The sequence below is a fragment of the Planococcus sp. ISL-109 genome (assembly GCF_018613655.1).
Classification (GTDB): Bacteria; Bacillota; Bacilli; order Bacillales_A; family Planococcaceae; genus Planococcus.
This window is the reverse complement of the sequence record NZ_JAGGPW010000004.1, coordinates 784,977-900,319: the sequence shown is the minus strand read 5'-3', so window position 1 is coordinate 900,319 and position 115,343 is coordinate 784,977. Positions and strand designations below refer to the sequence as shown.

The following is a 115,343-nucleotide window of genomic DNA, read 5'->3' as shown; positions in this document are numbered from 1 at the left end:
TGAAGCGGAAAGCGAAGTGTCCATGGAAATTCGCGGCCGTGATCTGTTGACGGGCTTCCCGAAAACTTTGACGATCACCGCGACTGAAATGGCGCTGGCGCTGAAAGAACCCGTCACGAAAATCGTCGAAGGGCTCGGGGCTACGCTCGAGAAGACACCGCCGGAACTTGCCGCAGACATCATGGACCGCGGCATCTTTTTGACGGGCGGCGGAGCGTTATTAAAAAACCTCGACAAAATGATCGCGGAAGCCATCGGGATGCCGGTGTTTATTGCCGACCATCCACTTGATTCCGTCGCGCTCGGCACTGGGCGCGCTTTGGACAATTTCGAGCGCTACCGTACCGCGATCGAACGTCGCTGATATTTTTCAACCTACATTACATGAGCCAATCAATAAGGAGGATCGCCTCATATGCCACAGTTTTTAACGAATAAGCGGCTTATCCTGCTGTTGATCGGCGTTATCCTGCTCGTCGCACTCATTTCCTTGACGCTCCGGGACCGCGGCCAAGTGTCTCTGCCGGAACAAATCGTCAAAGAAGCGGTCGGTGCGGGGCAATCGGTATTTTCACGGCCGGCCCATTTCGTCACAGGGGTTTTTGACAATATCGACTCGCTGATCAACACGTTTGAAGAAAACCGCTTGTTGAAAGCTCGCCTCGAAGAATTTGCGGGCGTGCAAGCAGAAGTGACCGACTTGCGTTCGGAAAACGGAGAACTGCAAGAACTGCTCGATAAAGAAGAAAGTTTGCGTGAATACAACCCGATCCAAGCGGTAGTCATCGCGCGCAATCCTGATCAATGGGAGGAAAAAATCATTTTGAACCGCGGCACCTCCCATGGCATCCAGGAAAACATGGCCGTTATGACCGCCAGAGGCTTGATCGGCAAAGTCACCATCGCGACACCGACCACCTCGACCGTCGAATTGGTAACGACACAAAACCCGAACTACCGCGTATCCGCGATGGTGCTCGGGGAAGATGATGTGTTCGGCTTGATCGAAGGCTACGACGCTGAACGCCGTGAACTACTCTTGAAACGCGTCGACTTTTCGGTCGATCTGCAAGAAGGCGACCAAGTCGTCTCGAGCGGCCTCGGCGGGATTTTCCCGAAAGGCATCATCATCGGCGAAATCACGGAAGTGACGATCGATGAATTCGGCCTGACCAAGCTCGCTTACGTCAAACCGGCGGCTGACTTCTCGATGCTCAACCACGTCATCATTGCCGACCGGCTCATGCCCGAAGTGGACGGAGAAGACAACGGATTGACGGCGGAGGAGGATGAGGAATCATGATTCGATTTCTCGTCCCGATCGTCTGTCTCGTTTTATTTTTCGTTGAACCGATATTCGGTTTGTTTTCACCCCTTTCCATCGGCGGATCTTTGTATTACATCGTCCCGCGTTTTCTCATTTTATTCCTGATTTTTTTGAGCGTTTTCTACGAGTTGCGCCATGCCTTGTTTTACGGTTTGTTCTTCGGTCTCTTGTATGATGTCTTTTACATTGATATTATAGGATTATATTCTTTTCTGTATCCGGCTGTCTGCCTGATCGCCGCGTACGTTTTCAAAAAGATTCCGCAAAATCTGCTATCAGCGACGCTGCTGGCACTCGGTCTGCTGCTGGTGATGGAAGTGGCGCTTTATTTATTCTTCCTATTGATTGGTTTAACAGCGGCGCCGGCCGGTACGTTCCTGACTGCTAGATTGTGGCCGACTTTGATCGCCAACTCCCTGTACCTGGTGCTTGTCGGCTGGGTATTCAGGTCGATGATGGTGACGCAAGATCCACAGCGTGACAACAGGCTCGGGTTATATTAATGAAAGCGCAGGTGACAGGTTTTTTGAAAAATATCGTGAATATTAAAGGAACGAACAAAGGGCTTCTCATCCAGCTCAACGACATGACTTCATACACGGAGATGTTGGACGAGCTGAAGAAAAAAGTATCCGACCCTGCGCTTGAAGGGGATGCGGAAGTGCAGATCCAATTGGCCAACCGGCATTATAGCCAAGAGCAATTGGATGAAATCAAAAAAGCGATCCAAGATAATTCGAAACTGAAAGTGATCGGCACGAAATGCGATGTCGTCACCGTCGAAGAATGCAACCGCATGATCAGCGAGCGCCAGTCGGAAACATACGTCGGCATCGTCCGTTCAGGCCAAGTTGTGCGTGCCAAAGGCGACCTTGTCGTCATCGGCGACGTCAACCCGAATGGCCGCATCGAAGCGGGCGGCAACGTCTATGTGCTCGGGCGCCTAAAAGGCATTGCCCACGCTGGAGCTTCCGGCAACCGTGAAGCCGTCATCGCTGCCTCATGGCTCGAAGCGACGCATCTCATGATCGCCGATGAAATCGAGACCATGACCGATGAACTTGACAGCTTGTTGGAGCAACCCGAAATGGAATGCGCTTATTTACATACGAGCGGCAAAATCATCATCGACCGTTTGCAGGAACTGAGATTCCTGCGGCCGCAAATTTCTACGTTTAAAGGAGGAAGCTAGTGTGGGAGAAGCTATCGTAATTACATCAGGCAAGGGAGGCGTAGGCAAAACGACGTCTACTGCGAACCTCGGCACTGCATTGGCTCTTCAAGGCAAAAAAGTATGCTTGATCGATACCGATATCGGTTTGCGCAACCTGGATGTTATTTTAGGCCTCGAGAACCGCATCATCTACGATTTGATCGATGTGCTCGAAGGCCGCTGCAAAATTCACCAAGCGCTCGTCAAAGACAAGCGTTTTGAAGACAGATTGTTCCTGCTTCCGGCAGCACAGACGGCCGATAAAAACGACGTCAACCCGGAGCAGATGAAAGAACTGGTCGATAGCATGAAAGAGGATTATGATTTCATCCTCATCGACTGCCCGGCCGGCATCGAGCAAGGCTATAAAAATGCGGTGGCCGGTGCAGACCGCGCAATCGTCGTGACGACACCGGAAATTTCCGCTGTGCGCGACGCTGACCGCATCATCGGCTTGCTGGAGCTGGAAGAAAACTTGGATGCGCCGAAACTGATCATCAACCGGATCCGTCCGCATTTGATGGAAGCGGGCGATGCACTCGATGTCAACGAAATCACGACGCATTTGTCGATCGATCTACTCGGCATCGTGCCAGACGACGAGCGCGTCATTTCAAGTTCGAACAGAGGCGAACCGGTCGTCATGGATCCGTCCAACCCGGCAGCACTCGGCTACCGCAACATTGCGCGCCGCCTGCTCGGAGAATCGGTGCCACTGATGACGATGGACAAACCAAAAGCCGGCATGTTCGGCAAATTGAAATCCATCTTTACAAGTAAATAATCAGAAACACCACTGCGGATGCAGTGGTGTTTTTTTGTTTAAGATTTTTAGAGAAAGAGTATAGCAAAAAGCTTGCGCTCCGGGCGGATGCTTTCCGAGGGGTGGGAATCGAGCCTCCTCGCTCGCTGCGCTCCCTGCGGGGTCTCTCAAACCCACTTATCCCTCCGGAGTCACCGCCCTGCACTCCAGCTTTAGTTTTCATGCGAAACTAAATAGCATCGCTGTTCATCGAAGGTAAGTTTTTGAAGAAATTTATTCTCCAAAAGCTTCAGGTGTTGCCGCTATTAATAGTGAGTGTAAGTCCATGAAACAACATCCATATCTAAGAAGATTTCTTTCCACGGCAAATAGCATTGAGAGAGGGCTATCTAGGTCACTCACATTGCTCAGCGGAATCTCAGAGCAAGTCCGCGTCTAGGGGGTAGCCGAAGCTGGGAGACAGCTGCGCCCTTCAGCTGGCTTTCTGCGAGAGACATCCCCAAAGCGGCGCTTTCGTCTAGCCCACAGACGCTATCATCGTAAATGGACGAATTTAATAAATCACTTCTAGCTATTATTTAATACCTATAGGGTTACTGCTGACTTTTAATGCATACTCATCACTAAATATTTTTCTTTCCACTGCCGCAAGAAATTTTGAGAAATCATTATGATAATCTCTCTCTATTAACAATGAAATCTCCAAGCAAGTCCGCGCACACGGGGTGGCCGAAGTAAAGAGACGACCGTGAACTTTGGTCGGCTCTTTATGGGAGGCATCCCCAAAGCGGCGCTTGCGGCTAGTTCGCAGACGCTATCATCGTACCAAGACGAAACTTACTAAATCATTTATAACTATTATTTGAAATCACAATATCAGACGGGACTGCTATAGTAGACGATCTCCCTGACTATCTTTCTTTCCATTGCAAATAGCATTTCGAGAGGGCTATCCAAATCACTCGCATTTCTCAGCGAAATCTTTAAGCAAGTCCGCGCACACGGGATAGCCGAAGTAGGGAGACAGCTGCGCCCTTCAGCTGGCTTTCTGCGGGAGGCATCCCCAAAGCGGCGCTAGCGGCTAGCACTACGAAGCCATCATCAAAGGAGACACTTTATGCTCAATCCTTCTATATAAATATCGATTCCACATAATCAATGAGCAACATCACGAACTCTTTTCAGTTCTGTATTGACTCAAGACTCCCCACATGATATTATTTTAATGTTATGTTTGTAGCGCACCCGTGCTACAACCGCTCGAACCAGGTCTTAAAGTATCGACTGATCACCTGGATAGGCGAGTCTTAGTCTAAGAGGAGGTGCAAGGATATGTACGCAATTATTGAAACTGGTGGAAAACAAATCAAAGTGGTAGCTGGCCAAGAAATCTACGTTGAGAAAGTGAACGCAGAAGATGGGGACACAGTAACTTTTGACAAAGTTCTATTTGTAGGTGGAGACGATTCTAAAGTGGGTGTTCCTTTCGTAGAGGGCGCAACTGTTACAGCGAAAGTTGAAAAACATGGCCGCGCTAAGAAGATCACTGTCTTCAAATACAAAGCGAAAAAGAACTATCACAAAAAACAAGGTCATCGTCAGCCATACACAAAATTGACTGTTGACGCGATCAACCTGTAAAAATGATTCAGGTGACTATTCATCAAACCGACAGCCGCATTTCAGGCTTTGAAATGTCGGGGCATGCGGATTTTGCCGAATACGGTCAAGATTTGGTATGTGCCGGTGCTTCAGCTGTTTCCTTCGGGGCAGTGAACGCCATTATGGCGCTGACGGGAATTGAACCCGACATCGAACAGGCGGATAGCGGTTTTTTGAAGATTGGTTTTCCGGAGAACGTAGACCGCAAAACGGATGAGCAGGTTCAACTGCTCATGCGTGGAATGATCATTTCACTGGAAACGATTGAACACGATTATGCAGACTTTATAAAAATAACCTTCACAGCTTAGGAGGTGGGACATATGTTGAAATTAAATCTTCAGTTTTTTGCATCCAAAAAAGGTGTTGGTTCAACGAAGAACGGTCGTGATTCGGAATCAAAACGCCTTGGCGCAAAACGCGCTGACGGACAAATCGTATCTGGCGGATCGATTCTTTATCGCCAACGCGGTACAAAAATCTATCCAGGCGAGAACGTTGGACGTGGCGGGGATGACACACTTTTCGCGAAGATCGACGGAACAGTACGCTTCGAGCGCTACGGCCGCGATAAGAAGAAAGTGAGCGTCTACCCGGTTGCTCAGGAAGCTTAATAAAAAACGAAAAGGGCTGCTTTCGCAGTCCTTTTTCTTTTGAACAAGCGAATGTCCAGAAGCCGTATCGGGAATTTTCAGCCCGAACTTGGTATACTTGGACAAAGTGCAAAAAAGGAAGTGCGGTATGGACGATAAGCTATCAGTGGCACAATCGCTTCGGCATGCGCGCCATGATTTTTTGAATGAGCTGCAGCTAATCAAATTGAATCTTGATTTAGGTCGTGCGGAAAAAGCCCAGGCGCTCATTCGTACGTATGCCGAAGCGGCTATGCACAACAGCCGGCTGTCAGCACTTTCACTGCCGGAAACCGAAGAATGGCTGCTGACTTTGGCTTGGCGCTATCCGGAATTGCACGTCACCGTGATGTGCGAAGCGGAGCGGGCACCGGGAATTTCAGACGCCGTTCTTCGCGACTGGCTGGAGGCATTTGCAAAAAGCATCAAGCAGGCTTTTTCTGACGCGTGGCCGTATCCGGTGGACATGCGCTTACTGCAAGCGGATGGCCGGTTTTCCTTGGAATTGTCGGGACCAGGCGACTGGTCAGCATTGGATTTGGATTCACAGCAATTAGCAATTGGTAAAGCGTGCGGATCGGATCGCTCGAAAGTCGAGATCCACGCACAGATGGAGGGATAATATGTTTGTCGATCACGTAAAAGTATATGTAAGAGGTGGCGACGGCGGAGATGGTATGGTTGCATTCCGCCGCGAAAAATATGTGCCGAATGGCGGACCAGCTGGAGGCGACGGAGGAAAAGGCGCTGATATCGTCTTCCAAGTCGATGAAGGTTTGCGCACGCTGATGGATTTCCGTTTCAAACGGATCTTTAAAGCGGACCGCGGTACGCACGGCATGAGCAAAAACCAGCACGGTGCCAAAGCACAAGATACGATCATCAAAGTTCCGCCGGGCACTATTGTCCGAGATGTAGACACTGATGAGACGATTGCCGATTTGGTCGAACAAGGCCAAACGGCGGTCATCGCACGCGGAGGACGCGGAGGACGCGGTAATTCACGTTTTGCGACGCCGCAAAACCCGGCGCCGGAACTATCGGAAAAAGGCGAACCAGGCTATGAGCGCAATGTCGTCCTGGAACTGAAAGTATTGGCGGATGTCGGCCTTGTCGGTTTCCCAAGTGTAGGGAAATCCACGCTGTTGTCGGTCGTTTCAGCGGCAAAACCGAAAATCGGCGCATATCATTTCACGACGATCGTCCCGAATCTCGGCATGATCCAAACAGAAGACCACCGCAGCTTCGTCATGGCAGATCTGCCAGGGCTTATTGAAGGCGCACACGAAGGAATCGGCCTCGGCCATCAATTCCTGCGCCATATCGAACGGACACGTGTCATTGTCCACATCGTCGATATGTCGGGTATGGAAGGTCGCGATCCGTATGAGGATTACATGACTATTAATGATGAGTTGAAACAATACAATATGCGCTTGATGGAACGTCCGCAGCTGATTGTCGCAAACAAAATGGACATGCCGGATGCAGAAGAAAACTTGGAAGCGTTCCGCAAGAAGTTGCCGGAAGATGCAAAAGTGTTCCCGATTTCCGCGTTGTCGAGAAAAGGCTTGAACAATCTGATGTTCGCGATTGCCGACCTGATTGAAGTGACACCGGAATTCCCGATGGAAGACGAAGTGGATCCGGATGCATCGGGTACGGTTCTTTACAAACACGAAAAGCTAGGCGACGGTTTCGATATCGCACGCGATCCGGACGGCGCATTTATCCTTTCCGGTTATGCAATCGAGCGCATGTTCAAAATGACCGACTTCTCGCGTGAAGATTCGATTCGTCGATTTGCACGCCAAATGCGCGGCATGGGCATTGACGATGCACTGCGTGAGCGCGGGGCAGAAAACGGCGATACGGTGCGTTTGCTCGAATTTGAGTTTGAATTTAGCGACTGATGCGGGGGTAACTTGAATGAAAGACATTTCCGAACAACGCTATTATTTGGTGCGGGAAGATGTGCTGACCGAAGCGATGGTCAAGACGCTCGAAGTGAAAAAGCTGCTTCAGCGCGATCGGATGTCTATATTGGATGCGGTCGCACAGACCGGCTTGTCGCGTTCAGCATTTTACAAATACCGTGATGCGGTTTTCCCGTTCCATTCGATCGTGAAAGAACGGCTTCTGACGGTCTTTCTTCAGTTGGAAGACCGTTCGGGAACGCTTGCCACGTTGCTTCAGGCAGTGGCGAAAATGGGCTGTAATATTTTGACTATCCATCAGACCATCCCGATTCAGGGCCGGGCGAACGTTACGTTGTCGCTCGATGTCACGGCGATGGATGTGGAGTTGGAAATGTTTTTACAGCAATTGAAAAAGCTCGATTTTGTCGAGTCGGCCGATGTGGTATCCAGCGGTTCGTCATAATGTAGGGGGAATGAGTCGATGGCAGTGGAGAAAAAGAAAATTTCGTTTTTAGGTCCGGAAGCGTCGTTTACGCATTTGGCGGCTACCAAAGTCTTTCCGAAAGAGCAATTGGTGCCCTTTACAACCATTCCCGAATGCATCGAAGCGGTCGCAGAAGGAACGGTCGATTATGCGGTCGTGCCGCTCGAGAATGCACTAGAAGGCTCGGTGCCGTTGACGGTGGATTACCTGTTCCACGAAGCGGAGTTGTATGTGACGGCAGAAGTGCTGTCGCCGATCGAGCAGCATCTGCTGGTGCATCCCGACAACCGCGATGCGGACTCGTTCGAAGCGATTTATTCCCACCCGCATGCACTGGCGCAATGCCATAAGTTTCTGTATTACACGTACAAGCATACGCCGCTCGAGCAATACAGCTCGACGGCCGCTGCTGCTAAAATGGTGGCGGAATTGCCGGAGCGCAATATTGCGGCAATCGCCAACGATTATGCTGCGAGGAAATACGGTTTGGACATCGTGCAGCGCGACATCCACGATTTCCATTTCAACCATACGCGCTTTTTCGTCTTGTCGAGAAGCAACCATAAACTGACCAATCCGGGGCACGAGCCGCAAATCAAGACGACCTTGATGATCACACCGCCGAAAGATGACCGGTCGGGCGTGCTGCATCAAGTGCTGTCGGTTTTTGCATGGCGCCAGCTGAACTTGTCGAAAATCGAATCGCGGCCGTTGAAGACAGGCCTCGGCGACTATTTCTTCATCGCTGACATATTGGAAGATGAAAATGCGGCGATGATGCGCGGTGCGTTCGAGGAACTCGCTGCACTCGGCTGCGGCGTCAAAACGCTCGGTTCATATTATACGTATAAATCATAAATTGATGAGACTGTTATAAGTCTCTGAAATAAAACAGGGAGCGCAAAATCAATGATTTTGCGCTCCCTGTTTTTATGTTGAAAGAATAATTTTAACCCCCGAATGCTAATGTGCATTCGGGGGTTCGTAGCTTATTCGGATTCTTCGAGCAGGTAGCCGTGCTGTTTCATGGCATAGACTGCTTGTGCCAGCATTTCGGGAAGCTCGGCTGTAATCGTGTGGATGTGCGTACCTTCCGTCAGTTCAAGCAAATAGCTCGCACCGGTTTCGCGTATACGCTGCATAAACAGATCGACGTCGAGTGGTGTCGAGACGTGGATGCCTGCCGTCAATTCGCCGTAGACCGGATGCTCGATCGAGACGTCTTTGACGGTGACACCGCACTCGACCAACAGCCGCAGCTCCGCTTCGGTTTCTTCAGGTTTATGATTGCAGGCGATGCGCCGGCTGACTTTCTGGTTGCCGCTCGGATCCAAATACAAATAGCCTTGGCTCGTGGCGATGATCGGTTCGCCTTTTGCTTTCAAAAGCGTCATATCGCCGACAATGACTTGCCGGGACACTTGCGCGAGTTTCGCGAGCTCACTGCCGGTCATCGGACGGCGCGCTTGCTTCAGCTCATCTAATAACACTGTGCGGCGTTCTTCACCGTATAGCTTTTTCATAGAAACCCTCCGATACGTATTGATGCTTGCTTTCATTTTAGCATAAAGAGAAACTTCAATCAGTGGGGAAGTTTCTCATCCCTAGTGATTGTTAGTTGATCCAATCGGACTTTTACGGCCTGTTGATCTCCAACTGGCAGAAGTGGGAGTCTTACAGACCGCTAAAGCGGGATAAATGGAGTGGATAGGTTTCTTCGTAGGACCGGGCGGAATATGGTATAATCAATAGGTTGAAAATGAAAGGGCGAGTGCTATGTACGATTACATAAAAGGCCATGTCACCCGTGTGACGCCTGAATATTTAGTAGTGGAGCAGCAGGGAGTCGGCTGGCAGATTTTTGCGCCGAATCCGTATTCGTTCGGTTCGGACGAGCTGCAGATTTTTGTGCACCATCATGTGCGGGAAGACGCAGAGTTTCTGTTCGGCTTCCCGACACTTGAGCAGCGGGAATTGTTCCGCAAGCTCATCAGCGTGTCCGGCATCGGCCCTAAAGGTGCGCTTGCGATACTGGCATCCGGCCAGCCGCAATACGTCATCGAAGCGATCGAGCAGGAAGATGAAAATTACTTGGTGAAATTCCCTGGCGTCGGCAAAAAAACAGCCCGCCAGATGATTTTGGATTTGAAAGGCAAGCTGACGGAATTCTTCGGAGAATCGTACGCGGACGAAAACCAGCCGCAATTGTTCGGCGGGGACGAAGCGGAGCTCGAAGAAGCGATGCTGGCACTTTCTGCGCTTGGCTACTCGGAGCGCGAGATCACCAAAGTGAAGCCGCAGCTGAAAGGCCTCGAACTCAACACGGAAGGCTTTATGAAAAAAGCCTTGCAATTATTATTGAAACAGACGTAAGAAAAGGAGGCGAACGCCATGGAAGAACGGATCATCGACGGAGAAATTTCTGAATTTGATGAGCGCTTTGAACAATCATTGCGTCCACAGCGTTTGTCGCAATATATCGGCCAGCAGAAAGTGAAGCACAATTTGGAGATTTTCATCCAAGCGGCCAAGATGCGCAGCGAATCGCTTGATCATGTGCTTCTGCATGGACCGCCTGGCCTCGGGAAAACGACGCTCGCGACCGTTATCGCCAATGAAATGGAAGTCGGCGTCAAGATGACGTCAGGCCCTGCAATCGAACGCCCCGGCGATTTGGCGGCCATCGTGTCGTCACTCGAACCGGGCGATGTGCTGTTCATCGATGAGATCCACCGCCTTAACCGCTCGATCGAGGAAGTGCTGTACCCGGCGATGGAGGACTTTTGCCTCGACATCGTCGTCGGCAAAGGCCCGACCGCGCGTTCTGTGCGGCTGGACTTGCCGCCGTTCACTTTGATCGGTGCGACAACGCGTGCAGGCGCATTGTCTGCACCTTTGCGCGACCGTTTCGGCGTGTTGGCGCGGCTCGAATATTACGACACCGAAGCGCTGACGCAAATCGTCGAGCGCAGTGCTGAGCTGTTTGAAGCGGATATCGATCCGCTCGCAGCCATTGAAATCGCCCGCAGATCCCGTGGAACCCCGCGTATCGCCAACCGTCTCCTAAAACGGGTACGCGATTATGCGATGGTGCGCGGCAACGGATCGATCACGACCGATATGGCGGAACAAGCGCTCGAAATGCTGCAAGTCGACCCGCTCGGCCTTGACCATATCGACCATAAGCTGCTGGTTGGCATGATTACGCGCTTTCGCGGCGGGCCCGTCGGCGTGGATACGATCGCCGCGAGCATCGGCGAAGAATCGATGACGATTGAAGATGTCTACGAGCCGTATCTGCTGCAGATCGGTTTTATTCAACGGACACCAAGAGGCCGAACGGTTACGCAGCTAGCCTACGAACACTTTAAAATGGAGATGCCTGAATGACTAAACTAACCAACACACCGCAAATGAATGTAAATGATTTTGATTTCGAACTGCCGGAACGATTGATCGCACAAACCCCGCTTCTTGACCGGACATCGAGCCGTTTGCTCGTCATGGATAAGGAAACCGGTGATGTCGAACATAAGCACTTCCGCGACATTCTCGACCATCTGCACGCTGGGGATCTGCTCGTGTTGAACGATACCCGCGTACTTCCGGCACGGCTCATGGGAACAAAAGAAGAAACCGGCGCCAATATCGAAGTGCTGCTCCTCAAGCAGGCCGAAGAGGACGTCTGGGAAACGCTGGTCAAGCCAGCGAAAAAAGTGAAAGTCGGCACAGTTGTGTCGTTCGGCGATGGCTTGCTGCGTGCTGAATGCACAGGCGTCTTAGACCATGGCGGCCGCCATTTCAAGTTTATCTACGATGGCATTTTTTACGAGATTCTCGACCAGTTGGGTGAAATGCCTTTGCCGCCGTATATCCGCGAAAAACTGGAAGACCAGGAACGCTACCAGACGGTGTTCGCGAAAGAGCGGGGCAGTGCCGCAGCTCCGACCGCAGGGCTTCATTTCACCGATGAACTATTGGATGAAATCCGCGCGAAAGGTGTCAAGATTGCATTCATCACCTTGCATGTCGGGCTCGGAACATTCCGGCCGGTGTCGGTGGAATCGATCGAAGACCACGAAATGCATGCGGAATTTTACCGTATTACAAAAGAAACGGCCGACTTGATCAATGAAACAAAGCACACCGGCGGCAACGTTATTTCCGTCGGGACGACTTCGACACGCACGCTCGAGTCGGTGGCGAAGAAGTTCGACGGCCGGTTGCAAGAAGACAGCGGCTGGACCGATATCTTCATCTATCCGGGCTACCGCTTCCGAGCGGTGGACGGCTTGATCACCAATTTCCACTTGCCGAAATCGACACTCGTCATGCTCGTCAGCGCGATGTCGAACCGCGACGCGATTTTGAACGCCTACAAACAAGCTGTCAACGAACAATACCGCTTCTTCAGCTTCGGCGACGCCATGTTTATTGAACCGCAGAAAAAGGAGACCAACTCATGACCCAAGCAATTCGCTATGAACATATAAAAACTTGTAAACAAACGGGCGCGCGCCTCGGCATCGTCCACACGCCGCACGGCTCGTTCGATACGCCGGCCTTTATGCCGGTCGGAACGCAGGCGACCGTCAAAACGATGAGCCCAGAAGAATTGAAAGCGATGAACGCAGGCATCATCCTCAGCAATACGTACCACTTGTGGCTGCGCCCCGGCAATGACGTCATCAAAGAAGCGGGCGGCCTCCATAAATTCATGAACTGGGACCGTCCGATTTTGACCGATTCCGGCGGCTTTCAAGTGTTCTCGCTGAGCGAGTTCCGCAACATCAAAGAAGAGGGCGTTCATTTCCGCAACCATATGAACGGCGACAAATTGTTCTTGAGCCCGGAAAAGGCGATGGAAATCCAGAACGATCTCGGTGCGGACATCATGATGGCGTTTGATGAATGCCCGCCTTTCCCGGCGACACATGAATACATGAAATCGAGCGTTGAACGCACGTCGCGCTGGGCAGAACGCTGCCTGGGCGCGCACGCTCGTCCTGAGGACCAAGGCTTGTTCGGCATCATCCAAGGCGGCGAGTTTGAAGATCTGCGCAGACAAAGTGCGGAAGATCTCGTATCACTCGACTTTCCGGGTTATGCGATCGGCGGTTTGTCAGTCGGTGAACCGAAAGATGTTATGAACCGCGCACTCGAATTCACGACGCCGTTCATGCCATTCGACAAGCCGCGCTATTTGATGGGCGTCGGCTCACCGGATTCGTTGATCGATGGCTCGATCCGCGGCATTGATATGTTCGACTGCGTCTTGCCGACGCGCATTGCACGCAACGGCACGCTCATGACGAGCACCGGCCGTTTGAACTTGAAAAACGCGCAATTCAAGCGTGATTTTACGCCGATCGATGAAAAATGCACATGCTATACATGCACGAATTATACGCGTGCGTATGTACATCATTTATTGCGTGCAGATGAAACTTTCGGAATTCGCCTTACGAGTTATCATAACCTTCATTTTCTGTTAAACTTAATGGAGCAGGTGCGTCAAGCGATCCGTGAAGACCGCCTGGGAGATTTCCGCGAAGAATTTTTTGAAGCGTACGGATTCAACAAGCCGAATGCAAAAAATTTCTGAGGTCGAAAGCAATAGAGAAAGCGAAGGGGGGAAATTAAACAATGGAAACATTAATTGCGTTATCACCTTTACTATTGATGTTCGTGCTGATGTGGTTTTTCATCATCCGCCCAGCTCAAAAGCGCCAAAAGTCTACGGCCAACATGCAGTCTGAATTGAAGCGTGGGGACCGCGTTGTGACGATCGGCGGCTTGCACGGCCTAGTCGATGCTGTGGACGATGCGACAATCTACATCACGGTGGCAGATGGCACGCGCATGCAGTTTGAGCGCCAAGCAATCGCCCGTATCGTTGAATAAGAAAATGTGAAAAACCGTCTTCCTTTCGGGAGGCGTTTTTTTCGTCCAGGCGCAAATCCGCGCTATCACTTTCAGCTGTTTGCCCGAACAATAAATTAAACAATTTTCCAAAAATTTTAAAGCGATTGTTCTAAAATTTCCATTTGGAAGGTACAATGGAAAGAGAACTGCAGAAAGGAGAACTGCAGAAAGGAGAACCACCATGAACAGCTATCCGGAAAAATACGCGCAAGTGCTGCCGGCGCTGGAAAGCAAATGTAGTGAATTTACGTATTTGCAGTATGAAACCTTCACGCCGGAAGCGCTATGGGATTTTTGTCTGAAAAAAGCATGGAAAAAGAAGAACATCGAAGACATGCGCCTGCACGAGATGGTGTCGGATATCATGGACTTGACCGCTTCTGATTTTGTCGCGTATCATCAGGTCGAAGCCTTTAAGACGGTTAATTTTTTTGCGGAGGAAAACATGGAGGACCTGCAGCAGCTTCTGCGCCCAGCGCGCGGCAAATCTCGCGGGATTTGACACCTTTTAACACGTCACCGATAATGTAAGTGCTGTGTGCTATATTAAGGAGGAACTATACATATGAAAGCAAGGTCTCGCATCATCGCCTTTTTCCTGCTGGTATTTCTGCTTGTCGGTTTGATTGGCACGACTAGTTTGCCGATCGCCAAAGACATTAAGCTCGGCCTGGATCTGCAAGGTGGATTTGAAGTTCTGTATCAAGTCGAGCCGCTAGAAGACGGACAGGAAATTACGGATTCCGTTGTTTCCGATACGACAGATGCGCTCATGAACCGCATCAACGTGCTCGGGGTCAGTGAACCGAGCATTCAGATCGAAAGCGGCAACCGGATCCGTGTCCAGTTAGCGGGCGTGGAAGACCAATCGACTGCCCGCGAACTGCTGTCGACCGAAGCGAATTTATCGTTCCGCGATGCGGAAGATAATGTCATGCTGTCCGGAAACGACTTGACGCAAGGTGGTGCTACTGGAACATTTAACCAAGAAGGCCAGCCGATCGTGACGCTCGAATTGAATGATCCGGGGAAATTCGCTGAAATTACAGGCGAAATTGCCCAAATGCCTGCTCCAGATAACGTACTTGTCATCTGGTTGGACTTTGAAGAAGGCGTCGATTCCTACCAGGAAGAACGCTTAAAGCCGGATCCGAAATTCGTCTCCGACCCGCGCGTCTCCCAGCGCATCAATTCACCGTCCGTTGAGATTTCCGGTTCCTTTTCTGTAGAGGAAACGCAAAGTTTGGCCGGTATTTTGAATGCCGGGGCGCTGCCGGTAAAACTTGAAGAAATCTATTCGACTTCGGTCGGCGCACAATTCGGGGAACAGGCACTCGATCAAACGACAGTTGCTGCAGGAATCGGTATCACAGCGGTGTTGATCTTCATGCTGTTATTCTACCGCTTCCCAGGCGCGATTGCCGTCATCACCTTATCCGCTTACGTCTACCTGATCCTGTTGATCTTCGAATGGATCGGCGGGGTGCTGACATTGCCGGGTATTGCTGCAATCATGCTCGGTGTCGGGATGGCTGTCGATGCCAATATCATCACCTACGAGCGGATACGCGAAGAATTGCGTACCGGCCAATCGGTGCGAGATGCATTCCGTGCCGGGGCAAGATCTTCGTTCTCGGCAATCATCGATGCTAATATTACGACGCTTCTCGCTGCATCGGTATTGTTCTATTTCGGGACCAGTTCAGTAAAAGGTTTCGCCACGCTATTGATTATTTCCATTCTCGCCAGCTTCTTGACCGCAGTATGGGGATCAAGGCTATTGCTCGGTTTGTGGGTATGGAGCGGATTCTTAGATGGCAAGCCGCGCTGGTTCGGTTTAACGAAAAAACACATCCATACGAAAGAAGAAGACCTGCACATCACGGATCTGAAAACACCATATGACCGCTTTGATTTTGCCGGCAACCGCCGCAAATTCTTTGCCGCATCGCTCGCGCTGATCTTATCCGGTATGGTCGTATTGTCCATTTTCCAATTGAATTTGGGGATCGATTTCTCCAGTGGTACACGCGTTGAAGTGACCTCGGAATCCCCATTGACTGCAGATGAAGTGGAAAGTTTCCTTGAGCAAGCCGGTTATCCTTCTTCGAGCATTGTGATGTCTGGTGAAGGTTCTTCGATCGGGGTCGTCCGTTATAATGAAGAGTTCAGCCAGCAAGACATCGACAGCTTGAAATCAGCGGCCATTGAGGAATTCGGCATAGAGCCGAACGTCTCCACCGTGTCGGATACTGTCGGCCGTGAACTTGCGCAAAATGCGATGATGGCGCTCGCCATTGCCGCAGTCGGCATCATTATTTATGTTGCATTCCGCTTTGAATGGCGCATGGGTGTCGCAGCTGTTGCCGCATTGGTCCACGATACCTTCTTTATCATCGCCATATTCAGTCTGCTAAGGCTTGAAGTGGACATCACCTTTATCGCAGCGGTTCTGACGATCGTCGGTTACTCGATCAACGATACGATCGTGACGTTTGACCGGATCCGCGAGAACATGCGCCGAGTGAAAAAAGTGGAAACGGTGGAGCAATTGGAGAAAATCGTCAATACCTCACTGCGCCAAACATTAACGCGTTCGGTGAATACAGTGATGACTGTTCTCCTTGTCGTGCTCGCCTTGCTGATCTTCGGTGCACCATCAATTACGAACTTCTCGATCGCATTATTGATCGGATTGATCGCGGGGACATACTCCTCGATCTTCATTGCTGCCCAGCTATGGCTTGTCATGAAAAAAGGCGAGCTGAAAAAGAAAGGGCCGATCGATATCGAGAAGAAAGACCAAGAGTCCAAATGGGGCTCCGACGAACCGGTCGTTTAAGTTTAATAGTAGAAAGGGACAGGGTATAGAATAATGATACCTTGTCCCTTTTTGTTTGGATGGTGGCGGGTTGCACATATTCTGGAAAAAAGAAAGGATGGGTAAAATGAAAATGCAATGGCTCTTATTGCTCGGTCTGATTTTTGCAATCCTCATTGCGGTTTTTGCAGTATTTAATGTCGATAATGTGCCGGTCAATTATGGTTTCGGTGAATCCGAGTGGCCGCTTATTCTCGTCATTCTCGTATCGGCTTTTCTTGGATTCCTGCTATCAAGCATCCTCGCGATGACACGCAATTACCAGCTGAAACACAAAGTGAAGATGCTCCAAAAAGAAATGGCGATCAAGGAATCACTCATCGCCACACAGCAAAACGAAATCGCCGAATACCAGAAAGCGGGCGTAACGCCTGATGCGATGATCGTCACCGGAGAAAAACGGACGCATGATGCGGACGAGTCGCTTCGCTCGCAGCCAAGAAGAAATGAATTTGGCACGAACGACACTTCAGATCATCGTCCGGCTCCGCGCCGCGACGAACATTAAAAAATGAACCTTTCGGCTAAATGCCGAAAGGTTTTTGTCTGCTCCGCGATGTTGTATAATGAACGGGTGAGGAAGTGAGAATCTATGATTGAATCGAAAAAAAGATGGCAATTGACAACACCGGATGAACAAGCTGTCCAGGAACTAAGAGAGGCTTTATCGCTGTCTTCAGTACTGGCAAAGATTCTTGTCACGCGTGGAATTGATGATGTGAAAAAAGCACGGGAATTTCTGGATGATGAGTTGTCCGGCATACATAACCCGTTTTTGATGAAAGATATGGACGTGGCGGTAGCGCGTATCCAACAAGCGATCGAAGCGGAAGAAAAAATTCTCGTCTACGGTGATTATGATGCAGATGGCGTGACTAGTACGACGGTCATGATGACGGTGCTGCAGGATTTGGGTGCGGACGTGTCGTTCAAGATCCCGAACCGCTTCGACCATGGCTATGGCCCAAATGCAGAATTGTTTAAAGAAGCACACGAAGAAGGCGTGAAATTGATCGTCACCGTCGATAACGGCGTGTCCGGGATCGAACCGGTACGCTTGGCGAATGAACTCGGAATGGACGTCATCATCAGTGATCACCATGACATCGGTGAAGAACTGCCCGCAGCGCTCGCGATCATCCACCCGCGCCATCCCGAAGGCAAGTATCCATTCGGTGAACTTGCCGGCGTCGGTGTCGCATTCAAAATAGCACAGGCATTGTACGGGGACATTCCAGATCATTTAACGGAACTCGTCGCCATTGGGACCATTGCGGACTTGGTGCCGCTCCACGGAGAGAACCGCGTGCTCGTCAAAGAAGGCTTGCGCGCTTTGCAGGATTCCCCGATGCCGGCAATCGCGGCGCTCGCCGATGTTGCAGGCGTTAAGCAGCGAGACATCACGGAAGAAACGATCGGTTTTATGTTCGGGCCGCGCATCAATGCGATCGGCCGCTTGCAATCTGCTGACCCCGCAGTGCGGCTATTTTTGACGGATGACCCATCGGAAGCCCGTTCGCTCGCAGACGGCTTGGACGTTTTGAACAAAGAACGGCAGGCGATCGTCAAAGCGATTTCCGAGCAGGCGATCGAGCAAGTGGAAGCGCGCTACAGTGAGCAAATGCCGCGAGTTATCGTGGTCGCACAAGAAGGCTGGAACCCGGGCGTCGTCGGCATTGTCGCATCTAAACTGACGGAGAAATACTACCGTCCGTCGATCGTCTTGTCACTCGATATGGCGAACGGCAAAGCAATAGGTTCTGCCCGCAGCATCGAAGGGTTCCACTTGTATAATGAACTTGCCAAAAACCGCGACATCCTGCCGCATTTCGGCGGTCACCCGATGGCTGCAGGCATGACGCTGTCAGCGGATGATGTGGACGACTTGCGTGAGCGCCTCAACGACCAGGCTGAAACGTCCTTATCTGAAGAAGATTTAGTGCCGGTCGTTGCAATCGATATTCCGGTTACACTGGATGAAGTGGATATCGAGACGATCGAAGGCATGCGCAAACTGGCGCCGTTCGGCATGGGCTTTTCAAAACCGAAGTTTTATTTGCACGGCGTCAATGTCGCCGGTATCCGCAAAATCGGTGCAAGCCAAGCGCATTTGAAAATGGAATTGGCACAAAATGGGATGACACTCGATGCGGTTGGCTTCGGCATCGGCGACCTCGGCGATGAACTGACGCCTGACGTCAAGATTGATGTCATCGGGGATTTGCAGATCAATGAATGGAATGGCCGCAAAAAACCTCAGCTTCTGGTAGAAGACATCCGCACAGACGAATGGCAATTATTTGATATTCGCGGCATTCGCCAAGTGAGCCGCTGGTCGAAGCTTATTCCGAAAGAAAAGCACGTGTTTGTCGCCTTCCAACAAGAAACCGAGTCGGCGTTCCGCTCGCTTTTGGAAGGGCCGATTGTGTTGGCTCAGTCACTTGCGGACGTGGCGAATACGAAAGACCATCTCACTTTGCTGGATCTGCCGGATACGGAAGAGCAATTGGCTGCTGTATTGAAACAAATGCGCCCGAAACGCGTCTATGCGCATTTTTATGCACAGGAATCCCAATATTTCGAACGCATCCCGGACCGCGACCAATTCAAATGGCTTTTCGCGTTCGTCAAAAAGCGCGGCAGTTTTGACTTCGATAAAAACGGGGAAGAGCTGGCCAAGCATAAAGGCTGGAGCCGGGAGACATTATTTTTCATGCTTCAGGTGTTTTTTGAACTCGGGTTTGTTACACTTAACAATGGAATTACCGAGATTGCACAAGCTCCTGGGAAACGTGATTTGTCGGAGGCGCCGGCTTACCAAAAGCGCGAACGGCAGATCGCTTTGGAACATAAGCTATTGTATGCATCTTATCGGGATCTAAAAGAGTGGTTTGATGCCCAAGTGTCAGCCAAGGAGGAAGAAATATGGATTTAAAGCAATATGTGACCATCGTAGAAGATTGGCCGAAGCCAGGAATCAAGTTCAAGGATATTACCTCTTTGATGGACAATGGCGAAGCCTATAAATACGCAACCGACCAAATCGTCGAATACGCGAAAACGGTGGATGCAGAAATTATTGTCGGACCGGAAGCGCGCGGCTTTATCATCGGCTGCCCAGTCGCTTACGCACTCGGCATAGGCTTTGCACCAGTCCGTAAAGAAGGCAAATTGCCGCGTGAAGTAATTCGCGTACCATACGGCCTGGAGTACGGTTCTGACGTATTGACTATGCATAATGATGCCATCAAACCGGGACAGCGCGTCTTGATTACCGACGATTTGCTTGCGACGGGCGGGACGATCAATGCCACGATCAGCCTTGTCGAACAACTGGGCGGAATTGTCGTCGGCTGTGCATTTTTAATCGAGCTGACATATTTGGATGGCCGCAAAAATTTGGACGGTTACGATGTCACAACTTTGATGCAATATTAAGGAAATCACCTTGCCTTTTTTGGGCAAGGTGATTTTTTTTCTGATGGTAGGGTATGGAAGAAGAAAGTAAATTGCGAGAGAGGTGATTTTTATGATCGAGTTGGACAGACGGTATGACCCTGTACAGAACAACGAACTTATTGGGCGGGTGCTTAACGATGCGACTCCTCTTGAACAGACAACCAGGGAAACCGAAGCGATGTTCAATGACATCAAGAAAGAACTCTCAAGCGCCCGCATCAAACGACCGGTTCATTTTTTTGAGAAATTGTGGTCTGTTTTTGCCGATGAATACGAAGTGGCGGATGATAACGGCTATGGAACGATCGTTTTCGGCCAGGATCTGTTTCCTGAATGGAAAGGCAAGCTCGACCGCGAATACAAAAAACTCGACTCAACAATCAACCGGCGCGTCAATATCCGTGATTACGGTGCGGTGGGCGATGGCATCAGCGATTGTACGGAAGCGTTCAAAAAGGCGCTCGGCAACGGCCGCGTCGAAGTGACAGTGCCCCCGGGCATCTACATCGTCAAAGGAATCCGAGTGCCATCTTGGAGCCGGATCGTTGGAGCGGGGAAGACGGCTTCGGTCATTAAACTGCATCCGAGAGCACCAAGGCGCTCACGTTTGCTGACGAACAGCAATTATGCGGCGGGCAACCGCAATATCGCGATAGAAAGCTTGAGCCTCGACTGGAACGTCGAACGGCTCGGCCAGACCGAACGCACCAATTCGTGGGGCAATTATTCGAGCTGTGTAACATTTGCGCGCGTCACGTACGGCTGGGTGCGCGATGTGGAAGCGATCAACCCCGGCCTTCACTGCATTGACATCACGTCACCTCTTTATAATTACGCAGGGGACGGGATGCGCGGCAGGGGCGGCAGCAAATATATTTGGGTCGACAAAGTGAACGGCTTCGGCTTCGGGGATGATGGTTTGACGACCCACCATAGTGATTACGTCTTCGTATCCAACTGCCATTTTTCCGATCCGAGCGGTAAAGCGCATAAAAAAGGCTTTTCCAATTCCAATGGCATTGAAATCGATGACGGCTCGCGCCATGTTTGGCTGTTCAATAACTCCACGTCGCGCTGCTTCGCAGGCATCGAAGTGAAAGCGCACGCCAATTCATCCGCGGCTTCCGGTGTCTTCATCTCCGGGCATTTATCCGTCAACGACAACCGCTCCTTTAACTTCCGCCATATCGGCCACCACCTGAAAGACGATCCGGAGTCGCTGTCTGCATTCAATATTAAAGCACAGCGGCTCGTATCGCTGGCGCCGATTGAAACGCGTCTTTATCATGGATCATCTCCGCGCTCGCTCGTCATTTCGGGTTACCGCAATGTCGCGATCAACCGCTTTTTGTTCGAAGGCGATCCGCTTTATGATTATAAAGGGCGCCCGGCATCAGCGGTGCAATACAGGGCTGAGCATATTTCCTTATCGAACGGCGTCGTCCGCGGCTTCCGCACGGCGGGGTCAGACATTTCGATCATGGGTGGCAAGCAAAGCGCGCGCAATGTCCGCGTCAAGAACATCATGAGTATAGACTCTTCGAATAAGACGGTCGCAGTCGGCGATGACAGCAAATGGATTATGGTCGACGGTATCCGTAAGCAGAAAGCTGACCGGCTGTAGCCCCCGGGGTATTTCCGAAAGATAGATGAAAACACGCTAAAGCTTTACTTTTCAGCGGAAAGTTATCTATAATAAAGAAATACTCTTCTGGAAATAAATTAAACAAGGTGGGCAATTATGGGGAAAGATCAAGTGAGAACAGTTGAAGATGTATTCGAAATGGTTGCGTCCTATATGAATGCAGAACATGTAGAAACGGTTAAGAAGGCGTACCAGCTCGCCTATGAAGCCCATGATGGCCAATTCCGGAAATCCGGCGAACCGTATATTGTGCATCCGGTGCAGGTGGCCGGGATCCTTGCAGAACTGCAAATGGATCCGGCCACAGTAGCAGCGGGTTTTTGCATGACGTCGTAGAAGACACCGATGTCAGCCGTGAAGACATCGTCCGGGAATTCGACGAGGAAGTTGCACTATTAGTCGACGGCGTCACCAAGCTGAGCAAGATCAAATACATGTCAAAAGAAGAACAGCAAGCCGAGAATCACCGGAAAATGTTCGTCGCGATGGCTCAGGATATCCGCGTCATCCTCATCAAGCTTGCGGACCGCCTGCACAATTTGCGGACATTGAAATACCAATCCGTCGAAAAGCAGCGTATTAAAGCCAACGAAACGCTCGAAATTTTCGCACCGATTGCACACCGCCTTGGAATCAATACGATCAAATGGGAGCTCGAAGATACGGCTCTCCGCTATTTGAATCCCCAGCAATATTATCGCATCGTCAATTTGATGAAAAAAAAGCGCACCGAGCGGGAAGATTATTTGAACAATGTCATGGGCGAAATCCGCGTCCAGCTCGATGATGTCGACATTGAAGCCGATCTGTTTGGTCGCCCGAAGCACATTTACAGCATCTACAAGAAAATGGCGATGCAAAACAAGCAATTCAATGAAATTTACGATTTGCTGGCAGTCCGCATCACCGTCGACAGCATCAAAGACTGTTATGCGGTACTTGGCATCATTCATTCCACATGGAAGCCGATGCCCGGCCGCTTCAAAGATTATATCGCGATGCCGAAACAGAATTTATACCAATCGCTCCACACAACGGTCATCGGGCCGCAGGGCGATCCGCTGGAAGTGCAGATCCGCACCGAAGAAATGCACCGCATCGCGGAATACGGCGTAGCGGCGCACTGGGCATACAAAGAAGGTAAAGTGTCTGACAAGCCGGTCAGTTCGGTCGATTCCAGGTTGTCCTGGTTCCGGGAAATTTTGGATTTCCAAAACGAATCGGATAACGCGGAAGAATTCATGGAATCGCTGAAATTCGATTTGTTTTCGGACATGGTTTACGTCTTCTCGCCAAAAGGCGACGTCATCGAAATGCCTGCGGGCTCTTGCCCAATCGATTTTGCGTACCGCGTCCATAGTGAGATCGGCAATAAAACGATCGGCGCCAAAGTGAACGGCAAAATGGTGCCGCTCGATACCGAACTGAATACCGGCGATATCGTCGAAATTTTGACGTCCAAGCAATCGGTCGGACCAAGCCGCGACTGGCTCAAAATCGCCAAGTCGACGCAAGCGAAAAATAAAATCAGGCAGTTTTTCAAAAAGCAAGTGCGCGAGGAAAATGTCCATAAAGGCCGCGACCAAGTCGAAAAGGAAATTAAAGCACAGGAGTTTGCCGTTAAAGAAGTGCTGACATCTGAAAACATCAAACGGGTTATTGAAAAATACAATTTCGCCAGTGAAGATGACATGTACGCGGCTGTCGGCTTTAACGGCATCACCGCCCAGCAAGTCGTCAACCGCTTGGCGGAGCGTCAGCGCAAAAAGCGCGAACAAGAAGAAGCGATCGAAAAGATCACCGTGGAAATGAAATCCAGCCAGCCGAAAAAACAGACCGAGTCCGGTGTCATCGTGCGCGGCATCGACAATATGATGATCCGTCTGTCGAAATGCTGCAACCCGGTTCCGGGCGATGCGATTCTCGGTTTTATCACGAAAGGACGGGGTGTTTCGGTCCACCGTGCGGATTGCCCGAATATCCATGCAGACGAATCCGATCGCCTCATTTCGGTCGAATGGGAAAACGAAGGCTCGCCTGAAAACAAAGCCTATCAAATCGACATCGAAGTCCAAGCCTACGACAGAACCGGCCTCATCAACGAAGTGATGCATATGGTCAGCGAGACGAAAACGACCATAACAGCCGTCAGCGGACGGGCCGATAAAAATAAAATTGCAATCATCAACTTGTCGATCATGATTCCACACATCTCGCACTTGAATCGTGTAGTGGAGCGTATCAAGCAAATACCTGACGTTTATTCGGTCACCCGTGTAACGAATTAAGGAGGGCTTATGAAAGTCGTAGTGCAGCGTTCGAAACAAGCGTCCGTCACAGTCGGCGGAGAAATTACAGGCGCCATCGATTCCGGTTATGTGCTATTGGTCGGAATCACCCATAATGATACCGAAGCGGACGCCGTTTATGCCGCGAAAAAAATTGCCGGCCTTCGCTTGTTCGAGGACGAAGACGGCAAAATGAACCGCTCGATCGATGAAGCGGGCGGCGGCATTTTATCGATCTCCCAGTTTACTTTATACGGAGACGTGAAAAAAGGACGTCGACCGAGCTTTGTCGAAGCGGCACGGCCGGACCAGGCTGAGCCGTTATGGCTGAGGTTTAACGACGAATTGAGGCACCATGGCTTAACGGTCGAAACCGGCGTATTCGGCGCGATGATGGACGTCCAGCTCGTCAACGACGGCCCTGTGACCATCATCGTCGAATCGAACGGTTCAAAATAATATACTGAAGAGGAGACGAGCCCAGCTTGTCTCTTTTTTTGTATAGCTGCGTAATTTGAGGATTTCTCATCCTGGAATTTTCCACAAGAGTCGACTGATTTCTCTCGTCGAAATGAAAAAAATGCACCACTCCTTGTTGAGGAGCGGTGCATTTAATTTATTTTTCTCAATGGTAGATGAGGAACACACCGTTGATGAAGTTTCTCTTTACTGCGTAAGCTGTGCATCGAAATAGCTGATGATGCCGTTATAAAGCCCGAGTGATGCCTGTTCACGGAATTGGTCGCTCGACACGATGCGCTCTTCATTGAAGTTGCTCAAAAATCCTAGTTCGATGAGCACTGCGGCTTGGCGATTATCGCGCAAGATGAGGTAATTGCCGGGTCTAGCGCCGCGGTCTTCCAGTGTTATTTTACCGGCCAAGCCGCCGTTGATGTGCTCGGCCAGCTGTTGCTGATAAGGATGCTGATAATACGAAGTAAAGCCTGAGACGCTGCTGTCATCGGTCGCATCATAATGGATGCTGACAAAAGCATCCGCCGCCACCCTGTGGCTTTCCGCCACGCGTTTGCGGAGGTCGACGTAGACATCCGACTGGCGTGTCATGACGACTTCTGCACCGGCCGAGCGTAAATGATGGGAAAGGATTTCCGCGGTCTTCAGCGTCAAATCTTTTTCATTCGTATTACGGACACCGACCGCGCCGCCATCATTGCCGCCGTGGCCCGGATCGAGCACAATCGTCAACCCGTTTAACGTGCCGGCTTGCCGGACAGCTTCCGGTTGCTCGGAGGCGCTTGCCTCCGAAGTGGATTCCGTGCTGACGACCCAGTCGGCGATATAAGCTTGTTCATTGTTTTCTAGCGTTACTAAATACCATTCACCTTGTTTAGCCGATACCGACAGATGCGTGCCGGCATCAACTCTTGAGACCACTTCGGCCGATGTACTCGCTTGTGCCCGCAAGTTCGTGCCGCTGGTCAATACGGTGACCGTGTCTGTTTCGGCAGGTGTTTCGGTTGCAGTGTCTGCTTGCTGCGGGGCAGGCTGGTCGGAAAGTTCACCGTAAAAGGCGTAGACCCAGCCCGTCTCGTTTTCTGATAGTGCCAGTTCGACCCAATTGCCTTCCATTCCCTGGACAGCGAATACTTGCCCTTTTTTGACGGAACCTTGAATTTTGGCGTTCAAACTCGGTTCTGCGCGCACATTCAAGGCGTCGACTGCAATGCGGAAAGAAGACAGTTGTTCAAGAGCTTGTGCTTTTGTTTCTGTTTGGTCTTCTGTAGCGTTTGATTCTTGCTGCTGTTCGTTCATGCTTATGTATTGTGTCGATACAAAGCCCTGGACATTGCGGTACTGCACTTTTGTCCAGTCACCGTGGGTGGCGATGACTACCGCTTGTTCTCCGGCGTTCATTTTGGAAAGGACTGCTGCAGACAAGGAAGCTTGCGCGCGGATGTTCAAGCTGTCGACAGAAGATACGGCAATTTGAGCGGTGGAACTTGCGGCCTCGCCTGATGCGACGAGCCAGGAAGCGACCCATCCTTGTGTATTGCCTTGGCGGATTTCAATCCAGTCGCCGCTGCGTGAAATTTCTTGGGCTGTGTCGCCTTGTTTCATCGAGCCGATCACTTCAGAGCTTAATCCCGGACCGCTGCGGATATTGACGGTCGAACCTGTTGCGGACACTTCGCCGTTATCCGCTTGTGCGAAGTTTGAAACGGCCATAGGGGCGATGCCGGATAAAGCCAGTATGAAAATCAGCAAGGTGAGTAATAGTCGTTGTTGCATAGGGTGCCTCCTAAATAAAGTTTATCTTTAGTAATAATATCAAAAAAATCAGGCAATGTATGCAAAAGCTTGACAAGATTTCTTCAGCTGATTAAGATTGATTTATTCTACTTATATAATTTTGCTGACGACGGAGAAAGTAATTGCATGAATCGACTGAAAAGAGAGGGATAGCCCCAGGCTGAAAGCTTTCCCGCAGAGATCGGCGACGAACAACACTCTTGAAGCTCTTTACTGAACGGCGCTCGGCGCTTATTAGGCTAAGACGGTTCCGGCCGTTATCCGGACAGAGAGGGCGCAGAGTTTAGCGTCAACTAGGGTGGAACCGCGGAAGCTGATAATGAGCTCTCGTCCCTTGCGTATGCAAGGGACGGGGGCTTTTTTGTATGGAAAAGGAGAGAAGAAAATGGGCAATATTCAAGCACCACGCGGCACATACGATGTGCTGCCGGACCAATCTTCCAAATGGCAGGAAGTTGAAAGGACAATTAATGAACTATGCAATCTCTATCAGTACAAGGAAATCCGTACGCCGGTTTTCGAATCGACGGAATTATTCCAGCGGGGTGTCGGCGATACGACCGATATCGTCCAAAAGGAAATGTATACGTTCCAGGACCGCGGGGACCGCTCGCTGACATTGCGGCCGGAAGGAACGGCTTCGGTCGTGCGTTCGTACGTTGAACATAAATTGTTCGGCCAGCCTGATCAGCCGGTCAAGCTTTACTACACGGGCCCGATGTTCCGCTATGAGCGTCCGCAAGCAGGGCGCATGCGCCAGTTTGTCCAATTCGGCGTCGAAGCGATCGGCTCGAAAGACCCGGCCATCGATGCGGAAGTCATTGCGCTCGCGATGGACGTCTACAAATCCTGTGGTTTGAAGAGCTTGCGGTTGGTGATCAATTCGCTCGGCGATACGGAAAGCCGCGTAGCTCACAAAAAAGCACTGATCGAACATTTCACTCCGTCGATCGGAGAATTCTGCAGTGACTGCCAGAACCGCCTGGAGAAAAACCCGCTGCGCATACTCGATTGCAAGGTAGACCGGGAGCATCCGCTTATGGCGGCGGCACCGTCCATGACGGATTATTTGAACGACGAATCGCGCGCTTATTTCGAACAAGTGAAGAGTTATTTGGATGAACTCGGCATCGATTACGTCGTCGACCCGAATTTGGTGCGCGGACTTGATTATTATAACCACACCGCATTTGAAATCATGAGCGAAGCGGAAGGGTTCGGCGCAATCACGACGCTTGCCGGCGGCGGCCGCTATAACGGACTCGTCGAAGATCTCGGCGGTCCTGAATCGCCCGGCATCGGCTTTGCGATGAGCATCGAGCGCCTGCTGCTCGCACTCGAAATGGAAAAAGTGGAAATCGGTACAGACCAAACGCTTGATGCATATGTCATTGCGATGGATGCGCAGTCGAAAAAGAAAGCTGTCGCGACGGTGCGGGATTTGCGCGCAAGCGGCATTTCGGCTGATATGGATTTCTCAGACCGCAAAATGAAAGCACAAATGAAATCTGCTGACCGCAAACAGGCACGCTTCGTCATCGTCATCGGCGAATCGGAACTCGAAAGCGGCAAAGCGGCAGTAAAAGAAATGGCCACACGCGAACAACAGCAAGTGCCTTTTGAACAATTGGCTAACACCATCCAGAAATCAAAATCAATGGAGGAATAATTATGTCAAGAACACATTATTGTGGAGAAGTTAACGAAACGGTCATCGGCCAGCGCGTATCATTGAAAGGCTGGGTTCGTAAACGCCGTGACCTAGGAGGTTTGATCTTTGTCGATGTCCGCGACCGTTCCGGTATCGTCCAAGTGGTCTTCAATCCAGAGATCTCAGAACAAGCGTCGAAAATCGGCGAATCGCTGCGCAATGAATTTGTCGTCCATATCGATGGACTGGTAGTCGAACGGTCGGCGGGCCAAGTGAACGCGTCGATGAAAACAGGAAAAGTCGAAGTGCAGGTCGACAACGCCGAAATCATCAATGCTGCGAAAAACCCGCCGTTCGCAATCGAAGACCAAACTCACGTCAGCGAAGATTTACGCTTGAAATACCGTTATTTGGACTTGCGCCGTCCCACCATGTACGAAACCTTGAAAATGCGCTCGGATGTTACGAAGACTGTCCGCAATTTTCTCGATAACGAAGGGTTTTTGGACGTGGAAACACCGATTCTCACGAAATCCACACCGGAAGGCGCGCGTGACTATCTCGTGCCGAGCCGCGTGCATGATGGCGAATTTTATGCCTTGCCACAATCGCCGCAATTGTTCAAACAAATGCTCATGGTGTCCGGTGTCGATAAGTACTACCAAATCGCACGCTGTTTCCGCGATGAAGATTTGCGCGCTGACCGCCAGCCGGAATTTACGCAAATCGATATGGAGATGAGCTTCCAGACAATGGAAGACATCATCGAATTGAACGAGCGCCTGATGGCTAAAGTGATGAAAGACGTTAAGGGCATCGACATCGATGCAAACTTCGAGCGCATGAGCCATCAGGATGCGATAGACCGGTTCGGTTCCGATAAACCGGATGTGCGTTTCGGCATGGAGTTGATCGACGTCTCGGAGCTCGTTAAAGATTCGGCGTTTAAAGTCTTTACCGGAGCGGTAGAAGCCGGCGGTCAAGTCAAATTGATCAACGCCAAAGGGCAAGCCGCCAATTATTCACGCAAAGACATCGATGCGCTCGGCGAATACGCTGCGCGTTACGGAGCGAAAGGTTTGGCGTGGCTGAAAGTCGAACAAGGCGGCGTCAAAGGGCCGATTGCCAAGTTTTTCGAAGGACAAGCGGCTGATAGCTTGATCAGCACAGCCGGAGCGGAAGCGGGCGATTTGTTATTATTCGTCGCCGATTTGAAAACGGTTGTTGCAGATGCACTCGGTGCGTTGCGCTTGAAGCTCGGCAAAGACCTGGATTTGATCGACCAGTCGATTTTCAAATTCATGTGGATCACTGACTGGCCGCTGCTTGAATACGATGACAAAGACGGACGCTATTACGCAGCCCATCATCCGTTCACGATGCCGTTTGAGGAAGACCTCGACAAGCTGTCGAGTGAACCGCAAAACGTCCGTGCACAAGCGTATGATCTTGTTTTGAACGGTTATGAACTAGGTGGCGGTTCTGCGCGTATTTACCGCCGCGACATCCAGGAGAAAATGTTCGAAGTGCTCGGATTCTCAAAAGAAGAAGCGACCGAACAATTCGGCTTCTTGTTGGAGGCATTCGAATACGGCACGCCGCCGCACGGAGGAATTGCATTCGGCCTCGATCGACTCGTCATGATTCTCGCCGGGCGCACGAACTTGCGCGATACGATCGCATTCCCGAAAACCGCTTCCGCCAGCGATATGCTGACACAAGCGCCAAGTGCGGTATCTTCAGCACAATTGGAAGAATTGAACTTATCAGTGACTATTCAGAATAGTGAAAAATATTCAGAGTAAAAGGCTTGTGCATTATTTCAGGTTATGCTACTATACGTGTATAGAGAGTCCTGATGTGTTCGTTTTTAGCAATTCGATTTTGACCCAACATTTTGTCGTCGGGAGACCTATATATTGTCATGGCTAACATGCCTTAACGGGAAGTTATAAGTGACGATGCGGTCACCCACCTGCTATAAGCGGGTTCAAACGATGCGCACCACAAAAGACGGCACGATCGGGATTCTTCTTTTATAACGAATTCAATTCCCTCCGGCATTTGCCGGGGGGATTTTCTATGTGTATAATCCCTATTATCCACATCAACATTGAACCCGGAAAGGCAGTGTGAATATGTTACATCAATTTTCAAGAAATGAACTCGCCATCGGCAAAGAAGGAATGGAGCTGGTGAAAGGATCTTCAGTCGCCATACTGGGTGTCGGAGGAGTAGGCTCGTTTGCAGCTGAAGCTTGTGCGAGAAGCGGAGTCGGAAAAATCATTCTCGTCGATAAAGACGATGTCGATATCACCAATATCAACCGCCAATTAGTGGCGAACATCTCGACGATCGGCCAGTCTAAAGTCGAGGTGATGAAAAAACGCATCGCGGACGTCAATCCGGATTGTGAAGTCGTGACGCTCCATATGTTTTACACAGAAGAGACGTTTGAAGAGTTTTTCAGCCACCATCCGGATTACGTCATCGATGCATCCGATACCTTGATCTACAAAGTCCATTTGATCAAACAATGCTACAGCCGCCGCATTCCGATCATCTCCAGCATGGGGGCCGCCAACAAGACAGACCCGACGCGTTTCCAGATTGCGGATATTTCCAAGACGCATACCGATCCGCTGGCAAAAATGATCCGCAAGAAACTGAAACAAGCCGGAATACGCAAAGGCGTTCCGGTCATCTTTTCCGACGAAAGCCCGATCGTTGTCCGTGAGGATATCGTCGAGACCGTCGGCAAAAAAGACGCGCCGATCCGCAAAGCGCAAATGCCGCCATCGTCGAATGCCTTCGCGCCATCGACCGTCGGCTTGATCGCAGCGAGCTGGGTCGTCAACCAAATCACCAAATCGATCCACATCCAGCGCGTCAATCAATAATTGATAAAAAAGCGGACAGAGTGTTGAAGAAGTTGATCATCTTCTATATTTAGAATAAGCTCAGCTTTTCAATACAACAAAAAATCAAGTGAGATGTCTTAGTGGTTTGGAGAAGCGTCCGCTCGGCTCCTGTGGGATCAGCGGGTTTGAGAGACCCCGCAGGCCGCGAAGCGGATGAGGAGGCTCGATTCCCGCCCCACGGAAAGCGAGTGGTAAGCTTCGAAAAAACACGTTTAATAGGGTTTCTCGACAACCAAAAAAACGGACAGAGAATATTCGATTCTCTGTCCGTTTTTCATTGTTCAATTCTTGCCTGAAGCATATTGTTTTATTTCTGCTTACGGAATCCTTTAAGCTTTTCGTAGATTCCGGCAAATTTCTTTTCTTCTCCGGCAACGACCGGCTTGTAGAATTCCGCCTTTTTCAGTTCTTTCGGCAAGTAATCCTGGTCAGTCCAGCCGCCGAATGAACCGATCGGCGTGTCGTGCGGGTATTTGTATCCGCCGTGGCCTAGTTCAGCGCTGCCTGCGTAATGCGTATCGCGCAAATGAGGCGGAATTTCGCCGACTTGGCCTTTATTGATGGCGGCAGCAGCGGCATCGATCGCCCGGTATGCGGAATTGGATTTCTCTGACAAGCACATTTCCGCGACCGCCTGGGCGAGCGGGATGCGTGCTTCCGGAAGGCCGAGCCGGTCCGCGGCCTGGCACGCGGCCAGCACATGACCGCCGACTGCCGGGTTGGCGAGGCCGATATCTTCATAGGCCATCACGAGTAGGCGTCTCGTCACCGCTGTCAAATCGCCGTTCTCCAGCAAATGAGCCAAATAGTACATGGCGGCGTTGACGTCGCTGCCGCGCACGGATTTCTGCAAGGCCGACAACAGATTGAAAAAATGCGAGCCTTTTTTATCGCCGAACACACCGACGCGCTTGATCATCTGTTCGATGATGCCATCATCGACGATATATGTGTCGTCTTCCTCGTCGGACGCGATGACAATCGACTCGAGCATCGTTAAAGCTTTACGCGCATCTCCGTTCGTACCTTCTGCGATGCGTGTAATCTGTTCTTCGGAGATGCGGATTTTTTCGCGGCCGAGTCCGCGTTTGTCGTCCGACAAGGCGTTGTTCAACAGTTCCACGATGTCTTCTTGCGTCAGCCGCTTCAGCTGTTTGATTTCGCCGCAGCGTGAACGGATTGCCGGGTTGACGTCATGGAATGGATTTTCCGTCGTCGCGCCGATCAATACGATCGCGCCGGATTCGACGTGCGGCAAAAGTGCGTCCTGCTGCAATTTATTAAAGCGGTGGATCTCATCTAAAAACAGCAGCACTTTACCGGTCATGCGCGCTTCCGCGACAACCCCTTCGACATCTTTTTTGCCGGACGTCGTCGCATTGAGTGCGATGAACGGCAAATCGGACGTGCCGGCAATGGCGTGGGCGATCGACGTCTTGCCGATGCCGGGATCGCCGTAAAGCAGCATGGACGGCACGTGGCCGCTTTTGATCATTTTATAAAGTGCGGTAGAGGATCCGATGGCGTCTTTTTGGCCGACAACTTCGTCGATCGTCCGCGGACGCATACGGAAAGCAAGAGGTTCATTTTGCACGAGGAAAGCTCCTTCCGTCTATTCATTTCATCAGTATAGCGAATTGCGGCCCGGAAGTCATTGAAAGCCTATGGTCGGTGAGATATGCTATACTTATTTGAAGAATTGACGATTAGGTTTAGGGGAGTAGTTATATGAAAATATCAACAAAAGGCCGCTACGGCTTAACGATTATGATCGCACTAGGAAAGCAATACGGAGCAGGACCTGTGCCGTTGCGCAAGATTGCGGCGGACAATGATTTATCGGAAGCATATTTGGAGCAATTGGTGGCACCGCTGCGCAATTCCGGGCTTGTGAAAAGTGTGCGCGGCGCATACGGCGGCTATATGCTGACGCGCCATCCGAAAGAGATTTCTGCGGGAGATGTTATCCGTGTACTCGAAGGGCCGATCCAGCCGGTCGAAGGGATCGAAGACGAAAAGCAGCCCCAGCGTGAGTTGTGGGGACGGATTCGCGATGCGGTGAAAAATGTACTCGATACGACATCGATTGAAGACCTTGCCCAAACAGAAGATGACGAAACCGAGAATTATATGTTCTATATATAAGGAGTTAATCAAAAATGAAACAAATTTATTTGGACCATGCAGCGACTTCGCCGATGCATCCGCAAGCGGCAAAAGTTTTTGCTGAAGCTTTAGGTGCGCATTTCGGCAACCCGTCAAGCATCCACCAAACCGGGCGCAACGCACGCCGTGTGCTCGATGAATCACGGCGTGTACTCGCAAACAGTATACACGCCGATGATCCCGAAATCATTTTCACATCCGGCGGAACCGAAGCCGACAATTTGGCGATCTTCGGCACAGCTAACGCCAAAGAAGGCCGCCATATCATCACGACTCAAGCCGAGCATCACGCAGTTCTTCATGCATGCGAAGAACTGGAGAAAGCAGGCTATCAAGTGACGTATTTACCGGTCGATGAAACGGGACGCGTCCATCCGGAAGACGTCAAACAAGCACTCCGCGTTGACACCATTCTCGTGACGGTCATGCTCGCCAATAATGAAATCGGTTCGATCCAGCCAATCGCAGAAATCGGAGAGCTCCTCAAAGGAACAGGTGTCACGTTCCATACCGATGCGGTGCAGGCGTATGGCTTATTACCGATCGATGTCGATCGATTGAACGTCGACCTATTATCGGTTTCCGCCCATAAAGTGAACGGACCGAAAGGCATCGGGTTTTTATACCAGCGCAAAAACACACCGCTGAAGCCGCTCGTGTTCGGCGGTGAGCAAGAGCGCAAACGCCGTGCCGGCACTGAGAATGTGCCAGCCATCCAGGCGTTCGCAACCGCGGTGCAGATCGCACAGGAAACGATGGAAGATAAACGCCAGTCGTTCACGGAATATAAAGAGCTGTTCCGTTCCGCATTCGAGCAGCACGCAATCGATTTCAAAGAAAATGGCACAGACCAATTGCCGCATATATTCAATGTCAGCATACCGGGAATCGATATCGAATCATTCCTCGTCAACTTGGATTTGTCCGGAGTTTCCGCCTCAAGCGGATCCGCCTGCACAGCCGGTTCGATTGATCCGTCGCACGTCCTGGTGGCGATGTACGGAATTGATGCGCCGGAACTGCGCAATTCGATCCGTTTCAGCTTCGGGATCGGACTGACAGCTACGGACATTACACAAGCAGCCGACAAAACGGTTCAAATTACCAAGCGCCTTGCGCAAAAATAGAAAAGGTGAATAATTTATGGACACAAAAGCACCACAAGATACTCGCATAGTTGTCGGCATGTCCGGAGGAGTGGATTCTTCGGTGGCCGCACATTTATTGAAACAACAAGGCTATGACGTCATCGGCATTTTCATGAAAAACTGGGACGACACTGACGAAAACGGCGTCTGTACGGCAACCGAAGATTATGAGGACGTTATCCGCGTCTGCAACCAGATCGGCATCCCGTATTACGCGGTCAATTTCGAAAAGCAATACTGGGACAAAGTGTTCACGTATTTCCTCGAAGAATATAAAGCCGGCCGCACGCCGAACCCGGACGTTATGTGCAATAAGGAAATCAAATTCAAGGCATTCCTCGAACACGCCTTAAGCCTCGGCGCGGATTATCTCGCGACGGGCCATTATGCGCGTGCTGAAACGGATGCAGACGGCGTCACGCATATGCTGCGCGGTGTCGACAATAACAAAGACCAAACTTACTTCTTGAACCAGCTCAACCAGGAGCAATTGTCGAAAGTCATGTTCCCGCTCGGTGCAATCGAGAAGAAAAAAGTGCGTGAAATCGCACTAGAAGCCGGACTTGCCACGGCGACAAAGAAAGATTCGACAGGAATCTGCTTTATCGGCGAGCGCAATTTCAAGGAATTTTTAAGCCAATATCTTCCGGCTCAACCCGGTTCGATGGAAACGCTTGATGGCATCAAAAAAGGCCAGCATGACGGGCTTATGTATTACACAATCGGCCAGCGCCAAGGTCTCGGCATTGGCGGCGCAGGTGATCCATGGTTCGTCATCGGCAAAGACTTGGAAAAAAATGTGCTGTATGTCGGCCAGAACATCCACCACGATGCGTTGTTTTCCGACAGCCTGACCGCGGTCAACTTGAGCTTTACGACCGGCGATGCGCCTGCAGAAACGTTCCAGTGCACGGCGAAATTCCGCTACCGCCAGCAAGACATCGGCGTTACAGTCGACATGAAAGGTGGCGAAGCGGTTGTCACATTTGATGAGCCGGTGCGGGCAATCACACCAGGGCAAGCGGTCGTCTTTTATGACGGCGACGAATGCCTCGGCGGCGGTACGATCGACCGTGTATTCAAAAACGGCGAACGCTTGGAATATGTAGGATGACGGAGGAATCAGCGATGAACTATAATGAAATCGGCATTAAAGCGTTGCAGGAAGGCCGTGCAGAAGATGCCATACAGGCGTTCACGCAGGCGATCGAACAACACCCAGAAGATGCGCTCGGCTATATCAATTTCGGGCATGTACTGACATCGATGAGCGAAACAGATCGTGCGGAACGCTTTTTCCAAAAAGCGTTGACGCTCGATGAACAGTCGGCGACCGCTTTTTACGGTTTGGCGAATCTATATTTCAATGCAGAACGCTACGAGGAAGCGCTGAAATTGTACGAACAAGCGGTCCAAAACGGCATTGAAGGGTCAGATGCCCATTATATGATCGGCAAATGCTTCGAGCGCATCGACCAGCCGAAATTGGCTTTGCCGTATTTACAGCGGGCAGTCGAGCTGGACGGGAAAGACGTCTTGTCGCGGCTGAGCTATGGCATTGCACTCGCTTCATTGGAATTATTCGAAATGGCTGAGCAGCAGTTCGTCTGCGCCTTGGAGCTGGATGTTGATAATTCGGACGTCCATTACAATTTAGGAGTTTTATATGCCGTATCGAGCGACCGCACAGAAGACGCTATGTACCATTTGCAACGCGCGTATAAATTGGATGAAAACAACGAAATGGCGCGCTATGCCTACGATATGATCAACGAACGATTGAAATAAAGAAGAAGAGAGGAGACGGCCCTATGTCCGGACAGATTGATTTATTCCAAAAAGAAAGTGAATTTGTACTGGGGCATCCGGTCGTCTCGATTTTTCACAACCCCCAAAACCTTTTCTCCATCATAAAATTGAAAATCCAGCAAACCAATTCCTCTTATGCAGAAAAAGAAATCATCGTTTCCGGGTATTTTCCGAAACTGTCGATAGAAGAGCAATACCGCTTTACCGGCAGCGTTAAAAACCATCCGAAATACGGCGTGCAGTTCCAGGCGGAGACGTTCAAGAAAGAAGTGCCGGAAACCGAACAAGGCGTCGTCCATTATTTATCGAGCGATTTGTTTAACGGCATCGGCCGGAAAACCGCCGAGACGATTGTCAAAAAGCTCGGGACCAATGCCATTAAAAAGATTCTCGAAGACCCGGCAGCGCTCGACGATGTGCCGCGCCTGTCGGACGATAAGAAAGACACAATCCGTTCGGCCTTGCAGATGAACCTTGGGCTTGAGCGCGTCATGATTCAATTGAACGACTGGGGATTCGGCCCGCAGATCGGGATGCGCATTTATCAGGCGTACCGCGAAGAAACGATTGATGTGCTGACGAAAAATCCGTTCCGCCTAATAGAAGAAATCGATGGCATCGGATTCCACCGTGCTGACGAAGTCGGATCCAAGCTCGGTTTGACCGGCAGCCATCCGGACCGTATCAAAGCGGCGATCATCCACGTTTTGAACCAGGCGTCGCTATCGGAAGGGCATGTGTTTGTCGATGCCAAGAATTTGATTCCGCTCGTCAAGCAAATGCTGGAAGCGAGCCAACGCGAAGACATTCCGGTCGAGGCGATTTCGAAAGCGGCAGTTGAATTGAACGATGACGGCAAAGTGGCGGGCGAAGAAACCCGTCTTTATTTGCCGTCGCTGTATTATTCGGAAGTCGGCATCGCGACGAAACTCGAGACGCTGCTGGCCGAACAGGAAACGCGCGCCGGCTTCCCATCATCAGAAATCCGTAAAGCGCTTGGTGAAGCGGAAGAGCGGCTAGGTGTGAGCTATGCCGAGACGCAAATCGACGCCATCGAGAAAAGCCTTAACTCCGCGGTCATGATCCTGACGGGCGGACCCGGAACCGGCAAGACGACGGTCGTCCGGGGCTTAGTGGAAGTGTATGCAGAACTCCACGGTTTGTCGCTGGACCCGAAAGATTACGCCAAGAAAAAAGAAGCATTCCCGATCATTCTGGCTGCTCCGACAGGACGTGCCGCGAAGCGCCTCAGCGAATCGACGGAACTTCCGGCGATGACCATTCACCGATTGCTCGGCTTTAATGGCCAGGAACGGGAAGAACAAACTGAAAAGGAAATCGACGGCAAATTGATCATCATCGATGAAATGTCGATGGTCGACACCTGGCTCGCCCACCAATTGTTAAAAGCGGTGCCGAGTGATGCCCAGTTGATTTTCGTCGGGGACCAGGACCAATTGCCGCCGGTCGGCCCGGGACAGGTGCTGCGCGATATGCTTAACTCCGGGCGCATTCCGACCGTCGAGCTGACGGAAATCTACCGCCAAAGTTCTGGCTCATCAATCATCGAACTGGCGCACCAGATGAAAGCTGGGAAACTGCCGGACAATATCGAGGAGAAAACCGCCGACCGTTCGTTCATCCGTGCAGGAGCGGAACAGATTCCGATGGTCGTCGAAAAAGTGGTCAAAAGCGCGCTCGCAAAAGGCCATACGATCAAGGACATCCAAGTGCTCGCGCCGATGTACAAAGGGCCGGCCGGCATCGATGCGCTCAATAAAATGATCCAGCAAATGGTCAACCCGAACGACGACGGCACGCGCAAAGAGCTAGCGTTCGGTGACATCACCTACCGTATCGGCGACAAAGTGCTGCAGCTCGTCAACCAGCCGGAAAGCAATGTCTTCAATGGCGACATGGGTGAAATCGTCGCTATCATGAAAGCGAAAGAAACGGTTGAAAAACAGGACCTGCTCGTCGCGTCGTTCGACGGTATCGAAGTGTCGTATCAGCGCAGCGATTTGAACCAGCTGACGCTGGCATATTGCTGCTCGATCCACAAAGCGCAAGGCTCGGAGTTTCCGACGGTCATCATGCCGGTCGTCCGCGGCTATATGAAAATGCTGCGGCGCAATCTGTTGTATACCGGCATTACAAGAAGCCGCGACTTTCTCATTTTATGCGGAGACCCGGGCGTCTTCCGCTACGGCGTGGAACGAACCGATGATGCGAGCCGCCTGACGACACTGGCGGACCGCCTGAAAGTCGCCTCCACACAAAGCGTGGAAGAAGAATTGGTAGTGGCGCCACAACAGCCGGCCGCACAGGAACCACTGGGGCCGAAAAGCCTGACGCAGCAAAATGTCCACCGCATCCATCCGATGATCGGCATGGATGGCGTCACACCGCGCGACTTTGCGGATCACGAGGGAGCTTGACAAGCCCTGCGTGGTTTTCTATAATTCAATCTATAACAGATACACAACACCTAGACGGAGACAGTACAAAGATTCCGGTCGTTTAGAAAAAGGCTCCCCGGCTGAAAGGGCCTTCTGCCGCATCTTTCGAAAGCTACTCCCGAGTGCAGCTAATCACTGCCGTTTCGCCGCGTTAAGGCGCTTGAGAGACACAGGCTTCTGCCTGTGTAACCAGGGTGGTACCGCGAATCGAGCCTTCGTCCCTTTTTATAGGGGGATGAAGGCTTTTTATTATGCAGAAGGAGGAATTTTGATGAAGAATTTGAAAGCTGAAGAAATCAGACAAATGTATCTCGACTTTTTTAAAGATAAAGACCACGATGTGGAACCGAGCGCGCCGCTTGTGCCGTTTGAAGACCCATCGCTATTGTGGATCAACAGTGGTGTAGCGACTTTGAAGAAATATTTCGACGGACGCGTCATCCCGGAAAATCCACGCATCGTCAACGTGCAGAAATCGATCCGCACAAACGATATCGAAAATGTCGGAAAAACGGCGCGCCATCACACGTTCTTCGAAATGCTCGGGAACTTCTCGATCGGCGAATACTTCAAAAAAGAAGCGATCCATTGGGCGTGGGAATTTTTGACTGACGACAAATGGATCGGCTTTGACGCTGACAAATTATCGGTCACCATCCATCCTGAAGATGAAGAAGCGTACGCAATTTGGCTCAACGAAGTCGGCGTGCCGGCTGAGCGCATCATCCGTCTGGAAGGGAATTTCTGGGATATCGGAGAAGGCCCGAGCGGACCGAACTCGGAAATCTTCTACGACCGCGGCGAAAGCTACGGCAACGACCCTGAGGATCCGGAATTGTATCCAGGCGGCGAAAACGAACGCTACCTCGAAATCTGGAACTTGGTGTTCTCCCAGTTCAACCATAACGCGGACCATACGTACACGCCGCTGCCGAAGCAAAACATCGATACCGGCATGGGCCTCGAGCGGATGGCATCTGTTGTACAGGACGTACCGACCAATTACGATACGGACTTATTTGTGCCGATCATCCAAAAAACCGCCTATATTTCCGGTAAAAAATACGGCGAAAGCCAGGAGCAGGACATGGCATTCAAAGTCATCGCCGACCACGTCCGCACTGTTGCATTCGCGATCGGTGACGGCGCTTTGCCGTCAAACGAAGGCCGTGGATATGTCCTGCGCCGTTTGCTGCGCCGTGCTGTGCGTTATTCGAAGAAGCTCGGCATCGAAAAGCCGTTCATGTATCAGCTCGTCCCGGTTGTTGGCGAAATCATGCACAGCTTCTACCCGGAAGTGAAAGGCAAAGAAGACTTTATCGTCCGCGTCATGAAGCTTGAAGAAGAGCGCTTCCTGGAAACATTGCATGATGGCCTTGAGATTTTGTCCAATGTAGCAAACAAGCAAAAACAGGCTGGTTTAACTGAAATTCCAGGCGAAGATGTATTCCGCTTATACGATACGTACGGATTCCCTGTCGAATTGACAGAAGAATACGCAGAAGACGAAGGTTTGACGGTCGACCACTCCGGATTTGAGAAGGCGATGAACGAACAGCGCGAACGGGCGAGAAGCGCGCGCCAAAGCGTCAACTCGATGCAGACGCAATCGGAAGTGCTCGGCAACATCAAAGAAGAAAGTGAGTTCATCGGCTATTCACATACCGCCGTTGCGGCTGCAGAAATCGTCGCTATCGTCAAAGGCGGCGAACTGGTGGACAGTGCACAAGAAGGCGAAGAAGTGCAGCTGATTATGGACCGTACGCCATTCTACGCAGAAAGCGGCGGACAGATTGCAGATAAAGGGATGCTGACGAATGACTTGGTCAGCGTAGCTGTCCTCGATGTAAAAAAAGCGCCGAACGGCCAAAACCTCCACAATGTAGTGATCGAGTCCGGTGAATTGACGAAAACATCCGTCAAAGCGCAAGTGGATGCTTCGGAGCGCCGCCATACGGTAAAAAATCATACCGCGACCCACCTTCTTCATCAGGCATTGAAAGATGTTCTCGGCATGCACGTTAACCAGGCAGGGTCATACGTCGGTCCGGACCGCCTGCGTTTTGACTTCTCCCATTTCGGACAAGTGACAAAACAAGAGCTTGCGCAAATCGAACAGGCGGTCAACGAAAAAGTATGGGAAGGCATCGAAGTCGAGTCCGGCTACCATAATCTCCAGGAAGCTAAAGAGATGGGTGCCATGGCATTGTTCGGAGAAAAATACGGGGATGTTGTCCGTGTCGTCGCCATCAACGATTATTCGCTGGAATTGTGCGGCGGAGTCCATGTGGCGAACACATCGGAAATCGGAGTCTTTAAAATCGTCTCAGAAGGCGGCATCGGGGCAGGCGTACGGCGCATAGAAGCGTTGACCGGAAAAGGCGCATACGAAAGCTTGAAGCAAAGCGAAGAGACGCTCGACCAAGCGGCCGCAGCACTAAAAGCAAATCCACGCGACCTCGTCCAAAAAGTCGAAGCGGCGCAAACCGAAATCAAAGCGTTGCAGCGCGAAAATGAATCGCTCCTGCAAAAAGTCTCCAACGCACAATCGGGCGAATTGCTGGAATCGGCGAAACAAGTCGGTGCAGTTACCGTGCTATCGGCAAAAGTCCAGGCAAAAGACAACAACCAATTACGCCAGATGGTCGACGACCTTAAGGCGAAATTCGAGCAGGCGGTCATCGTTCTCGGAGCAAGCGACGGCGATAAAGTGATGCTGGCAGCGGGCGTGACGAAAAATATTGCAGGGAAAGAATATCATGCCGGCAATATCGTCAAACATGTCGCTGAACAATGCGGAGGCAAAGGCGGAGGTCGTCCGGACATGGCGATGGCGGGTGCTAAAAATCCGGAGCAATTGGATGCAGCGCTTGAATCCGTCTATACTTTAGTCAAATAGGTTTAACAAATCTGCGCTTTCAGTTATAATGGGATTCAGCAAGATGAACGAATTGCCAAACCAAACATTCCGAAAGCGAGGTGCTTGTCGTGAGCTCATTTGATCGCACGATGAAATTCGATTCATCCGATGAATCGATGGAGCAGGACGTGAAGCAGGTTATGCTGCAAGTCCATGCTGCTCTAGAGGAAAAAGGCTATAACCCGATCAACCAAATCGTCGGGTATCTACTATCAGGTGATCCGGCTTATATCCCTCGCCATCAGGAAGCCCGCAATATGATCCGCAAACTGGAGCGGGATGAAATACTTGAAGAATTGGTCAAGTTTTATATCAAAAAGAATAACGGAGAATAACTATGCGTACAATGGGATTAGATTTAGGCTCCAAGACAATTGGAGTAGCGATCAGTGATGCGCTTGGCTGGACAGCTCAAGGTATCGAAACCGTCAAGATCGACGAAGAGAACGGAAAGTTCGGGCTCGAGCGTCTTGGCGAATTGATCAAGGAATACAAAGTAACGGAAGTGGTCGTAGGGTATCCGAAGAACATGAACAACTCCATCGGGCCCCGGGCGGAAGCTTCCGAAAAGTTTGCAGCATTGCTAAAAGAAGGATATGATATACCGGTAGTACTCTGGGATGAAAGGCTGACGACGATGGCAGCAGAGAAAATGCTGATTTCTGCCGATGTTAGCCGGAAAAACCGCAAAAAAGTGATCGACAAGATGGCGGCAATGATGATTTTGCAAGGCTATCTTGATTCAAAAAAATGATGAGGTGACACGAATGGAACATGGTCAAGAACAAATTACAGTAGTGGACGAGCACGGCAATGAGCAATTATTCGAAGTGCTGTTCACATTCGAGTCCGAAGATTTCGGAAAATCATACGTCTTGTATTTCCCGGTTGGAGCAGATGAAGACGAAGAAGGCGAGATCGAAATCCACGCATCTTCTTTCACTGAAAACCCTGATTCTGAAGAAACGGTTTCCGGCGGCGAACTTCGCCCAGTAGAAACAGAAGAAGAATGGGACATGATCGAAGAAATGCTCAACACTTTCCTTGAGCAAGAAGAAGACGAAGAAGACGAAGACGAAAAGCTTTAATATAAGGGGGACGGAATTGAACCTTGATTCCGTCCCTTTCGTTTGAATCGTCTTTTGTTTGGGAGAGATGAATAGCTGAGGGGGAACACCCGTGGAAAAACAGTCGAAAAAAGATGTCATGTTCGACAGGATGAAGGAAAAGAAAAAGGAAGTAAGAGTCGTCCGCCGAATTGTCTTGATTGTGGCGCTCTTGCTGCTGTTGATTGTCGCAGTAGCCGGCTGGCAGGCTTATAGCTTTGTCGCCGAAGCACTGGAGCCAGTAAATCCGGATTCCGAAGAAGTCATTGATGTCGAAGTGCCGATCGGTTCTAACTTGGATAGCATTGCCGCATTGCTTGAAGAAAACGGCGTCATTAAAGATGCCAGAATCTATAAGTATTACGTCAAGTTCAAAAATGAATCGGAATTCCAGGCAGGTAACTACGGATTAACGCAAGCGATGACTTTGGATGAGATTACGGAAAGTTTAAAAACTGGTAAAGTTTACCACGAACCGTTATCTACAATCAATGTGCCGGAAGGGCTGACTTTGCAGGAAATTGCCGAGCGCGTCATTGAGCCGAATACCGATTACACGGCAGATGAATTTATGGCACAAGTTCAGGATGAAGCCTATATTGATGAATTGATGGTCAAATACCCGGATTTGCTGACAGAGGAAATCAAAGGAGAAAACGTCAAATTTGCACTTGAAGGCTACTTGTTCCCGGCCACATACCCGATTTATGAGGAAGATCCTTCCCTCGGATTGCTCATTGAACAAATGCTGGATGCAACGAAAGCAAACATCGAGCCATATCAAAGTGTGTTGCAGGAGCAGGAAAAAACTGCTCATTGGCTCTTGACGTTCGCTTCATTGCTGGAAGAGGAAGCAACTTCGATGTCCGACCGCCAGACCATTGCAAGTGTCTTCTACAACCGCTTGGATGTTGACATGCCGCTGCAAACGGACCCTACAGTCATTTATGCAATGGGTGAGCACAAAGACCGTTTGTTCAACTCTGATTATGAATTCGAAGACCCTTACAGCACCTATACAAACCAAGGCTTGCCACCAGGCCCAATCGCTGCTTCCGGTGCTTCATCAATTGAAGCAGTACTTGATCCGAATGAAACAGAATACCTGTTCTTCTTGGCAGATTCAGAAGGAAAAAATTATTTTTCAACGACTTATGAACAGCATCTTCAATACAGGGACGAACATATCGGAAATTGATCAAAGAAGGAAGGGAGCATCCGCTTCCCTTCTTCTTTTCTGTTAAATAGGGGCAAGTATCAGCAAAGAAAAGAGGCAGGAGCATGGGTAACCAATCATCGTATGCGTTATTCACCAAGATGCGTTCGTATGCTGCGGAACATCATGTGCCGATTATGGAAGAGCAGGGCATCGACGAATTGATCGAATTGTTGCAGCGGCAAGAGCCAAAAAAGCTGCTCGAGCTTGGTACGGCGATCGGCTATTCGGCACTGCGCATCGCCGAGGCTTTGCCTGACGCACATATCGACACGATTGAGCGCGATTTGGGCCGTTATGAAAAAGCGCTGGAGTATATCGGCGAGTCCTCGTTGGAAAGCCGTGTCCGCGCGATATGCGCGGATGCGCTGGAAGTGGAGCGCGCCGAACTGGATGCGCCGTACGACGCGATCTTTATTGACGCGGCGAAGGGGCAATACGAACGGTTTTTCGAGAAATACGAACGGCTACTGAGTGACAACGGCATGATTTACTGCGATAATATGTCGATGCATGGCATGACGGAACTGCCGATCAAACAAGTGCCGAAACGCAAGCGCACGATGATCCGCAATATCCGGTCATTCCGGGAGAAGATGGTTGAACACCCAAGGTTCCATTGTGAATTGCTGGCTGTCGGGGACGGTCTTCTCGTATGCACAAAAAAATGAAAATCGAAATCCAAGGAGTTAGTTGATATGTCCAAAAACAGGCCGGTCGTCATCGGAATTGCTGGTGGTTCAGGTTCAGGAAAAACGAGTGTCACAAATTCCATCTATGAAGTATTCAAAGAACATTCTGTTGTAGTCATCGAACAGGATTATTATTACAAAGACCAAAGCCATCTCGAATTTGAAGAGCGGCTTGAAACGAACTACGATCATCCGCTGGCATTCGATACCGATTTACTGATCAACCATGTGAACGAATTGCTAGAGCGGCGGGCAATCCAAAAACCGGTTTATAATTACGCGCTGCATACGCGTTCAGAAGAAAGTATCCTGATTGACCCGAAAGATGTCATCATCCTGGAAGGGATTCTCGTGCTCGAAGACGAGCGCCTGCGGGAATTGATGGACATTAAATTGTTTGTCGACACCGATGGAGACCTGCGGATCATCCGCCGCTTGATGCGCGATATCAATGAGCGGGGCCGGACGATCGATTCGGTCATCGAACAGTATTTGACGGTCGTGCGCCCGATGCACAACCAATTTATCGAGCCGACCAAACGCTATGCGGATGTCATCATACCAGAAGGCGGCCAAAATGAAGTCGCAATTGATCTAATGGTTACAAAAATTAAAACAATTCTTGAATAGATTGGAAATTTATAATAGAATGATACGAGACTGACGGGTGCTACGCATTCCTAGTCAGCAGTTGAAGGAGTGGGAAGAATATGGTAAACGATAAACAATTTCCGATGACAGCTGCCGGAAAGCAGAAGTTGGAAGACGAACTGGATTATTTGAAAACGGTTAAACGCAAAGAAGTGGTGGAACGCATCAAAGTGGCAAGAAGCTTTGGAGACCTTTCAGAGAACTCTGAATATGATTCCGCTAAAGAAGATCAAGCGTTTGTTGAAGGGCGCATCTCTACATTAGAATCGATGATCCGCAATGCGGTAAGTATAGATGAAACGGAAGCAGGCAACGATGTCGTCCGTCTTGGGAAAACAGTCACGTTTGTAGAAGTTCCAGACGGCGAAGAAGAAGCTTACACGATTGTGGGTTCCGCAGAAGCAGATCCATTAGAAGGGCGCATTTCAAATGACTCGCCGATCGCCAAAAGCATGCTTGGCCATACGGTTGGAGAACGTGTGAAAGTATTGACGCCAGGCGGGGAAATGGAAGTCAAGATTGTGTCGATCAACTGATGCACCCAGCCATTCCCAGGGGAGTGGCTGTTTTTTCGCGATTGACACAAAACTTTAGTGGAAATGTCAAATTTGTCATGGGAAAATTATGATAAACTATTGTCAAAGGGGGCATTGCATGGCCAACAAAGAACAATCTTATCCCTCTCGTTTGAATAAGAAGAAGAACAATAACAATCGTTCAAATTCGATTCTGAATATAATGATCGCCCTAGTGTTTACTTTGGTGATTATCATCGGAGCGACTCTGTTATTCGGAGGCGACGATGATTCAGCAGATCCGGAGTCTGTAGAAGTAGCGCCGGAAACTGAAAACCAAACGAGCGACAAGGAAGATGCAACAGTAACCGCAGAAGAAAATGATCTTGAAGAAGAGCAGGCAGAAGAAGATGCACAGCCTGAAAAAGATGCAGCGAAAGAAGAAGAGGACAAAGAGAAAGAAGAAGAGGAAGAGACCAAAGGCGGTACAATCACGCGTGAAGACTCTAACGATCCGATCGTCAGCGAGACGATCGTCAACACAAGCTGGGAGCCAGTCGGCACAAGCCAAAGCGGTGACCATGTTTCCTCTTACCAGAAGGATTCCGTAGATTGGAAAGAGAAAATCGAGGCGGTTGCATATGCTACCGGATTGCCCCAAAATGATATGTACGTCATGATGGTCCAAAATGGTGGCGGCCCGCAAAAATCGATTGCAACAGTCCAGTCTAGAGACCGATCCGAAAAATACCGCGTGTTCTTGGCGTGGGCAGACGGTGAAGGGTGGAAGCCCGAGAGAATGGATGTACTCAAAACGCTGGACGGCGCCTACTAATAGGGCGCCGTTTTTCCGGCATTAATATGGACGCAAGGGGTGGACAGAATGAAAATCGGTGTTATCGGAGCAATGGAAGAAGAAGTGGAACTGTTGCGCAAGCAGCTAGCGAATCCTTCTGTTAAAGAAATCGCCAACAGCGAATTCACGACAGGTACATATAAAGGCCAGGAACTTATTTTGCTGAAGAGCGGCATCGGGAAAGTCAATGCGGCTATGGCAACCACTATCCTGATGCAAGAATTCAATCCTGACATCGTATTGAATATCGGCTCCGCAGGTGGTTTTGATGCAGAGTTGGAAGTAGGCGCTGTCGTCATTTCCGATGAAGTGCGCCACCACGATGTGGATGCCACGGTTTTTGGCTATGAAATCGGGCAAGTTCCTCAAATGCCTTCAGCATACAAAGCTAATAAGGAATTGATTGAACTTGCTGTCCAGGCAGTCGACGAAATCGGCGAGCACCAGCACGCAGTAGGCTTGATTGCGACAGGTGATTCGTTCATGAGCGATCCGCACCGGGTGGCACACGTGAAGCGGCTGTTTCCTGACATGAAAGCTGCGGAAATGGAAGCGGCTGCGGTCGCGCAAGTGTGCTATCAGTATGACACGGCGTTTGTCGTCATCCGTGCGCTTTCGGATATTGCCGGAAAAGAATCATCTGTTTCGTTCGATGAATTCCTGCCGGTTGCGGCAAAGCATTCGACTGAAATCGTGTTGCGCGTCATCGAAAAAATGCTGCAACGCATATAAAAAAGCTGAGGGCGCGAAGCCCTCAGCTTTTATACTTTCCTTAAAGTGAATGTGCTGATCATCAGCAATGCTGCAATCAGCAATATGAACATATAAACTGCAGGCGACCAGTAATCAAAGCCGAAATAAGATAAAGTCAGCACGGTTCCGGCTGCTGTAATCGGAAGTCCAGTAAAGTATCCGTTTGACTCTGAAATATTAAAGCGGGCCAGGCGGAAAGCCCCGCAAGAAATGTAGATGACTGTAAAAATCATGCCGGCCATTCCGAAGTCCTGCAATGCTAATTGATAGATGAGCAAAGCAGGTGCGACGCCGAAGGAGATGATATCTCCCATCGAATCGAGCTGCTGGCCCAGGTCGGACTCTTGATTGTATTTCCTTGCAACCATGCCATCAAAGCGATCCAAAAAAGCGGCAATAAAAATGAACAGTACGCTATAACTATAGTTTCCGGATAAAGTGGCCATCAATGAGGCACCGCCGAAAACCATATTGCCGATCGTCAATGTATTTGCAGCTTGGCTTTTCAGCCGTTTGATCGTGTGATCCATTTTTTCAATCAATAACAATAGAAGCGCTCCTTTTTTCGATGTGCTTTCGACAATTATACTGCGAATCGTCTAAAAATGGTAGACTATTTCAACGATGGAGGTACATTTATGAAAAAACGTTTATACCAATCGATGATAGAATTAAGCAATGGTAAGGTTAGTTCCGCAGTACTAAAACGTTTCACCAGATCTTCCATTAGTCGCCATTTCGTCACAAATTATATTAAGACCTATCAAATAGAACTACAAGACCTGCCGCAATCGGTAAAATACAGGAGCTTGCATGATTTCTTTACCCGGCAATTGGCACAGAAAGCCCGTCCTATTGCCGAAGCTGATGTCGTGTCTCCGGTAGACGGCCGAATCGAAGTTACTGGTCCTATCGAAACAGCCAGCCGTTTCCAAGTGAAAGGCATCAGCTATTCATTGGCCGGATTGCTCGGCTCCGAACAGGCTGCAGAGCCATATAGCCATGGCCAGTACGCCATCTTGTATTTATCGCCGGCAGATTATCACCGCATCCACAGCCCGGCTGATGGAAAAGTGCTGAAGCAGTATATGCTCGGAGATAAATCATATCCGGTCAACCGGCTCGGATTGACCTACGGCAAATCGCCGATCAGCGGAAACCGCCGTCTCATCACGGAACTGGATACGGTGCTGGGGCGTGTGCTGGTCGTGAAAGTAGGGGCGATGTATGTGAACTCAATCGAGTTGACCGAACTGGGCGATTCTTGGAGAAAAGGGGCGGAAGTCGGTTATTTCAGCTTCGGTTCGACCGTAGCTTTGTTTTTTGAACAGGGTGCTGTCGAATTCGCTCCCGAAATCAAAGACGGCGCCCACATCAAGGTGGGAGAACCGCTCGCATATATGTTATAATCAATGGACTTAAGTCCGCAAAAACAGGAGTTGTTATGAGTGTATCGAAATTTTATCCCAAGGCAGTATGTGAAAGAAGTTTTTGATATTACGCCCGAATCACTAAAAGAGAAAGGGATTCTTGGCATTATTACCGATTTGGACAACACCTTGGTCGAGTGGGACCGTCCGGATGCGACTCCACGTCTTGTCGAATGGCTCAAGTCCATGAAAGATGCCGGCATCCAAGTCGTCATCGTCTCCAATAATAATGAAATGCGGGTCAAGTCATTTTCCGATCCGCTCGGTATTCCGTTTATCCACCAAGCGAGAAAACCGATGGGCAAGGCATTCAGGAAAGCATTGAAAATCATGAGTGTGCAGCGCGAGCAGGTCGTCGTCATCGGCGATCAGATGCTGACGGATATTTTCGGCGGAAACCGCAATAAATTGCATACCATTCTAGTGTTGCCAGTCGCCCAGTCGGACGGCTTCTTTACCCGTTTCAACAGAATGGTGGAGCGCCGTATTATGAAAAAGCTGAAAGACAAAGGACAATTGATGTGGGAGGAAAAAAATTGACAGAAATGCCATATTGCATCGGTTGCGGTGTACAGATCCAAACAGAACGGAAAGACGATATCGGCTACGCGCCGCCGTCTTCGCTCGATAAAGAAGAAATTATTTGCCAGCGCTGTTTCCGGCTGAAAAACTATAACGAATTGCAGCCCGTTTCGTTGACGGACGATGATTTTCTACGTATTTTGAACGGCCTTGGCGAACGCAAAGGCTTGATCGTCAAAATCGTCGATATTTTCGACTTCAACGGCAGCTGGCTTCCCGGATTGCACCGGTTTGTCGGCAATAACCCGATTTTGCTCATCGCAAACAAAGCGGATCTGTTGCCGAAATCCGTCAAAGAAAAAAAACTCATCAATTGGATGAAGCAAGAGTCGCGCAAATTGGGCTTGAATCCGATCGACATTTTGACGGTTTCCGCCCATAAAGGGACAGGCGTCAAAGAAGCGATGGATGCGATCGAACAATACCGTGAAGGCGGCGACGTCTATGTTGTCGGCTGTACGAACGTCGGGAAATCGACATTCATCAACCGCGTCATCAAGCAGGCGACAGGAGAAGGCGATGTCATCACGACGTCCCATTTCCCGGGAACGACGCTCGATATGATCGCCATCCCGCTCGATGATGAGTGCTCTTTATACGACACGCCGGGCATTATCAACCATCATCAGCTGGCACATCATTTGCATACGGAAGATTTGAAATCGATCATGCCGAAAAATGAAATCAAGCCGCGTGTGTTCCAGTTGAATCCTGAACAAACCTTGTTTATAGGCGGCTTGGCGCGTTTTGACTTTATCAGCGGTAGCCGCTCATCGTTCACGGTCCATGCCGCGAATTCACTGAATATCCATAGAACCAAATTGGATAATGCGGATGAACTTTATGAACAGCATCTTGGAGGCATGCTTGCCCCGCCATCTGCTGAACATAAAGAAGATTTCCCTGGACTGGTGCGCCATGAATTCCGCATCAAGGAAGGCAAGACAGATGTGGTTTTCTCGGGGCTTGGCTGGATTACCGTACAGCATGATAATGTCACCATTGCCGCCCATGCACCAAAGGGAGTAGAAGTAATCGTCCGACCATCGCTCATTTAGGAGGTTTTCAAATGAAGAAATGGTATGCGGTCATCGGGGATCCGATTTCCCATTCGCTATCACCGTTTATGCACGATCATTGGTTCCAAAAGCACGATATTGACGCATCCTATATACCGTTCCATGTCGAACCGGCCCAGTTGGAGCAAGCCATCAGTTCCATGAAACTGCTGGGCATCAGCGGTTTTAACATCACCTTGCCACATAAGCAGGCGGTGATTCCGTTGTTGGATCAATTGGATGAAACGGCTCAGCACATGAATGCGGTCAATACAGTGGTCGCAAAAGACAGGCGCTTTAAGGGTTTTAACACGGACGGTGACGGGTTTGTCCGTTCGCTTTTGAGCTACCCCGTCGCCAAAGGGAACGCCTTGCTTATAATCGGGGCAGGCGGCGCCGCCCGCGGCATCGCTTTTGCACTTGAACGTGCAGGGTTCACCGATATTTCCATCACGAACCGGACGTTCCGCAGGGCGCAGGAGCTGGCCGAAGAAACCGGCAGCAAAGCGTTGGTGCTTGCGGATGCTGAAGCGCAGCTGAGCGATTTCAGCACAATCATCCAGACCACTTCTGTCGGGCTGACCGAAGAAGCTTTGCCGCTGTCTTTGACGCATCTAGGAAGCGGGGCGGTCGTCGCGGACATTATTTACAATCCGCTGGAAACGCCTTTTCTTAAAGAAGCGAAAGCAAAGGACTGCCTGGCATTGAACGGCGTCGGCATGTTCGTCAACCAAGGCGCCATTGCGTTTGAAAAATGGACGGGCATCCGTCCGGACACAGAAGAAATGATTCAATTGATTACAGATAAACTAGGAGGAAATTATGTTAACAGCTAAACAAAAAAGTTTTCTAAAAAGCGAAGCGCATCATCTTGACCCGATTTTTCAAGTCGGAAAAGGCGGCGTCAGCGAAGCGATGCTCGTGCAAATCGGGGAAGCGCTGGAAAAACGCGAACTTGTAAAAATCAGCATTCTGCAAAACAATGAAGACGGCAAACATGAAGTGGCACAAAACTTGGCAAAAGGCACAAAAGCGGAGCTCGTTCAATTGATCGGCCATACTGTCGTTCTCTACAAGACGTCTGTAAACAATAAACGGATTGAGCTTCCGTGAAAAAAAGAAAAATCGGAATCCTCGGCGGGACGTTCAATCCCCCGCATTTCGGTCATTTGATTATGGCGAACGAAGCTTATCACGCACTCGGTTTGGAGCAAGTGCGCTTTATGCCGAATGCCGTCGCCCCGCATAAAGAGGCGAGCGGCATCGATACCGAAAAGCGGGTGATGATGACCAGTTTGGCGCTCGATGGCCATTCCCAGTTCCAGCTGGAAGATTCCGAAGTCTCAAACGGCGGCGTATCGTACACGTACGATACGATGGCCAAACTGACTGAGCGAGAACCCGATTGTGAATTTTATTTCATCATCGGCGGCGATATGATTGAAAGCCTCCACACCTGGCACCGCATAGACGATCTTGTGCAACTCGTGCAATTCGTCGGCATCGGCCGCCCGGGCTATCAGCCGGATACCCATTATCCGGTCATGATGATTGATTCTCCAGAGATGCATTTATCTTCGACGATGTTGCGCAATCGAGTTGCGGCCGGCCGGCCATTGACTTTTTTCGTGCCTGATCAAGTGGAAGCTTTCATCCGGAAGGAGCGATTGTATGGACCCGAGCCTGATGCTCCAAAAAGTTAAAGAACGCATGCCCGAAAAACGCTATATCCACGTTTTAGGTGTCATGGGTACCGCTGTGTCATTGGCGCGCCATTACGGCATCCCGGAAGAGCAAGCCCGCATTGCGGCGATTCTCCATGATGTGGCGAAATATGCAGACCGCGACTGGATGCGCCGGATCATCGAAACTAAAGGGATGGACCCGCAATTGCTCGAATACCATCATGAGCTGTGGCATGCCCCTGTAGGTGCGTATATCGCATCGTATGAGTTCGGCGTTGATGATGAGGAAATCCTCAATGCAATCCGCTACCATACGACAGGGAGGGCAGGGATGTCCGCGTTGGAAAAAATCATCTACATTGCAGATATGATCGAACCGAACCGCAATTTCCCAGGAGTCGATGAGCTGCGTGAGTGCAAGACGCAAGGTCTCGACGCGTTGATGGAAGCGGCGATCCGGCAATCGATCGAGTTTTTAGAATCCAAAAATCAACCGGTATATCCGGATTCCTTGAGATGCCTTGAGCATTTTGAGCAACAGAGAGGGAACGTGAAATAATGGCTAAAGATACGTTGTTACAACTGGCTTACCAAGCCGCAGAAGATAAAAAAGCAGAAGACATCGTCGTACTGAATATGGAGGGAATCTCGATGTTAGCGGATTACTTCCTTATCTGCAGCGCAAACTCAGACCGCCAAGTGCAGGCGATTGCCCGCGAAATGATGGATAAAGCAGGAGAAGCCGGCTATAACGTGAAGAGCGCGGAAGGTTTTGATGCAGCACGCTGGATCTTGGTAGATTTGGGAGATGTTGTCGCGCATGTATTCCACCGCGATGAGCGCTCGTATTACAACCTTGAGCGGCTCTGGCGTGACGCACCTGAACTGGAAGCATGAATTACGGACGATTTGCAGCAGTATACGATGACTTGATGGAAGATATTCCGTATGAGCAATACGTGGACTGGATTGCGCAATCGATGCGTTCAGGCAGCGTACTCGACCTCGCATGCGGTACAGGCGTGCTGTCGGAATTAATGGCAGAACTCGGCTATTCCGTGACAGCGAGCGATTTATCGGCGGATATGCTGACGGTCGCGCAGCGGCGCTTCAAAGAGGCCGGTCTGAATGTCCCGGTGCTGCAATTGTCAATGGACAACTTGGAAGGTCTCGAGGATTTCGATGCCGTGACGATTGCCATCGATTCGCTGAATTATTTGGCGCAGGAAGAGCAAGTCGTGAAAACTTTCGAGCAAGTGTACGCTGCACTGAAACCGGGTGGCCATCTTTTCTTTGATGTCCATTCGGTTTTCAAAGTCGATGAAATTTTTATGCAAAGCCCCTTTGTCTACGACGGCGAAGACATGGCGTATATTTGGCACACAGAGCGAGGATCGGCGCCTCACAGCGTAATCCACGATTTGACGTTTTTCGTGCGCGAAGGCTGGATGTTCGAGCGCTTTGAAGAAACCCATGAACAACGGACATTTTCAATTGACACGTATCGAAATTGGCTGCAGCAAGCTGGCTTCAAGGTCGGATCGGTTACGGCTGATTTCACTCGTGACGCTCCCGACGCCGAAAGTGAACGGATCTTTTTCCATGCAGTAAAATAATACGAAAACCGCCGGCATATGCTGGCGGTTTTTTTCTATAGGAATAATGGACATTCCTTCCCTTGTTATTATATAATTCAGATAGCTTCAGTTGATTGCTTTCTGCGGAAATGAGGGATGCCCACTGAATCTTTCTCCGCAATTTGCCAAATACGCCCGGTATGTTATGCCGGCAGCCGTTGTTTTGGCTCTCCTGTATTTTTTCCTCCTGCGTGAACCTCCACAACCGACAAGCCTCAATGACTTGGCTTCTGCACAGTCCCAACTGGACGAACAGCCGCCACAAAACCCAGTCGAAGAAACGCCCATCGCCACGACCGTGATGATCGATGTGAAAGGGGCCGTAAAAAGCGCCGGCTTGTATGAATTACCGTTAGGCGCTCGCGTGGCTGATGCCATCGAAGCCGCCGGCGGGTTCTTGCCGGACGCCGACAGCCGATCGATTAATCTGGCGGTCATTGTGCTCGACGAATCTTCTGTTTATGTGCCGAAGGCCGGAGAAGAAACAGCTCCGGTACCGACTACGGCTTCAGGCGGCGACGCACAGCCACTGGTCGATTTGAATACTGCAACAGAAGCGGAATTGACCGAACTGCCGGGGATCGGGCCTGCAAAAGCGGCGGCGATTATTGCCCACCGAACCGACAACGGGCCTTTCCGGAGTATTGAGCAACTTACGGACGTCACCGGCATCGGCGACAAAAGTTTTGAACAATTGAAAGACCTGATCCGTGTCCGCTAAAGCGGCCGCTGGTACTTGACGAAACAACTGCCTCTGCTAAACTTGATTTAACAAAACAGCAGGAGGCAATCAGATGAAGCGAATAACGTGGGATCAATTTTTTATGGCTCAAAGCCACCTCTTGGCGCTGCGCAGTACATGTACACGACTGGCAGTAGGCGCGACAATCGTCCGCGATCGGCGCATCATGGCAGGAGGCTATAACGGCTCGATTTCCGGAGGCGACCATTGCATCGACAAAGGCTGTTATGTAGTCGACAATCATTGCGTGCGGACCATCCATGCAGAAATGAATGCGCTGCTTCAATGCGCCAAATACGGCGTCAGTGTCAACGGCGCTGATATGTATGTCAGCCATTTCCCGTGCCTCCAATGCACGAAATCGATCATTCAAGCCGGCATTTCCCGCCTTTATTACGCGGCGGATTATAAAAATCATGAATACGCGATCGAGCTGCTTGAACAAGCGAATGTCGAAGTGATTCAAGTGGTATTCGATGAACGCATGATTGATTTTTTAAGCGTCGAAAAAACAGCGCTCTACATGGAATTGATCGAGAAGCTTGGCGCCAAGGGGGCGAGTGAAGAAGAATTGTCCTATTACAAAGAACGGGTGAAGGAATTATTCGGAGAACTTCTCGTTTAACGGAGCCATTATTTTTCTATACGGCAATTGCGCTTGCAATCGCCACATATGCAGCACATGACTCAGCTAATCTGCTTTTGATCATGGTGCTGCTTTTTTATTGGATGGCGTATAAAAAAGAGCCGCTAACGTGGATGGCTATTATTGCTATTTTCGCCATTGCGGCCTTCTTTTTGGCACAATCCCGCCTGGACGATGGACCATTATTGTCTGGAGACTACGAAGGCGTTGTTGAATTTCATGAACTTTCAATCGACGGTGCCCGTTTGAATGGATTTGCAATTGTGGATTCCGGCCAAAAAGTCTATGCTAGCTATCAAATCGGCTCGGCTGAGGAAAAAAAAGCTTTGCATGCTTTAGGCCCAGCTATCCATTTGCGCGTTCGGGCAAACTACACCGATCCTAAAAATGCGCCGCATGAGTTTGCCTTTAATATGCAACACTATTTGGAGAAAAACAATGCACGCGGTATGCTTACGATCGAATCGATTGTAGCCGCGGCACCAAGAGGGGGGATCAAAGGAAGCTTAGCACAGCAGCGCGAGAAGCTGCTGGCCCATATCGAGCGGAGTTTCCCGGCTGCACTCGTAACGGAAGCGCATGCGCTTCTGCTCGGGGAACGCGGTGGGCTGGACGGGGAACAGGCGCGGATTCAGCGTACGCTTGGAATCACGCATCTGTTTGCGATATCGGGCCTGCACGTGGGAATTATTACCGCGATGCTTTATTTTGCCTTGCTGCGCATACGGATACGGAAAGAAACAGCGACCATCTTGCTCATTATGGTATTGCCGCTTTACGCCATATTGGCAGGGGCCGCGCCCTCAGTCATGCGCGCATGCGCCATGGTGGTCTTGGTGCTGTTAGCCCGGTTGTTCGGAATCCACGTTTCGGTAATTCAAGCTTTAAGTGCCAGTTTTATCGCCTTTCTCCTCTTCGAACCGTCACTTCTTTTTGATATCGGTTTTCAATTGTCCTATGGTGCGAGTTTCGGGATCATCGCTTCCTTGAAATTATTGGAAGGTGCTTCTTTTTTCAAAGGCGGCTTGATTGTCACCGCGGTGTCTCAATTAAGCCTGTATCCGCTTCTATTATTCCATTTTTATGAAATCTCCTTATCCTCATTTTTGGTGAATGCCTTGTATGTACCGCTTTTTACGGTGTTTATTTTGCCGGCCAACTTTATGCTATTGGCGCTGTCCTTTTTTCCAGGCAATATAGCACAGCCTTTTTTCGCCTTATACGAGCCGCTGAGGCTATGGATCGCCCAGTTGACGAATGACCTGGCAACTGTGCCTCATCAGCTGTGGACCCCCGGGAAACCGGCTCTAGGGCTAGTGCTGATCATGGCCGCGTGCGTCCTGGTGTTTTTTGTGCAAACGGAAAAGCGCTGGCGCCTGCGCTATGTCCTCGTGCTGGTCAGCCCGGCTTTGTTGATAAGCGCTAAACCATATGTAGACCCGGCATTATATGTCAGCTTTATCGATGTCGGGCAAGGAGACAGCATTTTGATTGAATTGCCTTATCGGCGCGGCGTGTACTTGATCGATTCCGGCGGCGTGCTGCGTTTTGGGGAAGAGGGCTATCAGCAGCGGACGCGTCCTTATGAAGTAGGCCGCGGAACGGTCGTGCCCTATTTGAAAGGGCGCGGCATTTCCCAGGTCGATTTATTTATATTGAGCCATCCCGATGCGGATCATGCAGAAGGTGCCGATGAAATTTTTGAAGAACTTGACGTGGAACGCCTGCATATCACTCCAGGATCCGAGGCGAATGCAATGATGTCCGAGTTGGCGCCTTTGTCGAAAGAAGCGGCGGTGGAAACACCTGGAAAGGGAGTTGCTTGGAATGTCGGTTCAACACGATTTATGTATTTGTCTCCGGATGATGACCAGTACGAAGGCAATGATGACTCGCTCGTGCTGCTGATGGAACACGGCGGCCAGCGCTTTTTGTTCACCGGGGACTTGGAAGAGAAAGGAGAGCGGGAAATTGTGGAGGGTTACGCACAACAGCTCGCCGAATTGACTGTGTTGAAGGTGGGGCATCACGGAAGCAAAACCTCGAGTTCGCAAATTTTCTTGGAAGCGCTGGAACCGGATGTCTCCATCGTCTCCGCCGGTAAGGACAATCGCTATGGCCATCCGAGCCCGGAAGTGACAGCGCGTTTCGAGTCGCTTGATTTATTGTTGTTGTCGACTGCGGAAAACGGAACGATACGCATAACAGTGAAAAACGGAAACACGACCATCGATTCCAGCCGAAAATAAAAAAGCCCCGGCAAATGCCGGGGCTTTTGGTGATCAACGGGCTGCGAATTGCACTACGCCAGCGATGATAAAAATAAGAGCGAAGAAACCAAAGGAAACGACGAAGCCCATGCCTGCATCGATGGCATCGTTGCGTTTGGACTGGACGTTTTGTTCAAATTCATTCATGAAAATCCCTCCTAGTTGATTTTATTATAAGCGAAGAAAACCAAAAAATCTATATTGAACTAAACATTGTCCCTTGATTTTGGCGGCTGACACACAACTGTCAAAACCAGACACGCCGCATGAGGCAGACCCGAATCGGAAAATCCGGTATAGTAGAGGGAAGAGGGAGTGGAACGTATGATTACATCTATATGGAAATCGATTCGCGCCGATAAAATCGATCCGGTCTATTTGATTGTCGGGACCGAGAGCTATTTCATCACGAAAACACTCGATTTATTGAAAACGCAAATGGCGGCTACTTCAGAGCTCGATGCCGCAACGTATGACCTGGATGAAGTGCCGGTCGGGCATGTGCTTGAGGAATCCGACACGATACCATTTTTCAGTGACCGCAAGCTGGTCATCGCACGCAACGCTTCATTCTTGAAAGCGGCGGAGCGGGGTAAAGAAAAAATCAACCACGATCTGAAAGCGTTGGAAACATGGCTTGAACATCCGCCGGCGACAAGCGTCACGATTTTTGTTGCGCCTTATGAAAAACTGGATGAACGGAAAAAAATCGTCAAGCTGATGAAAAAGCATGCGGTGCTGATCGAAGCGAAAGCGTTGCAGCCGCATGAGCTGGAAAGCTGGATGGCGCATGAAGCGAAAACACACGGCAAAACGCTCGAACGTCAAGCTGCCCGGAAATTGATTGAACTGGCCGGTACTAATTTGACGCTGCTCGCTTCCGAGCTGGAAAAAATGGCGCTCTACCTCGGGGCGGAACAAGAAGAGATTTCCGAACAGCTCATTAAGGATATGACGTCGCGCACTTTGGAACAAGACGCATTTAAAATGCTGCAAGCCTATTTGGACGGGGATATCAAAACGGCGTTGAGCGTCTATTACGATCTGCTGAGGCAAAAAGAAGAGCCGGTCGCACTCGCGGCGTTGCTCGCTTCGCAGATCCGCTTTATGGTCCATGTTTATTATTTGCAGAAAAAAGGCTATCATGCACAGCAAATTTCCAAACAACTCAAAGCCCATCCGTACCGGGTCAAACTGCTTGTGGAAAAGCGCCGGCAGATTTCCGAACAGCGCTTGCTGCAGGTGCTCGGCGACTTGGCGGATATCGACCTGCAGTTAAAGACCACTTCCGGGAACCGGGAGCGTGTGCTGGAATTCTTCCTGATGAAACGGGCGGGGCATAACAAACAAGTGTCGAAACAAGTTTAACCCGATTAAAGCAAGGTGCGAAAAATGTGTACCTTTCATGTGCCCGCAGCATTAGAGGACACGAGGCAGCGGTTTTGCGGAATATGCATAAGTTACAATCTAAAGCTCAACTACTATAATTAAAGCAAGGCTGCCCGATTCGGAGGCAGCCTTGCTTTTTAGTTTTTTTTGCACAAAGAAAAAACCGACCCTTGAGGATCGGTTTTTTAATGCGTTTTACGCTTTTTTCATGAGGCTCGCTTTTTTGCGGGCTGCAGTGTTTTTGTGGAGCAAACCTTTAGAAGCCGCTTTCTCAACTTGTTTGATCGCTGCTTTTACAGAATCACCTTTGTTTTCTTCATTGTTGGCTACAGCTTGCTCAGCCTTTTTGACAGAAGAACGCATTGATGATTTAACAGATGAGTTCTGAGCATTTTTTGTATCGTTCGTGCGAACACGTTTGATTGCAGATTTAATGTTTGGCATATCTTTCACCTCCTAGACAATTTAAGTTTAGGCGGAGTCGCCTTCACTCTTCAGTGTCTCTATACAACAAAAGTTATTTTATCAAATCGGCCAGCCAAATGCAATAGTTACGTGCAAAGAAGTTTCCCTTGACACTTAAAGCATTGTTCGGTCATTCGTTGCTCAAAGCCTGCTTGACTGCTATAATTCAAAGTAGTTTATATGGGAGTGAAGAAAATGAATCTAGAACAGAGAATCGCGAGACAGCAGAAAATCCGCAACTTTTCCATCATTGCTCACATCGATCATGGGAAATCGACGTTAGCAGACCGCATATTGGAAAAAACCAATGCGCTGACGGCGCGTGAAATGAAATCGCAATTGCTCGACTCCATGGATTTGGAGCGGGAAAGAGGAATTACCATCAAGTTGAATGCCGTTCAGCTGAACTATACAGCAAAAGACGGAGAAACGTATATTATGCACTTGATCGATACACCGGGACATGTCGATTTCACGTACGAAGTTTCCCGCAGCCTGGCAGCATGTGAAGGAGCTGTCCTTGTAGTCGATGCAGCTCAAGGCATCGAAGCCCAGACACTTGCCAACGTCTATTTGGCGCTCGATAACGACTTAGAGATTTTGCCGGTCATCAACAAGATCGATTTACCAGCAGCAGATCCTGAACGCGTTCGCCAGGAAGTGGAGGACGTCATCGGGCTTGATGCATCGGAAGCCGTGCTTGCTTCTGCAAAAGCAGGAATCGGCATCGAAGAAATCCTGGAGCAGATTGTCGAAAAAGTTCCACCGCCAACAGGCGATCCAGCAGCTCCCTTAAAAGCTTTGATTTTCGATTCGCTTTATGACCCGTACCGCGGCGTTGTCGCGTACATTCGAATCATGGACGGCACAGTAAAGCCAGGCGACAAAATCAAAATGATGGCCAGCGGTAATGAATTCGAAGTCGTCGAAGCCGGCGTATTCACGCCTAAAGTGACTTTGCGCGACGAATTGACGGTTGGGGATGTCGGCTTTTTGACCGCTGCCATCAAGAACGTCGCCGATTCGCGTGTCGGAGATACCATCACATTGGCAAACAACCCCGCTGAACAAGCACTGCCGGGCTATCGCCGTTTGAACCCAATGGTTTATTGTGGGCTCTACCCGATCGATACATCGAAATACAACGATTTGCGTGATGCGCTTGAAAAGCTGGAACTGAACGATGCGGCTTTGCAATTCGAACCAGAATCCTCACAGGCGCTCGGCTTCGGCTATCGCTGCGGATTCCTCGGCTTGTTGCACATGGAAATCATCCAAGAGCGCATCGAACGCGAGTTCAATATCGATTTGATCACGACAGCACCGAGCGTAATTTACCACGTCCATATGACGGACGGGGAAGTGTTGAACATCGACAACCCGGCGATGATGCCGGATCCGCAGAAAATTGCAGTAGTTGAAGAACCTTACGTCAAAGCGACGGTCATGGTGCCGAACGATTACGTCGGCGCGGTTATGGAAATCTGCCAGAAAAAACGCGGCAATTTCATGACGATGGACTATGTCGACAATTCCCGTGTCAGCATCATTTACGAATTGCCGCTTGCGGAGATTGTCTATGACTTCTTCGACCAATTGAAATCCGGCACGAAAGGCTATGCATCGTTCGATTACGAGCTGATCGGCTATAAAGAGTCGAAGCTAGTCAAGATGGATATTTTGCTGAATGCTGAAAAAGTGGATGCACTGAGCTTTATCGTCCATAGTGAATTTGCTTATGAGCGCGGGAAAATTATTGTCGACAAACTGAAGAATTTGATCCCGCGCCAGCAATTCGAAGTTCCGATCCAAGCAGCGATCGGACAGAAAATCGTTGCCCGCCAAACAATCAGCGCTATCCGGAAAAACGTCCTCGCGAAATGTTACGGCGGCGATATTTCCCGGAAGCGAAAACTTCTTGATAAGCAGAAAGAAGGGAAAAAGCGGATGAAGCAAGTCGGCTCCGTAGAAGTCCCACAAGAAGCATTTATGGCTGTTCTGAAAATGGACGACCAATCCAAATAAAACGAAAAAAAGGAGGCGGCTTTTTCTGCCTCCTTTTCTTATTAGAAAGAAGGATTTTTCATGGTAAAAGGCATGTACATCCATATCCCATTCTGCCATCAGATTTGTTTTTACTGCGATTTCAATAAAGTGTTTTTCAAAGACCAGCCGGTGGATGCCTATATCGAATCAGTCGGCAAAGAACTGGCGCTATGGAAACAGCAAGGAGCACTCGATCACCCGCTTGAGACGATTTTTCTCGGCGGCGGCACACCAACAGCGCTAACTCCGGAACAATTGGAGCGACTGCTCGGCTTGATCCGCCAGTACGTGCCGATGACACAGAATGTCGAATGGAGCTCAGAAGCGAATCCAGATGAACTGACGCGCGAAAAAATGCAAGTGCTGTTTGACGGCGGCGTCAACCGCTTGAGCATGGGCGTGCAGACATTTGATCCGGATTTATTGAAGCGTCTTGGCAGGACCCATGCCAATGACGATGTTCGCCGTGCCGTGGAAACAGCACGCGAAGTCGGCTTTAACAGCATCAGCTTCGATTTGATGTACGGGCTTCCCGGCCAGACGATGGCGCAGTGGGAAGAAACGCTCGAGCAGGCATTTGCATTTGATCTGCCGCATTTTTCAGCGTACTCGCTGATCATCGAACCGAAGACCGTTTTTTATAATTTGATGGTCAAAGGGAAATTGAATACCATCACAGAAGATCTTGAAGGCGATATGTATGAACGCCTCATGGAGGAAATGGAAAAACGCGGTTTGCATCAATACGAAATTTCCAATTTCGCAAAGCCTGGGCATGAGTCGCGCCATAACCTATTATATTGGGACAACGAAGAATATATTGGCGTCGGAGCGGGTGCCCATGGCTATGTCGACGGAATCCGCTATGCCAATCACGGACCGCTCAAAAAATATATGGAACCCCTCGATTCTGGCATACGGCCCGTATTGGAAGAAAACAAAGTGACTATAAAAGCACAGATGGAAGAGGAAATGTTTCTCGGCCTGCGCAAAACCAAAGGCGTGGAACTAGTTCATTTCGAAGAGAAATTCGGCACAGCACTCAGGAGCATTTACGGAGAGATTCTTCAAAAAGAGCAGGCTAAAGGCAATCTGGCTCTCGAAAACGGATTTTTGAAGCTGACACATAAAGGCCGCTTTGTCGGTAATGAAGTATTCGAACAATTTTTGCTTTCGTAGAAGCGCATCCGTTGACAACGCAAAAAAGATTTGGTAATTTTAGTGTAGTCTTAGCACTCGAACTGATAGAGTGCTAACAGAGGTGATGATCATGTTAACAGAACGGCAACTGCTCATTTTGAAAGTGACAGTCGATGATTATATCCAATCAGCGCAGCCGGTAGGATCGAACCAACTAGCCAAAAAGCCGGGTATGTCTTTTAGTTCGGCTACCATTCGCAATGAATTGGCTGAGCTCGAAGGCCAGGGCTACCTCGAAAAGACTCATACTTCTTCCGGCCGGATTCCGTCCCAAAAAGGCTATCGCTATTATGTAGACCATTTGTTGACGCCGAATCCGGTACCGGAAAACGACATCGTTCAGCTTCGCTCGGTTTTCGAAGAAAAGGTCAATGAAACTGAAGAGATCATCAAACGGTCGGCTGGCATCTTGTCCGAATTGACAAATTACACGTCGATTCTGCTCGGACCGGATATCCGCAAGCACATCGTCAAAAAGTTGTCGATTGTGCCTTTGTCGCCGGGAATGGCTGTGGCGATCATCGTCACCGATTCGGGGCATGTGGAAAACCGCGTATTCTCCATCCCGCCGGACTTGAACGCATCCGACATCGAGAAGATGGTCAATATCTTGAACGAGCGTCTCATCGGCGTTGCGCTGCATGATTTGCACAAGCGCCTCGAGCAGGAAACGCTCGCTCTGTTGCGCCAGCATATCGAGCGCTACGGAGAATTATTCCGTACGTTCCAGCAGGCGCTGTTGCTTCCGCACACGGACAATGTTTATTATGGAGGCAAGCTGAATATCCTTAAGCAGCCGGATTTCCATGATATCCAGAAAATCCGTGAGTTGATGGACGTCATGGAAGAAGGAAAGCACATTCCTGAAATTCTACCGATCGGCGCCCAAGGGCTTCAAATCCGCATTGGTTCCGAAAATGCGTTGGCGGCGATGGAAGATTGTTCTGTCATCACGGTGTCTTACGATATCGGAGATGAACAAATGGGTACGATCGCTATTGTCGGGCCGAAGAGAATGGATTACCGCCGGATCGTTTCACTGCTGGACTATGTGAGCAGCGATTTGTCGAAAGAATTGACCCGGCTGTTCCAAGGAAAGTGAACTAAAGGAGGCACATATTTTGTCGAACGAAAAAGAAACGATCAAGCAACAAGACTTAGAGCAAGATGTGAAACAAGCTGAAGAACAGGCACCAAATGACACAGAAACTACTGTGTCCGCTGAAGCTCTAGAGGCTGAAAGCGACACCGATAAACCAGTGGACGAAATAGCTGAACTGAAAGCACAGATTGAAGCGGAGCAAAACAAGTATTTGCGGCTTCTAGCGGATTATGATAATTTCAAACGCCGCACGAAGCTGGATCAGGAAATTGCGAAGAAGTTCCGCTCGCAATCGCTGTTGACGGATTTGCTGCCGGTGCTGGATAATTTCGAGCGAGCGCTTGCTACCGAAACCAAAAGCGACGAATCGCCAACACTGTTAAAAGGCGTTGAAATGGTCCAGAAATCCTTGCTTGACGCTGTGAAAGCGGAAGGCCTCGAGGAAATCAAATCAGCCGGCGAGCCGTTTGATCCGCATGTACACCAGGCAGTCATTCAGGAAAGTGATTCGGAAGCAGAGCCAGGCATGGTGTTACAAGAGCTGCAAAAAGGGTATACCCTGAATGGCAGAGTGCTCCGTCCGGCTATGGTAAAAGTGAACGAATAATTGAAACTATCAAACTAAAGTTAATGGAGGAATTTAAATGAGCAAAATTATCGGAATCGACTTAGGTACTACAAACTCAGCGGTCGCAGTACTAGAGGGCGGCGAGCCAAAAATCATCCCGAATCCAGAAGGCAACCGCACGACGCCATCTGTTGTGTCATTCAAGAACGGTGAACGCCAAGTCGGCGAAGTGGCAAAACGCCAATCCATCACCAATCCGAACACCATCCAATCCGTCAAACGCTTGATGGGCACGCAGGAAAAAGTGACGGCTGAAGGAAAAGAATATACACCGCAGGAAGTTTCTGCCATGATTCTTCAATACATCAAAGGCTATGCGGAAGATTACCTCGGTGAAAAAGTGACCAAAGCGGTCATCACGGTACCGGCTTACTTTAATGATGCTGAACGCCAAGCGACAAAAGACGCTGGCCGTATTGCAGGTCTTGAAGTGGAACGCATCATCAACGAGCCGACAGCTGCAGCACTTGCATACGGCCTTGATAAAATGGATAAAGACGAAACGATTTTGGTTTATGACCTTGGCGGCGGTACATTCGACGTCTCGATCCTCGAACTTGGCGACGGCGTTTTCGAAGTTAAATCAACTGCCGGCGACAACCGCCTGGGCGGCGATGATTTCGATAAACTAATCATCGATTACTTGGTGCAAGAATTCAAAAAAGAAAACGGCATCGACTTGTCGAAAGATAAAATGGCCACTCAGCGCCTGAAAGATGCGGCTGAAAAAGCTAAAAAGGATTTGTCTGGCGTAACGTCAACACAAATTTCCTTGCCGTTTATCACTGCAGGCGAAGCTGGACCGCTTCACATGGAGATGAGCTTATCGCGTGCGAAATTCGACGAGTTGACTTCTTCACTTGTGGAACGCACGATGGGGCCGACTCGCCAAGCATTGAAAGATGCGAACATTTCTGCTTCTGAACTGGACCGCGTCATTTTGGTCGGTGGATCTACACGGATTCCGGCTGTTCAGGAAGCTGTTAAAAAAGAAACAGGCCAAGAGCCGCATAAAGGCGTTAACCCGGATGAAGTTGTCGCAATGGGCGCAGCAGTCCAAGGCGGCGTCTTGACTGGCGACGTACAAGATGTGGTATTGCTAGATGTGACACCACTGTCACTCGGCATCGAAACGATGGGCGGCGTGTTCACGAAACTGATCGAGCGCAACACGACGATCCCGACATCAAAATCACAGACATTCTCTACTGCAGCGGACAACCAGCCGGCAGTGGACATCCACGTTATGCAAGGTGAGCGCCCAATGGCTGCTAACAACAAAACACTCGGTCGTTTCCAATTGGCGGACATCCCACCAGCACAGCGCGGCGTGCCGCAAATCGAAGTGAGCTTCGATATTGACAAAAACGGCATCGTCAGCGTTAAAGCGAAAGACCTTGGTACACAAAAAGAGCAGACGATCACTATCCAATCCAGCACAACGCTTACGGATGACGAGATCGACCGCATGGTGAAAGAAGCGGAAGAAAACGCTGAAGCAGATGCGAAGCGCAAAGAAGAAGTGGAATTGCGCAATGAAGCTGACCAAGCTGTTTTCACAACAGACAAGACAATCACAGACCTCGGCGAAGCTGTTTCTGAAGAAGAGAAAAAACAAGCTGAAGAAGCGCGTGATGAATTGAAAACTGCACTTGAAGGCGAAGACATCGAAGATATCCGCACGAAAAAAGACAAGCTTCAAGAAATTCTTCAAGGCTTTGCCATGAAAGCTTATGAGCAAGCTGCTGCAAACCAGCAAGCCGCTGAAGGCGAAGGGCAGCCAGGACAGGACGACGACGTCATGGACGCTGAGTTTGAAGAAGTCAACGACGATAATAAAGATAAGTAAGATAAGCAAGTCCGGAAAAGTCAAAGCAAAGCAACTGCTTTGGCTTTTTCACGATTAAAAGTGCATAATTTTTCACGTATTACAGGATTCTGAAAAAGCGTATCTGTGTCTAGATTCCAGCGCCCAGATTCTAAGGACATAATCGGGCTGTGCGGCTGTAAATATGCCTCTTTGCCCAAGCTTATGCCCGCTGAATCCACTAGGGCGCTTGCGCTTTTTTCCGGGTCTTTGCAAGCGCAAATTAAACCGTGTACAATTACAGTTGACTGCAAGAGGGAGAGTGACCTATGGATAAGCGAGATTATTACGAAGTGCTTGGCATCTCTAAGGATGCTTCAAAAGAAGAAATCAAGAAAGCGTACCGGAAACTTTCCAAGAAATTCCATCCGGATATCAACAAAGAAGCAAATGCTTCGGAACAGTTCCAAGAAGTGAAAGAAGCTTATGAAGTGCTGAGCGACGAGCAAAAGCGTGCCCAGTATGACCAATTCGGCCATCAGGATCCGAACCAAGGCTTTGGCGGCGGCGGCGGAGCGGAAGGCTTCGGCTTTGATGATATTTTCAGCACGTTCTTCGGCGGCGGCACACGCCGGCGCGATCCGAACGCACCTAGAAAAGGCGATGATCTGCAATACTCCATGAACATCGATTTTCTGGATGCCGTGTTTGGCCAGGAAACAGAAATCGAAATTCCAAAAGACGAAACGTGCGAAACGTGCGACGGTTCCGGTGCAAAGCCTGGAACGCGCAAGAAAACATGCCCGTATTGTGAAGGCAGCGGCCAATTGAATGTCGCGCAAGACACGCCATTCGGCCGCATGGTCAATCGACGGGCTTGCCATCATTGCGAAGGCACCGGCGAAATCATCGAAGAAAAATGCACAACATGCCGTGGCGCCGGCAAAGTAAGGAAAATCAAGAAAATCAAAGTCACCGTTCCTGCAGGGGTCGACGATGGTCAGCAATTGCGCGTCTCAGGCCAAGGCGGACCGGGCATCAACGGCGGGCCGGCTGGAGATCTATACGTTCTTTTCCGCGTCAAGCCGCATAAACAATTCATGCGCGATGGCGATGACATCCATTTGGAATTACCGATTACCTATCCGCAAGCGGCGCTCGGTGACGAGATTGAAGTGCCGACCATTTCCGGTAAAGTCAAGCTGAAAATTCCAGCTGGCACACAAAACGGAGCTCGTTTCCGTCTGCGCGGCAAAGGCGTTCAAAATGTCCATGGCTATGGTGTTGGCGATCAGCATATTACGGTGAAGGTCAAAGTGCCGACGAAACTAAGCGAAAAACAAAAGCAATTACTGCGTGAATTTGCTGAGGTTTCCGGAGATATTCCAGAAGAGCAAGGCAGTTCGCTATTTGATAAGATCAAAAGAACAATTAAAGGCGATTGATGCAGCAATAAAAGCAATTGGAAAACTCCCGCGCACTTGGGGGTTTTCTCTCTGTTACATATAGGTGCGATAAAGGAGCTGGTCGTAAGTGAAATGGTCTGAGCTATCGGTTCATACAACAAACGAAGCGATTGAATCAATTTCGAACATTCTGCATGAAGCAGGGGTAAGCGGGGTCGTTATCGAGGATTCCGAAGATTTAACGAAACATCGTGAAGATATGTTCGGCGAAATCTATTCTTTGGATCCAGACGATTTTCCGACAGAAGGCGTCATTTTGAAAGCTTATTTGCCGGTCAATAGCTTTCTCGGGGAAACGGTAGAAGGCATCAAACTCGCCATCAATAGCCTCATCGATTTTGATATCAATGTCGGGCGCAATGTCGTCACTATCAGCGAAGTGGATGAGGAAGACTGGGCGACTTCCTGGAAGAAATATTATCACCCTGTCAAGATTTCCGAGCGGTTCACCATTGTGCCGACGTGGGAAAATTACCATCCGGTCTCAAGCGATGAACTGATTATCGAGCTTGATCCGGGAATGGCGTTCGGCACCGGCACGCATCCGACGACGGTGATGAGCCTGCAAGCGCTGGAGAAACATGTGCAGCGAGGCAATAGCGTCATCGATGTCGGCACCGGGTCAGGCGTTTTGGCGATAGGCGCAGCGTTGCTCGAGGCAGAAACTGTCCGCGCGCTTGACTTGGACGAAGTTGCGGTGAAGTCGGCCAGTCTCAATGTGGAATTGAATAAAGTGGAACACCGCGTCGAGGTGTTCCATAGCAATTTGCTCGATGCTATCGATAAGCCGGCAGATGTTGTCGTCGCCAATATTTTGGCAGAGATCATCATATCGTTTACAGATGATGCTTATCAGGCGGTAAAACCCGGCGGAACTTACATTACCTCCGGCATTATTGCCCAGAAGAAAAATGATGTGAAAGAAGCGCTTAAAGCTTCAGGCTTCATAATTGAAGACGTCATGATGATGGAAGACTGGGTCACGATCATTTCCAAAAAACCGCTATAACGGGGTGCGACCATGCAACGATATTTTTTGGAAGACGGACACGCGGATCAAGACTATTTGAATATTACGGGCGATGACGCGAAGCATATCACTAAAGTGATGCGGCAGTCAGCGGGCGATAGGCTTATTGCTGTCGTTTCCGGCAAAGTGTATTTGGCGGAAATCATAAATGCCGCGATGGATGTCCATATCAAGCTTCTTGAGGAATTGCCGGACCGCAGTGAACTGCCGAAGCAAGTGACGATCGCTTGCGGCTTGCCGAAAGGCGACAAGCTGGAACTCATCACCCAAAAGGCGACTGAACTTGGGATGAGCGCGCTCTTGCCATATGCGGCAGAGCGGTCGATCGTCAAATGGGACGGTGTCAAAAGCGCCAAAAAGATCGAGCGCTTGAAAAAAATCGCGAAGGAAGCGGCTGAGCAATCCCATCGCAGCCGCATTCCTTTGATACATACTGTGCACAGTTTCCGTGAATTGCTGGAGTCAGCAAAAAACTTCGATGCGGTCATCGTCGCCTACGAAGAAGAAGCAAAGCAAGAAGGCGGAAAGCGGTTTGCCGAAATTCTTAAATCATTGTATGATAAAGACTCTATCTTGCTTGTTTTCGGGCCGGAAGGCGGCATTTCACAAGCTGAAGCAGATGCGCTCGCTCGGTCCGGCGCACAGTTTGCGGCGCTCGGTCCGCGCATCCTTCGGACAGAGACGGCACCGCTTTATGCGTTGTCGGCATTATCCTACGAATTCGAATGAAAGAGGTGGCCACTGATGACAACAGTTGGATTCCATACTTTAGGCTGCAAAGTGAATCATTATGAGACCGAAGCAATCTGGCAATTGTTCAAAGAGCAAGGCTATGAGCGGACAGAATTCGAGCACCATGCTGATGTTTACGTCATCAACACTTGCACCGTCACGAATACGGGGGATAAAAAAAGCCGACAAGTGATACGCCGTGCGGTCCGCACGAATCCGGACGGGGTCATCTGCGTAACGGGCTGTTATGCCCAAACCTCGCCGGCAGAAATCATGGCGATTCCGGGAGTTGACATTGTCGTCGGTACACAAGACCGGACCAAACTGCTCGGGTATATCGACCAATACCGAGCCGAGCGCACGCCAATCAATGCGGTCGGCAATATTATGAAAAACCGTGTCTATGAAGAGCTCGATGTGCCGGCATTTACGGACCGGACCCGCGCATCTTTGAAGATTCAGGAAGGCTGCAATAATTTCTGCACGTTCTGCATTATTCCATGGGCGCGCGGCTTGATGCGTTCCCGCAATCCACAGGAAGTCGTTCGCCAAGCCCAGCAATTGATCGATGCCGGCTATCAGGAAATCGTTTTGACTGGCATCCATACAGGCGGCTACGGCGAAGACTTGAAAGATTATAATTTGGCGCAATTGCTGCGCGACTTAGAGGGGAATGTCAAAGGCTTGAAGCGTTTGCGCATTTCCTCCATTGAAGCGAGCCAATTGACCGATGAAGTGATTGTTGTATTGAAGCAGTCCGAAATCGTTGTGCGCCATCTTCATGTTCCGATCCAATCCGGCTCAGATACTGTTTTGAAACGGATGCGCCGAAAATATACGATGGCGTTTTTTGCAAACCGGCTCGACCGGCTGCGTGACGCATTGCCGGACCTTGCGATTACGTCTGACGTCATCGCCGGGTTCCCGGGCGAGACGGAAGAGGAATTCATGGAAACGTTCCATTTCCTCCGCAACCAACAGTTTTCCGAGCTTCACGTCTTTCCCTACTCTATGCGCACTGGTACGCCGGCAGCCCGCATGGATGGCCAGATTGATGAGGCGGTCAAAAATGCTCGCGTCCATCGCTTGATTGAATTGAACGACCAATTGGCGAAGGGATATGCGAGCCGCTTTGAAGGCGAGCTGTTAGAGATCATTCCGGAAGAACAATCGAAAGACCAAGCCGGCATGCTTGTCGGCTATACGGACAATTACCTGAAGGTCGCGATTCCGGGAGATGATTCCTTGATCGGGAAAATCGTCAAAGTGAAAATCACTAAGGCAGGCTATCCGATGAACCGGGGGCAATTTGTCCGTGTAATAGACATCGTTCCTGCATAACGAAACCTACTAGTAGAATGGAGAAATAATTCATGACGAACATTGCATCTTTAATCGATCACACGCTGTTAAAAGCAGATGCTACAGCACCACAAATTGAGCAGCTTTGCAAAGAGGCGGCAGAATACAACTTTGCATCCGTCTGCGTCAACCCGACATGGGTATCTCTAGCTGCACGCGAGCTGGACGATAGCGAAGTGAAAGTGTGCACGGTCATCGGCTTCCCGCTCGGTGCTGCGACTTCAGAAACGAAAGCATTTGAAACGTCCGATGCCATCGGAAAAGGCGCTGGAGAGATCGATATGGTCTTGAACATCGGCGCGTTGAAAAGCGGCCAGGAAGATGTCGTGAAGTCCGATATCGAAGCAGTTGTCACAGCTGCAAAAGGAAAAGCAATCGTCAAGGTCATCCTTGAAATCTGCCTGTTGACGGACGAAGAAATCAAACTGGCGAGCCGCTTGTCGAAACAAGCGGGCGCAGACTTTGTTAAAACATCCACTGGATTCTCTACCGGTGGCGCGACTGTCGAAGCGGTCCGCTTGATGCGCGAAACAGTGGGACCAGACCTCGGCGTGAAAGCTTCCGGGGGAGTACGCAGCCTTGAAGACGTCGAGCAGATGGTCGAAGCTGGAGCAACGCGCATCGGTGCCAGTTCAGGCGTTCAGATTATGCAAGGACTGACTTCCGATAATGATTATTAAGTATTGACGAAGATGTTTTATTGCGTTATAATTTTATAGTATATAACACTTGTTGTTATCTGCTTCAACGTGTGTTCGGAGGGAGGGAAAAAGAGATGACAAAAACAAATGTTCGTAAAAACGAATCAATTGAAGATGCTCTTCGCCGCTTCAAACGCACTGTTTCAAAGTCCGGAACAATGCAAGAGGTAAGAAAGCGCGAGTACTATGATAAGCCGAGCGTAAAACGTAAATTGAAATCAGAAGCTGCGCGTAAACGTAAATTTTAATTGACTTGATCTTAAATGACTTTTAAAAATAGTAACGATCAGCTCAGACCGGAAGCACATTTGTGCTTTCGGTTTTTTTATCGACTTAAAACGTTCACCATTTGGAAAGATGTAAGCGCATTCCATCGTAACTTGGAGAAAATTCCTTTATAATGAAAAAAGAAGGCGTGCTTGTGAAACCGCAGGGCATTTCATCCGTATACATAACTATCCAAAGGTTTCATAGGTGGAAAGGAGGAAACACCGTGCGTAGAAGGAATGCCTGGATCGGTTTTATGTTCCTGGTTCTTGCACTTGCTTTGGCGATTCCAACCATTTCTGCAAATACAGAAAAAGTCTATGTCATCCCGATCGAAGCGGAAGTGGAAAGAGGGCTCCAATCATTTTTGGAGCGGGGCATTGAAGAAGCTGAAGATGCCGATGCCGATGCTATCGTCTTTGAAATAGATACACCGGGCGGTTTTGTCAATGCGGCAGACGGCATTGCACGCTTATTGAATGACACTTCAGTCGAGACGCTTGCTTTCATTAATCAAGATGCTCTTTCGGCTGGTGCATTTTTGGCACTGTATAACGATGAAATCTACATGCATCCAAACGGCCGTATTGGAGCTGCGCAAGTCATCGACCAGTCGGGCAATGCTGCTGCGGATAAGGCGAACTCTGCTTGGCTGTCTTCAATGAGAAGTGCAGCGGAATCTTCCGGCCGCGATCCGCAATATGCGCTTGCCATGGCTGATGCTGAAATTGATCTCCCGGAATACCGGGCAGGTCAAGGACAGTTGTTGACGCTCGGGGCAAGTGAAGCGATCGATGTCGGCTATTCGGAAGGCACGGTTTCGACGCTCGATGAGCTATTGGAACTCAAAGGGCTCTCCGGTGCTGAAGTAATTCAAGTAGAGGAAAATTGGTCCGAAACGATTGCGCGGTTTTTGACTAGCCCGCTGATCGTGCCGATTTTGCTGTCTGTAGCAGGACTTGGACTATTGCTTGAATTGTTTACGCCAGGTGTCGGCATCCCAGGGTTTTTCGGCTTGTTTTCGCTGATGTTGTTCTTTTATGGCCATTTGGTGGCAGGACTGGCTGGGTATGAATCGATACTGCTGTTGATCCTCGGCCTCGGGTTGATACTCCTTGAGTTTTTTATTCCGGGCGGCGTCATCGGCATGTTCGGAATACTGGCAATCATCGGCAGTATATTATTGGCGGGTGAAGATGTCCAAACGACAGCAATTGCAGTTTTGATTGCGCTACTTGTAGCTTCGGCAGGGATGGTGATTTTAGTGAGATTTTTTGGGAAGAAACTTAGCATGTTTAAACGAATAATTTTAACGGATGCAACCGATACGGAGCACGGCTATGTTTCAAGCGTCAACCGCCCGGAGCTAATCGGCCAGACCGCACATTCTACAACTGCCCTAAGGCCATCCGGTACGATCCGGCTCGGTGATGAATACATCGATGCGGTATCCGAAGGACGGTTTATCGACAGCAACAAAGATGTTAAGATAATAAAGGTAGAAGGGTCGCGCATCGTTGTGCGTGAACTCGAAAAACAAGAGGAGGAAGAATAAATGGGACTTGAAACAATCGGCCTTGGCGCCGCGATAATTGCGATTATCGTCGTGCTTGCCATCTTTTTCACATTTGTACCAGTCACATTGTGGATTTCCGCCATGGCGGCAGGCGTTCGCATCAGTATCTTCACATTAATCGGGATGAGATTGCGCCGGGTTATCCCGTCACGCATCGTCAACCCGTTGATCAAAGCTTCAAAAGCAGGTCTTACTGTTACCATTAACCAACTGGAAAGCCATTACTTGGCAGGTGGTAATGTTGACCGTGTTGTTAACGCATTGATCGCAGCACACCGTGCAAACATCGATCTGCCGTTCGAACGCGCAGCCGCAATCGACCTTGCTGGACGTGACGTACTAGAAGCGGTTCAAATGTCCGTTAATCCGAAAGTCATCGAAACGCCATTCATTGCTGGTGTTGCGATGGACGGGATTGAAGTGAAGGCAAAAGCCCGTATTACTGTACGCGCCAACATTGACCGCCTCGTCGGTGGTGCTGGTGAAGAAACGATTGTGGCCCGTGTCGGTGAAGGTATTGTCTCGACACTCGGTTCTAGCACAAACCATAAAAAAGTTCTGGAAAACCCAGATCTTATTTCCCAAACTGTTCTAGGCAAAGGCTTGGATTCCGGTACCGCTTTTGAAATCCTATCGATTGATATCGCAGACGTTGATATCGGCAAAAACATCGGTGCGGAACTTCAAACCGAGCAAGCGGAAGCAGATAAGAAAATCGCACAGGCGAAAGCTGAAGAACGTCGTGCAATGGCTGTCGCAAGCGAGCAGGAAATGAAGGCGAAAGTCGTTCAGATGCGCGCAAAAGTTGTCGAAGCCGAAGCCGAAGTGCCAATGGCGATGTCAGAAGCATTGCGCTCAGGAAATATCGGTGTTATGGATTACGTCAATTACAAAAACATTCAGTCTGATACAAGCATGCGCGAATCCATTTCGAAAAGCGGAACGGAAAAACAACAGGAAGAGAACTAATAAGCTCCGCCATAACTCAAGGGAGGTTTTGGAATGGAACCCCTCATCATAATGGTGATTATCATGGCCATCAGTGCCCTGTTCAGCAAGAACAAAAAGCCTGATGGCAATCAGCCGGCAAAGCGCCAACAAGTCCCAGGCGCGTCTCAAACCTCCCAAACACCGCAAGCGCCACAAGGCGGACAGCGGAAGTTTAAGCGGATTGAAGATTACGCCAAAGAGATTTACAGCGAAATGCAGGCTCAAATGCAAGAAGATCCGAAACGGGCAGAGCAAGCCCGCCAAGTGAAAGAACAGGCGGAGCGAGTGAAATCTCGTGCTATCGAGGAAGTGGATAAGCGGACCAAATCCCCTTCCCCTGGGAGACAAGCTAAGCAACCAACGACACGCCCAGGAAGATTAAGCGCTCATAAAGAGGAAGCTCTGCAGCCCGCAGTGCATCAAACGGTGAAAGATGAACTTCTTCCGCTGAAAGATGAAGATGTACTCAAAGGAATCATTATGGCGGAGATTTTATTGCCGCCAAAAGCTAAGCGTTAAAGAACAGACCGGCAGAAATCGAGCCGGTCTTTTTTTAACGCTTTTATAAATACATAATCATATTATGTAAACCATATTATATTCATTTCATTTACATTTCCATAGAGGAAATGATAGAGTTGAAGAGAATGAAAAACACGATCCAAGGAGCGTCTAAATGACAGAAAATAGCTTACTCGAATTGCATGTGAAAGACCCGAATGAAGCAGTCCAGCTTCTCGGGACATCCGACAGCCACTTGTCGCTGATCGAAGAAAGTTTTGATATTCAAATCATTACCCGCGGTGAAGTTATCCGTTTGGCTGGTTCTGAAGAAGGCAAGCAAACGGGCAAGTTGTTATTGGAGCAATTGTTGAAAGTGATCCGCAAAAACATCAACATCGACCAGCGTGATATCGTCTCTGCTATCGAAATGGCTAAAAACGGGACGATTGAATATTTTGCAGAGCTATACGATGAAGAAGTGGCGCGCAGTGCGACCGGTCGATCGATCCGCGCTAAGACGATCGGGCAGCGCCATTATATCCACGCAGTCCGCCAGAGCGATATGGTGTTCGGGATCGGTCCTGCCGGAACCGGCAAAACTTATTTGGCAGTCGTGTTGGCGGTGCAGGCTCTGAAGAACGGACACGTCAAAAAAATCGTCTTGACCCGTCCTGCCGTTGAAGCAGGCGAAAGCCTTGGATTTTTGCCAGGGGATCTAAAAGAAAAAGTTGACCCTTATTTACGTCCATTGTATGATGCATTGCATGATGTCATGGGGCAGGAGCAGACGAACCGACTGCTCGAGCGCGGCACGATTGAAATAGCGCCGCTTGCCTATATGCGGGGACGGACACTGGAAGAAGCGTTTATTATTCTCGATGAAGCACAAAATACGACGAAAGCACAAATGAAAATGTTTTTGACGCGCCTTGGCTTCAACTCGAAAATGATCATTACAGGCGATAAGACGCAGATCGATTTGCCAAGAGGCGCAGAATCCGGTTTGATTGCAGCGGAGAAAAACTTGCATGGCGTCAAAGGAATCCAGTTTCAGTATTTGGAGAAAGGCGACGTGGTGCGCCATCCGCTCGTCTCAAAAATCATCGAAGCTTACGAGAACCAGCCTTCCTAAAGGTTGGTTCTTTTTTTGACGTAAGATGAGCCGTCATGAGGGCAGATAAAAAAACTAGTTATTGCTTCTGCGATGACATTTACAGGAGCAACGAGGTCCAGAAAATTATTATTAATTTGTTAGGAGCGATGAAAAAAACAGGATGTATTGGTATGATGAAATGAGAAAAGTGGGGTGGTCTAATGGCGGGATGGATCAGGCGGATGTATACGCGGTTCGGGGCTCCTGTAGTCTTGATCGGCATCAGTTTCATAACAGCTGTAGTCATGTTTGGGTTTTTATACGATACGATTGCGACCGATACATATGAAGTGGAATTATTCCAATTGTCAGAGGAGACGATCCGGGCAGCGAAGACAGTCGAGGATCCGGTCCGGACAGAGCTTGAACGCGAACGGGCGGCTCAGGAAGTGCAGCCGAGCTACCAGTATATCGAAGAAATTGCCAATAATCAGGCAGCCCTCGTCGAATCACTATTCGGCTATGTATTTGAGGCGCAACAAACAAATGAACAAACTGGAGAAGAGGAACCGGAACCGTCAGATTATGGTGCAGCTTTGGGAGAACTTCGAGAAACGATCAGGCTGCTCGAACAGAACGAAAACGGGCTGCAATTGACAGATGATATGCTCTTGTCGCTGCTCGTCCTCGAAGAAGATATGCTATGGCATGTCGAGTGGGAAGTTCAAAATCGAGTGCTTGCTGCTTTGCAGGAGCCGCTTCGGGAAGCTGGAGTTACGCAGGCGCGTAATTCTGCGGAACAGGAAATCCGTGAGAATGATCAGATTCCGGCTTCTGCAATACCCGCTGTAGTGGCCATTACACGGTCCAGTATTATCCGAAATGAGGTCGTCAATGAAGAACTGACCGAAGTACAAATAGAGCAAGCGCGGGCGAGTGTTGAGCCGACGCGTATTTTGCAGGGACAAGTGCTTATCCAGAAAGGCCAGCTGATCGACCGTGAAGTTTTTCGCCAGTTGGAACTGGCGGGCATGACCGAGCAGCGGTCGAATTTCCGGCCGGCTGTTGCATTGAGTTTCTTTGTACTGATTGCTGCGGGGTTATTGCTGCTTGTACTGCAAAGTTCAAAAGTAGAAGGCGTCAAAAAAGTGATTCGGCTGACTATTGTTTTTGCCGTCATCGCATTATCATTATTGATGATGAAGCTGCTCGAAGTAATCAGCGGCAATTTTGATGTCGTCATCGACTTTATTTATCCGACGGCATTTGCTGGAATTTTAGTGAGGCTCCTTGTCGATGAACGGACGGCCGTGTTTGTGACGATTCTCCTTAGCGCGTGCGCAGGAATGCTACTGCAAAGCGGCTATGCCGGCATTTTTCAGATGGATGCCGCGTTGTATGTGTTATTTGGCGGATTGACGGGGATATACTTAATACGAAGCGGTCAACGCAGCATCCGCATCTTACCGATCAGTTTAGCGGTCGGGGGTATCCATTTATTGTATGTGGCGTTCTACCTGTTGGTGAACCAAAGCCAGTATACACCGGAAGAAATTGGGTTCTACGCCGCGGCGGCCATTGCGGCGGGGCTGTTGTCTGGTACGCTTGCAACGGGTTTGCTGCCGCTGTTTGAAACGGCTTTCGGCATATTGTCGACGATGAAGCTGATCGAGCTGTCAAACCCGAACCATCCGCTGGTGAAGAGAATTTTGACCGAGACGCCAGGCACTTATCATCACAGTGTTATGGTGGCGAACCTTTCGGATGCTGCATGCGAAGCGATCGGCGCAAATGGCCTCCTGGCGCGTGTCGGCTGCTATTATCACGATATCGGAAAAACGGTCAATCCGCAGTATTTCATCGAAAATCAAACGCACGGCAATGCACATGACCGGCTGAAGCCGGAACAAAGCCGGGATATCATACTGGCTCATGGCAAGGATGGTGCGGCGATTTTGCGGAAACATAAAATGCCGAAAGAATTGATCGATATTGCAGAGCAGCATCATGGCACCACCTTGTTGAAGTCCTTCTATTATAAAGCTAAAGAACAGCACGAGAATGTGCCTGAGCAAGAATACCGCTACGAAGGGCCAAAGCCGCAGTCCCGTGAAAATGCCATCATCATGATTGCAGACAGCTTAGAAGCAGCGGTTCGTTCGAAGGATGCAGCGAGTCCGGAGAAAATCCGCGAATTGGTGGACTCGATTACGGAAGATAAGTTGAAAGATGGACAGTTTGATGATTGTGATATAACGTTAAAAGAACTAAAGAAAGCGAAATCCGTCATGTGCGAAACATTAAATGGCATTTTCCATTCACGGATTGCGTATCCGGACGACAAGAAGTAACGAAGGGAGGGAAAAGGATGCTAACGATTGATTTTTTGGACGAAACCGGACAACTGGGCGAACAAGCGCTGGAGTTCGTCTCGAAAGTGTTGCAGCACGCGTCCGAGCACGAACAAACAGGACAAGCGGAACTATCGGTTACGTTCACCGACGATGATTCGATCCGCGTAATCAACCGTGACTATCGGGGGAAAGACCAGCCGACAGATGTCATTTCCTTTTCCATGGAAGAAGCAGGGGAAGATGAAGTGGCGATCATCGGTGAAACCGGACCCCGCATGCTCGGGGACATCATCATTTCAGTGGAGCGGACCAAAAGCCAGGCAGCGGACTACGGGCATAGCTTCGAGCGTGAACTCGGATTTTTGGCCGTCCACGGATTTTTGCATCTGCTCGGCCATGACCATTTGACCGAACCCGATGCAAAAAGAATGTTTGCGAAGCAGGAAGAAATACTCGCTTCATTAGGTGTCACACGTGATGTTTATGAAGCTGAGTAGGCTACTCCGCTCGTTCGGTTTTGCTGCACAAGGGATCGGCGTTTCACTCAAGCGCGAACAGAATATGAGAGTGCACGCACTTGCTGCTGTAATCGTCATCATTGCCGGGTTTTTGACGGGGCTCGATAAGTCAGAATGGATGCTGATCATCATGTTGATCGGCGGCATGATCGCTCTCGAACTGGTCAATTCTGCATTGGAGCGAACCGTTGACCTCGTCACGGCAGAACGGCATCCGCTGGCGAAGCAAGCAAAAGACATGGCGGCGGGCGCCGTTTTGGTATTTGCTGTGACAAGTGCTATAATCGGTTTGCTGATCTTTTTGCCGAAATGGTTTTATTAAATAGGCGGTGAGGATATAACTCCCGTGATCATAACAAAGTGAGTGATGAAAATGGACAAACAACAATTGATGGAACAAGCTATCGCAGCACGCGGAAACGCCTATGTACCGTATTCGAAATTTCCGGTAGGAGCTGCACTTTTATCAAAAGACGGAACAGTTTATACAGGCTGCAATATTGAAAATGCTGGATACTCGCTGACCAATTGCGCTGAGCGCACGGCTGTATTCAAAGCGGTTTCAGAAGGCATCAAGGAATTTCAAGCGCTTGCGGTTGCGGCCGACACAAAAGGCCCGGTTTCCCCGTGTGGAGCATGCCGCCAAGTGCTCGTGGAATTTTGTGCACCGGATATGCCGGTTTATTTAACTAATCTTGAAGGAGCGGTGTCGGAAACGACAGTCGCAGAATTGCTTCCGGGCGCCTTCACAACGGAGGATTTAAAATATGCTTCAAGAAAATAAAGGATACAAATCAGGTTTTATTTCCATCATCGGTCGCCCAAACGTCGGGAAATCCACATTTTTGAATCGTGTCGTCGGCCAGAAGATCGCTATCATGAGCGACAAGCCACAAACGACGCGCAATAAAGTCCAAGGCGTCGTAACGACGGACAACAGCCAAATGGTCTTTATCGATACACCAGGCATCAACGAACCAAAGCACAAGCTCGGCGATTTCATGATGAAAGTCGCGAAAAACACATTCCGCGAAGTGGACGTGCTGTTGTTTGTCGTCAGTGCCGCTGACCGCATCGGAAAACAGGACCGCTATGTGCTGGACATGCTGAAAGGGCTTGACGTTCCGGTCTTTTTGGTGCTCAATAAGATCGACCAGGTGCACCCGGATGATTTGCCGAAAATCGTCGAATCGTACCGCAAAGAGTTTGATTTTGCAGAAGCTGTCCCGATTTCCGCTTTACAAGGCAACAATGTCGAAAACTTGCTGGCGAAAATCGAAGAGCGCATGCCGGAAGGGCCGCAGTATTACCCAGCGGACCAAGTGACAGATCATCCGGAACGCTTTATCATTTCCGAGTTGATCCGCGAAAAAGCTTTGCATTTGACGCGCGAGGAAATTCCACATTCGATCGCCGTCGTCATCGATAAAATCGCGCCAGATGAGGAAAGCGAAAACATGATCCGCGTCCAGGCGACGATCATGGTCGAGCGCGATTCCCAAAAAGGAATAGTCATCGGCAAAAAAGGTGCTCTTCTGAAAGAAATCGGCACGCGTGCCCGCAAAGACATTGAAAACCTGCTCGGCACAAAAGTATATTTGGAGCTATGGGTCAAAGTCCAGAAAGATTGGCGCAATAAAGCAATGCATCTCCGTGATTTCGGCTTTAGAGATGACGAATACTAAGGAGTCTTGCTTATGCAGAACCAACTCGAAGGCATTGTCATCCGTGCGCGTCCCTACGGCGAAACGAATAAAATCGTCACTTTGTTCACCAAAGAAGCGGGCAAGATTACATGCATGGCGCGCGGAGCAAAAAAGCCGGCGAGCCGCTTAGCGGCCATCACACAGCCGTTCACGCACGGCGTCTTTTCCATTTACAAAGGCCGTGGCATGGGAACGTTGCAGGCGGGAGACCAATTGGAATCGCTGCGCTATATCCGTGAGGACATTATGGCGACCGCGCATGCAAGCTATGTTGCTGAACTTGTAGATCGGTTGACCGAGCAGGATGAGCCGCAGCCAGTCATTTACGATATGCTTTATCAGGCGCTGCACGCGATTGCGGATGGCTACGACCCGGAAGCAATCACCTTGTTTGTTGAATGGAAAATGTTGCGTGTGGCTGGGCTTACCCCGACTTTGCACGAATGCGCCAATTGCGGGGCGACGGAAGGAGAGTTCGCTTTCTCTTTTCAGGAGCTCGGCTTTCTGTGCCACCGCTGTTTTCATATAGACCGCTACATCATCCGCTTGAGCCCGGCGCTCGTGAAGTTGATCCGCACCTTTTATTTCGTGCCGATTGAACGCGTCGGGGCGTTGACGCTGAAAAAAGAGTCGAAGACATTGCTCAAGCAAATCGTGCGAACGATTTACGAAGAGCAGGCGGGTATCCGCTTGAAGTCACGCTCGTTTCTGGAGCAGCTCGAACGCACGCCTGAATTTTTGCCCGAAAAGAAAAAAGACATCCCGGAAGGCGATTAAGCCTCGGGATGTCTTTTTTTTAGAACTGGATATGTTGTTCGATATACGCGCGCACATCGTTGATCGGCATGCGTACCTGCTCCATTGAGTCACGGTGGCGAACGGTAACTTCCCCGTCTTCAACCGAATCGAAATCGTAAGTGATGCAAAACGGTGTGCCGATTTCATCCTGGCGGCGGTAGCGTTTCCCGATCGATTGGGATTCATCGTAATCGACCATGAAATGCTTCGCTAGATCAGCGAATACTTCTGTTGCCCCTTCAGACAACTTTTTCGATAACGGCAACACGGCCGCTTTATAAGGCGCGAGTGCCGGATGGAATTTTAAGACCGTGCGTGTTTCGTCGTTATCCAAAGCTTCTTCCTGATAAGCATCGACCAAGAAGGCAAGTGTCACACGGTCAGCACCGAGTGATGGTTCGATGCAATACGGGACGTAGCGTTCGTTCGTTACCGGATCGATATAATTGAAATCTTCGCCGGAATATTCCATATGGCGCTTCAAATCGAAATCGGTGCGGTCTGCGATGCCCCATAGTTCGCCCCAGCCGAACGGGAATTTGTATTCGATGTCGACAGTGGCATTCGAGTAATGGGACAATTCGTCTGCGTCGTGTTCGCGCAGGCGCATATTGCTTTCGTTCATGTTCAACTCGAGCAGCCAGTTTTTGCAGAAATCGCGCCAGTACGCATACCATTCCAAATCTTCACCTGGCTTGCAGAAGAATTCAAGTTCCATCTGCTCGAACTCGCGCGTCCGGAACGTGAAGTTGCCTGGTGTGATTTCATTGCGGAAGCTTTTGCCGATCTGTGCGATTCCGAACGGCATTTTTTTGCGCATCGAGCGCTGGACATTCTTATAGTTGACGAAAATCCCTTGAGCCGTTTCCGGGCGCAGGTAAACTTCGTTCGTGGACGATTCGGTGACCCCTTGGAAAGTCTTGAACATCAAGTTGAACTGGCGGATATCGGTGAAATCAGCTTTGCCGCAAGTCGGGCATGTGATTTCGTGTTCGTCGATCAATTCTTTCATGCGTTCGAACGACAAGCCGTCAACAATCAGTTCAATGCCTTTTGCATCAAGTGCATTTTCGATGAGTTTATCCGCACGGTGGCGGGATTTGCATGATTTGCAGTCAATCATCGGGTCATTGAAGTTGCCGAGGTGGCCTGAAGCTTCCCATGTTTTCGGGTTCATCAAGATGGCAGCATCCAAGCCGACGTTATGTACAGATTCCTGGACGAATTTTTTCCACCAAGCTTTTTTGATATTGTTCTTCAGCTCGACACCAAGTGGCCCGTAATCCCACGTATTGGCGAGGCCGCCGTAAATTTCAGAGCCCGGGAAAACGAATCCCCGGTGTTTGGCTAATGATACTACTTTTTCCATTGACATCTTCATTACCTCCATAAAATAAAAAAATCGCACACGCCACGGACAAATGTCCGAGGACGAGTACGTTACCCGCGGTTCCACCTCGATTGGCTGAAAGTAAAGTTCAGCCCGCTCGCTTACCTATAGCTCCGGATTGCCGTTTCCCGCTGTTGCAGGCTTGCACCATCCCTGCTCGCTCGTGTGCGGTACTTATCGATCCATCTGCGCCATTATTCGATTCCTAATTATTGTATCATGGCAATCTTTTCTTCGCAATATCGCATGCAATAGTATATAATAATTAGTATTGAGTATAACATATTTAACTTTGAGGCGGTGAGTCCAATCGAACTCAATAAGCGACAAGAGGAAATTTTACAGATCGTCAAAGGTAATGGCCCGATTACTGGCGAGCAGATTGCTGACCGGTTGAACCTGACGCGTGCAACGCTCCGGCCGGATCTTGCGATTTTGACGATGGCAGGCTTTTTGGATGCCCGGCCGCGTGTCGGCTATTTTTATTCCGGCAAGAAACCTGGCCAGGATATCAGCGATACGATGAACAATATGAAGGTCAAGGATTTCCAGTCGATTCCTGTAGTAGTCAGGGACGATGTCAGCGTATACGATGCCATCAGCCAAATGTTTTTGGATGACGTCGGAACGCTTTTTGTTGTGGACAAAAATTCGTGCCTAGCAGGGGTATTATCACGCAAAGACCTGCTTCGGACCAGTCTCGGCAGCCAAAATTTAAACGCAATTCCTGTACATATCATCATGACGCGGATGCCGAACATTACATATTGTGTGCGCAATGATTCGCTTATACAGGCCGCAAACCGGCTGATCAATCAGCAAATCGACGCATTGCCGGTCGTCGAAGAACATCCGGAAGGGTTCAAGGTCATCGGCAGGCTGACCAAGACCAATATTACACGAGCGTTTTTATCCCTTTCAGAAAATCACGAAGTGTGAGGTGCACAATATGAGTTTATTGCGGATGTTTATCGTCTCCGACTCAGTAGGAGAAACTGGAGAACTGGTCGCGAAAGCGGCTATCAGCCAATATTTGAATACAGAACAAAATGCCGTGTTTAAACGGTTTCCTTATATCGAATCAATTGCACATTTACAGGAGATCATCAAACTTGCTGAAGGACAGCGTGCTGTCATCGTCTATACCTTGGTATCGAAAGAACTGCGCCATTTCGTAGAACGTGAAACAGCGCGCTACGGCATCAAAGCGATCGACCTGATGGGCCCTTTGCTTGATGCATTGGAAGAAGAGCTACAATCTGCACCGATCGGAGAAGCGGGCCTGGTCCGCAAGCTAGATGACGATTATTTCAAAAAAGTCGAGGCGATTGAATTCGCGGTGAAATACGATGATGGGCGTGACCCGCGCGGCATTTTACTGGCGGACATCGTCCTTGTCGGTGTTTCCAGAACGTCAAAGACACCATTATCGCAATATTTGGCCCACAAGCGCTTAAAAGTCGCCAATGTCCCGCTCGTACCCGAAGTGGATCCGCCGGATGAGCTATTCGATGTCGATCCGAAAAAATGTTTCGGCCTGGTCATTTCGCCTGAGAAATTGAACAATATCCGTAAAGAACGCTTGATTGCGCTCGGGCTGAACGATGATGCCAATTACGCAAAGCTCGACCGGATTCACGAAGAAATCGTCCACTTCCGGAAAGTGGTCGACCGCATCGGCTGTGAGACGCTGGATGTGACTAATCGTGCAGTTGAAGAAACCGCCAATTTGATTCTAGGGAAACTTCAGAAACAATAAGGAAATCCGCCTGACTGGGCGGTTTTTCTTATGGCCTGATCATCTAAAACCTTTTTTCTCAGCCTTTCTATGGATTTTTACAAAAAAACGTTTTATAATGAAGAATTGTGGCTAAACTTTAATAACAACATAAAGTACTTCTCCATCTTTTTGTCGAAATTTGAAGGATTTTGCTGTGGTTTAACGAATAAAGTAAGGTAAGCAAATAAAGATGGTGATAAAGTGTCCAATCGAATACCAGAAGAAGTGATTGAACAAATCCGTTCCAAAGCAGATATCGTGGACGTCGTTGGGGAGTATGTCCAATTGACAAAGAGGGGCCGCAATTGGTTTGGCCTTTGCCCATTCCACGGTGAAAGCACCCCGTCCTTTTCTGTGACGGCCGATAAGCAGATTTTCCATTGCTTCGGCTGCGGTGCTGGGGGCAACGCCATCACGTTTTTGATGGATATTGAAAACATCAGTTTTCAAGAAGCGCTGTCGAAATTAGGGGAACGGTCAGGCATCGAAGTCGATGTGCAATCATCGCACGATGCCAAAGGTACAGCGCAGGCAAGAAATGACGATCCGCTCATTTTAATGCATGAATTCGCCGCAGATATGTACCATCATATTTTGCTGAATACAGAAGAAGGGCAAGCGGCACTGGATTACTTGGAGAATCGTGGATTCACACAAGAAATCATTGAAAAGTACCGCATTGGCTGGGCGCTTCCAGAGTGGAATTATATGGAAACCGCACTGCGTCGCAAAGGTTATGACGACGTACAATTGGAAGCGAGCGGCTTGGCCATTAAGCGAGAAAAATCCGATGGCTGGTTTGACCGCTTCCGTGGTCGCATCATGTTCCCGATCATGAATGAGAACGGCAAAACCATCGCCTTCTCGGGCAGGGTTCTTGAGCAAACTAAACAAGAAGCCAAATATATGAACAGTCCGGAGTCGCCGATTTTCCAGAAAAGCCATGTGCTCTATAATGTCCATTTGGCGAGGGGCGCAATCCGAAAGAACCGCAAGATTGTTTTGTTTGAAGGGTTTATGGATGTCATTGCAGCCGGTAAAGCGGGCATCGACAATGCTTTGGCGACAATGGGAACGGCGCTCACTGCGCAGCATATCCGGCTGATGAAGCGCTTTGCTCAAGAAGTGGTTGTTTGTTTCGACGGTGATGATGCCGGTTGGGAAGCAGCCAAACGTGCAGCAGCGCCGCTGGAGGAAGCTGGTTTCAAGCTTGGCATTGCAGTCCTTCCAAACGGCATGGACCCGGATGATTTTGTCCGCCAAAACGGCGCTGATGCTTTTCGGGAACAGGTGATCGGCAAGCCGCAAACCTTTATATCATTTGCCATGATGCATGCGCGCCGCCACAAGAATTTCCAATACGAAAACGATCTCCTTCAATATATTCAAGAGGTGCTGCAGTTACTCGCAGGGAAATCCTCACCTATTGAACGGGATTTGTATATTAAGCAGCTGTCGGCAGAAACGAAGCTTTCAGAAGAAGCGATTTTGCAGCAATACAGACGCTTAGAAAGCCGCAGCATCGAACGCAATCGGCCGAAAGCCGCAGAAACGGCCCAAGCAGCCCCCAAACGGGAGCAAAAGAAAATCACATCGCTTCACCGGGCAGAGCGTTTATTGTTTGCCCATGCACTCGCAGACCCGATAGTTATGGAAAAAATTGCCCGTGAAGCCGAAGCTATCCCGTTTGTCAGTGAAGAGTTTCAGGCACTTTATGTGCAGCTGCTCGGTTTTTACGAAGAGTGGGAAAAAGCGGACTTCCACAAATTCCTGGAAACCTTGACTGATCAGGAACTAAGAAGGCTCGTGATGGAAACGACTTTAGTCGAGCGCGATCCAGAACATCCGGAAGAAGAAATTGCAGATTGTTTGAAGCATTTGCAAAAGCACCGAATTGAACAACAAATCAGTTTGAAAATCCAGCAATCAAAAGAAGCGGAAAAACAGCATGATTTGAAGCGCGCTTTGCTTCTGGCACAAGAAGTGATTGCTTTACGGAAATCATTGTAGAATATTCCGGTTTTTTCTAAAGGAGGAAAATTGTATGGCCGAGAAATCTGAACGCCAAACAGAAGTCGTAACAAATAACATCCCGCTGCCTGCTGAAGGCCCGGAAGCAACTGTCGAAGATGCGAAAAAGCAACTGGTCGAACAAGGGAAAAAAACCGGAGAACTGAACTACGAACAGATTGCCGATAAATTGGCTGTTTTTGAAATGGAATCAGATCAAGTGGAGGAATTCATTGATCAACTAGAAGGGCACGGCATCGAACTCGAACGGAAAAGTGATGACGAGGAACATTTGGATCGTCTCATGAAGCCGACCGAAGATAAATTTGATTTGAACGACCTGAGCGTCCCGCCAGGCATCAAAATCAACGATCCGGTCCGCATGTACTTGAAAGAAATCGGGCGAGTCGATCTTTTGAAAGCGGAAGAAGAAGTCCGCCTCGCGAAATTGATTGAACAAGGCGACGAAGAAGCCAAAAAACGTTTGGCGGAAGCGAACTTGCGCCTTGTCGTCTCAATCGCGAAACGCTATGTCGGACGCGGCATGCTGTTCCTGGATCTGATCCAAGAAGGCAACATGGGCCTTATCAAAGCTGTGGAAAAATTCGACTACTCGAAAGGCTTTAAATTCAGCACCTACGCCACTTGGTGGATCCGTCAGGCGATTACACGCGCTATTGCTGACCAAGCGCGGACCATCCGCATCCCGGTCCATATGGTCGAAACGATCAATAAATTGATCCGCGTCCAGCGCCAGCTGCTGCAGGATCTAGGACGCGAACCTTCACCGGAAGAAATCGGCGAAGAAATGGATTTATTGCCTGAAAAAGTGCGTGAAATCCTCAAGATCGCTCAAGAGCCGGTGTCGCTGGAAACACCGATCGGCGAAGAAGACGATTCGCATTTGGGCGACTTCATTGAAGACTCCGATGCGCAGTCGCCATCGGACCACGCCGCTTATGAATTATTGAAAGAGCAACTTGAAGATGTACTTGATACGTTGACAGACCGCGAAGAAAATGTTTTGCGCTTGCGTTTCGGGCTTGATGACGGCCGTACGCGCACACTTGAAGAAGTGGGCAAAGTGTTCGGCGTCACGCGCGAACGCATACGCCAAATCGAAGCGAAAGCACTGCGTAAACTGCGCCATCCTTCACGCAGCAAACGATTGAAAGATTTCCTGGAATAAAAATTAACCCCCTAGCATTTGCTGGGGGGGTTTTTGTGAGTCAAAAAAGGATCGGATTAAGTGGAAATCAGTTCAGCCGATAAGAATAACATGACAAAGACACCGAAGACCAGTAGAGGTGACTGGAGAAAGGATTCTTCGGTTTACCTTAATTAGAATAAAGAGCGGCATGGATGTTGTAAGAATAACTTTTTTGTTATGCCTTGATTGTGTCGGAATTTTTCCTATATAATGAATAGTGAAAGCGCATACACAAAGGGGATGTAATAAAAATGAATTTCGATTTGACGCAAGAACAACAGATGATCAAAAAAACGATGCGGGAATTCGCTGATAAAGTGGTAGCGCCAGGGGCAGTCGACCGCGACCGCACAAAGGAGTTTCCGAAAGAAGCATTCAAACAGCTATCCGACATGGGGATGATGGGATTGCCGTTTGATGAGGCTTATGGCGGAGCAGGAGCGGATACGACTAGTTTTGCAATCGTCACGGAAGAATTGAGCCGCGTCTGTGCTTCTACTGGCATCACGTATTCCGCACATATTTCACTTGGCGGCGCACCCCTCAGCTTGTTCGGGACAGAAGAGCAGAAACAGAAGTATTTGACGCCGATTTGTTCTGGGGAGTCGTTCGGTGCATTCGGGCTGACAGAACCGAATGCCGGGTCGGATGCCGGGGGAACGGAAACCCGCGCGGTAGAAGACGGCGACGACTGGGTCATTAACGGATCGAAAGTATATATCACAAACGCCAGCCACGCGAAGCATTTGGCGATTACGGCAATCACCGGCATGAACGACGGCAAAAAAGAGATCAGTGCGATCATTGTGCCGACCGATGCAGAAGGCTTCACGATTATCGATAATTACGAAAAAATGGGCTTGAACGCATCGAATACGACAGAACTCGTGCTTGAAAACGTGCGTGTGCCGAAAGAAAACCTGCTCGGCAAGCGCGGGGAAGGCTTTAAGCAATTCCTTGTGACGCTTGATGGCGGCCGGATCGGCATCGCCGCGATGGCTGTCGGAATTGCACAAGGAGCGTTCAACAAAGCGCTGGCTTACGCCAAAGAGCGCAAGCAGTTCGGCAAAACTTTATCGGAATTTCAAGTGACGCAATTTAAACTGGCCGATATGGCGATGAAGATCGAATTGGCGCGCAATATGGTTTATAAAGCAGCTTGGCTGAAAGACCAGGGGCGGCCGTTTACGAAAGAAGCGTCCATGGCTAAACTATATGCATCCGAAATGGCGATGGAAGTGGCCAATGAAGCGATTCAGATCCACGGCGGCTATGGCTATATGAAGGAATACGAAGTGGAGCGCTACATGCGCGATGCGAAACTTTTGGAGATCGGCGAAGGGACGTCTGAAGTGCAGCGCATGGTCATTTCGCGTCTGGTCGGCTGCTGATCCAAGGTTTTCAATAGTTTGGCTGAAAAGAACTGTGTGGTTTTCTTGCTTGGTAATAGCCGTCAACCCAATCCAGTGATTTTACTGATTTTGTCACAATCCGGCAAATATTATTCATTATGGCTTTTCGTTTACTGGATAATACAGTACAATAATGAATGATACTTATACTATCATCAAGCAGAACACAGTAGAAGGAGGGGTAACGGATGCAAAAGAATGCAATTGTACCTTATATCTTAATCATGGCTTTCGGGATTGGCCTAATTTTCTTCCTATCATTGGAAGGAGTTAACAATGAAGCTGAAATCGCTGAAGAACAAGCTGCAGAAGAAGGCGGCGAAGCGGCTGAAGGCGAAGGCGAAGGCGGAGAAGAAGCAGCAAGCGGTGACTTCGATCCAGAAGCTCACGCACAAGCAAGCTGTGTTTCTTGTCACGGTTCAAGCTATGAAGGCGGAGTTGGCCCAACACTAGTCGGCACGGCACTTTCACAAGAAGAAATCGAAGAAATTCTTATTAACGGTAAAGGCACAATGCCAGCGGGCACTGTTCCAGAAGAAAACGCAACAGCAATGGCTGAGTGGGTATTGACACTCGAATAGCATCAAAAACCCTTGGTTCTTCTGGAGCTAAGGGTTTTTTGTCACTTAGGGGGATATTTATGAATGCACAGCAATTATCACAACGATTAATGAAAGTGGCAGAGTACGTACAACAAGGTGCGGTCGTCGCTGACATTGGCTCCGACCACGCTTATTTGCCTTGCCAGCTCGTACATATAGGAACTGCGAGCCGCGCAGTCGCCGGGGAAATAGTCAAAGGACCATACGAATCTGCCAAAAAGCAAGTGCGTGAGGAAGGGCTTGAAGATAAAATTACCGTCCGCTTGGCACCTGGACTTGAAGCAATCGAACCGCAAGATGGCATTACCGCGGTCACCATCGCCGGCATGGGCGGCTCGCTGATCGCTTCCATTTTAGCTGAGGGAAATGAACGCTTGAAAGGGGTGGCGCGCCTCGTTTTGCAGCCGAATGTCCACGCACAAGCGATTCGGGAATGGGCGGTCCGCAATCAATGGAAGATAGTTGCAGAAGACATTTTAAAAGAAAAAGAAAAAATCTATGAAATCGTTGTATTGGAGCAGAGCTCGGAACCAGTCGAGCTGGATGCAAAGCAATTATTGTTCGGACCTATTTTGCTGACACGCCAAAATGAAACGTTTCAGGAAAAATGGCAGCGAGAAGCAACACAATGGAAGGCGATTGCTGAGCGCATGGAGAAGGCGGAAGAAACCCCAGACATTCGCATGAAAAAAGAGCAACTGCTCGAAAAAATCGCATTGATGGAAGAGGTGTTCGCTGATGAAAATTCCTAACGGGCAGCAAATCATCGAAGAATTTGAAAAGTGGTCGCCGAAATACTTGGCGATGGAAGGCGATCCGATCGGTCTTCACGTCGGCACATTGAATAAAAAGATCGAGCGCGTGCTCGTGACATTGGATGTCAATGAGGCGGTAGTAGATGAAGCAATCGAAAAAGGGGCGGGGTTGATCATTGCGCATCATCCACCGATTTTCCGTCCGTTGAAAAACTTGCAGACGGATTTTCCGCAAGGCAAATTGATGGAGAAATTGATCAAAAATGATATTGCAGTATATGCAGCGCACACCAATTTGGACGTCGCACAGGGCGGCGTCAATGATTTGCTGGCAGATGCACTTGAATTGACCGATACGGATGTTTTAGTGACGACCTATGAAGCGGAATTGGTGAAAATTGCCGTGTTCGTTCCGGAAAGCCACGAAGAACAAGTGAGAAAAGCATTCGGGGATGCAGGGGCAGGCGCGATCGGGGATTACGACCATTGCAGCTACACATTATCCGGCACGGGGCGCTTCCGTCCATCCGATTCAGCGGATCCGTTTATCGGTCAAGCCGGCAAAATGGAAATGACAGCAGAGTCGAAAATCGAAGTGGTTGTCAGAAAAGCTCATAAAGACCGCGTCATCCGGGCCATGGTCACCGCACACCCATACGAAGAGCCGGCATTCGACGTCTTTACGCTGGAAAACAAAGAGCTGCCGATGGGACTTGGCCGCATCGGGCGCCTAAAGCAGGAAATGAGTTTACAGGCTTTTGCTGACCATGTGAAACAGAGTTTGGACGTGCCGTTTGTGCGCGTTGTCGGCAACGCAGATACGCTTATTAAGAAAGTAGCGGTGCTCGGAGGTGACGGCAATAAATACATCCAGCAGGCCAAACGCGCCGGAGCCGATGCATACGTAACAGGAGATCTTTATTTCCATGTCGCGCAGGACGCCGAAGCAATCGGCTTGTCTGTCGTCGACCCGGGGCATCACGTCGAGAAAGTGATGGTCCAGGGCGTCGTCAAGCACATGGCGCAGAACGGGCAAAACTGGCAATGCGAATTTTTGCCATCCGAAGTGAATACCGAGCCGTTCCGGATTCAATAAAGAGAAACTTCACTCAGTGAGGCATGAAGCCTCACTGAGTGTTAGTTGATCCAATCGGACTTATATGGCCAGTTGAAACTTCCGGTTCGAAGAAGTGGGAGTTTTTACTGATCGTTAAAGCGGGATAAAAAAAGAGGCCATTGTTGGCCTCTTTTTTTATCTATTCGTTTATCGTATAAGGTTCGATGCGGTTGGACGGTTGTGGATGTTTGATCTTCGGCAAAATCTTATTGAGCGGTACCGAACGATCAAGTTTATGTGTTGCTGGATCTTCGTGGTCGAATTGCTCCAAGAACTTCATCACTTCTTTGACGATCGGTGTCGGTGTCGACGCTCCAGCCGTCAAAGCGACCGTATCGATTCCTTCCAGCCATTCCAGTTGCAATTCCGACAAATCGGAAATGCGGTAAGCCGGCGTACCGGCGATGTCCTGTGATACTTGTGCGAGCCGGTTGGAGTTATTGCTCATCGGGTCACCAATGACGAGCAAAAGGTCAGCATCGACCGCTTGTTCCGCCACCGCTTCTTGGCGCACTTGCGTTGCCAGGCAAATTTCCTTATGCACTTCAGCGTGTGGGAAGCGTTCTTTTAGCCGCTCCATCAGATGAACAACGTCCCACTGGCTCATCGTCGTCTGGTTGGTGATGATGATCTTGTCTTCATTCAGCTCCAGCGCGTTGACATCGTCGAGCGTTTCGACCAAATGGACAAGATCCGGAGCTACGCCGATTGCGCCTTCCGGTTCCGGATGGCCGCTCTTGCCGATATAGACGATATGGTAGCCTTCAGCGGTCTTCTCGCGGATCAGGTCATGCGTGACCGTCACGTCCGGGCAAGTGGCGTCGATCGAAACAAGTCCTTTTCTGCGGGCCAGTTCCCGCACTTGCGGGGAAACTCCGTGTGCTGTGAAGATGACCGTTCCGGTTTCGACTTTCTCCAAAATTTCGAGGCGGTTGGTGCCGTCGAGCGTAATGATGCCATCTTGTTCAAATGCATCCGTTACGTGTTTATTGTGGACAATCATACCGAGTATATAAATCGGGCGCGGCAAAGTTTCGTCCATGGCCGCATTTTTTGCGATGACCATAGCATCCACTACCCCGTAACAATAGCCTCTTGGCGAGATCTTTTTTACTTTCATTATCAATCCGCACTCCTTTCAACATCATGACTTTATTATAACGGAGACGTAGCCGCTTTACAAAAGATGCATCGCGTAGGACAGCCAGTTTATGCTATAATAGCTAGAGCTTAAGGAGGGAAATATATCCCATGACAAAATTCAACGAATACAATCTCAAGCCGTTTTTGCTTGAGGCGATCGAACAACTCGGTTTCAAAGAACCGACAGCGATCCAAAAGGAAATGATTCCACAAATCATGAGTGGAAACAGTGCCATTGGCCAGTCCCATACAGGTACAGGCAAGACCCATAGCTTTATCATCCCGATTATTGAGCGTGTCGATGTTTCGAAACAGGAAGTGCAGGCGGTCATCGCTGCACCAACGCGTGAACTCGGCACCCAAATTTTTAAAGAAATCCAGAAACTGATCGGGGACTCCGGCATCGAAGTGAAATCATTTATCGGCGGGACGGATAAACAGCGTTCAATCAATAAGTTGAAAACACAACCCCATATCGTCATCGGAACGCCAGGACGCCTGAAAGATTTGGTCAACGAAAATGCCTTGCTCGTCCATACAGCGAAAGTTCTAGTTGTGGATGAAGCGGATTTGGCATTCGACATGGGCTTTATCGAAGAAATCGACCAAGTCGCAGGGAAAATGCGCGATGACTTGGAAATGTATGTCTTTTCTGCAACGATTCCAGAAAAACTTAAACCGTTTTTGAAGAAATACATGTCATCCCCGGCGCACATCAAAATCGGTGACAAGCGGCCGACAGCTGAAGGGCTGGACTTTTACTTAGTTCCTGTGCGCAGCAAGAAAAAAGTCGAGCGTTTGAAGGAAGTCATGGACATCCTTAATCCGTATCTTGCGATCATTTTCGTCAATACACGCACGAATGCCGATTACATCGCGGAAGAATTGTCGAAAAGCGGCATGCGTGTCGGGAAAATCCATGGTGATCTGGCGCCGCGTGAACGCGTCAAGATGATGAAACAAGTGCGCGATCTTGAGTATCAATACATCGTCGCGACAGACCTTGCCGCACGCGGAATCGACATCCAAGGCGTCAGCCATGTCATCAATTACGAACTGCCGGAAGACCTGGAATTCTTCATTCACCGTGTCGGACGTACTGCACGCGCCGGCTTGAAAGGCGTAGCGATTACGTTATTCAGCCCAGAAGATGAAGATGCGATTGTGCGAATTGAAAAAATGGGCATTCCGTTCCAGCAAAAAGATATCGTCAAAGGCGAGTTTGTTGACATGAAAGAGCGCCATAGCCGCAAAAAGCGTGTGCGCACTGAAGATGCAACGGATGTGAAAGCGAAATCCATGGTCCATAAACCGAAAAGTGTCAAACCGATGTACAAGAAGAAAATGAAATGGAAAATGGACGAAATCAAAAAAGCGGAACGTCGCAAAAACCGCAAAAAGTAAGGGGTTAAAAAATGCTATTAGGATCGCATGTGTCGATGAGCGGCAAGAAAATGCTTCTGGGTGCGAGCGAAGAAGCCGCCACTTACGGCGCCACTACGTTTATGATCTACACCGGTGCACCGCAAAATACGCGCCGAAAACCGATCGAGGAACTCAATATCGAAGCGGGAAGAGCGCATATGGCGGAACATGGACAGTCCAATATCATCGTCCACGCACCTTATATCATTAATATTGCGAACACGACCAAACCTGAAACTTTTGCACTCGGCGTGGAATTTCTGCAAAAGGAAATCGAACGCACTGCAGCGCTCGGAGCTGAACAAATCGTTCTGCACCCCGGTGCACATGTCGGAGCGGGAGTCGAAGCGGGCACACAAAGAATCATTGAAGGTTTGAACGAGGTCCTGTCACAAGATTTCCCGGTCAACATCGCCCTTGAGACGATGGCCGGTAAAGGCAGTGAAGTGGGCAGAAGCTTCGAAGAACTGGCAGCGATCATCAACGGCGTCACGAACAATGAACGCTTGTCGGTGTGCTTTGATACATGCCATGTCCACGACGCTGGTTATGACATCAAAGAAGATTTTGACGGGGTGCTGGCAGAATTCGACCGTATCGTCGGCATCGACCGCCTGCAAGTGCTTCATATCAACGACAGCAAAAACGTGCGCGGAGCAGGCAAAGACCGCCATGAAAACATCGGCTTCGGCGAAATCGGCTTTGATGCACTCAATGGCATCGTTCACCATAAACAGCTGATGCACGTGCCGAAAATATTGGAAACTCCATATGTCGGCCTTGATGCCAAAACCAAAAAGGCGCCATATGCATACGAAATTGAGATGTTCAAACAGGGTATCTTTGCTCCAGCAGCAATTGAAAAAATGAAAATGCCGCTCGAATCTTAACGGCATAGTTTTGAAAACAGCGCCCACGTGGTGCTGTTTTCTTTTTTTGAAAGCGAGTCTGTAAAGCCCAAACGGTTTACAGGCACGCGCAACTGTTCTATACTTTCTATAGTAAATCGTAATCATTATTATTGGAAAAGGGGCGTCCCTATGGCAGCGCCATTAATTGATATAAAAGAAGTCAGCTATGAATATGAACAGACAACAGCACTCGACCATATCTCGATGAGAGTCGAAGAAGGCGATTTTTTGGCGATACTCGGCCCGAATGGCTCAGGAAAGTCGACCTTGCTGAAGATTATGCTCGGACTCATACGGCCATCGGAAGGCAGCGTGGCGTTATTCGGCATCGATTCACGCCAGTTCAAACATCGTGAATGGATCGGCTATGTTTCGCAAAAGTCGAATTCGTTCAATTCGGCTTTTCCTGCGACGGTTCAGGAAGTGGTGGCGGGGGGCTTGGTGAAAAAAACGGGCCTGTTCCACAAAATGCCGAAAAACACAGATGAGCAAGTCGAAGAAGCGCTGGATGCGGTCGGCATGAAGCCGTTTTTAAGCCGCAGCATCAGCGAATTGTCGGGCGGACAGCAGCAGCGTGTATTTATTGCGCGTGCACTTGTCGCCAAGCCGAAAGTACTGATCCTCGACGAGCCGACAGTCGGCATCGACCATCAGAACGTCCAGGCATTTTATGACATGCTCGCCGTTCTCAACCGCGAGCGCAATATTACGCTCGTCCTCGTCACGCATGACGTGGATACGGTGACAGACCGCATCACGCATGTTGCGTGCTTGAACCAGACGATTCATTTCCACGGCTTTAAAGACCAGTTGCATATGATGAGTGATGAAGAGCGTGAAGCGTGGTATGGGCATTCCGTCCGGAAAATCCATCATACGGAAGGAAGCCATACCCATGCTTGAAGCGATTTTGACCTATGAATTCCTTCAGAACGCATTCGCATCAGGCTTGATCATCGGCGTCATCGCACCGTTGCTCGGCGTCTTCATTGTCGTCCGGCGCCTGTCGCTGATCGCCGACGCACTGAGCCATGTGACGCTTGCTGGAATTGCCGGAAGCCTTTATTTAAGCCAAAGCGTCGGGGCACTCGCTTTATTGAATCCGCTGTATCTCGGAATTGCTTCATCCGTCATGGGGTCGATGCTCATCGAACGCTTGCGCAGTGTCTATAAGCATTACGAGGAATTGGCGATTCCGATCATTTTGTCTGCTGGAATCGGCTTTGGTGCCATCTTTATTTCCTTGGCAGAAGGGTTTTCGAGTGATTTATTCGGCTACTTGTTCGGCACGGTGTCAGCCGTCAGCCGCCAGGACCTCTATATTGTCGCGGGAATTGCTGTCATCGTGCTGGCCTTTATCCGCATCTTTTTTAAGGAATTGTTCGTCTTGTCATTCGACGATGAATACGCACGGGCATCCGGTTTGCCGGCAAAATGGATTCATTTCCTGTTTATGATCGTCACCGCACTTGTCATCGCGGGCTCGATGCGCATCGTCGGGATTTTGCTGGTGTCGTCGCTGATGACCATTCCAGTCGCGACAGCGATGCGCCTCGCCAAAAGTTTTAAACAGACCATTTGGCTGTCGATCCTGTTTGGCCAAATCTCGGTCATTACAGGTCTTGTGGCAGCATTCCATTTTGATTTGGCGCCAGGCGGCACGATTGTCGTCACGTCTATTGGTATTTTGATGATCGTTCTTGCTTATCGGAAAATCTCGTTATCCAAGAGAAGGGGGGCATCCGCATGAACTTAGATAAAGCATGGGGTATCCTGAAACAACAAGGATTTAAAGAAACGACAAAACGCAATCAGATTTTGGAAATTTTTTCGATGGATGAACGCTATTTGACAGCGCGGGATATTCTTGACGTTATGCAAAAAGACTACCCGAGCATGAGTTACGATACCGTTTACCGGAATCTCGCGACCTTTGTGTCACTCGATATTTTAGAGGTGACTGAATTGTCGGGTGAAAAGCATTTCCGTATGCATTGCGAGAGCGATCATCACCACCACCATTTTATTTGCATGGATTGCGGAAAGATTAAAGAAGTCCCGCTGTGCCCGATGGATTTGTTGGGTGCAGCGTTGCCGGCTTATGAAATCGACAACCACAAATTCGAAATCTATGGAAAATGCCCGGAATGTAAATAATAAATCATCCAAAAAGGAACCGTCAGCTTATGCTGACGGTTCCTTTTTGGATGATTTATTTTGGGCAAGAAAAAAGAGCGCGAGCCTAGCTCGCGCCCCCCCTTTTACCGCTTCAGCAATTCCTGTTGGATGCCGAACTCTTTTTTCACCCATTGATCGGCTTCGAGCCAATCAAAGACGCGGACGACTTTATTCGGAACCGGCTCGCGATTATACGGGGTGTCGAATAAAATGACCGGAATGTCGAGTTCTTCTGAAATCTCGACAGCGTTATCGTGTTTGTCTTCGAAAAACAAATCGACATTATGTGCTTTTGCGGTGCTGATTTTTTTGTGTGTGCCGATCAATTCGATATGGTCGTAAGAAATGGCGTGTTCTTCAAACCAATCGAATGTGACGTTTCGGACATCAGCTCCGCGGGCTGAGATAAAGTACAATTCGTAACGGTCTTTCCAGTTATTGAGGATCTGCTTGGCATCCTTCGAGATGGGGGAGGATGCGTAAATTTTCGGTTCGTGCTTTTTGAACCAGGAATAGAACTCTTTTTTATCGAGTTGCGGCAAAGCTGCCGTCAAATCATATTCACGGATATCTTCGATGGTCAGTTCACTGCCGAACGCTTCGTTGATATGCGGTATGAGCGATGTCGGACAAGTGACGGTGCCATCGATGTCTATGCCAAAACGGTACATGCAATCACAACCTTATACTTGTTGTTGTTCCAATTCTTTTTGCTTTTTCTCTTCAGCTTGTTTAGCGAAATATTCTTCAGCCAATTTATCGATCTCCATTTTCAATTCATCGACCATTGTTTCTTCAGGCACTTTGCGGACGGTTTTTCCGTGCATAAAGAGCAGTCCTTCACCACGAGCGCCGGCGATGCCGATATCCGCTTCGCGCGCTTCGCCCGGCCCGTTTACCGCACAGCCTAGTACTGCGACTTTCAGCGGAGCTTTAATATGGGAAATATATTCTTCCACTTCATTAGCAATCGTAATCAAGTCGATTTCAATGCGTCCGCAAGTAGGGCAGGAAATGAGAGTCGCGGCGTTGGATGACAAGGCGAAAACTTTCAGCATTTCCCGTGCCACTTTAACTTCTTCCACCGGATCGGCGCTCAAGGAGACGCGCAGTGTGTTGCCGATGCCTTTAGCGAGCAACGCGCCAAGACCGGCTGCACTCTTGACGGTTCCGGAGAACAAAGTGCCGGATTCTGTGATGCCTAAGTGAAGCGGGTAATCGAATGCTTTCGATGCTTTTTCGTAAGCTTCGACAGCTAAGCTGACATCAGATGCTTTCAGCGATACGATGATGTCATGGAAATCAAGGTCTTCCAGGATTTTAATGTGGTGAAGAGCAGATTCGACCATGCCGTCTGCCGTCGGGTAACCGTATTTCTCCAAAATTTTGCGTTCCAGTGAGCCGGCATTGACGCCGATGCGAATTGGTATACCTTTTGCTTTGCAGGCATTGACGACCGCTTCGACTTTTTCGCGGCGCCCGATGTTGCCTGGGTTGATGCGGATTTTATCAGCGCCTTGTTCGATGGCAATCAGCGCCAATTTGTAATCGAAATGGATATCGACGACCAAAGGGATGTTGATGCGTTTTTTGATGTCGCCGATCGCGTATGCTGCGCGCTCGTCTGGACATGCGACGCGGACGACTTGGCATCCGGCTTCTTCGAGGCGGAGAATTTCCGCGACAGTCGCTTCGACGTCATGTGTTTTCGTTGTTGCCATGCTCTGTATGAATAATTCATTGCTGCCGCCAATCGTTATATCGCCGACTTTGACGGGGCGTGTTTTTGAACGGTGAGTCATTTCACTCATGTTAAAAATCTCTCCTTTTTGTGAGTTTCCGATAATCCGGACTGTTCACTCAGCTTCCTTGTGCACGGAACTTACGTGCCATTATAATTCAATTGCCTATAGCCATTTTAGCAGTGTCTGGTTTGAAAAGACAAGAAAGACGGCTGTAGGGGGCTGATTCTTTACATCGCCGCAACATTAGGGCTTATTTTTTTACGGGTGCTGCTTTCGGATAGAAACGGGCTGCACTATATAAAAGGTAAAGCGTCCACAAGCTCGTCACAAGCGAAAACCACAGGCTGCTGCTCCAAAAGCTCAGCACATAAGCGGCAAGCGTCGGAACGGTGACCGCCAGCGCTGCCGTGCGCCACATATGGCGATATTCCCCGCGGCGATTCATCAGCTTTAAGAACCACAAGCCGAATGCAGCGAAAACGCTGATTTTGATGAAATGGTAAAGTGTCGTCGAAACAAACAGAAACACCAGCGCAAACGGGTAGAGGAGCCATTCGATTTCTTCGATGAATTGCAGCAAGCCTTCCAATTCAGAAGAACTTGAACCGATCCCGAGAGTAAACTCTACAAATGACGCCAACGCCAATAATGTAATGAACAAAAAAACAAAACGCATAATACGGCCGATCGGCATAATGCGGACCGCAGCCCGTTTTTTCGGCTCCATGAAGCTTGCGATCAATAATTGGTATAAAGTCACAGCAAATCTTCCTTTCCGGTTGTAGTGTAATCGTATCACGCCAAAATGCGAAAATCCTTTCCTATTGTTACAGGAATGTAAATTTTCGATAAAGGTATTTACATTTACTTAGCAAACTCTTCATAATAGGGGAGGTGTGATTACGTTATATTTAGGAGTTGAATGTGAATCGTGGAAATGAACTGGCAGGAAATATTGTTCTCCTTCGTAGGAGGACTTGGTGTCTTCCTATTCTCAATCAAGTATATGGGGGACGCGCTGCAAAAAGCTGCAGGCGATAAACTGCGAGACATTCTGGACCGTTTTACGACCAATCCGTTTATGGGTGTCCTAGTCGGGATTATCGTAACAATCTTGATTCAATCGAGTACCGGGACAACGGTAATCGTCGTCGGGCTGGTAAGTGCCGGGTTTATGACGCTTAGACAAGCGATCGGCGTCATCATGGGTGCGAATATTGGGACGACCGTTACTGCGTTCATCATCGGTCTGGACGTCGGGGCTTATGCCTTGCCGATCATGGCCATCGGTGCTTTCATGATTTTCTTCTTTAAGAAAAACCAAGTCCAAAATATCGGCCAAGTCATCTTCGGTTTTGGCGGCCTGTTCTTCGGGATGGAAACGATGAGCGGTGCGATGAAACCATTGCGTGATTTACCGGCCTTTATCGATATGACCGTTAATTTGAGTGAATTCCCGATTCTCGGTGTTGCGGTTGGAACGCTTGTTACCTTTATCGTCCAAAGCTCTAGTGGGACAGTCGCGATTTTGCAGGGTCTCTACGGGGAAGGGCTTGTCACTTTGGATGCGGCATTGCCGATTCTGTTCGGTGACAATATCGGAACAACCGTCACAGCTGTACTAGCGGCACTTGGTACGTCTATTGCGGCGCGCCGTGCAGCGGCAGTCCACGTCTTGTTCAACCTTATCGGCTCGATTATCTTCATTATATTGCTCGTACCGTTCACCGCATATGTTGAATGGATCTCCGCCCTACTGGACCTGGAAGCGAGAATGCAGATTGCCTTTGCACACGGAACGTTCAACATCGCAAATACAATCATTCAATTCCCATTGATTGGGGCATGGGCTTACCTTGTCACAAAAATCATTCCGGGTGATGAAGTGCTAGTCGAATTTAAACCGAAGCATTTGGATTTGAATTTCATCGAGCAGTCACCATCGATTGCACTTGGGCAAGCAAAAGAAGAAATCTTGCGCATGGGTAAATACTCTGTCCAAGGTCTCGAAGAAACATATGAATACTTGAAAACAAAAAATAAAAAAAATGCCGAAATGGGCTATCAATTGGAAGATGCCATTAATAATCTGGACAGCAAAATCACCGATTATTTGGTGCTCATTTCAGCTGAATCGATTTCAGCGGCAGATTCAACCCGCCATACGATGCTTATGGAAACCGTCCGCGATATTGAACGCATCGGTGACCATTTCGAAAACATCATCGAATTGATCGATTACCAAGAAACGAATAAAGTGAAATTGACTGCTGAAGCGATGGAAGACTTGGATGAAATGTTCACATTAACCATTGCGACCGTTTCGAAATCCTTGGATGCGCTTGATACGACGAGCCATGAGTTGGCGCGTGAAGTGGCAGAGCAAGAAGATTTGATCGATAAGATGGAACGCAAATTCCGCAAGAAACATATTCTTCGCCTGAACGAAGGCGCATGCTCCGCACAAGCTGGCATCGTCTTCGTCGATATCGTCAGCAACTTGGAGCGGGTCGGCGACCACTCTGTTAATATCGCAGAAGCCATACTCGGCAACCGCGCATAATCAACACTCCCTTTCATCCTTTACATTTTCTGCAATGTAAGGCACGATAAAAGGGAGTTTTTTAATTCGGAAAAGGAGGGCTAGGGATGCTAGAAATTGTCGGCTGGATTTTCATTCTGTTGTTTTTTGCCATCGGGTTCATCGGACTTGTTTACCCGGTCATCCCAGCGTCGCTGTTTATTTTCGGCGGGTTTATCATCTATGGTTTGTTTTTCAGCTTCAACGATTTGCCTTGGTGGTTCTGGCTCATTGAAATTTTATTCGTGCTGTTGTTATTTGGTGCTGACTTTTTGGCGAATGTGATCGGTGTGAAAAAATTCGGAGGTTCCAAAGCGGGGTTATGGGGAAGTACGATCGGGCTTATTTTCGGTCCGTTCATCATTCCATTCGCGGGCATTTTGATCGGTCCGTTTGTTGGTGCAATAATCGCTGAAATGGTGGTCAACCGCTCCTCAATCAAAAATTCCATCCGTTCAGGTGTAGGGTCGGTCATCGGTTTCATCACTTCGGCATTGACGAAAGGGATAATTCAGGCTGTGATGGTCGGCTTGTTCTTCTGGGTGATTTAACCGTCATCTCCGACTAAGGTCTGAAAAGAGCGGGACACTGGTCTTTATGTTTGTATCGGTCTGAAAATTTTGATAGGCTTAGAAAGTAGAACAATAGACTCAAGGAGGAATTTAATCATGGCATACGAATTACCGGAACTACCTTATGCATACGATGCGTTAGAACCACACATCGACAAAGAAACGATGAACATTCACCACACAAAACACCACAACACGTACATCACAAACGTAAACGCTGCTTTGGAAGGTCATGATGATCTGGCTTCTAAATCAATCGAAGAGTTGATCACTGACTTGAACGCAGTGCCTGAAAACATCCGCACAGCTGTCCGCAACAACGGCGGAGGACATGCAAACCACTCATTATTCTGGCAATTGTTGTCACCTAACGGCGGCGGCAACCCACAAGGTGCAGTTGCAGACGCTATCAACAGCAAGTTCGGAAGCTTTGACGAGTTCAAAGAGAAATTCGAAACTGCCGGCAAAACGCGCTTCGGTTCTGGCTGGGCTTGGCTTGTCGTTTCTAACGGCGAACTTGAAGTAACGTCAACACCAAACCAGGATTCTCCACTATCTGAAGGCAAAACGCCGATTCTTGGAGTAGACGTTTGGGAGCATGCGTATTACTTGAAATACCAGAACCGCCGCCCGGATTACTTGGCAGCATTCTGGAATGTAGTGAACTGGGACGAAGTGTCCAAGCGCTACGAAGCCGCTAAATAATTGTTAAATATCGAAACCCGAACACACACTTTTTCGTCTGAAAAAGTGTGTGTTTTTTTATGTCCGGTGCTATACTAGCAATTGGATATTTCTTTGAAAGGAGCAACGTGCTCATGAAAACCCCGCAAAAACGGCGTGTCTCGTTGGCCAAGTCAAAGCTTCAAGCCAATACGACATTTCGGATGAACATTCTGTTTTTTGTCATTTTTTTGTTGTTTTCAATGCTCATACTGCGTCTCGGATATTTGCAGATCGTCAAAGGGGAAGACTATTCCCGCGCTATTGCACGCACTGAAGAAGTGGCGGTCAATACGAGTGTTCCGCGTGGGCGGATTTTTGATGCTGCAGGGCGTCTCCAAGTAGATAACGAGCCGGTCAACAGCATCACCTATACAGCTATGCAGACGACAAAGCGCGACGAAATGCTCGAAGTCGCTACAGAACTTGCAAAACTGATTGAAAAAGATACGGGTAAAGTGACTGTGCGCGATAAGCAAGATTTTTACATACAATTGAATACAGAAAGTGCAACTGAAAAAGTGACGGCTGAGGAACGCGCGGCAATCGATGCTGAAGATATTCCCCAAAATGAAAAGCAGCAAAAATTGGACGCATCGATCCGTGACAAAATCACCGAAGAAGAATTGGAAAGCTTGGAAGGTGAACAGCTGGAAATCTTAGCGATTTACCGCGAAATGACTTCCGGCTATGCGTTATCTCCGCAAATCATCAAAAGTGAAGGGGTCACGCCGGAAGAGTTTGCCCAAGTATCCGAACGCTTGACCGATCCGAAACTGACAGGCGTTAATACAGTTACGGACTGGAAACGGGTGAAGATGACCGATTTGACGATACTCGGCAGTACGACCACACCGGATCAAGGCATACCGGCGAACAGGCTCGATTATTATTTGAGCCGGGACTACTCGCGCAATGACCGTGTCGGCACGAGCTTTTTGGAATTGCAATATGAAGATGTGTTGCAAGGGCAAAAATCCATCGTGAAAAATGTTACGGACGGACGGGGGCGTGTCATCGAAACGATTCCGGTGGAAGACGGGGAGCCCGGAAAAGATTTGGTCTTGACGATCGACAGCGAGCTTCAATATGAACTCGAAAAAATTGTCGAAGACAAATTGCTCGCGTTAAAAGCTGGCCCGAATTCAGCGCTCGTCAAAGACGCTTATTTGGTAATGATGAACCCGCGCACCGGTGAAGTGTTGTCGATGGTCGGCAAGCGCATCGGAGAAGATGAAGACGGCAAGCGTGTCGTCAATGATTACGCCTTCGGCACATTTACCGCTGCTCATGAAATGGGGTCGACCATCAAGGGTGCGACGCTATTGACGGGCTACGCGGAAGATGCAGTAGAAATGGGGGAAGTATTGATCGACGAGCCGTTGAAGTTCGCCGGTACAGCGCAAAAAAATTCGATTTTCAATACGGTATTGTTCAATCGCATCCAAATGAGTGATTTGATGGCAATCGAACGCTCATCGAATGTTTATATGTTCAAAATCGCATTGAAGATAGCCGGCATGGAATATCAATACAATCGTGGCTTGCGCATCGAACCGGGGAGTTTTGAAGTGCTGCGCAACTCATTTGCACAATTCGGTTTAGGATCGGAGACCGGCATTGATTTGCCGAACGAAGGCACCGGCTATCTCGGGGGAACAACTCCGGGAGGGAAACTTCTAGACCTTGCAATCGGCCAGTTTGACACGTATACACCGATGCAATTGGCGCAGTATATTTCAACAATCGCCAATGACGGCTATCGCATGCAGCCGCATGTGGTCAAAGAGATCCGCAAAGCATCCCAGGACGGCACGACGCTCGGTCCTATCGAAACAGTCATCGAACCGAAAATCTTGAACCGCATCAACAACACGCAGGAAGAGATTGACCGTGTCCAAGAAGGGATGCGCAATGTTTACATCGGGGGTTCCGGTTCGGCACGCGCACAATTCGGCGATACGCCTTATACTGCAGCCGGCAAGACCGGAACGGCGGAAGCGTATTTCTACGAACGCGACCATGAACTGCACGGCACAGTGAATGTCAATATCGCCCACGTCGGATTTGCGCCATATGAAAATCCGGAAATCGCCTATGCGGTCGTCATCCCATATGTCACAACCAATCCACGCGAAGTGCCCAAAACCAATAATGAAATTGCCCGTGCTGCAGCTGATAAATATTTCGAGCTGAAGGCAGCTCGTAGCGAAGATGAATCCAATGCTATTAAACCGCCGTTCAGCGGCACTTTAATAGAAGAAGAATGATAATAAAGAACTGATCACCTAAAACCTGACAACGGTTTTAGGTGATCAGTCTTTTTTTACCTCGAATTCGTGTCGTTTACAATTTCTTAACAATGGCTTCACATGTCCTCAACAATGCGTATGTATAGTTGGTCTAGTAAACAACAAACAACAAACCACTTAGGGGGAAACATTAAAATGAGAAACTGGAAATTCGCAATGGCATCAACTATTCTTGGGTCGGCTTTAGTGCTCGGAGCGTGCGGTGGCACGGAAGACGAAACAACAACAGGTGGCGAAGCGGATGAAACTTCTTCTGACGAAGCGGCAGCTGTACAAGGTTCGGTCTCAGGTGACGGTTCCTCAACGGTTGCACCGATTCTAGAAGGCATTGTAGAAGAATACGCGGCAGTACAACCTGATGTCCAAGTGACGGTTGGCGTTTCCGGTACAGGCGGCGGATTCGAAAAATTCGTCAATGGCGAAACAGCTTTCAATAATGCTTCTAGACCAATTGAAGAAGACGAAGCGGCAACTCTAGAAGAAAATGGCATTGAATACTCGGAATTCCTCCTTGCGTATGATGGGCTTTCAGTAGTCGTGAACGAAGAAAACGATTTTGTCGAAGATTTAACTGTTGAAGATCTGAAAAAACTATGGATCGAAGACGGCACGACCAAAACATGGGCAGACATCAACCCGGAATGGCCGGATGAAGAAATCGTCTTCTATGCACCAGGAACAGCTTCCGGGACATATGACTATTTTGATGAAGTCATCCTGGAAGAAGAAGACATCGTTGAATCTGCGACATTGTCTGAAGATGACAACACGCTAGTGCAAGGCATCCAAGGCGATCCAAACGCGATCGGATTCTTCGGCTATGCGTACTATGTGGCCAACCAAGATACCTTGAAAGTCGTGTCGATCGACGGTGTCGAGCCCAATGCTGAAACGATTGAATCCAATGAATATACACCGCTATCACGCCCGCTCTTCGTTTACGCGAACAATGCCGAAATTGCTGACAACGACGCAATGTATGATTTCATGAAATTCACGTTGGAAAACTCCGGAGAAATGGCTGAAGCGGTCGGATACGTTCCCCTTTCTGAGGAAGATTACAATCAAGGTCTAGCAGATCTTGAAGCATTAAGATAAGTCTTTTGCAAGTTCAGTCTTAGGGTGAGCAGCTGCTGCTCGCCTTTTGCGGTTGAAAGGGGATTCCACTATGCGGACATCGGTTCAGGAAATGATTGCAAAATCTAAAGATAAAAAAAGCAAGAAAATCATTGAAAAGCTTATTCCAGTCTTATTGTTTCTGATCGCCTCTGTTTCAGTTTTGACGACGATCGGAATTATATTGACATTAATTATTGAAACCTTGACGTTTTTCACAAGAGTGCCGTTCACTGATTTCATTTTTGGGACAACGTGGCTGCCGTTTTCTAATACAGAAGCCCGATTCGGCATTTGGCCGCTCATTATCGGTACGCTGAAAATAACAGGGATTGCTATAATTGTGGCGGTGCCAATCGGCATATCCGCCGCGATTTACTTGAGCGAATACGCTTCGGACAATGTCCGGCGCGTCGTCAAGCCTGTTCTTGAAGTGTTGGCGGGCATTCCGACTATCGTCTACGGCTTTTTCGCTTTAACATTTGTAACACCTGTCTTGCAAAGCTTTTTCCCTGAAATCAAAATCTTTAATGCGATTTCTCCTGGTATAGTTGTTGGCATCATGATCATTCCGATGATCGCCTCGCTGTCGGAAGACGCCATGTCTTCAGTGCCGAAAAGTATACGCGATGGGGCGTTGGCGATGGGCTCGACGAAATTTGAAGTTGCCTGGAAAATTACGGTGCCGGCAGCATTGTCCGGAATTATCGCCTCGGTTGTCTTGGGCTTGTCTCGTGCCATCGGCGAAACGATGATTGTGTCACTTGCAGCAGGTTCCACTCCGAAATTCGACGGCGACTTTACCGGTTCGATCCAGACGATGACAGCCTATATTGTGCAAGTATCAAAAGGAGATGCCGGCTACGGAACGACAATCTATTATTCCATTTATGCGGTCGGATTCACGTTATTCCTCTTTACGATGGCGATGAATATCCTGGCTGGGTATATGTCAAAACGTTTCCGGGAGGAATATTAAAATGAGATATATTGAACAGGAGAAGGTAGTCCGGCGCATGAACGGTCGGATGATCGTCAACCGGATCTTCCAAGGGCTATTCATGTTTGCGACTGCGCTTGCGCTGCTTGCACTTGTTATATTGCTGTACCGGATCGTCAGCCAGGGAGCGGGGCATTTGTCACTCGATTTTCTGATTAACTTCGCTTCGCGCTTTCCAGCAGAAGCTGGCATTAAAGCGGCGCTGGTCGGGTCAATCTGGCTCATGGCGGTTGTCGCCCCAACGTCGATGATTCTCGGCGTCGGATCAGCGGTTTATTTAGAAGAATACGCCAAAAAAGGGCGCATCACGAGTTTTATCCAAATGAATATTGCCAATTTGGCGGGAGTTCCATCGGTCGTCTTCGGACTTCTCGGGCTAACCATTTTTGTTCGGACATTGGCGCTTGGCAATAGTGTTCTCGCAGCCGGATTTACGATGAGTTTACTCATCTTGCCGGTCATCATCGTCGCCGCGCAAGAAGCAATCCGCTCAGTACCTGGCGAACTGCGGGATGCATCATACGCAATGGGTGCGACAAGATGGCAAACAATCGTGCGCATCATTTTGCCGGCAGCCATTGCTGGAATTCTGACAGGAAGCATTCTCGCTTTGTCCCGGGCGATCGGCGAAACGGCACCACTCATCGTCATCGGCATTCCGGTTATCATCCAGTTTTTGCCAGCAGGCGTCATGGATACGTTTACGGCATTGCCGATGCAGATCTACGACTGGTCGAGCCGTCCGCAAGCTGAGTTCCAAACGGTTGCAGCTGCCGGCATCATCGTCTTGATGGTCGTGCTGCTATTCATGAACTCAGTGGCAGTCTTCATTCGGAACAAATTCGATAAATCCTATTAAAGTGTCATGCGGAAGGGGAGTTCATTATGAACACAGCAACAATCAAAACGAAAATTAATGTAGCAAAATCAATCCCGACAGAGCAAGCCGTGAAGGAAAGCGTCTATAGTACGCGCCAATTGAATTTATGGTATGGCAACAACCACGCCTTGAAAAATATCGATCTGGAAATCGAGGAAAACGAAGTGACAGCGATCATCGGGCCATCAGGATGCGGGAAATCAACGTATTTGAAAACATTGAACCGGATGGTGGAATTGGTGCCTTCTGTCAAAACCTCAGGGGAAATCCACTACCGCGGACGCAATATCTTTGATGCGAACTACGGCGTCGAAGAATTGCGCACACGCGTCGGTATGGTATTCCAAAAACCGAATCCGTTTCCGAAGTCGATTTACGACAATATCGCTTACGGCCCGCGTATCCACGGCATTAAAAACCGCAAGATCCTCGATGAAATCGTCGAGAAAAGTTTGCGCGGCGCAGCCATCTGGGACGAAGTGAAAGACCGCCTCAATGAAAATGCATACGGTATTTCGGGCGGCCAGCAACAGCGTATTTGCATCGCGCGCACGCTGGCGATCGAGCCCGATGTTATTTTGATGGATGAGCCAACGTCAGCGCTTGACCCTATTTCGACCTTGAAAATCGAGGAATTGGTCCAGGAATTGAAAGAGCAATACAGCATCATCATCGTCACGCACAATATGCAGCAAGCTGCACGGATTTCGGATAAAACGGCATTCTTTTTGAACGGGGAGGTCATCGAGTATGACCGAACCGATACGATCTTCTCTAATCCTGCAGATAAACGGACAGAAGATTATATTTCAGGGCGCTTCGGCTAAAGAGAAACTTCACTTAATGTGGGGTTTTTCACTACTTGAAGAAGTGGGGCTTGAAAGTCCGTTAATACTGGATAAATGGGAGGAACAGAATATGGCAGTACGTGAAAAGTTCGAATACGAAATGCATTCAGCTCAAGAGATGTTGATCACTTTGAGCACGATGGCGATCGATGCGCTGGATAAATCGATGCAGGCACTTATTTCGCATGACGTAGATGCAGCTCTTCAAGTAATCGAAGACGACGTGCACATCAATCGCCTTGAAGAAGACCTCAATGATCAAGTGATCCTATTGATTGCCAAGCAGTCACCGGTCGCAACGGATTTGCGGCGCTTGATCGTCACGATCAAAGTGGCGTCCGATATGGAGCGCGTGGGCGATTATGCCGTCAACATCGCCAAGGAAACGATCCGCATCGGCCAGCAGGAGTTGTTGGAGCCGATCCATAAAATCCGACGCATGCATGAACTGGCGACCGTAATGCTGAGACAGGGCATCGATGCGCTCGTCCAGGAAGATGTAGAAAAAGCGAAAGAAATCGCCGATATGGATGATGAAGTTGATGATTTATACGGAGAAGCAATTCGACTTTTGTTCCAGTACAGTGCGAAAGAGCCTGAAAAGCTTAGTCAAGTGACGCAATTGGCGTTTATCTGCCGCTATATGGAACGTTCCGCGGATTATGCGACCAATATTTCCGAACAATTGTTTTACCTTGTGCGCGGCCGGCATTATGATTTGAATAAATGATCAAAAACCGCGGCATAGGCTGCGGTTTTTTTGTGGAAGAAATCAACAGAAATCAGTATTTTTCAGTAGACAATCCCTGCAGGTATGCTATAATAATTAAGTCGTATAGATCACGCTTATTATTGAAATGGATTTTTTGAAAGAATTGGGAGGGATATCGATGCGTGTAAACATTACACTGGCTTGTACAGAATGTGGCGAACGTAACTACAGCACTGTTAAAAATAAGCGCAACAACCCTGAGCGTCTTGAATTGAAAAAATATTGCTCACGTGACAAGAAAATGACAGCACACCGTGAAACAAAGTAATGACTTGTCTGCCAAAACCTCTCGGGGTTTTGGCTTTTTCTTTTGAATTCTTCGCTTTAGCGAACCTTACATAATACTAGAAAGGGCGATTGTCGAATGGATAAAGCAGCACTCAGAAAATCGGTCATGAGCCAATTGCACAAGCTGTCTCAGCAAGAACATGCTGAACGTTCTGCGATGATTTCCACCAAACTTCTCGAGGATCCGGCTTTTCAAGCTGCCAAGACGGTCGGCTTGACCATTTCACGTCATCCGGAAGTAAATACCGTCCCGCTCCTTGAGTGGTGCTGGCGCTTGGGCAAGCGTGTCGCCGTACCGAAATGCGATGCACAGAACCGCACGATGGAATTTCGTATTTTAGAGTCGATGGATCAATTGGAAACCGTCTATATGGACTTGCAAGAACCCATTGAGGAGACAACCGAAGCTATCGATGCCGAACAGATTGATCTGCTGATTGTTCCGGGAGTTGTCTTTATGGAATCGGGTTATCGCATCGGCTTCGGTGGCGGGTATTATGATCGTTATTTGGCCGGTTACCGCGGCGTGACGAGGTCTCTTGCATTCGACTTCCAACTAGTAGAAAGCGTGCCTGTTGAAAACCACGATATTCCCGTAGAGGGCATCATCACAGAGAAAAGAACGATCGACACAGAGGTGGTGAGAAGATGAAGGATTTATACGATGTCATGCAATTGCTGAAGCGCTACGGCACAATCATTTACACCGCAGATTTTCAATCGGATATCGATCTGATGGAAGAAGATCTTCGGGAACTGTACCGCAGTGACTTTATCACAGCGCGTGAATTCGGCGGGGCGCTGGCCATTTTGCGCCAAAAGCGATTGGAATATGAAAAAAAGCGCAGCCAATGAAACCGAACCCGTTTTGAAGCGTTCTATTAAGGGTAAATGCTTTTGCTAGAGGGCAATTTGTTTTATAATGTAAGTTATTGATATTTCCAATCGACTTTTCAAGCTGGTTTGAAACTGAAATTTGGACGAACCGGACGAAGGTGCCGGGAAGACGGAGGAGGATGTGCGGCAATGAAAAACAAAGAATGGCCGAAGCATTCAATTCTGGCCATAGCGGTCATCGCCACTTGGTTGACCACCTATGTCGTTTACAAAACGGCTTTTTCCATTACAATCGATAATGCCTTGCAGGAATTCATCTTGTTTTTGAACCCGTTAAGCTTACTGCTGTTTCTTTACGGCGGCGCTTTATTCTTTAAAAACAAAAAAGCACGTAACCGTTACATTGTTGTGATTTCAGTGATCACGACAGTCATACTATACGGCAACGTAGCGTTCTATCGGTTCTTTACAGACTTTATCACCTTGCCGGTATTGTTCCAGACGGATAATTTCGGCGATTTGGGTTCCAGTGCTGCGGCGAGCATCTACTGGACCGACATCTTTTACTTTGCTGATATCTTCATCATTGTCTTGGCAATGTTTTTCATCAAAGAACAAGATGCAACAGTAAAAGCGGCAGTTTCTCACCGGAAAGCCTATTTTGTACTGTCGGCAGCGATTCTGTTCTTCAACCTAGGACTCGCAGAAGCAGAGCGTCCGCAATTGCTGACGCGCAGTTTTGACCGGGAAATGCTCGTGAAAAACCTCGGAATGTATAATTACCATCTGTATGATGTCTACATCCAGTCAAAGTCACAAGCGCAGAGAGCGCTCGCTGACGGGTCTGAATTGACCGAAGTGACCAACTATGTGCGTTCGAATCAGGCAGAGCCTTCAGCCGAAATGTTCGGAAAAGCTGAAGGGCGCAACTTGATTGTCGTGACACTCGAGTCTTTGCAGACCTTTACTTTGAACAATGAAATGAACGGCCAGACCATTACGCCGTTCATGAATGAATTGACTGAAGATGAAGATACCATCTATTTCCCGAACTTCTACCACCAAACCGGCCTCGGAAAAACGTCCGACTCGGAATTTTCGCTCGAGACAGGATTGTATCCGCTGAGCGGGGGAGCAGTATTCTTCACCCATAGCGGCAATGAATTCAACTCGATGGCTGAAAAACTGGGCAACGAAGGCTACTCGACGAACGTCCAGCATGCCAATACGAAAAGTTTCTGGAATCGCGACATGATGTATGAGTCGATGGGCATCGATAAATTCTACGACATCCAAAGTTATACGGTCGGTGAAGGGCAAGCAGTCAACTGGGGGATGAAGGATATTCCATTCTTCGAGCAATCTGTCGCTCATATGGCAGAAGAACAAGAACCGTTCTACTCCCGTTTGATCACCTTAACGAATCACCATCCGTTCACCTTGGATGAAGAAGATAAACTGATTGATGAGTTTGATTCCAACTCAGGGACACTCAACCGTTATTTCCAAACGGTGCGCTATTTGGACGAAGCGGTCAAATCGCTATTTGAGGACTTGAAAGAACAAGGCTTATACGAGGATTCGATCATCGTCATGTACGGTGACCATTACGGCATCTCGGATAACCATAACGCTGCAATGGAGCAGTATCTTGGTAAAGAAGTTACACCGTATGAATCGGCGCAGCTGCAAAAAGTGCCGTTATTCGTCCATATCCCAGGCTATGGCGAAGGCCATGTGAATGAAGAAATCGGGGGACAAGTCGATATGCGTTCGACGATTCTTCACTTGATGGGCATGGAAACGGATAAAGACATCCAATTTGGTGGAGACCTTTTGTCGGAGGAACATGAAGAATTTGTCATCTTCCGTGACGGGCGGTTTGTGACCGATGAATATGTCTATGCGGCAAACGTCTGCTATGATAACGAAACGGGAGAACCGGTAGAAGACCAAACGCTGTGTGAACCATATGCAGAACAGGCTCTTCAGGAACTTCAGTATTCCGAAACGATCATCAACGGCGACTTGATGCGGTTTTATGACGAGGAAAGCGGTCAACTGAAAACGTTAGAGGAATCAGGACAGCCTTAAATAGAGTTTGAAAAAGATGGATTGGCTAGTTTCGCTAGCCGACCCATCTTTTTTTGATTTGTAGATTATCATATTAAGTCGAACCGTTACGCTGCCCTCGGGCTGTTCAAGTTGTCCCAAAAGCTTCTGATCCGCAAAGGGCGGAAGTTGAAAAACAATGAAGTAGAGACACGCGGCAAGATGCCCCGGCTCAAAAAGCTTCACACGCGCCAGGCACCTCGAAGCCAGGTTGGCCACTAGGAAGCGGGTACGGTCATCGGTAAGTCGCACAAGAGCCAGATCCTCACGTTGACCGAGCGCACCACCCGGCTGACCCAGAAGGAGATCATGGATTTTCTTTTGGCGTTCAATCAGGTCCCCCAGAAAGTCCTGAATTATAATATGCCCTTTGAGGTATTCATGAGTTTCTTGCCGCGTTCGACTTGAATTGACAATTTAGAATTAAAAATGCGCAAACAAAAAACCGGTGCAGCTGCACCGGTTTACTTGTCATTAAATTGGTGCAGGGTAGCCTTGCGTAATAAGCGTCGCTACAGTGAAAGCACCGAAGATAACAAAAGTACCTAAATTAAATACAAATCCTAAATATTCTCTGTTCTTCAGGGTTTGAACTGTCCCAATCGCAGCAAGAATTGCTGTGAGGCCGAAAATAATCATCAAAATTATACTCATCTTATGACACTCCCTTCAACTTTAACAGCCAGTGCCGTCTTCTACTCTTTATATTGTAAAGAAAAGCTGGATGTTTGTCGAGCGGTAAAAATGTCATTCTATTGAACAAGTAGAAGGTTTCGGACATGCTATACTATCATGGAGGTGAAAACATATGCTTAAAATTGACCGTCTTGAACTAGGACCTGTGCAAACAAATTGTTATATCGTATCTGGAGAAGATCAGCAATGCATCATTTTCGATCCGGGAGAAGAAGCCGGAAAGATCCAAGCAGTCATCAAACGCAAGCAGCTTAAGCCGCTCGCGATTCTTTTGACGCATGCTCACTTTGACCATATCGGAGCTGTTGATGAACTGCGGGAGTTGTACAAAATTCCGGTATACCTTCATCACAAAGAGCGTGATTTCCTTGGGGCTCCGAAATTGAACGGTTCAGCGAAGTATGCGGCTGTGCCGGATTACCGAGTGGCACCGGCCGATGAATTGATCACAGATGAACAGTCCCTTGCAATCGGGCCTTTCACGATGGATTTGCATCATACCCCTGGCCATTCACCAGGCAGTGTGTCATTTTACTTTTCGGCAGACCGCTTTGCGATTGTCGGGGATACTTTGTTTTTCGGCAGTATCGGACGCACGGACTTGGCGGAAGGCAACGAAGTTGTGTTGCTCGCATCGATCCGTAAATCTTTATTGACGCTTCCGGATGAGACGTTTCTGTTTCCAGGGCATGGCCCTGAAACGACGCCCAACCGGGAAAAACAACACAATCCTTTCTTGCGCTCCTAGATTGTGCGCACAAAAAAACGGCCGAGATGGCCGTTTTTTTTTGTGCGCATTCGTATTAATTAATGACCTGCTCCCGGAACGTGGATGAACGTGGAGTAGTAAGTGAAGCCTACGAAAAAGACTGTCAAGTAGGCAGCAAAAACATACATATACATACGTTCAGAGATGTTTAAGTATCCGAGAAGAACGAAGAAGCCGGTATTGGCAACCATCAACAATGATACTTCTACCATATCGCCGACATAAAATAAAATTGCAAAGATTCCAGTCCACCATCCCATTAATTTAAACATATTATCCATGGGTAATCCCTCCTTTGCCACAACACAATAATCTCCTACTCATTATATAGGAAGACGAGTCAATGTGTAAACAAGGACTTCGAACGACTTTGTGACAAAGCAGTGGATAGAGCTCTAGTAAGCATCAGCACCGTATGCTAAAGGGGCTTGAAATATGGAATTTACGGAAATTTGGCGGTCTAAATAATTATTTTGCTATTTTTGATATTCAAGTAATGCTGATCGAATTATACTAATGGCAAGCGGAGAGGCAGCCTCCGCTTTGAGACCCGGATAGGAGGTGAATATGCAAGATATAATCGAACGCCGCTGCTTCGACTTATTGCAATCCGCAGTTGAAGCGAAAACGACCGATATCCACATCAGGCCAGAACCCCAGGATTACAGCATCACTCACCGGACGCATCAGCATTTTGAGCCGGTGAGTAAAATCCCCTTTGATTTGGGTGATCGCATGATCGCTTACTTCAAATACCTCTCCCTTTTGGACATGAGCGAAAAACGCAAACCGCAAACCGGCTCATTCCACATTCAAATGAATGATCAACCCCAGCATTTCCGCATTTCCACACTGCCTTCCGTGTTGACGAGAGAAAGCATCGTCATTCGTGTCATACCGGACAGCACTGCGCTGTTTCTCGAAGAATTGGCTGCTTTTCGCGATTCAGCCCGGCTTCTCGAGAAATTGGCAGGAGAACGGCAAGGTTTGATCTTATTGACAGGTCCGACCGGATGCGGCAAGTCGACTACTCTTTATTCTCT

Annotated in this window: 117 protein-coding genes, 1 other RNA gene, 2 pseudogenes and 1 other annotated feature (2 of these 121 cut by a window edge); of the genes and pseudogenes, 107 read left to right on the top strand and 13 right to left on the bottom strand. The window is 49.1% G+C overall.

Annotated elements, in window-relative coordinates:
* The 12 genes from J7E21_RS06335 to pheA form a co-directional block, all read left to right on the top strand.
* Window positions 1-364, top strand: the 3' end of a protein-coding gene (locus J7E21_RS06335; RefSeq protein ID WP_215105745.1) for a rod shape-determining protein. It extends 665 nt beyond the left edge of the window; only the last 364 of its 1,029 coding nucleotides appear in the window; its start codon lies beyond the left edge, outside the window; its stop codon occupies window positions 362-364.
* A 51-nt stretch (window positions 365-415) separates the two neighbouring features.
* On the top strand, window positions 416-1,303 hold the full coding sequence (mreC, locus tag J7E21_RS06330) for a rod shape-determining protein MreC (protein ID WP_215105743.1): 888 nt from the start codon (window positions 416-418) through the stop codon (window positions 1,301-1,303).
* On the top strand, window positions 1,300-1,830 hold the full coding sequence (gene mreD / locus J7E21_RS06325; RefSeq protein ID WP_215105741.1) for a rod shape-determining protein MreD: 531 nt from the start codon (window positions 1,300-1,302) through the stop codon (window positions 1,828-1,830). The genes mreC and mreD overlap by 4 nt, the downstream gene beginning before the upstream one ends.
* Window positions 1,830-2,519, top strand: coding sequence for a septum site-determining protein MinC (minC, locus tag J7E21_RS06320; protein ID WP_215105739.1), 690 nt, complete (start codon window positions 1,830-1,832; stop codon window positions 2,517-2,519). Before mreD ends, minC begins: the two co-directional genes overlap by 1 nt.
* A 1-nt stretch (window position 2,520) precedes the next feature.
* Entirely contained in the window at window positions 2,521-3,324 is an 804-nt protein-coding gene (gene minD / locus J7E21_RS06315) for a septum site-determining protein MinD (protein WP_215105737.1), read from the top strand.
* A 1,223-nt stretch (window positions 3,325-4,547) separates the two neighbouring features.
* Window positions 4,548-4,621, top strand: a sequence feature (ribosomal protein L21 leader region).
* Window positions 4,622-4,635: 14 nt separating this feature from the next.
* The gene (gene rplU, locus J7E21_RS06310) at window positions 4,636-4,944 is read left to right on the top strand and encodes a 50S ribosomal protein L21 (RefSeq protein WP_215105735.1); all 309 of its coding nucleotides are present in this window, start codon (window positions 4,636-4,638) and stop codon (window positions 4,942-4,944) included.
* A 2-nt stretch (window positions 4,945-4,946) separates the two neighbouring features.
* Window positions 4,947-5,276: a ribosomal-processing cysteine protease Prp gene (locus tag J7E21_RS06305; RefSeq protein WP_215105733.1), complete on the top strand. Its 330-nt coding sequence runs from the start codon at window positions 4,947-4,949 to the stop codon at window positions 5,274-5,276.
* Window positions 5,277-5,288: 12 nt separating this feature from the next.
* Entirely contained in the window at window positions 5,289-5,579 is a 291-nt protein-coding gene (rpmA, locus tag J7E21_RS06300; protein WP_215105731.1) for a 50S ribosomal protein L27, read from the top strand.
* A 127-nt stretch (window positions 5,580-5,706) separates the two neighbouring features.
* The gene (locus tag J7E21_RS06295) at window positions 5,707-6,219 is read left to right on the top strand and encodes a Spo0B domain-containing protein (RefSeq protein ID WP_215105729.1); all 513 of its coding nucleotides are present in this window, start codon (window positions 5,707-5,709) and stop codon (window positions 6,217-6,219) included.
* 1 nt (window position 6,220) lies between these two features.
* Window positions 6,221-7,510, top strand: coding sequence for a GTPase ObgE (obgE, locus tag J7E21_RS06290; protein ID WP_215105728.1), 1,290 nt, complete (start codon window positions 6,221-6,223; stop codon window positions 7,508-7,510).
* A gap of 16 nt (window positions 7,511-7,526) precedes the next feature.
* Window positions 7,527-7,979 carry an ACT domain-containing protein gene (locus tag J7E21_RS06285; protein WP_251047796.1) on the top strand — a complete coding sequence of 151 codons (453 nt, stop codon included), beginning with the start codon at window positions 7,527-7,529 and terminating at the stop codon, window positions 7,977-7,979.
* Between the two features lie 18 nt (window positions 7,980-7,997).
* On the top strand, window positions 7,998-8,858 hold the full coding sequence (pheA, locus tag J7E21_RS06280; protein WP_215105727.1) for a prephenate dehydratase: 861 nt from the start codon (window positions 7,998-8,000) through the stop codon (window positions 8,856-8,858).
* Between the two features lie 131 nt (window positions 8,859-8,989).
* Here pheA and J7E21_RS06275 read toward each other — a convergent pair whose 3' ends face one another.
* The gene (locus J7E21_RS06275; protein ID WP_215105726.1) at window positions 8,990-9,523 is read right to left on the bottom strand and encodes a transcription repressor NadR; all 534 of its coding nucleotides are present in this window, start codon (window positions 9,521-9,523) and stop codon (window positions 8,990-8,992) included.
* A 253-nt stretch (window positions 9,524-9,776) separates the two neighbouring features.
* On the opposite strand from J7E21_RS06275, the gene ruvA reads away from it, so the two are divergent.
* The 13 genes and pseudogenes from ruvA to dtd all read left to right on the top strand — a co-directional run bounded on the left by ruvA (window position 9,777) and on the right by dtd (window position 24,657).
* Window positions 9,777-10,373, top strand: a complete 597-nt coding sequence (gene ruvA / locus J7E21_RS06270; protein ID WP_215105724.1) for a Holliday junction branch migration protein RuvA — start codon at window positions 9,777-9,779, stop codon at window positions 10,371-10,373.
* An 18-nt stretch (window positions 10,374-10,391) separates the two neighbouring features.
* Window positions 10,392-11,390 carry a Holliday junction branch migration DNA helicase RuvB gene (gene ruvB, locus J7E21_RS06265; RefSeq protein WP_215105722.1) on the top strand — a complete coding sequence of 333 codons (999 nt, stop codon included), beginning with the start codon at window positions 10,392-10,394 and terminating at the stop codon, window positions 11,388-11,390.
* A gap of 23 nt (window positions 11,391-11,413) precedes the next feature.
* Complete coding sequence (gene queA, locus J7E21_RS06260; protein ID WP_215106154.1) at window positions 11,414-12,466, top strand: tRNA preQ1(34) S-adenosylmethionine ribosyltransferase-isomerase QueA; 1,053 nt, start codon at window positions 11,414-11,416, stop codon at window positions 12,464-12,466.
* The gene (gene tgt / locus J7E21_RS06255; protein WP_215105720.1) at window positions 12,463-13,605 is read left to right on the top strand and encodes a tRNA guanosine(34) transglycosylase Tgt; all 1,143 of its coding nucleotides are present in this window, start codon (window positions 12,463-12,465) and stop codon (window positions 13,603-13,605) included. The genes queA and tgt overlap by 4 nt, the downstream gene beginning before the upstream one ends.
* 41 nt (window positions 13,606-13,646) lie before the next feature.
* Complete coding sequence (gene yajC / locus J7E21_RS06250) at window positions 13,647-13,904, top strand: preprotein translocase subunit YajC (protein ID WP_215105718.1); 258 nt, start codon at window positions 13,647-13,649, stop codon at window positions 13,902-13,904.
* Between the two features lie 202 nt (window positions 13,905-14,106).
* Window positions 14,107-14,427 carry a post-transcriptional regulator gene (locus J7E21_RS06245; RefSeq protein ID WP_215105716.1) on the top strand — a complete coding sequence of 107 codons (321 nt, stop codon included), beginning with the start codon at window positions 14,107-14,109 and terminating at the stop codon, window positions 14,425-14,427.
* Between the two features lie 63 nt (window positions 14,428-14,490).
* Complete coding sequence (gene secDF, locus J7E21_RS06240) at window positions 14,491-16,767, top strand: protein translocase subunit SecDF (RefSeq protein ID WP_215105714.1); 2,277 nt, start codon at window positions 14,491-14,493, stop codon at window positions 16,765-16,767.
* Window positions 16,768-16,873: 106 nt separating this feature from the next.
* The gene (locus J7E21_RS06235) at window positions 16,874-17,314 is read left to right on the top strand and encodes a LapA family protein (protein ID WP_215105712.1); all 441 of its coding nucleotides are present in this window, start codon (window positions 16,874-16,876) and stop codon (window positions 17,312-17,314) included.
* 84 nt (window positions 17,315-17,398) lie between these two features.
* Window positions 17,399-19,741, top strand: coding sequence for a single-stranded-DNA-specific exonuclease RecJ (gene recJ / locus J7E21_RS06230; RefSeq protein WP_215105710.1), 2,343 nt, complete (start codon window positions 17,399-17,401; stop codon window positions 19,739-19,741).
* The gene (locus J7E21_RS06225) at window positions 19,732-20,244 is read left to right on the top strand and encodes an adenine phosphoribosyltransferase (protein ID WP_215105708.1); all 513 of its coding nucleotides are present in this window, start codon (window positions 19,732-19,734) and stop codon (window positions 20,242-20,244) included. Before recJ ends, J7E21_RS06225 begins: the two co-directional genes overlap by 10 nt.
* A gap of 91 nt (window positions 20,245-20,335) precedes the next feature.
* Complete coding sequence (locus J7E21_RS06220) at window positions 20,336-21,889, top strand: glycoside hydrolase family 55 protein (protein WP_215105706.1); 1,554 nt, start codon at window positions 20,336-20,338, stop codon at window positions 21,887-21,889.
* A gap of 117 nt (window positions 21,890-22,006) precedes the next feature.
* Window positions 22,007-24,198 (top strand): annotated as a pseudogene (locus J7E21_RS06215) (RelA/SpoT family protein).
* A 9-nt stretch (window positions 24,199-24,207) separates the two neighbouring features.
* Complete coding sequence (gene dtd, locus J7E21_RS06210) at window positions 24,208-24,657, top strand: D-aminoacyl-tRNA deacylase (protein WP_215105705.1); 450 nt, start codon at window positions 24,208-24,210, stop codon at window positions 24,655-24,657.
* Window positions 24,658-24,864: 207 nt separating this feature from the next.
* Here the strand turns inward: dtd and J7E21_RS06205 are convergent, their stop codons facing one another.
* Window positions 24,865-26,448 (bottom strand): N-acetylmuramoyl-L-alanine amidase family protein, encoded by a 1,584-nt coding sequence (locus J7E21_RS06205; protein ID WP_215105704.1) that lies wholly within the window; start codon window positions 26,446-26,448, stop codon window positions 24,865-24,867.
* Window positions 26,449-26,854: 406 nt separating this feature from the next.
* Here J7E21_RS06205 and hisS point away from each other — a divergent pair, with 406 nt between their 5' ends.
* The 4 genes from hisS (at window position 26,855) to J7E21_RS06185 (ending at window position 31,020) form a co-directional block, all read left to right on the top strand.
* Window positions 26,855-28,138 carry a histidine--tRNA ligase gene (gene hisS / locus J7E21_RS06200; RefSeq protein WP_215105703.1) on the top strand — a complete coding sequence of 428 codons (1,284 nt, stop codon included), beginning with the start codon at window positions 26,855-26,857 and terminating at the stop codon, window positions 28,136-28,138.
* A gap of 2 nt (window positions 28,139-28,140) precedes the next feature.
* Complete coding sequence (aspS, locus tag J7E21_RS06195) at window positions 28,141-29,925, top strand: aspartate--tRNA ligase (protein ID WP_215105701.1); 1,785 nt, start codon at window positions 28,141-28,143, stop codon at window positions 29,923-29,925.
* Between the two features lie 44 nt (window positions 29,926-29,969).
* A non-coding RNA gene (gene ssrS / locus J7E21_RS06190) (6S RNA) lies at window positions 29,970-30,153 on the top strand.
* A 105-nt stretch (window positions 30,154-30,258) separates the two neighbouring features.
* Window positions 30,259-31,020 carry a tRNA threonylcarbamoyladenosine dehydratase gene (locus J7E21_RS06185; protein ID WP_215105699.1) on the top strand — a complete coding sequence of 254 codons (762 nt, stop codon included), beginning with the start codon at window positions 30,259-30,261 and terminating at the stop codon, window positions 31,018-31,020.
* Between the two features lie 328 nt (window positions 31,021-31,348).
* On the opposite strand, the gene J7E21_RS06180 is transcribed toward J7E21_RS06185, so the two are convergent.
* Window positions 31,349-32,635: a replication-associated recombination protein A gene (locus J7E21_RS06180; RefSeq protein WP_215105697.1), complete on the bottom strand. Its 1,287-nt coding sequence runs from the start codon at window positions 32,633-32,635 to the stop codon at window positions 31,349-31,351.
* 134 nt (window positions 32,636-32,769) lie between these two features.
* Here J7E21_RS06180 and cymR point away from each other — a divergent pair, with 134 nt between their 5' ends.
* The 15 genes from cymR to mtnN all read left to right on the top strand — a co-directional run bounded on the left by cymR (window position 32,770) and on the right by mtnN (window position 47,311).
* A complete protein-coding gene (gene cymR / locus J7E21_RS06175; protein WP_215105695.1) occupies window positions 32,770-33,186 on the top strand; it encodes a cysteine metabolism transcriptional regulator CymR in 417 nt (138 codons plus the stop codon).
* Between the two features lie 14 nt (window positions 33,187-33,200).
* A complete protein-coding gene (locus tag J7E21_RS06170; RefSeq protein ID WP_215105693.1) occupies window positions 33,201-34,334 on the top strand; it encodes a cysteine desulfurase family protein in 1,134 nt (377 codons plus the stop codon).
* Window positions 34,335-34,350: 16 nt separating this feature from the next.
* Window positions 34,351-35,469, top strand: a complete 1,119-nt coding sequence (mnmA, locus tag J7E21_RS06165; RefSeq protein WP_215105691.1) for a tRNA 2-thiouridine(34) synthase MnmA — start codon at window positions 34,351-34,353, stop codon at window positions 35,467-35,469.
* A 14-nt stretch (window positions 35,470-35,483) separates the two neighbouring features.
* Window positions 35,484-36,143 (top strand): tetratricopeptide repeat protein, encoded by a 660-nt coding sequence (locus tag J7E21_RS06160; protein WP_215105689.1) that lies wholly within the window; start codon window positions 35,484-35,486, stop codon window positions 36,141-36,143.
* 23 nt (window positions 36,144-36,166) lie between these two features.
* The gene (gene recD2, locus J7E21_RS06155) at window positions 36,167-38,602 is read left to right on the top strand and encodes an SF1B family DNA helicase RecD2 (protein ID WP_215105687.1); all 2,436 of its coding nucleotides are present in this window, start codon (window positions 36,167-36,169) and stop codon (window positions 38,600-38,602) included.
* Window positions 38,603-38,894: 292 nt separating this feature from the next.
* Window positions 38,895-41,522 (top strand): alanine--tRNA ligase, encoded by a 2,628-nt coding sequence (gene alaS, locus J7E21_RS06150; protein ID WP_215105685.1) that lies wholly within the window; start codon window positions 38,895-38,897, stop codon window positions 41,520-41,522.
* 89 nt (window positions 41,523-41,611) lie between these two features.
* Entirely contained in the window at window positions 41,612-41,878 is a 267-nt protein-coding gene (locus tag J7E21_RS06145) for an IreB family regulatory phosphoprotein (RefSeq protein WP_215105683.1), read from the top strand.
* Between the two features lie 2 nt (window positions 41,879-41,880).
* The gene (gene ruvX / locus J7E21_RS06140; RefSeq protein ID WP_215105681.1) at window positions 41,881-42,297 is read left to right on the top strand and encodes a Holliday junction resolvase RuvX; all 417 of its coding nucleotides are present in this window, start codon (window positions 41,881-41,883) and stop codon (window positions 42,295-42,297) included.
* A gap of 13 nt (window positions 42,298-42,310) precedes the next feature.
* Complete coding sequence (locus J7E21_RS06135) at window positions 42,311-42,631, top strand: DUF1292 domain-containing protein (protein ID WP_215105679.1); 321 nt, start codon at window positions 42,311-42,313, stop codon at window positions 42,629-42,631.
* Between the two features lie 91 nt (window positions 42,632-42,722).
* Complete coding sequence (gene mltG / locus J7E21_RS06130) at window positions 42,723-43,847, top strand: endolytic transglycosylase MltG (protein ID WP_215105677.1); 1,125 nt, start codon at window positions 42,723-42,725, stop codon at window positions 43,845-43,847.
* 83 nt (window positions 43,848-43,930) lie between these two features.
* Entirely contained in the window at window positions 43,931-44,536 is a 606-nt protein-coding gene (locus tag J7E21_RS06125) for an O-methyltransferase (RefSeq protein ID WP_215105675.1), read from the top strand.
* A 27-nt stretch (window positions 44,537-44,563) separates the two neighbouring features.
* Window positions 44,564-45,187: a uridine kinase gene (udk, locus tag J7E21_RS06120; RefSeq protein WP_215105673.1), complete on the top strand. Its 624-nt coding sequence runs from the start codon at window positions 44,564-44,566 to the stop codon at window positions 45,185-45,187.
* Window positions 45,188-45,267: 80 nt separating this feature from the next.
* Window positions 45,268-45,744, top strand: a complete 477-nt coding sequence (greA, locus tag J7E21_RS06115; RefSeq protein ID WP_215105671.1) for a transcription elongation factor GreA — start codon at window positions 45,268-45,270, stop codon at window positions 45,742-45,744.
* Between the two features lie 118 nt (window positions 45,745-45,862).
* On the top strand, window positions 45,863-46,558 hold the full coding sequence (locus J7E21_RS06110) for a YrrS family protein (RefSeq protein WP_215105669.1): 696 nt from the start codon (window positions 45,863-45,865) through the stop codon (window positions 46,556-46,558).
* A gap of 48 nt (window positions 46,559-46,606) precedes the next feature.
* Window positions 46,607-47,311 (top strand): 5'-methylthioadenosine/S-adenosylhomocysteine nucleosidase, encoded by a 705-nt coding sequence (mtnN, locus tag J7E21_RS06105; RefSeq protein WP_215105667.1) that lies wholly within the window; start codon window positions 46,607-46,609, stop codon window positions 47,309-47,311.
* A 29-nt stretch (window positions 47,312-47,340) separates the two neighbouring features.
* Here the strand turns inward: mtnN and pssA are convergent, their stop codons facing one another.
* The gene (gene pssA / locus J7E21_RS06100) at window positions 47,341-47,880 is read right to left on the bottom strand and encodes a CDP-diacylglycerol--serine O-phosphatidyltransferase (RefSeq protein WP_215105665.1); all 540 of its coding nucleotides are present in this window, start codon (window positions 47,878-47,880) and stop codon (window positions 47,341-47,343) included.
* A gap of 90 nt (window positions 47,881-47,970) precedes the next feature.
* Between pssA and J7E21_RS06095 the strand changes: the two genes are divergently transcribed.
* The 12 genes from J7E21_RS06095 (at window position 47,971) to J7E21_RS06040 (ending at window position 57,361) form a co-directional block, all read left to right on the top strand.
* Complete coding sequence (locus tag J7E21_RS06095; protein WP_215105663.1) at window positions 47,971-48,741, top strand: phosphatidylserine decarboxylase; 771 nt, start codon at window positions 47,971-47,973, stop codon at window positions 48,739-48,741.
* A 39-nt stretch (window positions 48,742-48,780) separates the two neighbouring features.
* Window positions 48,781-49,302, top strand: coding sequence for a YqeG family HAD IIIA-type phosphatase (locus tag J7E21_RS06090; RefSeq protein ID WP_215105661.1), 522 nt, complete (start codon window positions 48,781-48,783; stop codon window positions 49,300-49,302).
* Window positions 49,299-50,402 carry a ribosome biogenesis GTPase YqeH gene (gene yqeH, locus J7E21_RS06085; RefSeq protein ID WP_215105660.1) on the top strand — a complete coding sequence of 368 codons (1,104 nt, stop codon included), beginning with the start codon at window positions 49,299-49,301 and terminating at the stop codon, window positions 50,400-50,402. Before J7E21_RS06090 ends, yqeH begins: the two co-directional genes overlap by 4 nt.
* A gap of 11 nt (window positions 50,403-50,413) precedes the next feature.
* Entirely contained in the window at window positions 50,414-51,238 is an 825-nt protein-coding gene (aroE, locus tag J7E21_RS06080) for a shikimate dehydrogenase (protein WP_215105658.1), read from the top strand.
* On the top strand, window positions 51,225-51,515 hold the full coding sequence (gene yhbY / locus J7E21_RS06075) for a ribosome assembly RNA-binding protein YhbY (protein ID WP_215105656.1): 291 nt from the start codon (window positions 51,225-51,227) through the stop codon (window positions 51,513-51,515). The genes aroE and yhbY overlap by 14 nt, the downstream gene beginning before the upstream one ends.
* Window positions 51,512-52,105: a nicotinate-nucleotide adenylyltransferase gene (locus J7E21_RS06070; protein WP_215105654.1), complete on the top strand. Its 594-nt coding sequence runs from the start codon at window positions 51,512-51,514 to the stop codon at window positions 52,103-52,105. The genes yhbY and J7E21_RS06070 overlap by 4 nt, the downstream gene beginning before the upstream one ends.
* Window positions 52,074-52,646: a bis(5'-nucleosyl)-tetraphosphatase (symmetrical) YqeK gene (gene yqeK / locus J7E21_RS06065; RefSeq protein WP_215105652.1), complete on the top strand. Its 573-nt coding sequence runs from the start codon at window positions 52,074-52,076 to the stop codon at window positions 52,644-52,646. The genes J7E21_RS06070 and yqeK overlap by 32 nt, the downstream gene beginning before the upstream one ends.
* A complete protein-coding gene (gene rsfS / locus J7E21_RS06060) occupies window positions 52,646-52,984 on the top strand; it encodes a ribosome silencing factor (RefSeq protein WP_215105650.1) in 339 nt (112 codons plus the stop codon). The genes yqeK and rsfS overlap by 1 nt, the downstream gene beginning before the upstream one ends.
* A complete protein-coding gene (locus J7E21_RS06055; protein WP_215105648.1) occupies window positions 52,981-53,703 on the top strand; it encodes a class I SAM-dependent DNA methyltransferase in 723 nt (240 codons plus the stop codon). The genes rsfS and J7E21_RS06055 overlap by 4 nt, the downstream gene beginning before the upstream one ends.
* A gap of 184 nt (window positions 53,704-53,887) precedes the next feature.
* On the top strand, window positions 53,888-54,445 hold the full coding sequence (locus tag J7E21_RS06050) for a helix-hairpin-helix domain-containing protein (RefSeq protein WP_251047795.1): 558 nt from the start codon (window positions 53,888-53,890) through the stop codon (window positions 54,443-54,445).
* 73 nt (window positions 54,446-54,518) lie between these two features.
* On the top strand, window positions 54,519-55,091 hold the full coding sequence (locus tag J7E21_RS06045) for a ComE operon protein 2 (protein WP_215105646.1): 573 nt from the start codon (window positions 54,519-54,521) through the stop codon (window positions 55,089-55,091).
* Window positions 55,092-55,225: 134 nt separating this feature from the next.
* Window positions 55,226-57,361, top strand: coding sequence for a DNA internalization-related competence protein ComEC/Rec2 (locus J7E21_RS06040; protein ID WP_251047794.1), 2,136 nt, complete (start codon window positions 55,226-55,228; stop codon window positions 57,359-57,361).
* A 33-nt stretch (window positions 57,362-57,394) separates the two neighbouring features.
* Here the strand turns inward: J7E21_RS06040 and J7E21_RS06035 are convergent, their stop codons facing one another.
* Complete coding sequence (locus tag J7E21_RS06035) at window positions 57,395-57,529, bottom strand: YqzM family protein (RefSeq protein ID WP_006828710.1); 135 nt, start codon at window positions 57,527-57,529, stop codon at window positions 57,395-57,397.
* Between the two features lie 177 nt (window positions 57,530-57,706).
* On the opposite strand from J7E21_RS06035, the gene holA reads away from it, so the two are divergent.
* Window positions 57,707-58,750, top strand: coding sequence for a DNA polymerase III subunit delta (gene holA / locus J7E21_RS06030; protein WP_215105644.1), 1,044 nt, complete (start codon window positions 57,707-57,709; stop codon window positions 58,748-58,750).
* 216 nt (window positions 58,751-58,966) lie between these two features.
* Here the strand turns inward: holA and rpsT are convergent, their stop codons facing one another.
* Entirely contained in the window at window positions 58,967-59,215 is a 249-nt protein-coding gene (gene rpsT, locus J7E21_RS06025) for a 30S ribosomal protein S20 (RefSeq protein WP_215105643.1), read from the bottom strand.
* Between the two features lie 216 nt (window positions 59,216-59,431).
* Between rpsT and lepA the strand changes: the two genes are divergently transcribed.
* From lepA to recO, 21 genes are all read left to right on the top strand, one after another.
* On the top strand, window positions 59,432-61,261 hold the full coding sequence (lepA, locus tag J7E21_RS06020; protein ID WP_215105642.1) for a translation elongation factor 4: 1,830 nt from the start codon (window positions 59,432-59,434) through the stop codon (window positions 61,259-61,261).
* Window positions 61,262-61,321: 60 nt separating this feature from the next.
* Window positions 61,322-62,461, top strand: a complete 1,140-nt coding sequence (hemW, locus tag J7E21_RS06015) for a radical SAM family heme chaperone HemW (RefSeq protein ID WP_215105640.1) — start codon at window positions 61,322-61,324, stop codon at window positions 62,459-62,461.
* 91 nt (window positions 62,462-62,552) lie between these two features.
* Window positions 62,553-63,584, top strand: a complete 1,032-nt coding sequence (gene hrcA, locus J7E21_RS06010; RefSeq protein WP_215105638.1) for a heat-inducible transcriptional repressor HrcA — start codon at window positions 62,553-62,555, stop codon at window positions 63,582-63,584.
* Window positions 63,585-63,603: 19 nt separating this feature from the next.
* Window positions 63,604-64,191, top strand: coding sequence for a nucleotide exchange factor GrpE (grpE, locus tag J7E21_RS06005; protein WP_215105636.1), 588 nt, complete (start codon window positions 63,604-63,606; stop codon window positions 64,189-64,191).
* Window positions 64,192-64,228: 37 nt separating this feature from the next.
* A complete protein-coding gene (dnaK, locus tag J7E21_RS06000; RefSeq protein WP_215105634.1) occupies window positions 64,229-66,061 on the top strand; it encodes a molecular chaperone DnaK in 1,833 nt (610 codons plus the stop codon).
* Window positions 66,062-66,348: 287 nt separating this feature from the next.
* Complete coding sequence (dnaJ, locus tag J7E21_RS05995; RefSeq protein WP_215105632.1) at window positions 66,349-67,464, top strand: molecular chaperone DnaJ; 1,116 nt, start codon at window positions 66,349-66,351, stop codon at window positions 67,462-67,464.
* 88 nt (window positions 67,465-67,552) lie between these two features.
* Window positions 67,553-68,494 (top strand): 50S ribosomal protein L11 methyltransferase, encoded by a 942-nt coding sequence (gene prmA / locus J7E21_RS05990; RefSeq protein WP_215105630.1) that lies wholly within the window; start codon window positions 67,553-67,555, stop codon window positions 68,492-68,494.
* Between the two features lie 12 nt (window positions 68,495-68,506).
* Window positions 68,507-69,244 carry a 16S rRNA (uracil(1498)-N(3))-methyltransferase gene (locus J7E21_RS05985; RefSeq protein ID WP_215105628.1) on the top strand — a complete coding sequence of 246 codons (738 nt, stop codon included), beginning with the start codon at window positions 68,507-68,509 and terminating at the stop codon, window positions 69,242-69,244.
* A 15-nt stretch (window positions 69,245-69,259) separates the two neighbouring features.
* Window positions 69,260-70,588: a tRNA (N(6)-L-threonylcarbamoyladenosine(37)-C(2))-methylthiotransferase MtaB gene (mtaB, locus tag J7E21_RS05980; RefSeq protein WP_215105626.1), complete on the top strand. Its 1,329-nt coding sequence runs from the start codon at window positions 69,260-69,262 to the stop codon at window positions 70,586-70,588.
* 32 nt (window positions 70,589-70,620) lie between these two features.
* A complete protein-coding gene (deoC, locus tag J7E21_RS05975; protein WP_215105624.1) occupies window positions 70,621-71,289 on the top strand; it encodes a deoxyribose-phosphate aldolase in 669 nt (222 codons plus the stop codon).
* 95 nt (window positions 71,290-71,384) lie between these two features.
* Complete coding sequence (rpsU, locus tag J7E21_RS05970) at window positions 71,385-71,558, top strand: 30S ribosomal protein S21 (RefSeq protein WP_112232367.1); 174 nt, start codon at window positions 71,385-71,387, stop codon at window positions 71,556-71,558.
* A 245-nt stretch (window positions 71,559-71,803) separates the two neighbouring features.
* The gene (locus J7E21_RS05965; RefSeq protein WP_483313478.1) at window positions 71,804-73,132 is read left to right on the top strand and encodes an NfeD family protein; all 1,329 of its coding nucleotides are present in this window, start codon (window positions 71,804-71,806) and stop codon (window positions 73,130-73,132) included.
* Window positions 73,133-74,122, top strand: a complete 990-nt coding sequence (gene floA, locus J7E21_RS05960; RefSeq protein WP_215105622.1) for a flotillin-like protein FloA — start codon at window positions 73,133-73,135, stop codon at window positions 74,120-74,122.
* A gap of 33 nt (window positions 74,123-74,155) precedes the next feature.
* The gene (locus tag J7E21_RS05955; RefSeq protein ID WP_215105620.1) at window positions 74,156-74,662 is read left to right on the top strand and encodes a hypothetical protein; all 507 of its coding nucleotides are present in this window, start codon (window positions 74,156-74,158) and stop codon (window positions 74,660-74,662) included.
* A 157-nt stretch (window positions 74,663-74,819) separates the two neighbouring features.
* Window positions 74,820-75,779, top strand: coding sequence for a PhoH family protein (locus J7E21_RS05950; RefSeq protein WP_215105619.1), 960 nt, complete (start codon window positions 74,820-74,822; stop codon window positions 75,777-75,779).
* Between the two features lie 182 nt (window positions 75,780-75,961).
* Complete coding sequence (locus J7E21_RS05945) at window positions 75,962-78,091, top strand: HD family phosphohydrolase (RefSeq protein ID WP_215105618.1); 2,130 nt, start codon at window positions 75,962-75,964, stop codon at window positions 78,089-78,091.
* Window positions 78,092-78,108: 17 nt separating this feature from the next.
* Complete coding sequence (ybeY, locus tag J7E21_RS05940; RefSeq protein ID WP_215105617.1) at window positions 78,109-78,591, top strand: rRNA maturation RNase YbeY; 483 nt, start codon at window positions 78,109-78,111, stop codon at window positions 78,589-78,591.
* On the top strand, window positions 78,578-78,934 hold the full coding sequence (locus J7E21_RS05935; RefSeq protein WP_215106150.1) for a diacylglycerol kinase family protein: 357 nt from the start codon (window positions 78,578-78,580) through the stop codon (window positions 78,932-78,934). The genes ybeY and J7E21_RS05935 overlap by 14 nt, the downstream gene beginning before the upstream one ends.
* 51 nt (window positions 78,935-78,985) lie before the next feature.
* On the top strand, window positions 78,986-79,396 hold the full coding sequence (locus tag J7E21_RS05930; protein ID WP_215105616.1) for a cytidine deaminase: 411 nt from the start codon (window positions 78,986-78,988) through the stop codon (window positions 79,394-79,396).
* A complete protein-coding gene (gene era / locus J7E21_RS05925; protein ID WP_215105615.1) occupies window positions 79,380-80,297 on the top strand; it encodes a GTPase Era in 918 nt (305 codons plus the stop codon). Before J7E21_RS05930 ends, era begins: the two co-directional genes overlap by 17 nt.
* Before the next feature lie 12 nt (window positions 80,298-80,309).
* Window positions 80,310-81,095 (top strand): DNA repair protein RecO, encoded by a 786-nt coding sequence (gene recO / locus J7E21_RS05920; RefSeq protein ID WP_215105613.1) that lies wholly within the window; start codon window positions 80,310-80,312, stop codon window positions 81,093-81,095.
* A gap of 19 nt (window positions 81,096-81,114) precedes the next feature.
* On the opposite strand, the gene J7E21_RS05915 is transcribed toward recO, so the two are convergent.
* Window positions 81,115-82,491: a glycine--tRNA ligase gene (locus J7E21_RS05915; RefSeq protein ID WP_215105611.1), complete on the bottom strand. Its 1,377-nt coding sequence runs from the start codon at window positions 82,489-82,491 to the stop codon at window positions 81,115-81,117.
* 315 nt (window positions 82,492-82,806) lie between these two features.
* On the opposite strand from J7E21_RS05915, the gene ccpN reads away from it, so the two are divergent.
* The 8 genes from ccpN to J7E21_RS05875 all read left to right on the top strand — a co-directional run bounded on the left by ccpN (window position 82,807) and on the right by J7E21_RS05875 (window position 91,371).
* The gene (ccpN, locus tag J7E21_RS05910) at window positions 82,807-83,445 is read left to right on the top strand and encodes a transcriptional regulator CcpN (protein ID WP_215105609.1); all 639 of its coding nucleotides are present in this window, start codon (window positions 82,807-82,809) and stop codon (window positions 83,443-83,445) included.
* A gap of 10 nt (window positions 83,446-83,455) precedes the next feature.
* On the top strand, window positions 83,456-84,265 hold the full coding sequence (locus J7E21_RS05905; protein WP_215105607.1) for a pyruvate, water dikinase regulatory protein: 810 nt from the start codon (window positions 83,456-83,458) through the stop codon (window positions 84,263-84,265).
* Between the two features lie 222 nt (window positions 84,266-84,487).
* A complete protein-coding gene (gene dnaG, locus J7E21_RS05900; protein ID WP_215105605.1) occupies window positions 84,488-86,296 on the top strand; it encodes a DNA primase in 1,809 nt (602 codons plus the stop codon).
* A 34-nt stretch (window positions 86,297-86,330) separates the two neighbouring features.
* The gene (gene rpoD / locus J7E21_RS05895; protein WP_215105603.1) at window positions 86,331-87,485 is read left to right on the top strand and encodes an RNA polymerase sigma factor RpoD; all 1,155 of its coding nucleotides are present in this window, start codon (window positions 86,331-86,333) and stop codon (window positions 87,483-87,485) included.
* Between the two features lie 272 nt (window positions 87,486-87,757).
* On the top strand, window positions 87,758-88,897 hold the full coding sequence (locus J7E21_RS05890; RefSeq protein WP_215105601.1) for an acyl-CoA dehydrogenase: 1,140 nt from the start codon (window positions 87,758-87,760) through the stop codon (window positions 88,895-88,897).
* Window positions 88,898-89,106: 209 nt separating this feature from the next.
* A complete protein-coding gene (cccA, locus tag J7E21_RS05885) occupies window positions 89,107-89,499 on the top strand; it encodes a cytochrome c550 (protein WP_215105599.1) in 393 nt (130 codons plus the stop codon).
* A 59-nt stretch (window positions 89,500-89,558) separates the two neighbouring features.
* Window positions 89,559-90,272: a tRNA (adenine(22)-N(1))-methyltransferase gene (locus J7E21_RS05880; RefSeq protein WP_215105597.1), complete on the top strand. Its 714-nt coding sequence runs from the start codon at window positions 89,559-89,561 to the stop codon at window positions 90,270-90,272.
* Window positions 90,259-91,371, top strand: a complete 1,113-nt coding sequence (locus J7E21_RS05875; RefSeq protein WP_215105595.1) for a Nif3-like dinuclear metal center hexameric protein — start codon at window positions 90,259-90,261, stop codon at window positions 91,369-91,371. Before J7E21_RS05880 ends, J7E21_RS05875 begins: the two co-directional genes overlap by 14 nt.
* A gap of 160 nt (window positions 91,372-91,531) precedes the next feature.
* On the opposite strand, the gene J7E21_RS05870 is transcribed toward J7E21_RS05875, so the two are convergent.
* The gene (locus J7E21_RS05870; protein WP_215105592.1) at window positions 91,532-92,512 is read right to left on the bottom strand and encodes a 4-hydroxy-3-methylbut-2-enyl diphosphate reductase; all 981 of its coding nucleotides are present in this window, start codon (window positions 92,510-92,512) and stop codon (window positions 91,532-91,534) included.
* 131 nt (window positions 92,513-92,643) lie between these two features.
* Between J7E21_RS05870 and J7E21_RS05865 the strand changes: the two genes are divergently transcribed.
* The 5 genes from J7E21_RS05865 to J7E21_RS05845 all read left to right on the top strand — a co-directional run bounded on the left by J7E21_RS05865 (window position 92,644) and on the right by J7E21_RS05845 (window position 97,028).
* A complete protein-coding gene (locus tag J7E21_RS05865; RefSeq protein WP_215105590.1) occupies window positions 92,644-93,939 on the top strand; it encodes a DEAD/DEAH box helicase in 1,296 nt (431 codons plus the stop codon).
* An 11-nt stretch (window positions 93,940-93,950) separates the two neighbouring features.
* Window positions 93,951-94,850 carry a deoxyribonuclease IV gene (locus J7E21_RS05860; RefSeq protein WP_215105588.1) on the top strand — a complete coding sequence of 300 codons (900 nt, stop codon included), beginning with the start codon at window positions 93,951-93,953 and terminating at the stop codon, window positions 94,848-94,850.
* Window positions 94,851-95,000: 150 nt separating this feature from the next.
* On the top strand, window positions 95,001-95,774 hold the full coding sequence (locus J7E21_RS05855) for a metal ABC transporter ATP-binding protein (protein WP_215105586.1): 774 nt from the start codon (window positions 95,001-95,003) through the stop codon (window positions 95,772-95,774).
* Window positions 95,767-96,621, top strand: coding sequence for a metal ABC transporter permease (locus tag J7E21_RS05850; RefSeq protein ID WP_215105584.1), 855 nt, complete (start codon window positions 95,767-95,769; stop codon window positions 96,619-96,621). Before J7E21_RS05855 ends, J7E21_RS05850 begins: the two co-directional genes overlap by 8 nt.
* On the top strand, window positions 96,618-97,028 hold the full coding sequence (locus J7E21_RS05845; RefSeq protein ID WP_215105582.1) for a Fur family transcriptional regulator: 411 nt from the start codon (window positions 96,618-96,620) through the stop codon (window positions 97,026-97,028). The genes J7E21_RS05850 and J7E21_RS05845 overlap by 4 nt, the downstream gene beginning before the upstream one ends.
* Window positions 97,029-97,132: 104 nt before the next feature.
* On the opposite strand, the gene J7E21_RS05840 is transcribed toward J7E21_RS05845, so the two are convergent.
* The 3 genes from J7E21_RS05840 to J7E21_RS05830 form a co-directional block, all read right to left on the bottom strand.
* Window positions 97,133-97,720, bottom strand: a complete 588-nt coding sequence (locus J7E21_RS05840) for a hypothetical protein (protein WP_215105580.1) — start codon at window positions 97,718-97,720, stop codon at window positions 97,133-97,135.
* Window positions 97,721-97,732: 12 nt separating this feature from the next.
* The gene (gene ispG, locus J7E21_RS05835; protein ID WP_285228727.1) at window positions 97,733-98,860 is read right to left on the bottom strand and encodes a flavodoxin-dependent (E)-4-hydroxy-3-methylbut-2-enyl-diphosphate synthase; all 1,128 of its coding nucleotides are present in this window, start codon (window positions 98,858-98,860) and stop codon (window positions 97,733-97,735) included.
* A 184-nt stretch (window positions 98,861-99,044) separates the two neighbouring features.
* Window positions 99,045-99,554: a DUF1189 family protein gene (locus J7E21_RS05830; protein ID WP_215105578.1), complete on the bottom strand. Its 510-nt coding sequence runs from the start codon at window positions 99,552-99,554 to the stop codon at window positions 99,045-99,047.
* A 171-nt stretch (window positions 99,555-99,725) separates the two neighbouring features.
* Between J7E21_RS05830 and J7E21_RS05825 the strand changes: the two genes are divergently transcribed.
* The 14 genes and pseudogenes from J7E21_RS05825 to J7E21_RS16640 form a co-directional block, all read left to right on the top strand.
* Complete coding sequence (locus tag J7E21_RS05825) at window positions 99,726-101,357, top strand: Na/Pi cotransporter family protein (protein WP_215105576.1); 1,632 nt, start codon at window positions 99,726-99,728, stop codon at window positions 101,355-101,357.
* Window positions 101,358-101,443: 86 nt separating this feature from the next.
* A complete protein-coding gene (locus J7E21_RS05820) occupies window positions 101,444-101,926 on the top strand; it encodes a DUF456 domain-containing protein (RefSeq protein WP_215105574.1) in 483 nt (160 codons plus the stop codon).
* A gap of 117 nt (window positions 101,927-102,043) precedes the next feature.
* Window positions 102,044-102,652 (top strand): superoxide dismutase, encoded by a 609-nt coding sequence (locus tag J7E21_RS05815; RefSeq protein ID WP_215105572.1) that lies wholly within the window; start codon window positions 102,044-102,046, stop codon window positions 102,650-102,652.
* Between the two features lie 113 nt (window positions 102,653-102,765).
* Window positions 102,766-104,940 (top strand): penicillin-binding transpeptidase domain-containing protein, encoded by a 2,175-nt coding sequence (locus J7E21_RS05810; protein ID WP_215105570.1) that lies wholly within the window; start codon window positions 102,766-102,768, stop codon window positions 104,938-104,940.
* Between the two features lie 177 nt (window positions 104,941-105,117).
* A complete protein-coding gene (locus J7E21_RS05805) occupies window positions 105,118-106,080 on the top strand; it encodes a PstS family phosphate ABC transporter substrate-binding protein (protein WP_215105567.1) in 963 nt (320 codons plus the stop codon).
* A gap of 70 nt (window positions 106,081-106,150) precedes the next feature.
* Complete coding sequence (pstC, locus tag J7E21_RS05800) at window positions 106,151-107,077, top strand: phosphate ABC transporter permease subunit PstC (protein WP_215105565.1); 927 nt, start codon at window positions 106,151-106,153, stop codon at window positions 107,075-107,077.
* Window position 107,078: 1 nt separating this feature from the next.
* On the top strand, window positions 107,079-107,957 hold the full coding sequence (gene pstA / locus J7E21_RS05795; RefSeq protein WP_215105563.1) for a phosphate ABC transporter permease PstA: 879 nt from the start codon (window positions 107,079-107,081) through the stop codon (window positions 107,955-107,957).
* A 26-nt stretch (window positions 107,958-107,983) separates the two neighbouring features.
* Window positions 107,984-108,805, top strand: coding sequence for a phosphate ABC transporter ATP-binding protein PstB (gene pstB, locus J7E21_RS05790; RefSeq protein WP_215105561.1), 822 nt, complete (start codon window positions 107,984-107,986; stop codon window positions 108,803-108,805).
* Window positions 108,806-108,896: 91 nt separating this feature from the next.
* Window positions 108,897-109,556, top strand: coding sequence for a phosphate signaling complex protein PhoU (gene phoU / locus J7E21_RS05785; RefSeq protein WP_215105559.1), 660 nt, complete (start codon window positions 108,897-108,899; stop codon window positions 109,554-109,556).
* 160 nt (window positions 109,557-109,716) lie between these two features.
* Window positions 109,717-109,866: a 50S ribosomal protein L33 gene (gene rpmG, locus J7E21_RS05780; protein WP_215105557.1), complete on the top strand. Its 150-nt coding sequence runs from the start codon at window positions 109,717-109,719 to the stop codon at window positions 109,864-109,866.
* A gap of 96 nt (window positions 109,867-109,962) precedes the next feature.
* The gene (locus J7E21_RS05775) at window positions 109,963-110,538 is read left to right on the top strand and encodes a 5-formyltetrahydrofolate cyclo-ligase (RefSeq protein ID WP_215105555.1); all 576 of its coding nucleotides are present in this window, start codon (window positions 109,963-109,965) and stop codon (window positions 110,536-110,538) included.
* Window positions 110,535-110,741 carry a YqgQ family protein gene (locus J7E21_RS05770; protein ID WP_215105553.1) on the top strand — a complete coding sequence of 69 codons (207 nt, stop codon included), beginning with the start codon at window positions 110,535-110,537 and terminating at the stop codon, window positions 110,739-110,741. The genes J7E21_RS05775 and J7E21_RS05770 overlap by 4 nt, the downstream gene beginning before the upstream one ends.
* Before the next feature lie 171 nt (window positions 110,742-110,912).
* Window positions 110,913-112,817, top strand: a complete 1,905-nt coding sequence (locus J7E21_RS05765; protein WP_215105551.1) for an LTA synthase family protein — start codon at window positions 110,913-110,915, stop codon at window positions 112,815-112,817.
* Between the two features lie 84 nt (window positions 112,818-112,901).
* A pseudogene (locus J7E21_RS16640) lies at window positions 112,902-113,243 on the top strand (IS30 family transposase); the annotation flags it as partial.
* A gap of 66 nt (window positions 113,244-113,309) precedes the next feature.
* Here J7E21_RS16640 and J7E21_RS05760 read toward each other — a convergent pair.
* Window positions 113,310-113,489 (bottom strand): DUF2759 domain-containing protein, encoded by a 180-nt coding sequence (locus J7E21_RS05760; RefSeq protein ID WP_215105549.1) that lies wholly within the window; start codon window positions 113,487-113,489, stop codon window positions 113,310-113,312.
* Between the two features lie 154 nt (window positions 113,490-113,643).
* On the opposite strand from J7E21_RS05760, the gene J7E21_RS05755 reads away from it, so the two are divergent.
* Window positions 113,644-114,279, top strand: a complete 636-nt coding sequence (locus J7E21_RS05755) for an MBL fold metallo-hydrolase (protein WP_215105547.1) — start codon at window positions 113,644-113,646, stop codon at window positions 114,277-114,279.
* A 59-nt stretch (window positions 114,280-114,338) separates the two neighbouring features.
* Here the strand turns inward: J7E21_RS05755 and J7E21_RS05750 are convergent, their stop codons facing one another.
* The gene (locus tag J7E21_RS05750) at window positions 114,339-114,581 is read right to left on the bottom strand and encodes a DUF2626 domain-containing protein (protein ID WP_215105545.1); all 243 of its coding nucleotides are present in this window, start codon (window positions 114,579-114,581) and stop codon (window positions 114,339-114,341) included.
* 286 nt (window positions 114,582-114,867) lie between these two features.
* Here J7E21_RS05750 and comGA point away from each other — a divergent pair, with 286 nt between their 5' ends.
* Window positions 114,868-115,343: the 5' portion of a competence type IV pilus ATPase ComGA gene (gene comGA, locus J7E21_RS05745; RefSeq protein ID WP_215105543.1), read on the top strand. 550 nt of this gene lie beyond the right edge of the window; 476 of the gene's 1,026 nt are visible here — the first part of the coding sequence; its start codon is at window positions 114,868-114,870; its stop codon lies beyond the right edge, outside the window.

Coding starts and splice junctions, on each gene's coding strand:
- phoU (WP_215105559.1), top strand. CDS start 108,897: ATGGCAGTACGTGAAAAGTTCGAATACGAAATGCATTCAGCTCAAGAG.
- J7E21_RS05840 (WP_215105580.1), bottom strand. CDS start 97,720: ATGTACCGTTTTGGCATAGACATCGATGGCACCGTCACTTGTCCGACA.
- holA (WP_215105644.1), top strand. CDS start 57,707: ATGATTACATCTATATGGAAATCGATTCGCGCCGATAAAATCGATCCG.
- dtd (WP_215105705.1), top strand. CDS start 24,208: ATGAAAGTCGTAGTGCAGCGTTCGAAACAAGCGTCCGTCACAGTCGGC.
- recJ (WP_215105710.1), top strand. CDS start 17,399: ATGATTGAATCGAAAAAAAGATGGCAATTGACAACACCGGATGAACAA.
- era (WP_215105615.1), top strand. CDS start 79,380: ATGCTTCAAGAAAATAAAGGATACAAATCAGGTTTTATTTCCATCATC.
- J7E21_RS06110 (WP_215105669.1), top strand. CDS start 45,863: ATGGCCAACAAAGAACAATCTTATCCCTCTCGTTTGAATAAGAAGAAG.
- recD2 (WP_215105687.1), top strand. CDS start 36,167: ATGTCCGGACAGATTGATTTATTCCAAAAAGAAAGTGAATTTGTACTG.
- J7E21_RS05845 (WP_215105582.1), top strand. CDS start 96,618: ATGAACTTAGATAAAGCATGGGGTATCCTGAAACAACAAGGATTTAAA.
- J7E21_RS06205 (WP_215105704.1), bottom strand. CDS start 26,448: ATGCAACAACGACTATTACTCACCTTGCTGATTTTCATACTGGCTTTA.
- J7E21_RS06135 (WP_215105679.1), top strand. CDS start 42,311: ATGGAACATGGTCAAGAACAAATTACAGTAGTGGACGAGCACGGCAAT.
- cymR (WP_215105695.1), top strand. CDS start 32,770: ATGAAAATATCAACAAAAGGCCGCTACGGCTTAACGATTATGATCGCA.
- alaS (WP_215105685.1), top strand. CDS start 38,895: ATGAAGAATTTGAAAGCTGAAGAAATCAGACAAATGTATCTCGACTTT.
- J7E21_RS06045 (WP_215105646.1), top strand. CDS start 54,519: ATGAAGCGAATAACGTGGGATCAATTTTTTATGGCTCAAAGCCACCTC.
- J7E21_RS05890 (WP_215105601.1), top strand. CDS start 87,758: ATGAATTTCGATTTGACGCAAGAACAACAGATGATCAAAAAAACGATG.
- J7E21_RS05880 (WP_215105597.1), top strand. CDS start 89,559: ATGAATGCACAGCAATTATCACAACGATTAATGAAAGTGGCAGAGTAC.
- pheA (WP_215105727.1), top strand. CDS start 7,998: ATGGCAGTGGAGAAAAAGAAAATTTCGTTTTTAGGTCCGGAAGCGTCG.
- mtaB (WP_215105626.1), top strand. CDS start 69,260: ATGACAACAGTTGGATTCCATACTTTAGGCTGCAAAGTGAATCATTAT.
- J7E21_RS05945 (WP_215105618.1), top strand. CDS start 75,962: ATGGCGGGATGGATCAGGCGGATGTATACGCGGTTCGGGGCTCCTGTA.
- rplU (WP_215105735.1), top strand. CDS start 4,636: ATGTACGCAATTATTGAAACTGGTGGAAAACAAATCAAAGTGGTAGCT.
- J7E21_RS05915 (WP_215105611.1), bottom strand. CDS start 82,491: ATGTCAATGGAAAAAGTAGTATCATTAGCCAAACACCGGGGATTCGTT.
- J7E21_RS05760 (WP_215105549.1), bottom strand. CDS start 113,489: ATGAGTATAATTTTGATGATTATTTTCGGCCTCACAGCAATTCTTGCT.
- J7E21_RS06235 (WP_215105712.1), top strand. CDS start 16,874: ATGAAAATGCAATGGCTCTTATTGCTCGGTCTGATTTTTGCAATCCTC.
- J7E21_RS05855 (WP_215105586.1), top strand. CDS start 95,001: ATGGCAGCGCCATTAATTGATATAAAAGAAGTCAGCTATGAATATGAA.
- rpmG (WP_215105557.1), top strand. CDS start 109,717: ATGCGTGTAAACATTACACTGGCTTGTACAGAATGTGGCGAACGTAAC.
- queA (WP_215106154.1), top strand. CDS start 11,414: ATGAATGTAAATGATTTTGATTTCGAACTGCCGGAACGATTGATCGCA.
- J7E21_RS05805 (WP_215105567.1), top strand. CDS start 105,118: ATGAGAAACTGGAAATTCGCAATGGCATCAACTATTCTTGGGTCGGCT.
- J7E21_RS05765 (WP_215105551.1), top strand. CDS start 110,913: ATGAAAAACAAAGAATGGCCGAAGCATTCAATTCTGGCCATAGCGGTC.
- J7E21_RS05810 (WP_215105570.1), top strand. CDS start 102,766: ATGAAAACCCCGCAAAAACGGCGTGTCTCGTTGGCCAAGTCAAAGCTT.
- J7E21_RS05755 (WP_215105547.1), top strand. CDS start 113,644: ATGCTTAAAATTGACCGTCTTGAACTAGGACCTGTGCAAACAAATTGT.
- yajC (WP_215105718.1), top strand. CDS start 13,647: ATGGAAACATTAATTGCGTTATCACCTTTACTATTGATGTTCGTGCTG.
- J7E21_RS06225 (WP_215105708.1), top strand. CDS start 19,732: ATGGATTTAAAGCAATATGTGACCATCGTAGAAGATTGGCCGAAGCCA.
- ruvX (WP_215105681.1), top strand. CDS start 41,881: ATGCGTACAATGGGATTAGATTTAGGCTCCAAGACAATTGGAGTAGCG.
- floA (WP_215105622.1), top strand. CDS start 73,133: ATGGGACTTGAAACAATCGGCCTTGGCGCCGCGATAATTGCGATTATC.
- J7E21_RS05750 (WP_215105545.1), bottom strand. CDS start 114,581: ATGGATAATATGTTTAAATTAATGGGATGGTGGACTGGAATCTTTGCA.
- dnaJ (WP_215105632.1), top strand. CDS start 66,349: ATGGATAAGCGAGATTATTACGAAGTGCTTGGCATCTCTAAGGATGCT.
- rpmA (WP_215105731.1), top strand. CDS start 5,289: ATGTTGAAATTAAATCTTCAGTTTTTTGCATCCAAAAAAGGTGTTGGT.
- J7E21_RS06035 (WP_006828710.1), bottom strand. CDS start 57,529: ATGAATGAATTTGAACAAAACGTCCAGTCCAAACGCAACGATGCCATC.
- ispG (WP_285228727.1), bottom strand. CDS start 98,860: ATGAGTGAAATGACTCACCGTTCAAAAACACGCCCCGTCAAAGTCGGC.
- dnaK (WP_215105634.1), top strand. CDS start 64,229: ATGAGCAAAATTATCGGAATCGACTTAGGTACTACAAACTCAGCGGTC.
- J7E21_RS05850 (WP_215105584.1), top strand. CDS start 95,767: ATGCTTGAAGCGATTTTGACCTATGAATTCCTTCAGAACGCATTCGCA.
- J7E21_RS05815 (WP_215105572.1), top strand. CDS start 102,044: ATGGCATACGAATTACCGGAACTACCTTATGCATACGATGCGTTAGAA.
- tgt (WP_215105720.1), top strand. CDS start 12,463: ATGACCCAAGCAATTCGCTATGAACATATAAAAACTTGTAAACAAACG.
- ybeY (WP_215105617.1), top strand. CDS start 78,109: ATGCTAACGATTGATTTTTTGGACGAAACCGGACAACTGGGCGAACAA.
- J7E21_RS06055 (WP_215105648.1), top strand. CDS start 52,981: ATGAATTACGGACGATTTGCAGCAGTATACGATGACTTGATGGAAGAT.
- rpoD (WP_215105603.1), top strand. CDS start 86,331: ATGGCCGAGAAATCTGAACGCCAAACAGAAGTCGTAACAAATAACATC.
- yqeK (WP_215105652.1), top strand. CDS start 52,074: ATGGACCCGAGCCTGATGCTCCAAAAAGTTAAAGAACGCATGCCCGAA.
- ruvA (WP_215105724.1), top strand. CDS start 9,777: ATGTACGATTACATAAAAGGCCATGTCACCCGTGTGACGCCTGAATAT.
- J7E21_RS05985 (WP_215105628.1), top strand. CDS start 68,507: ATGCAACGATATTTTTTGGAAGACGGACACGCGGATCAAGACTATTTG.
- J7E21_RS05955 (WP_215105620.1), top strand. CDS start 74,156: ATGGAACCCCTCATCATAATGGTGATTATCATGGCCATCAGTGCCCTG.
- pstB (WP_215105561.1), top strand. CDS start 107,984: ATGAACACAGCAACAATCAAAACGAAAATTAATGTAGCAAAATCAATC.
- greA (WP_215105671.1), top strand. CDS start 45,268: ATGGTAAACGATAAACAATTTCCGATGACAGCTGCCGGAAAGCAGAAG.
- udk (WP_215105673.1), top strand. CDS start 44,564: ATGTCCAAAAACAGGCCGGTCGTCATCGGAATTGCTGGTGGTTCAGGT.
- J7E21_RS05770 (WP_215105553.1), top strand. CDS start 110,535: ATGAAGGATTTATACGATGTCATGCAATTGCTGAAGCGCTACGGCACA.
- lepA (WP_215105642.1), top strand. CDS start 59,432: ATGAATCTAGAACAGAGAATCGCGAGACAGCAGAAAATCCGCAACTTT.
- mreC (WP_215105743.1), top strand. CDS start 416: ATGCCACAGTTTTTAACGAATAAGCGGCTTATCCTGCTGTTGATCGGC.
- J7E21_RS06220 (WP_215105706.1), top strand. CDS start 20,336: ATGATCGAGTTGGACAGACGGTATGACCCTGTACAGAACAACGAACTT.
- J7E21_RS05865 (WP_215105590.1), top strand. CDS start 92,644: ATGACAAAATTCAACGAATACAATCTCAAGCCGTTTTTGCTTGAGGCG.
- secDF (WP_215105714.1), top strand. CDS start 14,491: ATGAAAGCAAGGTCTCGCATCATCGCCTTTTTCCTGCTGGTATTTCTG.
- aroE (WP_215105658.1), top strand. CDS start 50,414: ATGAAGAAATGGTATGCGGTCATCGGGGATCCGATTTCCCATTCGCTA.
- hrcA (WP_215105638.1), top strand. CDS start 62,553: ATGTTAACAGAACGGCAACTGCTCATTTTGAAAGTGACAGTCGATGAT.
- mtnN (WP_215105667.1), top strand. CDS start 46,607: ATGAAAATCGGTGTTATCGGAGCAATGGAAGAAGAAGTGGAACTGTTG.
- J7E21_RS05930 (WP_215105616.1), top strand. CDS start 78,986: ATGGACAAACAACAATTGATGGAACAAGCTATCGCAGCACGCGGAAAC.
- J7E21_RS06095 (WP_215105663.1), top strand. CDS start 47,971: ATGAAAAAACGTTTATACCAATCGATGATAGAATTAAGCAATGGTAAG.
- J7E21_RS05820 (WP_215105574.1), top strand. CDS start 101,444: ATGCTAGAAATTGTCGGCTGGATTTTCATTCTGTTGTTTTTTGCCATC.
- J7E21_RS06275 (WP_215105726.1), bottom strand. CDS start 9,523: ATGAAAAAGCTATACGGTGAAGAACGCCGCACAGTGTTATTAGATGAG.
- J7E21_RS06040 (WP_251047794.1), top strand. CDS start 55,226: ATGGCTATTATTGCTATTTTCGCCATTGCGGCCTTCTTTTTGGCACAA.
- yhbY (WP_215105656.1), top strand. CDS start 51,225: ATGTTAACAGCTAAACAAAAAAGTTTTCTAAAAAGCGAAGCGCATCAT.
- hisS (WP_215105703.1), top strand. CDS start 26,855: ATGGGCAATATTCAAGCACCACGCGGCACATACGATGTGCTGCCGGAC.
- ruvB (WP_215105722.1), top strand. CDS start 10,392: ATGGAAGAACGGATCATCGACGGAGAAATTTCTGAATTTGATGAGCGC.
- minC (WP_215105739.1), top strand. CDS start 1,830: ATGAAAGCGCAGGTGACAGGTTTTTTGAAAAATATCGTGAATATTAAA.
- deoC (WP_215105624.1), top strand. CDS start 70,621: ATGACGAACATTGCATCTTTAATCGATCACACGCTGTTAAAAGCAGAT.
- J7E21_RS06285 (WP_251047796.1), top strand. CDS start 7,527: ATGAAAGACATTTCCGAACAACGCTATTATTTGGTGCGGGAAGATGTG.
- pstA (WP_215105563.1), top strand. CDS start 107,079: ATGAGATATATTGAACAGGAGAAGGTAGTCCGGCGCATGAACGGTCGG.
- J7E21_RS05860 (WP_215105588.1), top strand. CDS start 93,951: ATGCTATTAGGATCGCATGTGTCGATGAGCGGCAAGAAAATGCTTCTG.
- J7E21_RS05775 (WP_215105555.1), top strand. CDS start 109,963: ATGGATAAAGCAGCACTCAGAAAATCGGTCATGAGCCAATTGCACAAG.
- J7E21_RS06125 (WP_215105675.1), top strand. CDS start 43,931: ATGGGTAACCAATCATCGTATGCGTTATTCACCAAGATGCGTTCGTAT.
- aspS (WP_215105701.1), top strand. CDS start 28,141: ATGTCAAGAACACATTATTGTGGAGAAGTTAACGAAACGGTCATCGGC.
- mreD (WP_215105741.1), top strand. CDS start 1,300: ATGATTCGATTTCTCGTCCCGATCGTCTGTCTCGTTTTATTTTTCGTT.
- rpsU (WP_112232367.1), top strand. CDS start 71,385: ATGACAAAAACAAATGTTCGTAAAAACGAATCAATTGAAGATGCTCTT.
- rpsT (WP_215105643.1), bottom strand. CDS start 59,215: ATGCCAAACATTAAATCTGCAATCAAACGTGTTCGCACGAACGATACA.
- J7E21_RS05950 (WP_215105619.1), top strand. CDS start 74,820: ATGACAGAAAATAGCTTACTCGAATTGCATGTGAAAGACCCGAATGAA.
- rsfS (WP_215105650.1), top strand. CDS start 52,646: ATGGCTAAAGATACGTTGTTACAACTGGCTTACCAAGCCGCAGAAGAT.
- J7E21_RS05905 (WP_215105607.1), top strand. CDS start 83,456: ATGAGTTTATTGCGGATGTTTATCGTCTCCGACTCAGTAGGAGAAACT.
- J7E21_RS05875 (WP_215105595.1), top strand. CDS start 90,259: ATGAAAATTCCTAACGGGCAGCAAATCATCGAAGAATTTGAAAAGTGG.
- J7E21_RS05870 (WP_215105592.1), bottom strand. CDS start 92,512: ATGAAAGTAAAAAAGATCTCGCCAAGAGGCTATTGTTACGGGGTAGTG.
- pstC (WP_215105565.1), top strand. CDS start 106,151: ATGCGGACATCGGTTCAGGAAATGATTGCAAAATCTAAAGATAAAAAA.
- J7E21_RS06245 (WP_215105716.1), top strand. CDS start 14,107: ATGAACAGCTATCCGGAAAAATACGCGCAAGTGCTGCCGGCGCTGGAA.
- hemW (WP_215105640.1), top strand. CDS start 61,322: ATGGTAAAAGGCATGTACATCCATATCCCATTCTGCCATCAGATTTGT.
- J7E21_RS06185 (WP_215105699.1), top strand. CDS start 30,259: ATGTTACATCAATTTTCAAGAAATGAACTCGCCATCGGCAAAGAAGGA.
- J7E21_RS06170 (WP_215105693.1), top strand. CDS start 33,201: ATGAAACAAATTTATTTGGACCATGCAGCGACTTCGCCGATGCATCCG.
- recO (WP_215105613.1), top strand. CDS start 80,310: ATGCAGAACCAACTCGAAGGCATTGTCATCCGTGCGCGTCCCTACGGC.
- J7E21_RS05935 (WP_215106150.1), top strand. CDS start 78,578: ATGAAGCTGAGTAGGCTACTCCGCTCGTTCGGTTTTGCTGCACAAGGG.
- mnmA (WP_215105691.1), top strand. CDS start 34,351: ATGGACACAAAAGCACCACAAGATACTCGCATAGTTGTCGGCATGTCC.
- J7E21_RS06160 (WP_215105689.1), top strand. CDS start 35,484: ATGAACTATAATGAAATCGGCATTAAAGCGTTGCAGGAAGGCCGTGCA.
- J7E21_RS06305 (WP_215105733.1), top strand. CDS start 4,947: ATGATTCAGGTGACTATTCATCAAACCGACAGCCGCATTTCAGGCTTT.
- cccA (WP_215105599.1), top strand. CDS start 89,107: ATGCAAAAGAATGCAATTGTACCTTATATCTTAATCATGGCTTTCGGG.
- J7E21_RS06295 (WP_215105729.1), top strand. CDS start 5,707: ATGGACGATAAGCTATCAGTGGCACAATCGCTTCGGCATGCGCGCCAT.
- obgE (WP_215105728.1), top strand. CDS start 6,221: ATGTTTGTCGATCACGTAAAAGTATATGTAAGAGGTGGCGACGGCGGA.